The following is a 115,343-nucleotide window of genomic DNA, read 5'->3' as shown; positions in this document are numbered from 1 at the left end:
AGCGCGGCTGTGGCGACCGGCCAGGGCGAACAAGCCGGTGGCGTCGTCTGCCAGCCACTCCGGCCGCACCACCACGCCATCGTGGCGGTGGCCCTGCATCCAGGCCCGGGTGAGCAGGCGCGACAGCGACAGGTAGCCGGCGTGGTCGCGGCACAGCAGGGTCAGTAGCCAGGCCGGTTCGGTGCCGTCGGCGACCAGCACGTCGGCGCCGGCGACTGGCTTGATTCCGGCGCCCTCCGCTGCACGGTAGAACTTCACCAGCGAAAACAGGTTGTTGCGGTCCGTGATCGCGACCGAAGGCTGGCCGAGCGCCGCGCAGCGCTTGACCAGATCCGGAATGCGGATCGTCGAGTCAGCCAGCGAATACTCGCTGCGGAGGTGGAGATGGACGAAGCGGGAGGACATCGCGGCCGGGCCAGGCGGGCAGCGGCAGGGTAGGTGCCGCGGGCGGGCGGGACAAGGCCTTGACATCGGGCTTCGGCAGACGCCGCAGCGGTGGCATCGGCAACTTCGTTTGCCAACGGATCGTGATCCCGGCACTCTTGGTAGCGCTACCACGCCGCACCGGCGCAGCCGCCGGCCGACCGGCGACAGGGAGGAACATGGGCAAGCCAGGGGCCACCACCACGGAAGGCGGCGCGCGCGCGCGCCTGCCGCTGCGCGAGAAGATCGGCTACGGCATCGGCGACTTCGGCTTCAACCTGTACTGGGCCAACATCTCGGCCTTCCTGCTGATCTTCTACACCGACGTGATGGGGCTGGCCGCGGCTGCGGTCGGCACGATGATGCTGGTGACCAAGCTCGTGGATGCCATCACCGATCCACTGATGGGTGCGCTGGCCGACCGCACCCGCACCCGCTGGGGTCGCTTCCGCCCCTACCTGCTGTGGGGCGCGCTACCGCTGGCGGCCACCGGCGTGCTGACCTGGACGGTGCCCGACCTGGATCCCGACGGCCGCCTGCTCTGGGCCTATGCCACCTTCACCCTGATGATGCTGGCCTACACGGTGCTGTCGATGCCGTACTCGGCGCTGTCGGGGGTGATGACCGCCGACACCCAGCAGCGCACCACCCTGATCAGCTTCCGCTTCATCGCCGCCTTCGCCGGCACCACCCTGGTCAACTGGCTGACGCTGGACCTGGTCGAATGGCTGGGCCGCGGCGACGAGGCGCTGGGCTGGCAGCTCACCCTGGGCCTGTACGGCGTGATCGCCATCGCCACCTTCGCCACCGTGTTCCTGTCCACGCGCGAGCGCATCGCGCCGCCGCCGACGCAAAGCACCGCGGTGAAGCAGGACATCCTCGACCTGCTGCACAACCGGCCCTGGCTGGTGCTGTTCGTGCTGGCGCTGGTGATCATGGTGACCATCGTGATGCGCAGCGGCTCACTGGTGTACTTCCTCAAGTACTACGTGGGCCGGCCGGAGCTGACCGGCACCTTCCTGGGCGTGTACTCGGTGGCGCTGGCGGTGGGCGCCGCGCTGACCCCGATGATGACGCGCTATATCGACAAGCGCCGCCTGATGATGTGGCTGATGGTTGGCGTGGGCGTGCTCAGCTGCGCGATGTACTTCGTGCCGGCCGACCAGATCTGGCTGCTGTTCGCGGTCAACACCGCGATCGGCCTGCTGCTGGGTCCGAAATCGCCGCTCGCGTTCTCGATGTACGCCGACTGCGCCGACTACACCGAATGGAAGACCGGCCGCCGCGCCACCGCGATGACCTTCTCGGCCGCGACGTTCTCGCAGAAGCTGGGCGGCGCGCTGGCCACGGCGGTGATCGCCTGGACGCTGGCGGCGATGGGCTATGTGGCGAACGAGGCGCAGAGCGACGCCTCGCGCCAGGGCATCGCCCTGCTGCTGACGGTGATCCCGGGCATCGTCGCCCTGCTCGCGGCCTGGGTGATGCGTTTCTACCCGCTGGACGACCGCGCGCTGGAGCAGGTGCAGTCCGACCTGCAGGCGCGCCGGGACGCCATCGCATGAGCGATCTGCCCTGCGGATTCGAGGACGGCGGCCGCCGTTGCGTGCTGCACAGCCCGACCGACATGCCGCAAGCGTCCACCTTCCTGTGGAACCGGCACATGCTGCTGCAGCTCAACTGCCGCGGCTATGCGACAGCGCAGTTCATGCAGCCCGAACCGGCCAAGTACGCGCATGCACCGACGCTGGAGGCGAGGACCTTCATGCAGCCGGAGCAGCCCTATTACGCGCACCATCCCGGGCGCTTCTGCTACGTGAAGGACGAGGACAGCGGCGCGCTGTTTTCAGCGCCGCACGCGCCGGTCAACCGCGCGCCGGACAGCTTCCGGTTTTCGATCGGTCCATCCGATGTGGTGTGGACGGTGCGCTGCGACGGCATCGAGGTCGAGCTGGGCGTGGTGCTGCCGACGGACGACGTGGCCGAGCTGTGGACGCTGCGCGTGCGCAACGTATCGGGGCGGGCGCGGCGGGTTGCGCTGTATCCGTACTTCCCGGTCGGCTACATGTCGTGGATGAACCAGTCGGGGCGCTATCGCGCCGATCTTGGCGGCATCGTCTGCGACAGCGTCACGCCCTACCAGAAGGTCGACGACTGGTTCCGCCAGCGTGATTTCAAGGACCGCACCGTGCTGCTGCACGAGCGCGCACCCGATGCCTGGGAGGCCAACCAGGCCGCGTTCGAGGGCGAGGGCGGTCTGCATGCGCCGGCGTCGATCCTCGGCCATGCGCTGCTGGCCTGCGGCGACGCGCTGTACGAGACGCCGGTGGCGGCGCTGCAGTACCGCGTTGCGCTCGATGCCGGCGAAGAAGAGAGCTTCCGCTTCGTGTTCGCCCCGGCTCGCGACGATGCGGAGATCGCCACGCTGCGCGAGCGCTACCTGTCGCGGCAGGGCTTCGAGGACGCGGCGGATGCGTCGGCACTGCACCAGTCGCAGGTGCAGGCCTGCGTCCAGGTCGAGACGCCGGACCCGTGGTTCGACGCCTTCGCCAACCACTGGCTTCCGCGCCAGGTCTACTACCACGGCGACACCAATCGCCTGACCACCGACCCGCAGACACGCAACCTGCTGCAGGACCAGATGGGCATGGCCTACCTGCGCCCGGCAGTCGCGCGCGAGGCGTTCGTGCGGGCCCTGTCGCAACAGGAAGCCAGCGGCGCGATGCCGGACGGCATCCTGCTGGTCGAAGGCGCGGAGCTGAAGTACATCAACCAGGTGCCGCACACCGACCATTGCGTGTGGCTCCCGGTCTGCCTGCAGGCCTACCTGGATGAAACCGGCGACGACGCGCTGCTCGACGAGGTGGCCACCGACGCGGCGGGCAACGCCGCCAGCGTGGCAGAGCGCATCGACCGCGCCATGCACTGGCTGCTCGACCAGCGCGACGCGCGCGGGCTGAGCTGGATCGCGCAGGGCGACTGGTGCGACCCGATGAACATGGTTGGCTGGAAGGGCCGCGGGGTTTCGGGCTGGCTGTCGCTGGCCAGCGCGCATGCACTGGAGCTGTGGGCGGGCATCTGCGAGCGCCATGGGCGCAGCGACCAGGCGGACACCTTTCGCGTCGGCGCGGCGGCCTTCAACGCAGCGGTCAACGCGCAGCTGTGGGACGGCGACTGGTACGCACGCGGCATCACCGATGACGGCGTGGCGTTCGGTGTGCGCAGCGACCAGGAAGGGCGCATCTACCTCAACCCGCAGGGCTGGGCAATGCTCAGCGGTGCGGCCGACGAGGCGCGACGCGCGCGCATGCTCGCTGCGGTCGAGGACGAACTCGTCTCGCCCCATGGCGTGGCGATGCTGGGGCCGGCCTATACCGGCATGCGCGAGGACGTGGGCCGACTGACCCAGAAATTCCCGGGCTCCGCCGAGAACGGCGCTGTCTACAACCACGCCGCCGCGTTCTGGATGCATGCCCTGTACGCGGTCGGCGAAACGGACCGCGCCTGGCAGACGCTGCGCGCGATGCTGACCGGGCCGGACGCGGACGAGTGCCGCCAGCGCGGCCAGCTGCCGGTGTTCGTGCCCAACTACTACCGCGGCGCCTGGCGGCTGCATCCGCGCACGGCCGGGCGATCCAGCCAGCTGTTCAATACCGGCACCGCGGCATGGCTGTACCGCTGCGTGGTCGAGTCGTTGTTTGGGCTGCGCGGCGACGGCGACGGCCTGCGCATTGCGCCGCAGCTGCCGTCGCACTGGCCGCGCGCGCGCGCACTGCGGCGTTTCAGGGGCGCGGAGTTCGATGTGGGGATCGAACGCGTGGCCGGCCTGGCAGCACAACGCGTGCTGGTGGATGGCGAGGCGATTGCTGGCGACCGCATCGGCCCGGTGGAGCAGGGACGCCGCTACGAGGTACGCGTGGAGCTGCCCGGATGAGTGGCGGCGAGGTCCGCGTCGCGGTGGTGATGGGCGTGTCCGGCAGCGGCAAGACCACGACCGCGCGCGCGCTGGCTGAAGCCTGGCCCGCCGTCTTCCTCGATGCGGACGACTTCCACAGCGACGAGGCTTGCGCACACATGGCCAGCGGCCAGCCGCTCACCGACGTCATGCGCCAGCCCTGGGTCGAGCGCATCGCCGCCGAACTGCAGCGACGCGTCGGCGCAGGCGAGCGCGTATCGCTGGCATTCTCCGGCCTGCGCCGCCGCCACCGCGACATGCTGCGCGAGGCCGGCCTGCCGCTGTGCTTCCTGTTCCTGCAGGGCGATCGGGACCTGATCGCCGCCCGCATGCATGCGCGCAGCGGCCACTACATGCCGGTGTCCCTGCTCGACAGCCAGTTCGCCACGCTCGAGGTGCCGTCCGATGAGCCCGATGTACGCGCCATCGCGATCGACGCCGCGCCCGGCAGCGTGCTGGCGCAGGCGCTGGCCGCGGTGTCCGGGCCCGATCCGGCGCGCAGGCCCATGCAGGAGCGCCTGCAGGCGCGCCAGACGGGCGACTCCCCTTGAAGCATCGGACGTAGCCCGGGCGGTAAGCGACGCGTTCCCGGGACGCACTTCAGTCCCGCACACCGCAGGGAAACGCCGGAACGACCCGCGCTCGTCAGAGCAGGGACAGCTGCGACACCGGGCTGAAGCTGCGCCGATGCTGCGGGCAAGGCCCGTGCTCGCGCAGGGCGGCCAGGTGCATGGCGGATGGATAGCCCTTGTGCTGGGCGAACCCGTACTGCGGAAACTCCGCATGCAGCGCCACCATCGCGCGGTCACGCGCGACCTTGGCCAGGATCGAGGCGGCCATGATCGCGGGCTCCAGGCCGTCGCCGCCCACCACCGCTTCGGCGTGGCAGGGCAGGTCGACCGGCAGCCGGTTGCCGTCGATGCGCGCGTGCGTCGCAGCAGGAACAAGTGCACAAAGGGCGCGGCGCATGCCGGTCAGCCGCGCCTGCAGGATATTGATCGCGTCGATCTCGTCGACGAGCACGAACTCGATGCGCCAGGCCAGGGCGCGTTCGACGATCAGGGGATACAGGGCTTCGCGCCTGGCGGCGCTCAGCCTCTTCGAATCATCCAGGCCTTCGACCGGGCGCCGCGGATGCAGGATCACGGCCGCCACGACCACCGGCCCGGCCAGCGGGCCGCAGCCTGCCTCGTCGACGCCGGCAACGCGGCGGCTCATCGCGGTGCCTCCAACAGCGCGGCCACCGCGTCCGCGGCCGAGGCCGAGGCATCGCGGCGCAGTGCGATGTGCAGGTCGCGGTAGACCGGCTCGAGCGCCCCTGCCGCCGCCGGGTCGTCGAACCAGGCCAGCACCGCGCGCGCCAGGTTTTCCGGCGTGCAGTCGTCCTGCATCAGCTCGGGTGCGATGGTGTCGCCGGCCAGCACGTTCGGCAGCGCGTAGCGGTCGACCTTGAGCAGGCCCAGCGCGCGCACGATGCGGTAGGTGCTCGGCGCGATGCGGTAGCCCACCACCATCGGCCGCTTGGCCAGCATTGCCTCCAGCGTGGCCGTACCCGACGCCAGCAGCACCACGTTGGATGCGACCATCGCTTCGTGCGCCTGGCCGTCCAGCAGCAGCGCGCAGCCGGCCGGCAGCGGCGAGGCGGCCAGCAGCGCGCGGATCGCCTCGGCGCAGGCCGGCGTAGCCGCGGGTACCAGCACCCGCAGCCCGGGTACCTGCGTGGCCACACGGTGGGCGGCCTCGAGGAAGATCGCGCCGAGACGTTCGATTTCACCCAGGCGTGAGCCGGGCAGCACCGCAAGCACCGGCGCGTCGTCGTCGAGGCCGAGTTCGGCGCGCGCGCGCCTGCGGTCGGGATTGAGCGGCATGGCGTCGGCCATCGGGTGGCCGACGAAGGTGGCGTCCACGCCGTGCCTGGCGTAGATCGCCGGCTCCATCGGAAACAGGCACAGCACCCGGTCGGCGCTGCGCCCGATCTTCGCCGCGCGGCCCTGGCGCCAGGCCCATACCGACGGGCTCACGTAATGCACGGTGCGCATGCCGCGGCGCTTGAGTGCGCGCTCCAGGCCGAGGTTGAAGTCGGGCGCATCGATGCCGATGAACACATCCGCGCGCCAGTCGAGCAGGCGCCTGCGCAGTCCGCGCCGCAGCCGCAGCAGCCGCGGCAGGTGGCGCAGCACTTCGCTCAATCCCATCACCGCAAGCTCGGAGGCGTCGTGCCAGGTGTCGACACCGGCCTTGCGCATGGCGGCGCCGCCGATGCCCGCGAACTCCGCTGCTGGAAAGCGCAGGCGCAGCTGTTCCACCAGCCCGGCACCAAGCAGGTCGCCCGATGCCTCGCCCGCGACCAGGCCGATGCGCAGCCTGCGTTCGTGCAGGGCAAGCGCGGGATGGGGGACGTCCACAGCAGCACCTGCGCCAGCGAGGTCGTCGCCATGGGTGTCACCGACTGCCGGGTCGCGACTCTCCATTCCCGGCTTTACCGCAGCAGCGGCCGTTCGCCGCTTTCGATGAAGTCCAGCATCGCGCGCACGTCGCTGCTGCCGGCCGCCGCGATTTCCTCGAGTTCGCCCCGTGCCTCGTCCAGCTTCGCGTCACCCATGTACAGGGCGCGGTAGGCGCGGCGGATGGCGGCGATGCGCGCGGCGTCGAAGCCGCGCCGCTTCAGGCCCTCGGCGTTGATGCCGCGCGGGCGCGCGTACTTGTCCTGGGCCACCATCAGGAACGGCGGCACGTCGCCGTTGACGAACGCGCCCATGCCGATGAAGGCGTGCGCGCCGATCCGGCAGAACTGGTGCACGCCGGCGAAGCCGCTGAGGATGACGTGGTCGCCCACGGTGACGTGGCCGGCCAGCGTGGCGTTGTTGGAGAACACGCAGTGGTCGCCGACCATGCAGTCATGCGCGACGTGGGTGTAGGCGAGGAACCAGTTGTCGCTGCCGATGCGGGTCAGCCCGCCGCCGTCGCCGGTGCCGCGGTTGAGGGTGACGAACTCGCGGACCAGGTTGCGATCGCCGATCTCCAGCGCGACGCGCTCACCGTCGAACTTCTTGTCCTGTGGTTCGCCACCGATTGCGGCGTGGCCGAGGATGCGATTGTCGCGACCGATGCGCGTGGGGCCGTGCAGGCTGCAGTGCGGGCCTACGTGCGTGCCGTCGCCGATCTCGACCTCGGGGCCGACGAAGGTGAAGGCGCCGATCGACACCCCCTCGCCGATCCGTGCGGACGGATCGACGGCCGCGGTGGGATGGATGTCCGCTGCGCCCATCTCAGGCGCGTACCTCGGCGCAGAGGATGTCGGCGCAGGCCACCTGCTCGCCGTCCACGCGGGCAACGCCGCAATACAGCGTCATGTTGCGGATCTCGCGGCGGATCTCCACCTCCAGGTCGAGGCGGTCGCCCGGCACCACCATGCGCGAGAACTTCGCGTTGTCGACCTTGACCAGGACCGACAGGCGCCCGCTCAGGCTGCCGCCGTGGGTCAGCTGCGACAGCACGCCGCCGGCCTGGGCCAGCGCCTCGATCACCAGCACCCCGGGCATCACCGGGCGGTCCGGGAAATGGCCCTGGAAGAAGTGCTCGTTGCCGGTGACATTCTTGTAGGCGAGCACGCGCTTGCCGTGCTCGAACTCGACCGCGCGGTCGATCAGCAGGAACGGGAAGCGGTGCGGCAGCAGCTCGTGGATGCCCTTGATGTCGATCGGTAGCTTGACCGGCTGGTTCATTCGTTTCCCTTTGTCGGCAGGCGCATGCGCCGGACCAGTGCATCGAGCTGCTTGAACCGGACCGCATTGCGGCGCCAGCTGCGGCTGTCCATCAGTGGGGTGCCGGAAGAATACTCCCCCGGCTCGCGGATGGAGTGGGTCACCAGGCTCATCGCCGTGACCATCACCCGGTCGCAGATTTCAAGATGTCCGGCGATGCCCGCGGCGCCGCCGATCATGCAGTATCGCCCGATCGTGGTGCTGCCGGCCACGGCCACGCAGCCAGCCATCGCCGTATGCGCGCCGATCCGCACGTTGTGGGCGACCTGGATCTGGTTGTCCAGGCGTACGTCATGCTCGAGCACAGTGTCCTCGATCGCGCCGCGGTCGATGGTGGTGTTGGCGCCGATCTCGCAGTCGTCACCCACGCGCACGCCGCCCAGCTGCGGCACCTTGATCCAGTGCGGCTCGTCGCCTCCGCGATCGAGCGCCAGGCCGAAGCCGTCGGCGCCAAGCACCGCACCCGGGTGCACCAGCACGCGCGCGCCCAGTCGCACGCGCCTGACCAGGGTGACGCGTGCGACCAGGGTGCAGCCGGCACCGACCTCGCAGTCCTCGCCGATCACGCAGCCCGGGCCGATACGGGCGCCGGCGGCCACCTGGCTGCGCGCGCCGATGCTGGCATGCGGCCCCACCGATGCCTGCGCATGCACCCGGGCCTCCGGATGGACGAAGGCGGAAGGGTGGACGCCCGTCTCGACGGGTTCGACCGGCTCGAACAGCGCCGCGATCTTCGCGAACGCCACGTAGGGGTCGGGCGCGATCAGCAGGTCGCGCGCCAGCCCCTCGGCATCGGCCGCGCGTACCACGACCACGCCCGCACCGGATTGGGCAAGCTGGCTGCGGTACTTTGGATTGGCGAGGAACGACAGCTGCGTCGGCCCGGCGCCGGCAAGCGTGCCGACGCCCTGCACGGGGCGCGCCGGGTCACCCCGCAGGCCGAGGCCGAAGCGTTCGGCGAGCTCTCCTGCGGTGATCTGGATGCCGGGTCGGGGCATGGCTCCAGCTTGCGGCTAGAACGCGCCGCCGAAGGTGAACTGCAGCCGCTCCAGCTCGTCGCCTTCGACCAGCACCCGGCCGGTGCTGTCGCGCACCGCGTCCTGGCTGCGGAGCGGATACGAATAGCTGATGGAGATCGGACCCACCGGTGCGCGCCACATCAGCGCGATGCCTGCCGAGGCGCGCAGCTCACTGGTCTCGAAGGCGTCGACGTTGCGGAACACGTTGCCGAAGTCGACGAAGGCGGACACGCGCGCGGCCGGCGACTTGATCAGCTGCGGGAAGAACATTTCCAGCGAGCCGACCGTCTTCAGCGAGCCACCCATCGGCTGCAGGTAAGTGCTGTTGAACGCGGACTCGCGCGGACCCAGGGTGTTGTCGCGGAAGCCGCGCACCGAGCGCGCGCCGCCGGCGTAGAAGTTCTCGAAGAACGGCAGGCCGGTGGCGACCAGGGTCCTGTTGTAGACCGAGCCGTCGCGGCACTCCCCGCCAGGAGCGGGGACCGCGTCGGAGGCGGTGCCGCCGGGCGGCGGCAGCGGCTGCTCGCCCGAGGCGCGGCAGAACACGCGGAGGGTGTCGTCGCCGTAGCTTTCGCCGTAACCCAGTTCGAAGCGGGTGTTGAGCACCAGCGCCCGGCTGATCGGCCAATACCGCGAGAACTCGTAGTTGAGCTTGAAGTACTCGACGGTCGAGCCGGGCAGGGTCGTTTCCAGCGAGACGCGCTGCAGGGTGCCGCGGGTCGGCTGCAGGAAGTCGTTGCGCGAATCGCGCGCCCAGGCCAACTCGCTGCGCCAGGAATGGAAGGTGCGCGAGCCGACCGCGTCGATGTAGTCGACGATCGATTCCGGAGAGGAACCGCGGAAGGCGAAGATCTGGTTGCGGTCGATGCCGACCAGCGCCGAGATCGTGTCCGATTCGGTGATCGGCAGCCCCAGCATCATCTGCATGGCCGCGTTGGTCGAGGAGAACTGCGCGGTGTTGAACTCGGAGTTGTCGAACTCGCGCCACCACAGGTTGTAGCCCAGCGACAGCCCCTCGTCGGTGAAGTAGGGGTTGAGGAACGAGAACGAATACCGCTGCAGGTAGACGTTGCGCTGCGCCTCCACGGACACGCGGTTGCCGCTGCCCAGGAAGTTGTTCTGCGCCAGCTGCACCGACGTGGTCAGCCCGGCCAGCTGCGAGTAGCCCACGCCGAACACGAAGCTGCCGGAGGTGGTCTCGGTGACGCTGAAGACCACGTCGACCTCGTCGTTGCTGCCCGGCACCGGCTGGCTCTCGACGTTGACGCTGCCCGATTCGAAGTAGCCCAGGCGCTGCAGTCGCACCTTGGAGCGATCGATCGCGGCCTGCGAATACCATGCACCCTCGAACTGGCGCATCTCGCGGCGCATCACCTCGTCGGAGGTGCGGGAATTGCCGCGGAACACGATGCGACGCACGTTCACGCGCGGCCCGGGCACCACCTGCAGCTGGATGCCGACCGTGCGCTTGTCGCGGTCGATCTCGGGGATCGTGTTGACCTGGGCGAACGCGTAGCCGATGTTGCCGAGCGTGGCGGTGATCGCGTCGGAGGTAAGTTCCAGCAGCGCGCGCGAGAACACCATGCCCTCGCGAACCAGCACCAGGCGCTCGATGTCCTCCTTGGGCAGGACCGTGTCGCCGGTGACCTCGACCGATGAGATGGTGTAGATCACGCCCTCGGACATCCCGGCGGTGATGAACATGTCGCGCTTGTCGGGGCTGATCGACACCTGGGTGTTGTCGATGCTGAAGTCGACGTAGCCGCGGTCCAGGTAGAAGTTGTGCAGCTTCTCCAGGTCGCCCGAGAGCTTCTCCTTCGAGTACTGGTCGTCGCGGCGGTACCAGCTCAGCCAGTTGCTCTCGCCCGATTCCCAGGTGTCGGTCAGCTCATCCTGCTCGAACAGCTCGTTGCCGATCAGGTTGATGTGGCGGATCTTGGCGGCCTTGCCTTCCTTGACGTCGATGGTGACGTCGACGCGGTTGCGGTCCAGCCGCGAAACGGTCGGGTCGATCTCGACGTTGTACTTGCCGCGGTTGTTGTACTGGCGGGTCAGTTCCTGGGTCACGCGGTCCAGGGCCATGCGATCGAAGGTTTCGCCCTCGGACAGGCCGATGTCGTTGAGGCCCTTGGTCAGGTCCTCGGTCTTGATGTCCTTGTTGCCCTGGAGCGTCAGTTTGTTGATTGCCGGGCGCTCGGTCACCGTGACCACCAGGATGTCGCCCTGGCGGCCGATCTGGATGTCCTCGAAGAAACCGGTGCGGTACAGGGCCCGCACGGCCTCGCCGATGCGGGTCTGGTTGACCGTGTCGCCGCGCTCCACCGGCAGGTAGGTGAACACGGTGCCGGCGCCGATGCGCTGCAGGCCGTCGATGCGGATGTCGCTGACGGTGAACGCGCCAGCAGGCTGTGCCATCGCCGGAGCGGGTACCGCGAACGCAGCCTGCGGATCGACCGCTTGCTGGGCCCAGACGGGTGCGATCGCGGTCGCAAGGGCGAGTGCAAGCAGGCGGCGGGCAGGAGTACGCGTCATCGATCGATCCGGATTGGGGAAGTGCTCCATTGCTGACGCAATGGTGGTCGTAAGGCGGGGCATCAGCGCACCAGCTGGAGAATGTCGTTGTAGAACGCCAGGCCCATCAGGCCAGCCAACAGCACCAGGCCGACATACTGCCCGGCCGCCATCGCACGTTCGCTTAACGGACTGCCCTTGACCAACTCGATAAGGTAATACAACAGGTGTCCCCCGTCCAAGAGCGGGATCGGCAGCAGGTTGAGAATGGCGATGCTCAGCGACAAAAGGGCGAGGATCGTCAGGTACCAGGCCACGCCCTGGCTGGCGTAGGCATTGGTGGCGCGGGCGATGGTCAGGGGCCCGGCGACGGTGTTTTCGATCGCCAGGCGGCCGGTCACGGCCCGCCGGAGCATGCCCAGCAGCTGGCCGGTGAGGTGGCCGACCTCGCGCGCGGCCGCCGGGATCGCGGCCACCGGGCCGTACTGCTGGAGCGCGTCCTTGGGCGGCAGCTCGATGCGGCGCGGCGCCTCGATCCCCAGCACCCAGCGCCGTTCGCCCTGGTCGTCGACCTCGCGCGGCGCCAGCGGGAAGGCCAGGCGCTCGCCGTCGCGGGTGACCTCGATCATGGCCTCCACGCCACGCTCGCCCAGCGCCTGCACCAGCGGGCCCATGTCCTCGAAGCGCTCCACCGGGTGGCCGTCGATGGCGGTGATGCGGTCGCCCTCGGCCAGCAGGCCCCAGGCTGCCCCGTCGGGCCGTACCCGGCCGATATCGGCGGGAATGGTGAAGTGGCGGGGGACCAGGCCGATGCTGCGCAGCACCTGGCGCTGGTCGAAGTCTTCCGGCAGTTCCGACAGGCGCAGCGTCACCTGGCGCTCGCGCCCGCCGCGGTCGGCCACGCGCAGCGACACGTCGACGCGGTCCAGCGCGGCCGGCAGCAGCGCCATCTGCAGTTCCATCCAGGTCGGCGTCTGGCGCTCGCCGAGCGCGAGCACCCGGTCGTTGTCTTGCAGGCCGGACTCTGCGGCGATGCCGGTGGAGGGCCCCAGCAGCGGCGCGTAATCCGGGCGGCCGATCACGAACATCGCCCACAGCAGGCCGAAGCACAGCACCAGGTTGGCGGCCGGCCCGGCGGCGACGATCGCGATCCGCTTCCACACCGACTGGCGGTTGAAGGCGCGCGCGGCCTCGGCCTCGGGCACGTCGGACTCGCGCTCGTCGAGCATCTTGACGTAGCCGCCCAGCGGGATGGCGGCAATCCGGTACTGGGTGCCGTCCTTCGCCGTGCGCTGCCACAGCGCGCCGCCAAAGCCGATCGAAAAGCGCAGCACGCGCACGCCACAGCGGCGCGCGACCCAGAAATGGCCGAACTCGTGGATGGTCACCAGGATCCCGAGGCTGACCAGCAACCACCAGACGGCACCCAGGAAATCAGTCATGGCGGATCATGCGATGGCACCCGTGGCGATGGCGTGGCTGGCGTGGTGGCGCGCGCGGAGGTCGGCGTCGGCCAGCGCCGCCATCGATTGTGCCGGTTCCACCGTGATTGCCGCGAGGGCGTCTTCGACCAGGGCGGCGATGGACAGGAAACCGATGCGCCCCTGAAGAAAGGCTGAAACCGCTACTTCGTTGGCGGCGTTCAGCACCGCCGGTGCGGTGCCACCGGCGCGCAGTGCGCCGCGCGCCAGGCGCAGGCAGGGGAAGGTGTCCATGTCCGGCGGCTCGAACTCGAGCCGGCCCTGCGCCGTCAGGTCCAGCGGCCCGACCCCGGACGGAATGCGCTGTGGCCAGCCCAGGCCGACCGCGAGCGAAGTGCGCATGTCCGGCAGTCCGAGCTGGGCCAGGGTGGAACCATCGACGAATTCCACCAGCGAGTGGACCAGGCTCTGCGGATGCACCAGCACGTCGAGCCTGTCGTCGGCCAGGCCGAACAGGTGGTGGGCCTCGATCAGCTCCAGCCCCTTGTTCATCAGCGTTGCCGAGTCGACCGAGATCTTCGGCCCCATCGACCACTTCGGATGGGCCACGGCCTGCGCCGGGGTCACGCCGGCCAGGCGGGCGCGGTCCCAGCCGCGGAACGGGCCGCCGGAGGCAGTCAGGGTGATGCGCCGCACCTCGGCGCCGGCAGCGCGGCCGTGCAGGCACTGGAAGATGGCGTTGTGCTCGCTGTCGATCGGCACGATGGTCGCGCCGCCCGTAGCCGCTGCCTCGATCAGCAGCTCGCCGGCCAGCACCAGCGATTCCTTGTTGGCCAGCAGCAGGCGCTTGCCGGCGCGGGCGGCGGCGAGGGTGGAGTCGAGCCCGGCCGCGCCGACGATCGCCGCGACCACGGTGTCGCAGGCATCGCCCGCGACCAGGTCCGACAGCGCCTCGTCGCCTGCGTGGGCCGACGTCGGCAGGCCTGCCGCGCGCAGGCCGTCGCGCAACAGCTGCAGGCGCGAACCGTCGCCGATCACCGCATGGTCGGGACGATGGGTGGCGCACAGCGCCACCAGTGCCTCGACGTTGCCGCCGGCCGCAAGCACGCTGGCGCGCATCGCGCCGGGGTGGCGGGCGATGACGTCGAGCGCCGACCCGCCGATCGAACCGGTCGCGCCAAGGACAGCAACGCGCTGCATCAGAAGCCCAGCCAGATCTTCGCCACGGCGAACACGGGCAGGGCGGCAAGCACGCTGTCGATGCGGTCGAGCACGCCGCCGTGGCCCGGGATCAGCGTGCCCGAATCCTTGGCGCCGACATGGCGCTTGAGCAGGCTTTCGAACAGGTCCCCGACCACCGAGAACAGCACCGTGGCCAGGGCGGCGAGCGCCACCAGGGGCAGTTGCCCGACGCTGGCGCCGGCCAGCGGCGCCATGGCCAGCGCCACGGCGACGCCCGCGGCCACGCCGCCCAGCATGCCTTCGACGGTCTTGTTCGGGCTGATCCGGGGCGCCAGCTTGCGCCGCCCGAACCTGCGTCCAGCGAAATAGGCGCCGGTGTCGGTGGCCCAGACGATCATCAGCGCAGTCAGCAGCCACACATGGCCCTGGCTGACCAGCGGCCAGGCGGTGGCCTCGGGGTCGCCGGCGTGGAGCACCGCCAGCGCGCACCAGGCCGGTACCACCGCGACGGTGCCGGCGGCCAGCTTGAACACGCGCGCATGGGTGTCGTGGTCGGAGGCGAAGTCGTAATGGCGCAGCCACAGCATCGCCAGCAGCCACCAGACCACGCCCAGCATCGCCACCAGCTTGAACAGCACCAGCGAGCCGCCGCTGTCGTTGGGCGACGCCCAGACCAGCGCGGCCATCAGCAGCAGGTTGGCCAGCAGCAGCACGGTGCGCTGCAGGGTGTCGTCGATGTCCGAGAGACGGAACCATTCCCACAGCGCGACCAGGAACAGGATTGCGGTCACCGCCACCAGCCACGGCGTGGGCAGCAGGAGCACGCCGCCGATGGCGAGCGGCGCCATCGTCAGCGCAGCGAGCACGCGGGTGCGGGTCACGGTGTCGGACTCCCCTGGAGATCGGGCCTGGCGCGGGCGGCGATCTGCTCGCCGGTGAGGCCGAAGCGGCGCTCGCGCCCCGCATAGGCGCCGAGCGCCTCGTGCAGGGTGGCGGCATCGAGCTCGGGCCACAGCGTTTCGGTGAACCACAGTTCGGTGTAGGCCAGCTGCCAGAGCAGGAAGTTGCTGATCCGGCAGTCGCCACCGGTGCGGATGAACAGGTCCGGCGGCGGCAGGTCGGCCAGGGCGACGCGCGCGCCAAGCGCGGCTTCGTCGATCTGCTCGGGGCGCAGCCGTCCGGCGGCGACATCCTCGGCCAGTGAACGCGCGGCGGTGGCGATGTCCTGTCGGCCGCCGTAGCTGGCGGCGATGCTCAGCACGAGGCGGGTATTGCCGGCAGTCAGGGTCTCGGCCACGCGCATGCGCGCGCGGATGTCCGCGGAGAAACGCGTCTGGTCGCCGATGAAGCGCAGGGCCACGCCGCGACGATGCATTTCCTCGATCTCCCGGTCGAGCGCGGCGATGAACAGCTTCATCAGCGCGCCGACTTCATCTTCGGGCCGGCCCCAGTTCTCGCTGGAAAAGGCGAACAGGGTCAGGGCGCCGATGCCCTGCTCCAGGCAGAAGTCGATGCACAGGTTGACCGCGCGCGCGCCGGCGCGATGGCCGATGACGCGTGGCCGCCCGCGCCGCGCCGCCCAGCGCCCGTTGCCGTCCATGATGATCGCGACGTGCCGGGGCAGCGCACGGGAATCGGCGCCAGCTGGCTGCCGATCCGAAACCGCGTGGTCTGGTGGAGCCTGGAGCTCAGTCAACGGGGTGGCCTCTTCGGGCTTCGGGCGTGTGACCGGCCACGGGCGGGATCACCGGTCGCGGATCACCGATCACGTCCCGTCAAACCGACATCAGCTCCGTTTCCTTGGCCTTGACCACTTCGTCGACGTCCTTGATCGCCTTGTCGGTCAGCTTCTGGATCTCGTCCTCGCCGCGACGCAGGTCGTCCTCGGAGAGCGACTTGTCCTTCAGCAACTCCTTGGCCTGCTGGATCGCGTCGCGGCGGACGTTGCGGATCGCCACCTTGGCATCCTCGCCCTCGCCGTGGACCACCTTGGTCAGCTCGCGCCGGCGCTCCTCGGTGAGCGAGGGCAGGTTGAGCCGGATCGTGGTGCCGGCCGTATTCGGGGTCAGGCCGAGGTCGGAGGACAGGATCGCCTTCTCGATCACGCCCACCATGCCCTTGTCCCAGGGCTGGATCATCAGCGAGCGGGAGTCGGACACCGACACCGCGGCGACCTGCGACAGCGGCACGTCGCCGCCGTAGGCGCTGACGCGGATGCTGTCGACCAGGCCGGTCGATGCGCGACCGGTGCGCACCTTCACCAGTGTCTGGCGCAGCGCGTCGACGCATTTGGCCATGCGGGTCTGGGCGTCTTTCTTGATTTCATTGAGCATTGCCGGCTCCGGTGAGCTGTGGGCTTTGGCAGCGGGATTGCGGGATTATAGGCGGGCCGGCGCGCCGGCGGCGGCCGGGGCCGTGTCGTGTGCCGGGAATCGGGGTGGTTCAGCAGGTCGCGGGGGCACGGTGGAGTCGCCCGCTGGCGCCGGCCCGGTTGAACGAAGGCTAGCGGCGCCCGTGCACCAGGGTGCCGATCGGCTCGCCCTTCAGGATCCGCAGCAGCACGCCGGGCTGGGACATGTCGAAGATCCGCAGCGGCAGGTCGCTGTCGCGGCACAGGGCGAAGGCGGCGGTGTCCATCACCTGCAGGTCGCGCGAGATCACCTCGTCGTAGGTCAGGCTGTCGTAGCGCACCGCGTCGGGATGCTTCTTCGGGTCCTTGTCATAGACGCCGTCGACCTTGGTCGCCTTGAGCAGCAGGTCCGCGCCGATCTCGATCGCGCGCAGGGCCGCGCCCGAGTCGGTGGTGAAGAAGGGATTGCCGGTGCCGGCGGCGAAGATCGCGATCCGGCCCTTTTCCAGGTGGCGGATCGCGCGCCGGCGGATGTAGTCCTCGCAGACGTCGTTGATCTTGATCGCGCTCATCACCCGGGCGCGGGCGCCAAGCTTTTCCAGTGCGTCCTGCATGGCCAGCGCGTTGATCACGGTGGCCAGCATGCCCATCTGGTCGCCGGTGACCCGGTCCATGCCGCCAGCCGCCAGGCCTGCGCCGCGGAAGATGTTGCCGCCGCCAACCACCACGCCGATCTCGGCGCCGGCCTGCTGCGCCTCGATGACCTCGCTGGCCAGGCGGCCGATCACCTTGGGATCGATGCCGTAGTCCTCCTCGCCCATCAACGCCTCGCCGGAGAGTTTCAACAGGATGCGGCGATAGGCGAGTTGCGACATGGGGGGCTCGGCAGCGGCGGGAAACCCGTGGATTCTAGCGGATCGCGCCGATGCGCGAAGGCTTCGCGGCGCCGATCCAGGCTGCCGCATGGAGCGCGCCGGGTCGCGCGCCGTGGTGGCGCGTCTGGGTCCAGGGCCTTGCGCGTCGGGGTCCGGTCAGGAATCCGTGCCGTCGGGAGTGCGTGTTGTCACCCGGTTGCGGCCCTGGCGCTTGGCGCCGTACAGGGCCTGGTCCGCGGCGTCCAGCAGGTCGCGCGCGCTTTCGAACCGTTCCTGCCCGCCCCGTGTGGCCACTCCTGCCGAGAAGGTCACGTACAGCGGGGCCCCCTCGACGATGGCCATCGAGGTCCGCGAAACCTCGTCGAGGATGCGCCGGATCACCGCCAGCGCGGCATCGGTACTGGAATTGCTCAGCATCACCAGGAATTCCTCGCCTCCGTAGCGCACGATCAGGTCGGTACTGCGCAGCAGGCGCGACAGCACCTGGGCGAACTCGCTCAACACCTGGTCGCCGACGAGGTGGCCGTGCCGGTCGTTGATCTGCTTGAAATCGTCCAGGTCGATGAACACCAGGCTCAGGGGCTGGTCGCGCTGCACGGATGCCCCGAACTCGCGTTCCAGCATGTCTTCCAGCTGGCTCCGGTTGTACATGCCGGTCAGCGGGTCGCGCAGCGCCAGCTCCTCCAGCTCGCGCATGCGCTCGTCGGTGGCGTCGGCCTGGCCGCGCGTCTGGATGGCGCCCCGGATCTCGCGCAGGTTGCGCACGAGCAGCAGCTCGCGGGCATGCTCGACGATGGCGTCGAGATGTTCCGGTTGCACGACGTGCACGTCGAACAGGGATGCGATGTCGGGCAGGGCGTCCGACATGCGGGTGATCAGGACGTCGAACCGCGCCTGGTCCAGGCCCAGCCGGTCGCGGGTGGCGGCCATCGCGCGCTGCCGCGCACTCCGGGTGAGGTGCTCGTCGGTCGCCAGCCACACGTCGGCCACGAAACCCGAAGCGGCGATGCAGTCATGGAAGCAGTTGCCGTCGCCTGCAGCCGATTCACTGGCGCGGATCGCCTGGTGCAGGTAGCCCGGCAGGTTCCAGAGGTTCGCGATCCACGCTCCGATTTCAGCGTGGTCGCCGCCCAGCGCTTCGCGCTCGCGGCGCAGCCGGTCGTCCGGACCCTCGGCGGCGCGCAGCAGCTCGCGGTAGGCATCCGGCCGGACCTGCAGAAGAGCCAACGCGCCGATGTCCTGCAGCAGACCGGCCAGCATCAGTTCCTCGAGTCGCGCCAGCCCGACCTCCTCGCCGAGCAGGCGTGCCGCCATTGCGGACAGCACGCTGCGCCGCCAAAGAAGTCCCTGCTCGTCGCCGGGTTGCGCGTCACGCAGGTTGCGGCTCAGCGACAGCCCCAGGGCCAGGCTCAGCGTGGCGTTGAGGCCGAGCAGGGTCAGCGCCTGGCCCAGGGTCGCGACCTGGCGGCGGTTGGCGTACAGCGGCGAGTTGGCGATGCGCAGCATGCGCGCGCTGAGCGCGCTGTCCTTGGCGATGACGTCGGCCGTCGCGTCCAGGTCGGCATCCGGCTGCTGCGCCAGGTCGATGATGCGCAGCGCGATCGCAGGCGGCGACGGCAGGTTGCGACAATGGGCCAGCACGGCTTGAAGTTCGGAGTGCATCGCAACCTGACCAGGGATTCCCGGACCGGTTATCGGCAACCACGGCCGATTCCTTAGGGAAGGCCTGAACAACTCCCTGTTGATCCCCATTGCCGCGAAGGCGGGACGCGGGTTTCAACGGCCCGCGGGGCCCCTCTCTCGTTTACGCTTGAGATGACAGTTGCCCAGAGCTTTCCTGGCCACCGCCAGTGCAACCGCGCCGGAACGAAAGAAGCCGCGGTTCCCCGCGGCTTCTTTCGGCGTTGCGGCGTGGCGTGGTGGCTTACGCCAGCCCGGCCTGCTTCATCACTTCGGCGGCGTAATCCTCGACCACCTTCTCGATGCCCTCGCCGACGGCCAGGCGCTGGAAGCCGACCACTTCGGCGCCGGCGGCCTTGAGCACGGCCTCGACGGTCTTGTCGGTGTCGAGCACGTAGGGCTGGCCGTACAGGCTGACCTCGTTGACGATCTTGGCGATCTTGCCGCCGATGATCTTCTCCAGGATCTCGGCCGGCTTGGAGCGGTCCTTCTCGGACATCTTGGCCAGCTCGATTTCCTTTTCCTTGGCCACGAACTCGGCCGGCACGTCGGACTGCCTGTTGTGCGGCGGGTTCATCGCCGCGACGTGCATCGCCAGGCCGCGGGCCAGGTCGGCATCGCCGCCCTTGAGCTCGACCAGCACGCCGATCTTGCCGCCGTGGACGTAGGCGGCCACGGTGTTGGCGGAGTCGATGGAGGCGACGCGGCGGACCTGCACGTTCTCGCCGACCTTGGCGATGACGGCGGCGCGGGCCTCCTCGACGGTTTCGCCGGAAGCGAGCTTCGCGGCCTTGAGCGCTTCGGCATCGGCGGCGCCGGAGGCCAGCGCGGCCTGCACGACGGCTTCGGCGAAGCCCTTGAAGTTGTCGTCGATGGCGACGAAGTCGGTTTCGGAGTTGACCTCGACCAGGACGGCCTTGCCGCCGTCCTGGGCGCTGACGATGCGGCCTTCGGCGGCGATGCGGCTGGCCTTCTTGTCGGCCTTGGCCAGGCCGGACTTGCGCAGCGCTTCGGCGGCTGCGTCGACGTCGCCGTTGTGCTCGGTGAGCGCCTTCTTGCACTCCATCATGCCGGCGCCGGTGCGCTCGCGCAGTTCCTTGACCAGGGAAGCGGTGATTTCCATTGGGGGACCTCGGATTTGTTCGAAAGATGTCCGGCGGCACGCCGCTGCCGCGGGCGGTTCATGCTCGCGCAGGCGGGTGACCGGCCGGCCGGTCGACCGCGGCAGGGCGCCGCGGTCGCGTTTGCCGCCGGATCAGGCTGCCGGAGTCGCGTCCGGCGCCGGGGCTTCCTGGCCCTCGGCCGGCGCTGCCGCATCGGCCGGAGCTGCCGCATCAGCCGGCGCTGCCGCATCGACCTCGGCCACGGCAGCCTTCTTCGCGGGCGCGCGGCGGCCCGGCTTGCCTTGGCCCTCGGCGAACTCTTCCTCGCGCACGTTGGAAGCGTTCGGCGCGGCGGCCTTGCCCTCGAGCACGGCATCGGCGGCGGCGCGGCCGTACAGCTGCACGGCGCGGATGGCGTCGTCGTTGCCCGGGATGGCGTAGTCGACCAGGGCCGGGTCGTAGTTGGTGTCGACCACGGCGATCACCGGGATGCCGAGCTTCTTGGCTTCCTTGACCGCGATGTCTTCATGGCCGATGTCGATCACGAACAGCGCGTCGGGCAGGCGGTTGAGGTCCTTCAGGCCGCCGAGCGAAGCTTCCAGCTTGTCGCGCTCGCGGCGCAGGCCCAGCACTTCGTGCTTGACCAGCTTCTCGAAGGTGCCGTCGGTTTCGGCCGCTTCCAGTTCCTTCAGGCGCGACACCGACTGCTTGACGGTGCGGAAGTTGGTCAGCGTGCCGCCCAGCCAGCGCTGGGTCATGTACGGCATGCCGCAGCGCTCGGCCTCTTCCTTGATCGGGTCGCGCGCGCTGCGCTTGGTGCCGACGAACAGGATGATGCCGCGCTTCTGGGCGATGCCCGAGATGAAGTTCATCGCGTCGTTGAACAGCGGAACCGTCTTCTCGAGGTTGATGATGTGGATCTTGCCGCGGGCACCGAAGATGTAAGGCGCCATCTTCGGGTTCCAGTAGCGCGTCTGGTGGCCGAAATGGACGCCGGCTTCCAGCATCTGGCGCATGGTGATCTGGGGCATTGCTTCGAACTCCTGAAAGGGAACCGCCGCCCGGTTCTGTGAAGGGCGGTGCGGCCTGCGCGGGGCGCGGGACGCGTGGTTCCGGGGTTGGGCCTCCCCGCTGCCTCCGTGGCCAGATCCCCGTTCCTTGCGGACCGGGGACACCCCGGCACGGGTGTCTGCAGCGGGTGTGTATTCGCCTGCGTCGAGGTGACGCCACGCCCGGCGTGGGCGGCGGCCTGGCAGGAGAGCCAGGCACAACCCGGCGATCATAGCCCGGAGCCGCGGCGCAGGCAAACCGGGGCAGGCCGCCACGCGTCGGATCCCGGGCGGCGGGCGGCCGCGGGGCCGCCGCCAGGCGCGCCGGCCAGGCCGCCACCCGGGCAGAGCGCGCCGGGCTCGGCGATAATGGGCGCATGACCATTTCCCTCAAGACCCCCGAGCAGATCGAGAAGATGCGCGTGGCCGGGCGGCTGGCGGCCGAGGTGCTGCAGGTCGTCGCGCCCCACGTGAGGCCCGGCGTCAATACCGACGAGCTCGACCGCATCTGCCACGACCACATCGTCAACGTGCAGAAGGCGACCCCGGCCAACCTGGGCTACAAGGGCTATCCGAAGACGACGTGCATCTCGGCCAACAACGTCATCTGCCACGGCATTCCCGGCGAAGCCAAGGTGCTCAAGGACGGCGACATCATCAACATCGACGTCACCGTCATCAAGGACGGCTGGCACGGCGACACCAGCCGCATGTACTACGTGGGCACGCCCTCGGTGATGGCGCGCCGCCTGGTGGACACCACGCGCGAGGCGCTGTTCCGCGGAATCCGCGCGGTCCGGCCGGGGGCGACGCTGGGCGATGTCGGCCATGCGATCCAGGAATATGCCGAAGGCGAACGCTTCAGCGTGGTACGCGAGTACTGCGGCCACGGCATCGGCAAGGTCTACCACGAGGACCCGCAGGTGCTGCATTACGGACGGCCCGGCGAGGGGCTGGTGTTCCAGCCCGGCATGACCTTCACGATCGAACCGATGATCAATGAAGGAACGCGCTTCACCCGGCTGCTGCCGGACGGCTGGACCGTGGTGACCAAGGACCGCAAGCTTTCGGCGCAGTGGGAGCACACCGTGCTGGTGACCGCCGACGGCGTCGAGATCCTGACCCGACTGCCCGGCGACGACAACGACCTGTAGGGCGATGCCGATGCCATACGCCGCTCCCGACCGCATCCGCGCACTGGCCCACGGCGGCTGCGTCGTCGGCCGAGCACGTCCGGCGCCTGCGGCCGTCGCCGGTGGCTGACGTGGACACGACGGCTGGCGACGACGACGCGGCCTGGGCCGCGCTGGCCGCCGAGAACCTGCGCGCGCAGGACGCCGGCTTCGCCCTGCGCTTCGATGCGGATGATGACATCGAGCGCCTGCTGCTGGCGCGCGTGATCGCGGTCGACGGACTGGTGCGCCAGGCCTGGTCGCGCACCGTGCCGGCGGATGCGGCGCTGACCCTGTTCGCGGTCGGTGGCTACGGCCGCGGCGAGCTGTTCCCGCGTTCGGATATCGACCTGCTGGTGCTGGTCGGCGACGACGCCTGCGAGGCCGATACCGCCGCCCTGTCGCGCCTGTTCGCCCTGCTGTGGGACGCCGGCCTGCCGGTCGGCCACGCCGTGCGCACGCTGGCCGAATGTACCCAGGCGTCGGCCGACGACATCACCGTCATGACTTCGCTGATCGAGGCACGGCCGCTGGTGGCGACGCCGGAGATGGCCGCGCGCCTGGAAGAGGCGGTGTCGGTCGAACGGGTCTGGCCGTCGCGCGAATTCTTCTACGCCAAGCGCGAGGAACTGCGCCAGCGCCATGCGCGCTTCGGCGACACCGCCGACAACCTCGAGCCCAACATCAAGGAAGGCCCCGGCGGCCTGCGCGACATCCACACCCTGCGCTGGATGGCGCGGCGCGTGTTCGGTACCCGCGACATCGAATCGCTGATCCCGCTCGGCCACCTGGGCCTGGACGAATACTCCGCGCTGGAACGCGAGTGGCGCCTGCTGTCCCGGCTGCGCTACGGCCTGCACCTGGCGGCCGGCAAGCGCGAGGAGCGGCTGCGCTTCGACTACCAGAAGACGCTGGCCGCGCGCCTGCAGCACCTGGACGACGCCGACAATGCCGCGGTCGAGCGGATGATGCAGGGCTTCTACCGCAGCGCCGCGATCCTGCTGCGCATCGGCGAACGCCTGCTGCAGCGCTACGAAGAGCAGATCGAGGGCGACGTCGAGGCGGTGCCGCTGGACGCGGAGTTCGCGATGAAGCGCGGCTACCTGGTCGCCCGCGACGAGTTCTGGCCGGGTGGCGACATGTCGCGGGTACTGTCGCTGTTCGCGCTGTGGGCCGACCATCCCGAGGCCAAGGGGCTGCATTCCAGGACCGCCCGCGCACTGGCCGAATCGTTGCACGCGCTGCCCGCGTACGACGTGGCGCTTGCGGATATGCGCGAAGCCTTCATCTCGCTGCTGCGCGGCCCCGGCCCGGTGCGCACGCTCGAGCGCATGGCCCGGCTGGGCGTGCTGGGCCGCTGGATCCCGGCCTTCGCGCAGGTGTCCGGGCGCATGCAGTTCGACCTGTTCCACGTGTACACGGTCGACCAGCACACGCTGGCGGTGCTGCGCAACCTGGCGTCGTTCTCCACCGGCATCCCCGACGAGCGTTTCTCGATGGCGCACGAGGTCTGGCCGCACCTGCGCAAGCCCGAGTTGCTGCTCGTCGCGGGGCTGTTCCACGACATCGCCAAGGGCCGTGGCGGCGACCATTCCGAACTCGGCGCGGTCGACGCGCGTGTCTTCTGCCAGGCGCACGGCTACGGCGCCGTCGACACCGCGCTGGTCGAGTGGCTGGTGCTCAAGCACCTGCTGATGTCGGTAACCGCGCAGAAGCAGGACATCTCCGATCCGGCGGTGATCCACCGCTTCGCGGTCGAGGTCGCCGACCGCGAGCGCCTGGACTACCTGTACCTGCTCACATGCGCCGACATCGCCGGCACCTCGCCGCAGCTGTGGAACGCATGGAAGGACCGGCTGCTGGCCGACCTGAGGACCGCCACGCGCTATGCGCTGCGGCGTGGGCTGGAGCACCGCGTCGGCGCCGCCGACCGCATCGCCGAAACGCGCGACAAGTCCCGCGGCCTGCTGGTCGCCGAGGGCGTGGACGGGATCGACGCGTTGTTCGCGCGCATGCCCGACACCGGCTTCCTGCGCGCGCGCGCCGACCAGGTCGTGTGGCAGGCGCTGGCGCTGCGCGACGCCGGTCCCGGCGCGACCGTGGTGCGCGTGCGACGCGTGGCGGGCGCGGGCGATGCGTTGGAGGTGTTCGTGCACGCGCCCGACCGCGACGGCCTGTTCGCCGCGATCGTGATCACCCTCGACCGCATGGGCCTTGCGATCCAGCAGGCGCGCGCGCTGGATGGGCCGCAGCGGACCATCTTCGACACCTTCCAGGTGCTGTCGATCGACCAGCGCCAGGCGCCCGACATCGGTGCCATCGATCGCAAGCTGGCCACCGTGCTGGCCGGGTCGCTCGACGTGCGCCCGGCGCGGCGCGCACAGCCGCGGCACCTGCGCCATTTCCGGGTGGTGCCGCAGATCGACTTCGACACCACCGCCGATGGCCGCCGCACCGTGATGAGCCTGGTCTGCACCGACCGCCCCGGGCTGCTGGCCGACATCGCCCAGGTCCTGCGCCAGCAGCACATCCGCGTGCACGATGCACGCATCGCCACCTTCGGCGCGCGCGCCGAGGACGTGTTCCTGGTCAGCGACCGCGAAGACCGCGCACTCGACGACATCCAGCGCGACGCCCTGCGGGGCGCGCTCCAACTCGGCATCGACGGAGAAACCACGGCATGACCCCAGCGGCACAGGCAAGCGGCGTCCAGCGCACCATCGAGGACGCCTGGGAGCGTCGCACCACGCTGACCGCCGAGGAGACCGGCGACGTGGTCAGGCCCGCGGTGGAGGCGGCGATCCAGGGGCTGGAAAGCGGCGAGCTGCGCGTGGCCGAACCAGCGGCAGAAGGCGGCTGGCGGGTCAACGAGTGGCTGAAGAAGGCGGTATTGCTGTACTTCCGGGTCAACGACATGGCCGTGGTCGACGCGCAGCCGGCGCCGTACTGGGACAAGGTCGAAGCGCGCTTCGCCGGCTTCGACGCGGAGCGGTTCAAGGCCATGGGCGTGCGCGTGGTGCCGGGTGCGGTCGCGCGCCGCGGCACGTACCTGGGCCGCGACGTGGTGCTGATGCCGAGCTTCGTCAACATCGGTGCGTACGTCGGCGAGGGCACGATGGTGGATACCTGGGCGACGGTCGGCTCGTGCGCACAGATCGGCAGGCACGTGCACCTGTCCGGTGGCGCCGGCATCGGCGGCGTGCTCGAGCCGCTGCAGGCCAGCCCGACCATCATCGAGGACCACTGCTTCATCGGCGCGCGCTCCGAAGTGGTGGAGGGCGTGGTGGTCGGCCACCACAGCGTGATCGGCATGGGCGTGTTCATCGGCCAGTCCACGCGCATCTACAACCGCGCCACCGGCGAAGTCAGCTACGGCTACGTGCCGCCGGGGAGCGTGGTGGTGTCGGGCTCGCTGCCGGCGAAGGACGGCTCCCACTCGCTGTACTGCGCGGTGATCGTCAAGCAGGTCGACGAGAAGACCCGCAGCAAGACCAGCGTCAACGACCTGCTGCGCGGCCTGGCGGACTGATCGTTCTGCGAGCGGTGCACCTTTGGCTGTTGTAGGAGCGGCTTCAGCCGCGATCGAGGATGCGGCGGGGCGTAGATGGAGCCGACTCTCCACGGAGTGGGGGGAGCGGCTTCAGCCGCGATCGAGGATGCGGCGGATCGCGGCTGAAGCCGCTTCTACATGGATCGGATTGAGGGATGGATGCATGACCACGCTGTACGGACTGAGGAACTGCGACACCTGCCGGAAGGCGACGAAATGGCTGGACCGTTTCGGAGTCGCGCATGCCTTCGTCGACTATCGCGACAGCAAGCCGACGCCGGACACCCTGGTCGAGTGGGCCGGGAAGCTGGGCGGTTTTGCCGCCATGGTCAACAAGTCCTCGACCACCTGGCGGCAGCTGCCCGACAACCGCAAGGCCGCGGCCAGCGATGCGGAATGGAAGCTGCTGCTGCGCGAGTATCCGCAGCTGATCCGGCGTCCGGTGGTGGTGACCGAAGATGGCCAGGTCACGCAGGGCTTTACCGACAACGGTTTCAAGCAGCGTTTCGGGATCGGAGGCATGACCACGTGAGCGAGGTGCTCGAACTTGCCAGCGCGCTGATCGCGCGACCGTCGGTAACGCCCGACGACGCCGGCTGCCAGGCGCTCATCGCCGCGCGCCTCGCCCGCGCCGGCTTCGCCATCGAGCACATGCGCCTGGGCGAGGTCGACAACCTCTGGGCCATGCACGGCAGCGCAGGCCCGATGCTGGTGCTGCTGGGCCATACCGACGTGGTGCCGCCCGGCCCGGCGGAGGCATGGCGCAGCGATCCCTTCGTGCCCACGGTGCGCGACGGCGTGCTGTACGGACGCGGCGCCGCCGACATGAAGGGCAGCGTCGCTGCGTTCGTGATCGCGCTCGAGCGCTTCGTGATCGAGCATCCGGACCATCCGGGCACCATCGCCCTGCTGCTGACCTCGGACGAGGAGGGCGACGCGATCGATGGCGTGCGCCGCGTGGCGCAGGTGTTCCGCGAGCGCGGTACCCGCATCGACTGGTGCATCACCGGCGAGCCGTCCTCGACCGCGCGCCTGGGCGACCTGCTGCGCGTCGGCCGCCGCGGCAGCCTGTCGGCCACGCTCACCGTGCACGGTGTGCAGGGCCACGTCGCCTACCCGGAGAAGGCGCGCAACCCGATCCACGCCGCGGGGCCCGCGCTCGCCGAGTTGGCCGCGCGCGCCTGGGACGAGGGCTATGAAAGCTTCCCGCCCACCAGCCTGCAGATCTCCAACATCAACGCCGGCACCGGGGCGGGCAACGTCATCCCGGGCGAACTGCGGGTGCTGTTCAACCTGCGCTACAACCCGCACTGGGATGCCGCTGCGCTGGAGGCCGAGGTCTCGGCCCTGCTGGACGGCCATGACCTGGACTACACGCTGCACTGGCATCGCAGCGGCGAGCCCTTCCATACGCCCGAAGGCCCGCTGCGCGCCGCGGCGCGCGAGGTGCTGGCGCAGTTCGCCGGCACCATGCCCGAAGAGAGCACCGGCGGCGGCACCTCCGACGCCCGTTTCATTGCGCCGCTCGGCGCGCAGTGCATCGAAGTCGGTCCGGTCAACGCCAGCATCCACCAGGTCGACGAACACGTGCGCGTGTCCGACCTCGAAGCGCTGCCCGACCTCTACCTCGCCCTGATCGAACGCCTCCTGCCCGAAACCCCGCCTGTGTAGGAGCGACTCCAGCCGCGATCGCTTGCGTCGCGTCCCGGGTCGCGGCTGAAGCTGCTCCTGCAGGGGCGCCGTGGTACGTACGGCGCGGCTCTACTCCGCCCCCGTTCGCTCGACGGGGCGCGCGCGCCGGTCGTAGCGCATGGCGCTGATCACCAGCATCACCGCAAGCACCGCGGCAATCACGAACATCACCACCGCCAGCGCCGGGTAGCCCCACATGCTCGGGCCCACGTCCAGCCGCATCAGCTGCGTGGACGACAGCAACAGGGCCGCGATCACCACCGACGAGGCGATCCGGTTGGCGATCTTCTGCAGGTTCTCCATCAGCCGGGAGTCGTCGAGCCCCGCCAGGCGCACCTGCATCCGGTTCGACGCCAGCAGCGACAGCGTGTCGGAGATCTTGCGCGGCGCGTCGCGCACCAGCTCCTGCAGTTCCAGCGCCTCGGTCGCCAGGTTGGCCGGCGACAGCGCCTTGCGCAGACGGTCGCGCATCAGCGACTGCAGGTGCGATTCGATCTGCTCGCGGACGTCCAGCTCCGGTGCGAGCGTCTCCACCACGCGCTCGAGGTTGAGCAGGGTCTTGCCCAGCAGGCTGATCTCCGGAGGCGTGCGCAGCCCGCACTCGGTGGCGCGGCGCACCAGGTCCAGCACCATCCTGCCTTCCGACGCGCGCCGGGTGGCGTTGGCATAGCGCGCCACCGCCTGCGATATTTCGCGCACGTATGCGCCTTCGTCGAAGTCCTCCAGCCGCGTGCCGAGCACCACGAGCTGGCGCGCCACGTCCTCGCCGCGACCGTCGACGGCCGCGAACACCAGCTTGAGCAGGTGTTCGCGCTGGCGCGGCGGAATGGTGGCCACCATGCCCAGGTCGATCAGCGCGATGCGCCCGTCGGGGCCCAGCAGCACGTTGCCCGGGTGCGGGTCGGCGTGGATGTCGCCGTGCACGAACACCTGGTCGAGGTAGGCCCGCAGCAGCTGGCTGGTGGCCGGCGCGGTGTCGAGCTCGGTGCGGCGCAGGCCGGTGATGCGAGTGACGTTGATGCCCTCGATCCAGTCCATCACCAGCAGCCGCGGGGTCACGTAGTCCCACAGCGGCTTGGGAACCCGCAGCAGCGGGTAGGCGGACAGGTGGCGGCCGAAGCGGTCCAGGTTCTCCGCTTCGATCCGGTAGTCGAGCTCGTTGAGCATCGCCTTGCGGAACTCGGCGATCCAGTCGGCCAGGCGCAGGCGGCGACCGGCATCGGTCAGCGTGTCGGCGGTACCCGCCAGCTGCGCCAGCACGTCCAGGTCGCTGCGTACCGATGTCGCCACGTCGGGACGCTGGATCTTCAGTGCGACCACGCGGCCGTCGTGGAGGACCGCACGATGCACCTGCGCGAGCGAGGCGGCCGCCATCGGCTTGGGATCGATCTCGGCGAACACCTTGCTCGCGCGCACGCCGAGCTCGTTCTCGAGCAAAACCTCGATGTCCCCGACCTGCGCGGGCGTGGCGTCGTCCTGGATGCGCTCGAGCGCGGCCAGCCAGCTTGCCGGCACCAGGTCCGGACGCGTCGACAGCGCCTGGCCCAGCTTGACGAAGGCCGGTCCCATGGCCTCGAGGTCGTTGACGAAGCGCTCGGCGAGCGCATCGGTCTCGCCGTCGGCCGCTTCCTCGTCGCGCGCGTCTCCCAGGTCCAGGCCGGTCATGATGCCGGCGCGCCGATAGCGCGCGAACATGGCGATGATCTGCGAGGTGCGGGAAAGCCGCTGCATGGTGTCGTTCACGTATGGTCGCCCCTTGACTGTGTCCGCAGGCCCCCGGCCAGCGCGCCCGGCAGTATTCCGGCGGCCTGGTGACGGTTGTGTCTGCAACCGTTGCAAACCGCGAAAGCGTCCTTTACGGTCGCCACATGGCAACGCAGTCCTTCCGCAACGCGCAGGTTCGCAACCGCAATTCCAATGCGGCGAACAATCGTGTGCGCGCAGCGGGCTGCAGCCAGGCGTAGATCCCTCCGGGGCCTCGCCCGGAACGCAAAAGCCCGCATCGCAGGATGCGGGCTTTTTTCGTATCGGGACCAGGCCCGGCCTTCTCTTCTCCAGGAGCGTCCCCCCCATGTGTTCGATCTTCGGCATCTTCGGGCTGCAGCCCGGCGACGACATCGCGGCCCTGCGCCGGCAGTCGCTGGAACTGTCCCAGCGCCAGCGCCACCGCGGCCCGGACTGGAGCGGCATCCATCACGACGACGGCGCGATCCTGGTGCACGAGCGCCTGGCGATCGTCGACCCGGCCGGCGGCTCGCAGCCGCTGCGATCGGCCGATGGCGCGCAGGTGCTCGCGGTCAATGGCGAAATCTACAACCACCGCGAGCTCAAGGCCGGACTCCAGCAGGACTACGACTTCCAGACCGGATCGGACTGCGAGGTGATCAACGCGCTGTACCGCGAGGACAGCCCGGGATCCTTCCTCAACCGCCTCAACGGCATCTTCGCCTTCGCCCTGTGGGATGCGCAGCGCGGGCGCGTGCTGATCGCGCGCGATCCGATCGGCGTGGTGCCGCTGTACTGGGGCCATGACCGCGAAGGACGTCTGTGCGTGGCCTCGGAGATGAAGGCGCTGGCGCCCATCTGCGCGGACGTCGCCCAGTTCCCGCCGGGGCACTGGTACGAGTGGTCGGCCGACGGCGCGGATGGCCGGCCCGAAGGCGCGCTGCACCGCTACTACGAGCGCCCGTGGCGCGACTATGCGGCGGTCGAAGGCGTGCAGGTGGAGCTGCAGGAGCTGCGCGAGGCGTTCGAGGCCGCGGTGCATCGCCAGCTGATGACCGACGTGCCCTATGGCGTGCTGCTTTCCGGCGGGCTCGACTCTTCGCTGGTGGCTGCGGTCGCCGCGCGCTATGCGCGCCATCGCGTGGAGGACAACGACGCCAGCGAAGCCTGGTGGCCGCGCCTGCACTCGTTCGCGATCGGGCTGGACGGTTCGCCGGATCTTGCCGCCGCCGAAGTGGCGGCGGAGATGCTGGGCACCGTGCACCACGGCTTCACCTACACCCTGCAGGAAGGGCTGGATGCGCTGCCGGAGGTGGTCCGCCACATCGAGACCTACGACGTCACCACCATCCGCGCCTCCACGCCGATGTACCTGCTGGCGCGGCGGATCAAGGCGATGGGAGTGAAGATGGTGCTGTCCGGCGAGGGCAGCGACGAGATCTTCGGTGGCTACCTGTACTTCCACAAGGCGCCCAACGCCCGCGAGTTCCACGAGGAGCTGGTGCGCAAGATCGACGCGCTGCACAACTACGACTGCCTGCGCGCCAACAAGTCGATGATGGCCTGGGGCGTGGAGCCGCGCGTGCCGTTCCTGGACCGCGAGTTCATGGACGTGGCCATGCGCATGGACGCGACCCACAAGATGATCGACCGCGGCGCGCAGGGCCCACAGCGGATGGAGAAGGGCGTGCTGCGCGCGGCTTTCGAGGGTTACCTGCCCGACGCGATCCTGTGGCGCCAGAAGGAGCAGTTCAGCGACGGCGTGGGCTACGGCTGGATCGACGCACTCAAGGCGCACGCCGAAGCGCAGGTGAGTGACCGTGAGCTCGCCGCCGCCAGCCGCCGCTTCCCGGTCAACCCGCCGCAGACCAAGGAGGCGCACTTCTACCGCACGCTCTTCGAGCAGTTCTATCCCGGCGCGGCCTGTGCCGAAACGGTGCCCGGCGGCAAGTCGATCGCCTGCTCGTCGCCCGCGGCGATCGCCTGGGACGCGAGCTTCGCGGCGATGGCCGATCCCTCGGGGCGCGCAGTCGCGGGCGTTCACGCCCAGGCGCTTGCGCGGGACTGAACGCCGGCGCGGTTGAACCCGCCCGTACCGGTCGGCGGCGCCCGCGCGGGCGCCGCGACACGGCGTGCGACAATTCACGCTTTCCGCGAATGCGCCCCGCGCCGAGCCCATGTCCGTGATGCGAAGCCTGCTGTTGTCCGCCCTGTGTGCCGCCAGCCTGTCCGCCTGCGCGCAGGCGCCGGACGAAGGCCCGGACGGGGAGGCGACGGGCGCAGATACCGTCGCCGTCGAAGAGGTCCAGACCAGGCCGGGCACGCCGGAAGACCGCGCCCGCCAGGCGATCCTGGCAATCAACCCGGAGATCCGGATCGACGCGATCGCGACCGCACCGCTGGACGGTTTCCAGGAAGTGATCGTCGGCGGCCAGGCGCTGTACGTGAGCGATGACGGCAAGTACCTGCTGCAGGGCAGCCTGTACGACATCGAGGCCAAGCGCGACGTCAGCCAGGCCGGCGTGGCCGAGGTGCGGCGCCGCCTGGTGGCGGCGGTGCCGGCCAGCGAACGCATCGTCTTCGCGCCGCCCAGCCCGAAGTACACCGTCAGCGTGTTCACCGACGTGGAGTGCGGCTACTGCCGCCGCCTGCACAAGGACATCGCCGAGTACAACAAGCGCGGCATCGCCATCGAATACCTGGCCTTCCCGCGTATGGGGATCGATACCCCGGACTATCGCCTGATGGTGTCGGTCTGGTGCGCGAAGGATCGTCGCAAGGCGCTGACCGACGCCAAGGACGGCCGCAAGGTGCCCGAGGCCAGCTGCGAGAACCCGGTGGCGCGCCATTACGATCTGGGCCAGCGCGTGGGCCTGACCGGCACCCCGATGATCGTCACTGCCAGCGGCGTGGCGATGCCGGGCTATTTGCCGCCCGATGCGCTGCTGTCGGCGCTGCAGGAAATGGATGCGGTGCAGCCGGGTGGCTCCGGCGAGGGCTGAGGGCGGGGGCGTGGACGACTGGCCCGGTCGCGGCTGAAGCCGCCCCTGCGCGGAGGGCCGGCGGGTGTGTCGGGCCGACGGGGCAACCGCGGGCCATGTCCGGCAAAGCCGCTTACAATAGGCGGCCCGCTCCCAAGTGTGCTCCCGGACATGATCGTCCTCGAGGGCCTGCCGGCCCTGTCGCCGTTCCGTCGCGAACGGCTTGAGCTCCGCCTCCAATCCGCATCGCCCGGGGTCCGCATCGTCGGCGCCTGGCACGTCTACTGGGTCGATTCCGAACCGGGCGCAACGCCGGATCCGGCCGTGCTGCGGCGCGTGCTGTCGGCCGGCGACCACCTGGCTCCGGTGGTCGAAGGTGCGGTGTCGCGCTTCGTGGCCCCGCGCCTGGGCACCATTTCGCCCTGGGCCAGCAAGGCCAGCGAGATCCTGCGCGGCGCCCGGCAGCCGGTGCGCCGCGTCGAGCGCGGTACCCGCATCGACCTGGCCGACTGGCCGGACGACCTTGCGGCCCAGGCCGCGCTGTCGAGGTTGCTGCACGACCCGATGACGCAGTCGCTGCTGGCTTCGCACGCCGGGGCGGCCGGGCTGTTCGTCACGCCGGCGCGCGGCGCGTTCGAGCGCATTGCGCTGGCGCAGCTGGAGCAGGCCAATACGCGCCTGGGCCTGGCGCTGGCCGCGGACGAGATCGAGTACCTGCGCGAGCGCTATGCCGAGCTTGGCCGCGATCCATCCGACGTCGAACTGATGATGTTCGCGCAGGCCAACTCCGAACATTGCCGGCACAAGATCTTCAACGCCTCGTGGACGGTAGATGGCGAGGACCAGCCGCGCTCGCTGTTCGCGATGATCCGCAACACCCACGCGCGCACGCCTCAGTACACGCTATCGGCCTACAGCGACAACGCGGCGGTGATGGAGGGCTATCAGGCCAGCCGCTTCCGGCCCGATCCGGCCAGCGGCGAGTACCGCAGCGAGCCGCCTACCGACAGCGCGTTCTGCATCAAGGTCGAGACCCACAACCATCCGACCGCGATCTCTCCGTTCTCCGGTGCGAGCACCGGTGCCGGCGGCGAGATCCGCGACGAGGGCGCGACCGGCCGCGGCGGCAAGCCCAAGGCCGGCCTGACCGGCTTCAGCGTCTCGCACCTGCGCATCCCCACGCTGCCCCAGCCCTGGGAGTCGCCGCGCGCGCTCAACCCGCGCATGGCGCCGGCGCTGGAGATCATGCTCGACGGCCCGCTCGGCGGCGCCGCATTCAACAACGAGTTCGGGCGGCCGAACCTGCTCGGCTATTTCCGCAGCTTCGAGCTGCAGCACGAAGGCGAGCCCGCGCGCGCCTACGACAAGCCGATCATGCTGGCCGGCGGCCTCGGCGCGATGGACCGGCCGATGGTGGCCAAGCACAGCCTGCAGCCCGGCGACGCGGTGGTGGTGCTGGGTGGCCCGGCGATGCTGATCGGCCTGGGCGGTGGCGCGGCGAGTTCGGTGGCTTCGGGCGAAAGCGCCGAAGACCTCGACTTCGCCTCGGTACAGCGCGAAAACCCCGAGATGGAGCGCCGCTGCCAGGAAGTGATCGACAGCTGCGTCGCGCTCGGCGAGGACAATCCCATCGCCTCGATCCACGACGTCGGCGCCGGTGGCCTGTCCAACGCGATTCCCGAACTGCTGCACGACTCCAACGTCGGCGGCGTGATCGACCTGGATCGCGTGCCCAGCGACGACCCTTCGCTGTCGCCGATGCAGCTGTGGTGCAACGAATCGCAGGAGCGCTACGTGCTGGGCGTGCCGCAGGCGCGCATGGCCGAATTCGCCGCGCTGTGCGAACGCGAGCGCTGCCCGTTCGCCGCGGTGGGCGTGGCGACGGCGGAGGAGCATCTGACGGTCGGGTATGGCGTGCTGGCGGGAGACATGCCGGCATCGGCGTCGCAGGACCTGCCGATCAACTTGCCCATGGACGTGCTGTTCGGCAAAGCGCCGAAGATGCATCGCGACGCGCAGCGCCCGGCGCCGGTGCGCTGGCGCGGGCTCAACACCAATGCCATCGACCTGCACGAGGCCGGGCTGCGCGTGCTGGCACACCCGACCGTCGCGGCCAAGCAGTTCCTGATCACGATCGGCGACCGCGCCGTGGGCGGACTGACCGCGCGCGACCAGCTGGTTGGTCCCTGGCAGATGCCGGTGGCCGACTGCGCGCTGACGCTGGCCGGCTATGAAGGCGTGGCCGGCGAAGCGATGGCGATCGGCGAGCGCACGCCGCTGGCGCTGATCGATGCCGCCGCGGCCGCACGCATGGCCGTGGGCGAGGCGATCACCAACCTGTGCGCCGCGCCGATCGAGGCGCTCGAGCGGGTCAAACTTTCGGCCAACTGGATGGCCGCCGCCGGCCATCCAGGCGAGGACGCAAAGCTGTTCGACGCGGTGTATGCCGTCGGCATGGAGCTGTGCCCGGAGCTCGGCCTGAGCATTCCGGTCGGCAAGGATTCGCTGTCGATGCAGGTGCAGTGGAACGATGCGGCGGGCGGTGGACAACCGCCGTCGTCCAATGGTGCCGCCGCTGCGGACCAGCCGCCCCCGTCCACCAGTCACAAGTCGGTCTCGCCGGTTTCGCTGATCGTCACCGCGTTCGCGCCCGTGCCCGACGTCACCCGGCAGCTCACGCCGTTGATCGAGGATGGCATCGACAGCGAGCTGTGGCTGATCGGCCTGGGCGCGGGCAAGCAGCGCCTGGGCGGCTCGATCCTGGCGCAGTGCTTCGACGCCTTTGGCGGCAGCTGCCCCGATCTTGATGATCCGGCGCGGCTGCGGGCCTTCTTCGAACTGATCCGCGATGCGCGCGAGGCAGGGCTGCTGCGCGCCTACCACGACCGCTCCGACGGCGGCACTTTCGCCGCGCTGTGCGAGATGGCGTTCTGTTCGCACCGCGGCCTGGATATCGACCTGGACGGCTGGGGCGAGGACCGTGCCGAGGATGCCTTCCGCACCCTGTTCTCCGAGGAACTGGGCGCTGTGGTGCAGATCGCGTGCGAGGACCGCGCGGAATTCGCCGACCTGCTCGCGCGCCATGGCCTGGTCGAGTGCGCGCAGCGCATCGCGCGTCCCACCAGCGGCGGCCGCATCCGCGTGCTGCATGGCGACGAGACCCTGGTCGACTGGCGCTGGGAGGAACTGTTCGACGCCTGGTGGTCGGTGAGCCACGCGATGCAGCGACTGCGCGACAACCCGGACTGCGCCGACGAGGAGCGCGATGCAGCGCGCCGCTTCGATGCACCGGGCCTGCAGCCCAAGCTCGGCTTCGATCCGTCCGAGGACGTGGCCGCGCCTTATATCGGCACCGGTGCGAGACCAAAGGTCGCGATCCTGCGCGAGCAGGGCGTCAACAGCCAGGTTGAGATGGCGGTGGGCTTCGACCGTGCCGGCTTCAGCGCGGTCGACGTGCACATGAGCGACCTCATCGCCGGGCGCGTGCGCCTGGACGGCTTCGACGGGCTGGTGGCCTGCGGCGGCTTCAGCTACGGCGACGTGCTCGGTGCGGGGCGCGGCTGGGCGACGTCGATCCTCGAGCGCGACCTTCTGCGCGACCAGTTCGGCGCGTTCTTCTTGCGCCCGGGGACGTTCTCCCTGGGCGTGTGCAACGGCTGCCAGATGCTGTCGCAGCTGCGGGAGATCATCCCGGGTGCGATGCACTGGCCGCACTTCCTGCGCAACCGCAGCGAGCAGTTCGAGGGCCGCCTGGGCATGCTGGAAGTGCTCGATTCGCCGTCGCTGTTCCTGTCCGGCATGGCCGGCTCGCGCATCCCCGTCGTCGTCTCCCACGGTGAAGGCCGTGCCGAGTTCGGTTCCGAAGCCGAGCGCACCGCGGCCCGCGTGGCGCTTCGCTACGTGGACGGCGACGGTGCGGCGGCAACGTCGTATCCGGCCAATCCCAACGGCTCGACCGACGCGATCGCAGGCCTGGCCAGTGACGATGGCCGCGCCACGATCCTGATGCCACATCCCGAGCGCACCTTGCGCAGCGCCAATTTCAGCTGGGCGCCGGCCGACTGGCCCGACGCCTCGCCGTGGATGCGGATGTTCCGCAACGCGCGGGCGCTGCTCGGCTGACCTGCGCCCGCGTCGCGGCGATGCCGCGGCGCGGAGCGCGCACTGTCCTCCATCCAGCCTGTGCCCGCCCGGGCGGCATCGGGGTGTCTGTCCTGTCGGGGTGGCTGCCGCGATCTGCCCCGAGCCGACGATGGCGGCGGCGCCCTGCGCCCCACTGCAGATAGGCGGAAAGTTCTTGCTGCACTGCAGCAACAAGCTCGTAGGCCCCCGGAAGCCATCCCCGCCTGGAAATCGCGTGACTGGCGCCCTCGGGACCCATGTAGCAGTGCCTGCGGCCGGACTCGACGCGCTGCTTTTCCATTCAGGTCAGCTCGTTTCCCCGGAAACATCGAAACCATGCGCGGGACATCGCGTAAGTCACTGATATTTTCCGTGGCAGGGTAACTCTGCGTCAATTTCTGACGTTTTGCGACCAAATGCTTGACGAGAATTGTCACTCATGGTGAATATCGTCCCAGCTGCAAGCAATTCGAGGAGCGTTCAGGAACAGCGCTATTGGCCCGCACAAGGACTGGCTCACAGCCGAATCTCATTGCGACCGCAGCACTCCCTGCTCCCTCCCGACGCAATTGCGCACCGCATGCCGTGAGCCATCCGCGCATGCGCTTCCCGGGGTTTTCGTCAGCCATTCCACCACGAGGGTCACTCGATGAACCGCATCTACTCCAAGGTCTGGAACCAGTCCACCGGTCAGGTAATCGTCGCGTCCGAACTGGCCAAGGCGAAGGGCAAGGGGAAAGGTGCGCGCCTGCTGCAGGCGGTGGTGATGGCGGGCGCGGTCGTGTTTGCCGGCGCTGCGATGGCGCAGGGTCCTGGTGGGCCATCGGGTTCCAAGTCACAGCATGCGGGCAAGTCGCATGCGCCTTCCAAGGCGCCGGCCAAGGAGAAGGCCTTGGACTGCGGCACGGCCAGCGCCACCGCAACCGGCGCGATGGCTTGCGGCAATGGTGCGGTCGCCAGCGGCGCCGGATCGACGGCGGTCGGCAATGCTGCACGGGCGACGCACGCCAACGCATCGGCGATCGGCAACAACGCGCGCGCGCTGCAGTCCAACGCGACTGCGGTGGGATCCAACGCGCTGGCGTCGGGCACGGCATCGACCGCGCTGGGCAGTTCCACCCAGGCGCTGGGCCTGCGCAGCACCGCCGTCGGCCAGGCCGCGCAGGCGCACGCGGAAGGCGCGATCGCGATCGGCTTCAACGCCTACGCTAGCCCCGCCGCTTCGGGCAGCGTGGCGCTCGGCTATGGCGCGCGCGCGACAGAAGCCGGCGTGCTGTCGGTGGGCAACGGCGGGGGCGCGGGCACGATCGGTCCGGCCACGCGACGGATCACCAACGTCAGCGACGGCATCGCCGTCAGTGATGCAGCCACGGTCGGGCAGGTGGATGAGGTCGCTGCCGCGGTTGGCGATGTCGCCGACGCGGTGGAGGCGGTGGCCGGGGTCGCTGAACACACCGACCGCTACTTCAAGGCCGACGGCGCCGATGACGGCAGCGACGACGCCAGCGTCGATGGCGAAGGCGCGATTGCCGCCGGCGCGAACGCCGTGGCCCAAGGCGATGGCGCGACCGCGCTGGGCGCCGGTGCACAGGCGACGTCCGCGTACGCGACTGCGGTGGGCGCCGACAGTGCGGCCTCGGGCAGCGAGTCCTCGGCCTTCGGTACGCTGTCGGACGCGTCGGGCGACTACGGCACGGCCATCGGCGGCCGTGCAGATGCGTCGGGGTTCAACAGCACCTCGGTGGGCAGCTGGAGCGCGGCCTCCGGCTACAACGCGACCGCCGTCGGCGCCGATAGCGTGGCCTCGGGCGATGACAGCGTGGCCCTGGGCCAGGCGGCGATGGCCACGGGCGCGGAGAGCGTGGCGGTGGGCGGCAGCTCGTTCCTCGGATTGTTCCCGACCGAAGCCTCGGGTGACTACTCGACCGCGGTGGGTGCGGGCGCGTGGGCGACGGGTACCAACGCCACGGCGCTGGGCAACTTCAGCACGGCCACCGGCGAGAACAGCACGGCGCTGGGCGCGGGCAGCATCGCCGAAGCGGACAACAGCGTGGCGCTGGGCGTGGGGTCGGAAGCTGACCGCGACGACAGCGTCTCGGTCGGGAGTGCTGGCGCGGAGCGCCAGATCACCAACGTGGCGGCAGGCACCGAGGGCACCGACGCGGTGAACCTGGACCAGCTGGAAGGCGCCACGGCCAGCAACCGCTACTTCCAGGCCACCGGCAACGACGACGACCCGAGCGACGACGTGGGTGCGTACGCAGAAGGCGCGTATGCGACTGCCTCGGGCGAAGCGGCCAATGCCTATGGCCAGGGTGCCTCGGCCTATGGCAGCGGCGCATATGCCGACGGCCAGTACTCGACGGCCTCGGGCTACAACGCCACCGCGACCGCCGACAGTGCGACGGCGGTGGGCGGCAGCCTGTACTACGAGGATCCGGACACGGGCGAAGTGCTGCTCGACCAGACCACGACCGCCTCCGACGTCGGCGCAAGCGCGTTCGGCGCGGGCGCACAGGCCAATGGCGCGTTCAGCACCGCCAGCGGTGCGGCCGCGACGGCGGACGGCCTGCAGGCGACCGCGACGGGCTACGGCAGCGGCGCCAGCGGCGACTTCACGACCGCGAACGGCAGCTTCAGCAATGCCGGCGGCTACGGTGCGAGTGCGCTGGGTTATGGCGCCGAGGCGGCGGGCGATTACGCCACCGCGGTGGGCGTGGTCGCCACGGCCAGCGGCGTCAGCAGCGTGGCCGTGGGCGAGTTCAGTGAAGCCACGGGCGACGAGAGCGTCGCGGTGGGCGGTTCCACGTTCTTCGGGTTCATTCCTGCCCAGGCATCGGGCACGGGGGCGACGGCGGTTGGCGCCGGCGCCTGGGCCACCGGCGATTACGGGACCGCGCTCGGCTGGAACAGCTGGGCCAATGCCGAAAGCGCCACGGCCCTGGGTGAGAGCGCGACCGCCAGCGCCGCCAACAGCGTGGCGTTGGGCGCGGGATCGCTGGCCGATCGCGAGGACAGCGTCTCGGTGGGCGACGTCGGCGCGGAGCGCCAGGTCACCAACGTCGCCGCGGGTACCGAGGCGACGGATGCGGTGAACCTGGAGCAGCTGGAAGGTGCGACCGAGCACACGCGCTACTTCGCCGCGAGCGGCGGCGTGGACAGCGACAACGCCGCCTACGTCGAAGGCGATTACGCGACGGCGGCAGGCGAGTCGGCCACGGCGATGGGCGATGGCGCCTCGGCGCTGGGCAGCGGTGCGTTCGCGCTGGCCGACCACGCCACGGCGGTGGGCTTCAACGCGGTCGCCGACCAGACCAGTGCGGTCGCGCTGGGCGCGAGCAGCGCGGCATTGGGCGAGTACGCGGTGGCGGTGGGCAGCGAAAGCCTCGCTTCGGGCGGCGAGTCCTCGGCCTTCGGTGCGCTGTCGGAAGCCTCGGGCACCTATGCCACGGCCGTAGGTAGCCGCGCAGAGGCATCCGGGTTCAACAGCACCTCGGTGGGCAGCTGGAGCGCGGCCTCTGGCTACAACGCCACGGCGGTGGGCGCCGACAGCGTGGCCTCGGGCGATGACAGCGTGGCCCTGGGCCAGGCGGCGATGGCCACGGGCGCGGAGAGCGTGGCGGTGGGCGGCAGCTCGTTCCTCGGGCTGTTCCCGACCGAAGCCTCGGGCGACTACTCCACCGCGGTGGGTGCGGGCGCGTGGGCGACGGGTACCAACGCCACGGCGCTGGGCAACTTCGCCACGGCGGCAGGCGAGGACAGCACCGCGCTGGGCGCGGGCAGCCTGGCCACCGCGGACAACAGCGTGGCGCTGGGCGTGGGTTCCGAAGCCGACCGCGACAACAGCGTGTCGGTCGGTGCGGCGGGCGCCGAGCGCCAGATCACCAACGTGGCAGCGGGCACCGAGGGCACGGATGCGGTGAACCTGGACCAGCTGGCAGACGCCACGGCCAGCAACCGCTACTTCCAGGCCACCGGCAACGACGACGACCCGAACGATGATGTGGGTGCATATGCCGAAGGCGCGTATGCCACCGCCTCGGGCGAGGCGGCCAACGCCTACGGCCAGGGCGCGTCGGCCTACGGCAGCGGCGCATATGCCGACGGCCAGTACTCGACCGCCTCGGGCTTCAACGCCACCGCGACGGCCGACAGCGCGACCGCAGTGGGCGGCAGCCTGTATTACGAGGACCCGGACACCGGCGAAGTGCTGCTTGACCAGACCACCACCGCCTCGGATGTCGGCGCAAGCGCATTTGGCGCCGGCGCGCAGGCCAACGGGGCGTTCAGCACCGCCAGCGGTGCGGCGGCGACGGCGGATGGACTGCAGGCCACGGCGATCGGCTACAGCAGCGTGGCTTCGGGGCTCGCATCGTCCAGCCTGGGTGGATTCTCGGAGGCGACCGGCGACTTCTCGACCGCGCTGGGCTACGCCGCTGCGGCGAGCAACACGCGCACCACGGCGGTGGGCATCTCGTCCTCGGCCAGTGGCCTGAACGCCACCGCGGTGGGCAATACCGCCTCCGCCAGCGGCAACGCATCGGTGGCGCTGGGCACCAGTTCGAACGCGACCGGTCTCAACGGCACTGCGCTGGGCGGTTCGGCCCGGGCGACCGCGGACAATGCCACCTCGTTGGGCCAGCTGGCCTGGGCAACGGTGGCGGGCGGTACCGCGATCGGTCGCGACGCCTATGTCTACGGTGCCGGCATCAACGCCACGGCGGTGGGCCTGAGCGCCTGGGCCAACGGCGCGAGCAGCGTGGCGCTGGGTGCGGGTTCGCGTGCGACCGAGGCGAACGTGGTGTCGGTGGGCAATGCCACCGGCGGCACGCATCCGGCGACACGCCGGATCGTCAACGTCGGCGACGGCATCGCGGCCAGCGATGCGGCAACGGTCGGGCAGCTGGAAGGTGCGACCGAGCACACGCGCTACTTTGCCGCGAGCGGCGGCACCGACAGCGACACCGCCGCCTATGTCGAAGGCGAGTACGCAACGGCATCGGGCGAATCGGCCACGGCAACGGGCGAGGGCGCTTCGGCGCTGGGCAGCGGTGCCTTCGCGCTGGCCGATGGCGCCACGGCGGTCGGCTTCAACGCGGTCGCCGACAAGACCGGCACCACCGCGGTCGGCGCCGGCAGCGCTGCCGTGGCGCTGGATGCGACGGCGGTGGGCGTCGGCGCGCTGGCGCAGGCCAGCAACAGTGTCGCGCTTGGCCAGGGCTCGGTCGCCGACGAGGACAACACCGTCTCGGTCGGCAGCGAAGGCAACGAGCGCCAGGTCACCAACGTGGCCGCGGGTCGGGTCGCAATGGGCAGCACCGATGCGGTGACCGGCGGCCAGGTCCATGACGCGCTCGACAGCACGGCGCAGATCATCGGCGGCGGATCCGAGGTCACCGCATTCGGCACGCTGTCGGCGCCGGCCTTCATGATCCAGGGCAGCACCTACTTCAGCGTCGGCGACGCCTTCGGCGCGGTGGATGCACAGATCAGCGTGCTCGACGGCCGCCTGAGCGTGCTGGAGGGGAGCGCGTCGGCATCGGCAGGCCAGTCGACCGCTGCCTCGGCCGGTCGGCGCCTCGGTGATCCGGCAAGCGACGTCGGCACGTCCAGCATCGACGATGCAGGCGGCACCGGCGGCGGCACGACGCAGGGCACCGTCGTCACCGCCAACGCGGTCGCCATCGGCGACGGGGCCGTGGCAACGCAGCCCACATCGACTGCCGTCGGCGATGGCGCGACTGCCACCGCCGCGAATTCGGTTGCGCTGGGCCAGGGTTCGGTGGCCGACCGTGCGAACACCGTCTCGGTGGGCAGCGCCGGCAACGAACGCCAGGTCACCAACGTCGCGGCCGGTACCCAGGCGACCGACGCGGTGAACGTCGCCCAGCTCGAGTCGACAGCAACCCAGGCCGTCGCGACCGCGAATGCCTACACCGACCAGCGCTTCGACACCTGGAGCGACAGCTTCTCGGCCTACCAGGGCGAGCTCGAGCAGCGATTCACCGACCAGGACCGTCGCATCGACCGCCAGGGTGCGATGGGTGCGGCGATGCTGAACATGGCCACCAGCGCCGCGGGCATCCGCACCCAGAACCGGGTCGGCGTCGGCCTTGGTTTCCAGGGCGGTGAGAGCGCGCTGTCGCTGGGATACCAGCGCGCGATCAGCGACCGCGCGACGCTGACCATCGGTGGCGCGTTCAGCGGCGACGAGAACTCGGTGGGCGTCGGTGCCGGCTTTGGCTGGTGAGTGTGCGGGCGGGCGCGCCACGGTGCGCCCGCCCAACCGGAAACAACGGTTCCCGCGGTGCGCGCAGCGCATCCGTCAGCCGCGGGACGGCTCCAGCTTGAGACGGTGACTGCGGCACGTGCGGTGATCCCGCCCGCGTCGTCCCATGCGAGTTGATCCATTTCGTCGAGAGGGAAATCCATGAACAAGCGCAACATCCTCCCCTGCACCCTGGCCGTCGCGGTGATTGCCGCCATTGGCGCGACCGGTGCCATCGCCGCCAAGAAGCCGAAGTTCGCGATGGACACGGCCAACCTGTCGGCCAGCCTCGGCGACCAGCAGGCGTTCCACCGCTTTGTCGTGGAGTACCGCCAGGGCACGCGCGAGAAGAGCGACCGCAATGCCGGCGTGGCCGCGGTCAACCGGGCGCTGTCGCGTTCGGCACTGACCAAGGGCCGGGCCGCGTCCGCCAGCCACCTGCGCACGCTCGCGACTGGCCAGCAGCTGGTCAAGCTCTCGCGCAGCCTCGACCGGGTCGAGGCAGATGCCCTGCTGCGCCAGATCAAGGCCGATCCGAACGTGGTCTCGGTACGGCCGGATCGCCTGCGCCAGATCGCCCGCGACGCGGTGCGCCTGCCGCGCGTGCAGCCGGCCTACATCCCGAATGATCCCGACTTCCTCGAATACCAGTGGCATATGCTCGCCCCGGACGGCTCGGCCACCTTCGACGGCGGGCCCAACCGCGGCGGCGCCAACGTGTCGGCGGCCTGGGACCTGGCCGACGGCAACGGCATCACCATCGCGGTGCTCGACACCGGCATCAGCGAACACCCGGACGTCGACACCTCGTTCGCCGACGCGGGCTATGACTTCATCACCGATGCGTTCGTCTCCGGCCGCGACACCGACGACCGCGTGCCCGGCGGCTGGGACCTGGGCGACTGGACCATCGGCTACCCCGGCGCGGAAACCTGCCAGCAGCGCTACAGCTCCTGGCACGGCACCCACGTGGCCAGCACCGCTGGCGCGCAGGCCACCGACAACGGGGTCGGCATGACCGGCATCGCCTACAACGCGAACGTGCTGCCGATCCGCGTGCTCGGCCACTGCGGCGGTTACGACACCGACATCTCCGACGCGATCGTCTGGGCCGCGGGCGGTGAAGTCGAGGGCATGCCGCTCAACCCGAACCCCGCGCACGTGATCAACCTCAGCCTCGGCGGCTCTGGGGCCTGCACGGAGTACGAGGCCGATGCGGTCGCACAGGCCAATGCACGGGGCGCGGTGGTCGTGGTCGCCGCCGGCAACCAGAACGCCAACACCTCGGGCTACTCGCCCGGCAACTGCCCCGGCGTGATCACCGTGGCCTCGAATGGCGTGACCAGCCGGCGCGCGTACTACTCAAACTTCGGCGACGGCATCGAGATCTCCGCGCCGGGCGGCGGCGTCTACGCCAATGACGGCAGCGGCGGCGCGCAGATCTACGACGGCTTCATCTGGCAGGCGGTCAATCCCAGCGACACGACGCCGCTGCCGGCCGACCAGATCGCACCAGACGGCTCCAACGGCGGCTACGGTGGCTCTGCCGGCACCTCGCAGGCCGCGCCGCACGTCGCCGGCGTGGTCGCGCTGGTGCAGGGCGCACGCCTGGATGCCGGCATGCCGCTGCTCACGCCCGTCGAAGTGCTCGAGGTGCTGCAGGACACGGTGACGCCGTTCACCGTCGCGCCCACGGCCGCGCAGCCGATCGGCCCCGGCATCCTCAATGCCGCGGGCGCGGTGGCCAAGGCGATCGAGCCGCCGTGCGAGCTGGACTGCGCGCCCGACGCGACGCCGATCGTCAATCGCGTGGCCGTCACCGGTCTGTCCGGCACGGCCGGCAGCGAGACGCTCTACAGCATCACCCTGCCCGCCGGAGCCAGCGGGCCGCTGAGCATCACCACCACCGGCGGCAGCGGCGACGTCAACCTCCTGGTCAGCTTCGAGGAGGAGCCGACCGATGCCGACGCGGACTTCCGTTCGGCGCGGCCCGGCAACAACGAGACCGTGCGGATCAATGCGCCGCAAGCCGGCACCTACTACATCAAGCTGACTGCCGCGCGCGCCTACAGCAACGTGCGCCTGCAGGCCCGCCACAACTGATTGCTGCATCGCTGAACGCAGGAGCCCCGGCTGGTCCGGGGCTCTTGTGTTATGCACGCATGAATCCCGGCCCCAGCCTGGACACGTGCGGCATCGCCTTGCCGGCGCCCGCGGCGCAAGCTGCTAAAGTCGTGGCCCCCGACGGATGCCGAACGTGAACGCGATCCCCGATGCTCCCGTCAGCGAGTCCGTGGCGCAGGACGCGGAGGACCGCATCGTCGCCGCGCTGCTCGAGCGCCAGCAGCTCAAGGAAGTGGACCTTGCGCGCGCGCGCCGCCTGCAGGAAGAGACCGGCGGCGGCATCCTGTCGCTGCTGTCCAGGCTGGGCCTGGTCTCCGAGCGCGACCACGCCGAAGCCTGCGCCAGCGCGCTGCAACTGCGCCTGCTAGGCGCCAAGGACCTGCCCGACGCACCGCCAGAGACGCTGTCCGATGCGCAGCCACTGAGCGCACGCTTCCTCAGGCAGTTCCACCTGTGCCCGATCGGCGAACAGGACGGGCGCCTGGTGCTGTGGATGGCCGACCCGCACGACCGCTACGCGCTCGACGCCGTGCGACTGGCCACCAGCCGCGCGATCGAGCCGACGGTGGGGCTGCGTTCGGAGATCGACGACCTGATCGAGCGCTGGCATGGCCAGGGCCGCAGCGCGATGGGCGCCATCGTCGAGACCGCCGACGGCGAAGGCGGCGCCGACATGGATGATGTCGAGCACCTGCGCGATCTCGCCAGCGAAGCGCCGGTGATCCGCCTGGTCAACCTCGTCATCCAGCGCGCCGTCGAACTGCGCGCCTCGGACATCCATATCGAGCCGTTCGAGACCCGGCTCAAGGTGCGCTACCGCATCGACGGCGTGCTCGAGGAGGGCGAGAGCCCGCCGAGCAACCTCACTGCGGCCGTGATCAGCCGCATCAAGATCATGGCCAAGCTCAACATCGCCGAGCGCCGCCTGCCGCAGGACGGCCGCATCATGCTGCGCGTGCAGGGCAAGGAGCTGGACCTGCGCGTGAGCACGGTCCCGACCGCGCACGGCGAGAGCGTGGTGATGCGCCTGCTCGATCGCGAGACGGTGGTGTTCGACTTCGAACGGCTCGGCTTCACGGGGGATTTCCTTCCCGCATTCCAGCGCGTGCTTGAGCAGCCGCACGGCATCCTGCTGGTCACCGGCCCGACCGGCTCGGGCAAGACCACCACGCTGTACACCGCGCTCAGCAAACTCAACACGCCCGACGTCAAGATCATCACCGTCGAGGATCCGGTCGAGTACCAGATCGAGGGCATCAACCAGATCCAGGCGCGGCCGCAGATCGGGCTGGATTTCGCCAACGCCCTGCGCAGCATCGTGCGCCAGGACCCCGACATCATCATGATCGGCGAGATGCGCGACCTGGAAACCGCGCGCATCGCGATCCAGTCCGCGCTCACCGGCCACCTGGTGCTCAGTACCCTGCACACCAACAACGCCGCCGGCGGCATCACCCGCATGCTCGACATGGGCGTCGAGGATTACCTGCTGACCTCGACGGTCAACGGCATCCTCGCCCAGCGCCTGGTGCGGCGGCTCGAACCCACGCACGCGGAAAAATACGCTGCGTCGCCCGAGGAGATCGACAAGTTCGGCCTGCGCCGCTTCCAGCCCGAGGACGAGGTCTTCCTGTATCGGCCGCGCGGCTCTGCGATCGCGCCGACCGGCTACTTGGGGCGCACGACGATCGTCGAGTTCATGGTCATGAACGATGAGCTGCGGCGCGCGGTGATGCGCCACGCCGGCATGGGCGAGCTCGAACAGATCGCGCGCCAGCACGGCATGCGCACCATGTACGAGGACGGCCTGGCCAAGGCGCTCGCCGGCGTGACCACGCTCGAGGAAGTGCTGCGGGTGACCGAAGAGGCATGAGCGCCTGATGCCCCTGTACCGCTACAAGGCGCTCAACAGCCGCGGCGAGACGCTGGACGGGCAGATGGAGGCCGCCAGCGACAGCGAGGTGGTGCTGCGGCTGCAGGAGCAGGGCCATCTTCCGGTGGAGGCGCGGCTGGCCAGCGAAGCAGGCGGCGGCACTTCCTGGCGATCGCTGCTGCGGCCGAAGCCTTTCGCAGGCCAGCGCCTGGTGCAGTTCACCCAGCAGCTGGCGACCCTGCTTGGTGCAGGACAACCGCTGGATCGCGCCCTGACCATCCTGCTGGAACTGCCGGAGGAGCCGGCCGCCAGGCGCACCATTTCCGAAATCCGGGATGCCGTGCGCGGCGGCACCACGCTCTCCGGCGCGCTGGAGCGACAGCACGGCACGTTCTCGCGCCTGTACATCAACATGGTGCGCGCGGGCGAGGCAGGCGGCAGCCTCGAGGAGACGCTGCAGCGCCTGGCCGACTACCTCGAGCGCAGCCGACTGCTGCGCGGGCGCGTGGTCAATGCGCTGATCTATCCGGTGATCCTGCTGGCGATGGTCGGCCTGTCGATGATGTTCCTGCTCGGCTACGTGGTGCCCCAGTTCGCGGCGATGTACGAAAGCCTGGACGCGCCGCTGCCGCTGTTCACGAAAATCGTGCTGGCGCTGGGCCTGTTCGTGCGCGACTGGTGGATCGTGCTGCTGGCGGTGCCGGCGCTGGCGCTATGGTGGCTGGACCGGCGCCTGCGCGACGTGGCGTTCCGCACGCGCTTCGATGGCTGGCTGCTGCGACAGCGGCTGGTCGGGCCGATGATGGCGCGGCTGGAAACCGCGCGGCTGGCGCGCACGCTCGGCACCCTGCTGCGCAATGGCGTGCCGCTGATGTCGGCGCTTGGCATCGGCCGTAGCGTGGTCGGGAACCGCGTGCTCGCCGCCGATGTCGAAGCTGCGGCGGAAGAGGTGAAGAACGGCGTCGGGCTGGCGACGGCGCTGGGCAAGGGCAAGCGTTTCCCGCGCCTGGCGCTGCAGATGGTGCAGGTGGGCGAAGAGTCAGGCGCGCTCGACGCGATGCTGCTCAAGACAGCCGACACCTTCGAGCAGGAAACCGGTCAGGCGCTGGACCGCATGCTGGCTGCACTGGTGCCGGCGATCACGATGGTGCTGGCGCTGGTGGTGATGGCGGTGATCCTGGCGGTGCTGGTGCCGGTGTATGACCTGACCAGTGTGATCGGGTGAGTGACTGCGGCAGGGCGCATCATTGCGGACTGAATTCGAGGGATTAAGGAGGACGTTGGTATGGGCGAGCGACGGTTTCAGGTGCGGGGCGGTGCGGGGGGCGCGGGCTCCGAAGGAGTTTTGCGCGGGCGATTCGCTGGTGTTACCCGTGGCGACGGCGTCATTCCAACCGCGTCTGTTGGTAGCCGGCAGCGCGGATTCAGCCTGATCGAGATCATCCTCGTCGTGGTCCTGATCGGCGGCATCGTCGCATTCGCGGCCACGCGCATCCTCGGCGGCGGCGATCGTGCCCGCGTCAACCTCGCGCGCGCGCAGGTGCAGACGATGGCCGACAAGGTGAGCCAGTTCGAGATGGATACCGGCACGCTGCCGGCCTCGCTCGACCAACTGGTCACCCAGCCTGGCGGCGCCGTCGGCTGGCTGGGGCCGTATGCCAGGGAATCCGAACTCAAGGATCCCTGGAACACGCCGATCGAGTACCGCGCGCCCGGCGATGGCCGGCCCTACGACATCGTCAGTCTAGGCGCCGACCGCAAGTCGGGCGGCGACAGTGTCGATGCGGACATCCGCAACGACTGACGCGGCACACGGGCGCGCAGTGCGCAACGGCACGGGCATGCGATGGCCATCGTCCGCCGCCGGCGGCGCGGACGCGACCGTGTTGCGCAGGCCTGCGACTCCTTCGGCTGCACGACCCGCGCGCCGCGTCCAGCGCGGCATGACGCTGCTGGAGATCCTGCTGGTCATGGCCCTGATCGCAGCGACCGGCCTGCTGGCCGCGGGCATCCTCACCGGTGGCTTCGACCGCATGGAGCTGCGCTCCAGCGCACGCGAGCTTGCCGCGCAGCTGCGCTTCACGCGCACGCGCGCGATCGCCACCGGTACCACCCAGCAATTCACCATCGATCCCGCCGCGCGCGCCTGGCAGGGCGCGGACGGGCACGGCGGTGAAATCCCCGAATCGCTGGACGTGCAGTTCACCGGCGCACGCGAAGTGCAGCCCGGCGAGGGCGTGGGCGCGATCGTGTTCTTCAGCGATGGCGCCTCGACCGGCGGACGAGTGCAGCTGCGCATGCGCGATGCGGCCTGGAACATCGACGTGGCCTGGCTCACGGGCGAGGTAACGCTGCGACGCAGGGAGGTGGGGCGATGAGTCGCTGTGCGCTGCAGGAGAACGGTTCGGTCACGCTCGACAGGATGCGGGCGCCATGGCGGGTATTGGGCAGCGAATCGGCGTTGGCCGGGCCATTTGTCGGCGTCAGCCGTGGCGACGGCCTCACTGGCGGTGCGGGGGTCCGTTCTTCGCAGCGCGGCTATTCACTGCTCGAGGTCATCGTCGCCTTCGCCGTGCTGGGCGTTGCGCTGAGCCTGCTGCTGGGCGCACTGTCCGGCGGCACGCGGCAGGTGCGCTGGGCTGCCGACAGCGGACGCGCGGTCCTGCATGCGCAGTCGCTGCTGGACGAGGTGGGCGTGGGCGAGGTGCTGGCCCCCGGCCGACGCGACGGCGAATTCGGCGGCGGACGCTATCACTGGGTGCTGGAGGTGGCGCCGTACGACGACCGCGACCGTCCACCTGCGCCGCAGTCGGATCCTTATGCGCCGCAGCTGCTGCAGCTGCGGCTGGTGGTGACCTGGGGCGAAGGCGGGCCGCGCGAGCGCCTGCAGCTGGAGACGCTGCGGCTGGTGCAGCCGGATCCGTCGGGGCTGTCGGGATGAGGCGTCCGGTGCCTGATCGACATGGATTGGTGTCGGTGGTGGCGCGGCTGCGGCCGGGCCCCCACCCCAACCCTCCCCCGCAGGCGGGGGAGGGAGCCAATGCGCAGGCGGGGGAGGGAGCCAATGCGCAGGCCGGGGAGGTCGTCGGCACGCACGAAGTGGCCCGCGTCGGCGACATCCGCATCGGCCTTTGCTCCCTCCCCCGCTTGCGGGGGAGGGCTGGGGTGGGGGCAGGAGCGAAGCGATCGTCGCGATGCATCGACGTTGGTCGGGATCATGCGCATCCTGGTTCAACTTCTGGCGGTACCGGTAGGCTATTCACTGGCATCAGCCGTGGCGACGGCCTCGTTTGCCGGTCGCCGGCCAGTGGTTCGCGGCGCGGCGACGGCACCATTTACACGCCGCCGGCCCGTGGCTCGCAGCGCGGCTTTACCCTCATCGAAATCCTGCTCGCCACCACCCTGCTTGCGCTCGGCCTGGCGCTGGCCTTCTCCACCCTGCGCGCCGCGACCGCGACGGTGGAACGCGGCGAGTTGATCGCCGCGCGCAGCGAGCGCATGCGCGCGGTCGACGGATTCCTGCGGCGACGCCTGGCCTCGGCCGCGCCGATCGCGTTCGCCATCGATGAGGACAGCGGCCGCATGGTCCGCTTCATCGGCGAACCCGACCGCATCCGCTTCGTCGCCGACCTGCCGAACTACCTCGGCCGCGGCGGGCCGCACCTGCACGATGTCGCGGTGCTCGATGGCGAAGGCGGAACGCGGCTGGCCGTCTCGTTCGCGATGGCGGTCAGCGGCGGCACGATCGAGGACGGCGACGCGCGCCCGCCCGAAACCCTGGTGCCCGACCTGGCCGAAGCGCGCTTCCGCTACCGCGGCCTCGGCGAGGACGGGCTGCTCGGCGAATGGACCGACACCTGGGAGCAGGTGGACATGCTGCCGCTGCAGGTGTCGGTGGAGCTGGCTAGCCGCAGCGGCGGCGCCTGGCCGCCGCTGGTGGTGATGCTGCCGCAGCGCCTAGGCGGGATGGTGCCGTGAGGCGGCCCTGTCCCGCATCCGCCCGCGGCGCCGCGCTGATCCTGGTGCTGTGGCTGATCGCGCTGCTGGCGGCGCTGATCGGTGCGTTCGCGATGACGGCGCGCACCGAATACATGCAGGGGCGCACCCTGGGCAGCGGATTGGTTGCGGCGCAGGCTGCGCGCGCGGGCCTCGAATACGCGGCCACGCGTGTCTCGGTGCCCGATCCGAGCCTGCAGTGGCTGCCCGACGGCCGCCCGTACCGCTGGCGCTTTGCCGATGCGCAGATCGAGGTCCGCATCGTCGACGAGTCCGGCAAGCTCGACCTCAACGCCGCCGAGGGCGCCAGCCTGTCGGCGCTGATGCGCGCAGTCGGCGCCGAGCCGCAGCAGGCCGACGCGGTCGCGGCCGCGATCGTGGACTGGCGCGATGCGGACGACATGACCCAGCCGCAGGGCGGCGCCGAGGATCCGCAGTACGCCGCCGCCGGCCTGGCCTGGGGCGCCAAGGACGCGCCGTTCGAAACCGTGGCCGAAGTGGAGCAGGTGCTGGGCATGACGCCTGCGCTGTTCGCGAAACTGGCGCCGCACCTGACCATCTTCAGCGGGCTGCCGGTGGCGGATGCGCGCTTCGCCACGTCGGCGGTGCTGCAATCGATGGGCATCGACGTCGCACCCGTGCTGGCGGGGCGTGAACGCCCACCGCAGCCCGGGGATGCCTCGTTCGTGGGCGCAGGCAGCGGCACGTATAGTATCGACAGCCATGCACGGCTCAGGGATGGGCGGCAATCCGTCCTGCGCGCCGTGATCCGGCTGGGGCCCAGCGGCGTGCCCGGATCCGCATTCACGGTCATGAGATGGGAGGAGGGCGCGTCACCGCGATGATGGCCGTGGTCGAACAATCCACAGCAACGCCGTCCGCCCTGCGCGGCGGTCTGCGCCGTGTCGACGGCTCGCTGCGCCCGCGCCTGCGCGGCTTCCGCCAGTGGTGGACGCGCTCGCTGGCGGCATGGCTGCCGGCGCGCGTGCGAGACCTGTTCGGACTCTCGCCGCAGCGGTTGCTGCTGGAGCCGGTCGGGGAAGGATTGCGCTTGTCGCTGTGGCGCGGCGACGGCGTGCGCATGCTGGCCGACCTTCCGCTTGCGCGCGAGCTGTCGGAACAGGGTGATCCATTGGCGCGGCTGCTGTCGCCGGCGATGGCGCGGGTCCCGCGCTGGCTGCTGCTGCCGGGCACGGCGGTGCTGCGCCGGCGTCTGACCCTGCCTGCGGCGGCCGGCGAGCGGCTGCGCGAAGTGCTGGGTTTCGAAATCGACCGGCAGACGCCCTTCACCGCGGCCGAAGTGAGCTACGACGCGCGGCCGCTCGGCCGCCGTGGCGGCGACCAGATCGAAGCCGAACTTGTGGTGGTGCCGCGCGCGACGCTCGATGCCGCGCTGGCCGGGGTCGGCCCGCTGGCTTCGACCCTCGCCGGCGTCGATGTGGCCGAAGCGGACGGCATTCCGCTCGGCGTCAATCTCGCCAGCGATGCCGGGCGCAGCCGTCGCGAGGATCCCGCGCGCGGCCGCAACCTGATCCTGCTGCTGGTCGCGCTGCTGGCCCTGCTTGCCGGCATGTGGCAGATGCTGGCCAATCGTGGGGCGGCGGCGGACTTCTTCGCGCAGCAGGTCGAAGCCGAAGTCGAGCGCGCGCGCAGCGCCTCGCTGGAAAAGCGCCAGCTGCTCGATCTGATCGAAGGCGGCGCCTTCCTGCGCGACGCGCGCGCGGGCCGGCCGACGATGGTCGAGGTGATGGATGAACTCGCCAGGCGCCTGCCCGACGACACCTTCCTGGAAAAGCTGTCGGTGGAAGGCGACCGCATCCTGCTGATCGGCCTCAGCCGCGAGGCCTCCGCCCTGGTCGCCCGGCTGCAGGGTTCGCCGCTGTGGTCCGAGCCGACCCTGGCCGGCGCGCTGCAGCCTGATCCGCGCACGCGCATGGACCGCTTCACCCTGACCGCCACCCTGACCGTGGCCGATGCCAGCCCCGGCGTGGCGGCGTCCACCGCGGAGACGAGCGATGCAGCCGGAGGTCACTAGCCGCGACCGCTGGCTGGCGCTGGCGATCCTGGCCGGCGTGCTGGCGCTCGCCTATCTGCTGCTGGTGCATCCGTGGTGGACGGTGCCCATGCTCGAGACCAACGCGCGCATCGAAGGCCTGCGCGAGCGAGACCTGCGCGCGCGAACAGGACTGCAGCAGGCGCCCGAGGTGCGCGAACGCCTGGAAGCCGCGCGCGCCGCGGCCGGCAGCGCGCCGGGCTTCATGGCCGAGGCCAACGTGCAGTTGGCGACCTCGGCCCTGGTGCAGCGGCTGGAACAGGCCGTGGTCGAGGCCAGCCCCGGCAACCGCAGCTGCGCGATCAGCAACCGCCAGCCGATGAACGACTCGCGCCAGCAGCGTTTCCCGCGCGCCACCGTGCAGGTGCGGCTGACCTGCGGCAATGCCGAACTCGCCGCGGTGCTGCATTCGCTGGAAAGCGGCTCGCCGCGGCTGTTCGTCGACAATCTCAACATCCTTGCCCAGCGCTACCAGTTCAGCGGCAACCAGGGCAGCGGCGGCGGCGTGGACGCGAGCTTCGACCTGTACGGTTACCTGCAGCCCGCGCCCGCAACGGTGGCCGCCGATGCGCGCTGAGGACGTCGGTGCGCGCACCTGGCTGTACGCCGGGCTGGCAGGCTGGGCGCTGTGCGTCTGGATCCTGGCGATGTTCGGCATGGGCGGCAGCATCGATCGCCTCGACGACGATCCCTCGCTGCACCAGGCGCTGCCGGAGCCGGCTGCGCCCGGCGCGCAACGGCTTGGTCCGATGGCGCAGTACGCCGATGTCGCCGCGCGTCCGCTGTTCACCGACAACCGCAGGCCGCAGCCGTTCGCGATCGATCCGATGGGCGAGGCCGAGGGCGCGAGCAACGACTTCGACTACGTGCTGAGCAGCGTGCTGCGTACGCCGGCGCTGCAGATGGTGATCCTGCAGCCGGCCGGCGGTGGCGAGCCGGTGCGGGTCAAGCTGGGCGGCGCGCCCGATGCCGCGCCCGGCTGGGTGCTGCAGTCGGTCGCGGCGCGCAGCGCCGTATTCGCCGGGCCGGAGGGCGAGCGCAGCCTGGAGCTGCGGGTGTTCGACGGCAGCGGCGGACAGGCACCGACCCCGATGTCCTCGCCGGTCTCCACGCCCGGGGCCAACGTCGCGGCGTCGGCGGGGATGGTCGAGGGCGACGTGGGCGCCGCCCCGCACGCAACCGGTGGATCGCAGCCGTCCCAAAAAACCGATGAGGACGCCATGGGCGCCGCCGCCCCTGCGGACGCCGCAACGGCCGCGGCCCAGCAGCAAGCGGCGCAGGAGCAGGTGGAGATGATCCGCCGCCGCATCGAGGAACGCCGCGCCCGGCTGCGCCAGGAAGACCGGGCGCGTTCGGGCCAGCCCGCCAACGAGAACCAATAGACTGCGCCGATGACCTCACGATCCCTGTGCCAATCCGCCGTCGCGGCCTTCCTGTCCATGTTGCTGGCCGGCTGTGCCTCGATGCCCTCGCCAACGGTCTCGCGGGCGCAGCAGCGTCCGCCCGCGGCCGCCGCGCCCGGTCAGGCCGGCATCCAGGCCGAGCCGCTGGAAGAGGATGACGAAGGCCCGCGCGCACAGATCCGCCGCGGCAGCGGCCAGGTCATCAACCAGGGCGCGGCCGCGGCCGCGCCGCCCAACCTTGGCGGCAGCAGCGGCGAGGCCTCGTTCAACTTCGAGGGCGAGCCGCTGCATGCGGTGGTCAAGGCCATCCTCGGCGACATGCTGGGCCAGAACTACACCATCGCCCCGGGCGTGCAGGGCACGGTGACGCTGGCCACGCCGCGCACGGTGAGCCCGGCCCAGGCCTACGTGCTGCTCGAGCGCGCGCTGGCCGACAACAACGCGCGCATGGTCTACAGCGGCGGCATGTACCAGATCGTGCCGGCCGATGCGGCGCTGCCCTCGGGCACCGTCGCGCCCCGCACCGGCGGCGCCGCCGCTGCGCGCGGCTTCGAGGTGCGGGTGGTGCCGCTGCGCTACATCTCCGCCACCGAGATGGAGAAGGTGCTCGAACCCTATGCGCGCCCCAACGCCATCGTTGCGGCCGACAATGGCCGCAACACCATCACCGTGTCCGGTTCGCGCGTGGAGCTGGAAAACTACCTGCGCACGATCGAGATCTTCGACGTGGACTGGCTGTCGGGCATGTCGGTGGGCGTGTTTCCGCTGCAGAGCGGCAAGGCCACGCGCGTCGTGGCCGATCTTGAAAAGGTGTTCGGCGAGCAGAGCAAGTCGCCGGTGGCGGGCATGTTCCGCTTCATGCCGCTGGAAGGCGCCAACGCGGTGCTGGTGATCACCCCGCAGCCGGACTACCTCGACGACATCCAGGACTGGCTGGAGCGCATTGACAGCGCTGGTGCCGGCGCGCGGCTGTACTCGTACGAGCTCAAGTACATCCGCGCGCGCGACCTGGCCGAGCGCCTGTCGGAAGTGTTCGGCGGCAGCTCCGGGCGTTCCGGCGGCGATGGCGGCGGGCCTTCGCTGATGCCGGGGCTGACGCCTGCCATGATCGGCAGCGGCAGCGGCACCGGCGGCGACGGCGCCAAGTTCGGCGGCGGTGATTCGATGGGCTCGATGGATTCGGGCATGGGCGGCTCGGGTTCGGGCTCGGGCGGCGGTTCGCTGTCGCTGAGCCAGGACCGCGGCGGCGCCAGCGGCGTCACGCTGGAGATCGAGGGCGACCGCGTCGGCGTGTCCGCGCTCGACGAGACCAATGCGCTGCTGGTGCGGACCACGCCCACGGCGTGGAAGTCGATCAGGGAAGTGGTCGAGCGGCTCGACGTGATGCCGCTGCAGGTGCACATCGAGGCGCAGATCGCCGAGGTCGTGCTGGAAGGCGACCTGCGCTACGGGGTGAACTGGTTCTTCGAGCGGGCGGTGACCGATGCCGGCTTGCCGTCGGCGGAAGGCCGCACCACCTGGAGTGCGATTGCGGGCAACGTCGCCGGCTCGACCACGGGCGGCGTGGGCCCCGGGCTGTCCTGGACTTTCCTCGGGCGCAATGCGGCCGCGATCATCAGCGCGCTGGACGAAGTGACCGATCTTCGCGTGCTGCAGTCGCCGTCCATCATGACCCGCAACAACGCCGAGGCCACGCTCAACGTCGGCAGCCGCATCCCGATCTCGACGGTCAGCGTCAATCCCATCCTGGGCAGCGACAACAGCTTCACCTCGGTGCAGTACCTGGAGACGGGCACGATCCTCAATGTACGGCCGCGCGTGACCAGCGACGGCATGGTGTTCCTCGACATCGTCCAGGAAGTCAGCACCCCGGGCGACCAGGCGACCGCCGACGAGAACGGCAACGTGCGCATCGACACGCGCAAGATGAAGACCGAGGCGGCGGTGCGCAGCGGCGATACGGTGATGCTGGCGGGCCTGATCCGCGACCAGGTCGGTCGCGGTTCGGCGGGCTTCCCGGGCCTCAGCCGGATTCCCGTGCTGGGAGGTCTGTTCGGACGGCAGACATCCAGCACCTCGCGGACCGAGGTGATCATCCTGCTGACGCCGACCATCATTCGCGATGTCAACGAGGCGCGCACCCTGACCGACGAATACAGCCGCCGCTTCCGCGCGATGGAGCCGCTGAACCGGGCCAAGCAGGACTGAATGCGCGTGGACGCGTGCGATGACCCACATGGCTGACGTACCGGTCGTGCTGCTGCCGGTCGGCGCGGACGATGACGCGCTCGATGCCTGCCTGGCCGCGCTCGATGCCGGAACGCCGGCGGGCACGCGCGTGTGGCTGGCCGACGACGCCCAGGCCGGTCCGCGCGGGCTGGCGATCATCGAGCGCTGGCTGGCGAACACGCCGCTGCAGGCCGATTACACCCGCCGCGACCGCCGCCTCGGAGAGGTCGCGCATATCGACCAGATGCTGGCCGCCTGCGGCGATGCCGACGCGATCGTGCTCGCGCCAGATGCGGTGCCGGCGCCGGGCTGGGCCGCGCAGCTGGCCGCCTGCTTCGCGCGCGATGCATCGATCGCCAGCGCCACGCCCTGGTGCAACGCCGGCGAAGTGGCGGCATGGCCGCGGGTCGGGGAGGTGTCGCCGATGCCTGCAGACGCTGGCCACATCGCGCGCGCCTGCGCGGCCATGCCGCCGCTGCATCCGGAACTGCCGGCCGCCGTCGCGCACGCGGTGATCCTGCGCGGCAGCGCACGGCGCAGGGCGGGCGGCCTCGACGCCGCCAGCTACCGCTCCTGGTACGCCGCGCTGATCGATCTGTCGCTGCGCCTGTCTGGCCTGGGTTGGCGCAACGTGCTGTGCGAAACCGCCTTCGTCGCGCGCGGCGGCGAGGGCGGGCCGGCCGATGGCGACATGGATGCTCTGGGCGCGCGCTGGCCCGGCTGGCACCCGCGGCTGGCGAACTTCCTGATGGACGACCCGCTGCGGCAGGTTCGCGAACAGCTCGTGCAGCGGAACGCCGATGCGGAGGGGCCGCGCCTGCAGCAGGAGCTGTTTCCGGTTCCCGATGAAGATCGCGACGCCGGCGCCGATCCCGCCACGTCCGCGGAGGTCGGCTGATGTCCGAGGGTCCCGGCATCGCCGCCATCGTGGTCAGCTACCAGAGCGCAGCCACCATCGACGATTGCCTGTCACGCCTGCGCGCGGCGCGTGGCGTGCGCCAGATTCGCATCGTGGACAATGGCTCCACCGATCAGACGCTTGCACTGGTCCAGCGTCACGCCTCGCTCGACCCGCGCCTGCGCTTCATCGGCAACCCGGACAACCCCGGATTCTCGGTCGCGTGCAACCAGGGCGCGCGCGACAGCGACGCCGCCTGGCTGGCCTTCGTCAATCCCGACTGCCTGCTCGAAGCCGATGCGCTCTCGCGCCTGCTCGACCATGCCACCGCGCTTGGCGGCAACTGCCTGCTCGGCGCGGACCTGGTGGACGAGCACGACCAGCGCGATGCGGCGGCCCGCCGCCGCGATCCCGCCTTCGCCGCGATGCTGCACGATCGCGGTGCGCGGGAACTGGCGGTCATGCCCGACGACAGTACCGCCGTGCAGAGCGTCGATGCGGTGTCCGGCGCGCTGATGCTGATGCCGCGCGCGCTGTTCAACCGCATCGGCGGCTTCGACACCGGCTACCGCCTGCATGCCGAGGACCTCGACCTGTGTCGCCGCGCGCGGGAGGCGGGCGCGCGCGTCGCCGTGGCCAACGACGTGCGCGTACTGCACCTGCGCGGGGTGTCGAGCCGCTCGCGGCCGCTGTTCGTGGAGTGGCACAAGCACCGCGGGCTGTGGCGCTATTTCCGCAAGTTCGATGCCGCGCAGGTGTCGTGGCCGGCGCGGGTGGCGGTCTGGTCGGCGATCTGGCTGCGGTTCCCGCTGGCGGCGCTGCGGCAGTGGGCGAAGGCCTGACAGGACCAACCGTTGATCCGGTCAGCACGTTGCAGGAGCGGCTTCAGCCGCGAACGGACGTTCGACGGGACCGTGCATGCGATCTCGCCTGAAGGCGCTCCTACAAAATGTGGGCCGGATCGATAGAGTGTCGTACCAGCCCGGAACAACGATGACCGTGATCGAATCCCTGCTCGACACCGACCTGTACAAGTTCACGATGATGCAGGCGGTGCTGCACCAGCACCCCGGCGCGCAGGCCGAATACCGCTTCCGCTGCCGCACGCCCGGCGTCGACCTCGCGCGGCACATCGATGCGATCTCGGAGGAGATCGACCACCTGTGCACGCTGCGCCTGTCGAGCGACGAACTGGACTACATGCGCGGGCTGCGTTTCATGAAGTCCGACTTCGTCGACTTCCTCGCGCTGTTCCGGCTGCAGCGCAAGTACGTCACCCTGCGCGCGTCCGACGCCGAGCCCGGCGCGATCGAGCTGGAGGTCAAGGGCCCCTGGCTGCACACCATCCTGTTCGAGGTGCCGCTGCTGGCGATCATCAACGAGGTCCATTTCCGCGACACCTTCGGCGCGCCCGACGAGGCCGAAGGACTGCGCCGGCTGCAGGCCAAGCTCGACCGGATCAACGATGCGGTCGGCTACGAGGACTGCCGCATCACCGATTTCGGCACGCGCCGGCGCTGGTCGCGCGCCTGGCACGAAGCGCTGATCCCGCGCCTGGTGCGGGGCTTTGGCGAGAAGTTCTCCGGCACCAGCAACGTCGACCTGGCCCGTCGCCACGGCCTGGTCGCGCAGGGCACGATGGCGCACGAATGGCTGCAGGCCTACCAGGCGCTGGGTCCGCGCCTGCGCGATTCGCAGGTGGCCGCGTTCGAGGGCTGGGCCCGCGAGTACCGCGGCGACCTCGGCATCGCGCTGACCGACGTGATCGGGCTGGACGCGTTCGTGCGCGACTTCGACATGTACTTCTGCAAGCTGTTCGACGGCATGCGCCACGACTCGGGTGATCCGGTGGCCTGGGGAGAACGCCTGATCGCGCACCTGGCCGCGAACAAGGTCGATCCGCGCAACAAGATCTTCGTGTTCAGCGACGGGCTCGACATCGACGAGGTCATGCGGCTGTACGCGCACTTCAAGGGCCGCTGCCTGATGTCGTTCGGCGTGGGCACCAACCTCACCAACGACCTGGGGCCAAAGCCGCTCGGCATCGTGATGAAGATGGTCCGCTGCAATGGCCAGCCCGTTGCCAAGCTCAGCGATGCGCCGGGCAAGACGATGTGCGACGACCCGGCCTACCTGTCCTACCTGCGGCAGGTGTTCGACGTCCCCCGCACCCCCGCCCCCCTGTAGGAGCGGCTTCAGCCGCGAGCGTACTTTCGGATTCTTCGAGTCGGAGAGAGCGATCGCGGCTGAAGCCGCTCCTACGAACGGCCAGGCCCATGCGCCCCGCACCGCTCAGCGATAGCGGTTGATCTCGTCCCGTAATGACTTTGCCGCCGCCGCCGCCGCCGACGCATAATCCGCGCCGCCAGAGGCATACAGGATCCCGCGGGAGGAGTTGATCATCAGCCCGGTGCCATCGGCGGTCGTCCCGTTGCGCACCACCGCCTCGATGTCGCCGCCCTGCGCGCCCACGCCCGGGATCAGCAGCGGCATGTCGCCGACGATGTCGCGGATACGCTTGAGCTCGCCGGGGAACGTCGCGCCCACCACCAGCGCGCAGTTGCCGTTGCCGTTCCATTCGCCGGCGATGGTGCGCGCGATGTGCTGGTACAGCGGCTGGCCGTCGACCAGGAGTTCCTGGAAGTCGCGTGCGCCCGGATTGGAGGTGTGGCACAGGAAAATGCAGCCGCGGTCGCTGCGCTGCAGGAACGGGTCCGCCGAATCGCGGCCCATGTACGGATTGAGCGTGACTGCGTCGGCCCCGTAGCGGTCGAAGGCCTCCGCTGCGTACTGCTGCGCGGTGCTGCCGATGTCACCGCGCTTGGCGTCGAGGACCACCGGCAGGTCCGGATGCGCGGCGCGGATGTGCGCCAGCAGTCGCTGCAGCGCATCCTCGCCGCCGTCATGCGCGGCGAAATACGCGATCTGCGGCTTGAACGCGCACGCGAACTGCGCGGTCGCATCCACGATCTCGCGGCAGAAGTCGAACAGCCGGTCCGGGCCGTCCACCATGCCAGTGGGAAACCTCGCCGGGTCCGGATCGAGGCCGACGCAGAGCAGGCTGTCGGCGTCATGCCAGCGTGTGCAGAGCTTGTCGGTGAAGGTCATCGCGCTTCCCGTTGCCCCCGCGAAGGCGGGGGCCCAGTGTCATTCATGCATCCGGGGCAAAGACGCTGGATCCCCGCTTTAGCGGGAATGACGATCTGCCCGGGATCCCTCGCTGCGCTCGGGATGACAGCACGCGCGTTGCGCGTGCCGTCACTTCAGCGCCTTGAACCGCAGGCGCTTGGGACCGGCGTCGTCGCCCATGCGGCGGCGCTTGTCTTCCTCGTACTCGCGATAGTTGCCCTGGAAGAACTCCACGTGGCTGTCGCCTTCGAAGGCGAGGATGTGGGTGGCGATGCGATCAAGGAACCAGCGGTCATGGCTGATCACGAAGGTGTTGCCCGGGAACTCCAGCAGCGCGTCTTCCAGCGCACGCAGGGTCTCGATGTCCAGGTCGTTGGACGGTTCGTCGAGCAGCAGCACGTTGCCGCCCTGCAGCAGGGTCTTGGCCATGTGCAGGCGTCCGCGTTCACCACCCGAGAGCGAGCCCACGCGCTTCTGCTGGTCCTGGCCCTTGAAGTTGAAGCGGCCGATGTAGGCGCGCGACTGGATTTCGGTGCCGTTGATGTTGAGGATATCCAGGCCGCCGGACACTTCCTCGAACACGGTCTTGTCGCCTTCCAGCGTATCGCGGCTCTGGTCGACGTAAGCCAGCTGCACCGTCTGGCCCATCTCGATCGTGCCGGAGTCCGGCTTTTCCTGGCCGGTGATCATCCTGAACAGGGTCGACTTGCCCGCGCCGTTGGGACCGATGATCCCCACGATCGCGCCGCCGGGCACCATGAAGCTCAGGTCGTCGATCAACAGGCGGTCGCCGAACCGCTTCGAAACGTTCTTGAACTCGACCACCTTGTTGCCCAGGCGCTCGCCCGGCGGGATGAAGATCTCGTTGGTCTCGTTGCGCTTCTGGTAGTCGACCGACTGCAGCTCTTCGATGCGCGCCAGGCGCGCCTTGCCCTTGGAGCGGCCGCCCTTGGCGTTCTGCCGAGCCCACTCGAGCTCCTTCTGGATCGCCTTCTGGCGCGACTTTTCCTGGTTGTCCTCCTGCTTCAGCCGGTCTTCCTTCTGCTGCAGCCACTCGGTGTAGTTGCCCTTCCACGGAATGCCGCGGCCGCGGTCGAGCTCGAGGATCCACTCGGCCGCGTTGTCGAGGAAGTAGCGGTCATGGGTGACGGCGACCACGGTGCCGGTGTAGCGCGCCAGGAACTGCTCGAGCCACTCCACCGACTCGGCGTCGAGATGGTTGGTCGGTTCGTCGAGCAGCAGCATGTCCGGCTTCTGCAGCAGCAGGCGGCACAGCGCGACGCGGCGCTTCTCGCCGCCCGAGAGCTTGCCGATCACCGCGTCCCACGGCGGCAGGCGCAGTGCGTCGGCCGCGACCTCCAGCTGGTTCTCCAGCGTGTGCGCGTCGCCCGCGGCGAGGATCGCTTCCAGCCGCTCCTGCTCCTTGGCCAGGGCGTCGAAGTCGGCGCCTTCCTCGGCGTAGGCGGCGTAGACCTCGTCCAGCCGCGCCTGCGCCTGCAGCACTTCGCCCACGCCTTCCTCGACAGCTTCGCGCACGGTCTTCGTGGGGTCGAGCTGCGGCTCCTGCTCCAGGTAGCCGACCTTGATCCCGGCCTGCGGGCGGGCCTCGCCCTCGAAGTCCTGGTCGACGCCGGCCATGATCCGCAGCACGGTCGACTTGCCCGAACCGTTGAGGCCCAGCAGGCCGATCTTGGCGCCGGGGAAGAAGCTCAGGGAGATATCCTTGATGATCTGCCGCTTCGGCGGGACCACCTTGGACACGCGGTTCATGGTGTAGATGTACTGCGACGACATGGGAACTCCGGGTTGCACGCGGCCGAGACCCGCGCCAAGGGCGCGGACCGGCAGGATCGATCGGGAACAGGGGATTATAGCGGCAGCGCCGCCTTCGGGCCGGCCTGAGCAGTCGTTAAACAGGAGTGAACGCCGGCGGCGCGCAGGCCCCTGCGGGGAGCGCTTGTTCAGCTGCGGCGACCGATAGTCACCTGGACGCCGACCCGGGTGCGGACGGCGCGGACCGCGACCTGGAGGAAGGCATGAATCTCGGACTCAAGTGGGGCACCGCCCTGATGCTGGCGCTCGCGACGGCGGCCGCCCCGGCCATCGCGCTGGCCGACAACGACCGCCGCGGCGGCCATGGCCACCGCGACCATGATCGCCGCGGACACGACAGCCGCCGCGACAACCGCCGCGACAACCGCGATCACCGTCGCGACCACCGCCAGGCGCGCCGCGGCGACCGCTACGACCGTCGTGACGACCGCTACAGCTACAACGGCCGCGACCGGCGCCCGGCGGTGGTCGTCCACCACCGCCCCGTGGTCCGCCACTACCACCCGGCGCCGCGGCACGCCGGACCGCCGCGCTGGGCCCGTGGCGGCTACGTGCACCACTACCAGCGGCCGATCTACGTGGTGAACGACTATTACGGCCACGGCCTGCGCCATCCGCCACGCGGCCACCGCTGGATGCGCGACGACCACGGCGACTTCCTGCTGGTGGCCATCGCCACTGGCGTCATCGCCGATCTCCTGCTGCGCTGAGCGGCCGAACCCGCCGATCCCGCACGAACGCGCCCTCCGGGGCGCGTTTTTCATTTCCGGTCCGCGCCGCTGCGCGTGCGACGCCAAGCCTTTGCGCGGCCGGGCGGGTACAATCCGGGGGGTCCCCCCGTTGCCCCGGAGCCACGATGTTTTCCCGCGACGCACGTATCGAAGGTTACGACCCCGAACTCGCCGCCGCGATCGCATCGGAGGTCCGGCGCCAGGAGGACCACGTCGAGCTGATCGCGTCGGAAAATTACTGCAGCCCGCGGGTGATGGAGGCCCAGGGCAGCCAGCTGACCAACAAGTACGCCGAAGGCTACCCGGGCAAGCGCTACTACGGCGGCTGCGAATACGTCGACGTGGCCGAGCAGCTCGCCCTCGACCGCCTCAAGCAGCTGTTCGGCGCCGACTACGCCAACGTGCAGCCGCACTCGGGCTCGCAGGCCAACCAGGCGGTGTATTTCGCACTCCTGCAGCCGGGCGACACCATTCTCGGCATGTCGCTGGCGCACGGCGGGCACCTGACCCACGGCGCCAAGGTCAACGCTTCGGGCAAGCTGTTCAACGCCGTGCAGTACGGCGTGAACGACGCAGGCCTGATCGACTACGACGAAGTCGAGAAGCTGGCCGTGGAGCACAAGCCGAAGATGGTGGTTGCGGGCTTCAGCGCCTACTCGCAGAAGATCGACTGGGCGCGTTTTCGCGCCATTGCCGACAAGATCGGCGCGCTGCTGTTCGTGGACATGGCGCACGTCGCCGGCCTGGTCGCCGCCGGCGTGTACCCCAACCCGGTGCCGCATGCGCACGTGGTGACCTCGACCACGCACAAGACCCTGCGCGGGCCGCGCGGCGGCATCATCGTCGCCAGCCGCGAAGGCGCGGGCGACGGCTACGACGCGATGACCAAGAAGCTGCAGTCGATCGTCTTCCCGGGCATCCAGGGCGGTCCGCTGATGCACGTGATCGCGGCCAAGGCGGTGGCCTTCAAGGAAGCGCTGGAGCCGGAGTTCAAGACCTACCAGGCGCAGGTGGTGAAGAACGCGCAGGCGATGGCCAAGGTGATCATCGAGCGCGGCTACAGGATCGTCTCCGGCGGCACCGAGAACCACCTGATGCTGGTCGACATGATCGGCAAGCCGATCACCGGCAAGGCAGCCGAGGAAGCGCTGGGCAAGGCCCACATCACGGTCAACAAGAACGCCGTGCCCAACGACCCGCAGAAGCCCTTCGTCACCTCGGGCCTGCGCATCGGCACGCCGGCGGTCACCACCCGCGGCTATGGCGAGGACGATTGCGCGACGCTGGCCCACTGGATCTGCGACGTGCTCGATGCGCCGGAGGACGAGGCCGTCCTTGCCCGCGTGCGCGAGGGCGTCACCCAGCAGTGCCGGCAGTTCCCCGTCTACGGCTGACAGTCCCGACGCCTGATGCACTGCCCCTTCTGCCAGCACCAGGACACCAAGGTCATCGATTCGCGCGCGTCCGACGACGGCGCGACGATCCGGCGGCGTCGCGAGTGCGAAGCCTGCGGCGAGCGCTTCAGCACGCTGGAGACGATCGAACTCAAGCTGCCGGTGATCATCAAGGGCGACGGACGGCGCGAGCCGTTCGACGCGCGCAAGCTGCGCACCAGCATGGACCGCGCGCTGCACAAGCGGTCGGTGTCGGAAGAGCAGATCGAGGCGGCGGTGCGTGCGGTGGTGCACCAGCTGCGCATGACCACCGAGCGCGAACTGGCCTCGCGGCGCGTGGGCGAATTCGTGATCGCGGAACTGCGCAAGCTCGACCACGTCGGCTTCGTGCGCTTCGCCTCGGTGTACCGCTCGTTCGAGGACATCACCGACTTTCGCGAAGAGCTCGACCGGCTCGAACGCGAACTGCCCGGCGAGGCCCAGCTGCCGCTGCTGGGCGGCGAAGTCGTGGCGTTCGGCAAGCCCGGCGGCAAGGGCCGCAAGCGCTGATGCCCCCACGGCTTTTCTGCCACGGATTGCGCGGATGAACGCGGATATGTTCCTTGCCTTGATCCGCGTTGATCCGCGCAGATCCGTGGCCAAAAAGGGCTTTTCAGGATGAGCGGATTCAGCGCGACCGACCACGCGATGATGGCGCGCGCGCTGCGGCTGGCCGAGCGCGGCGCATGGACCACCAAACCCAACCCGATGGTCGGTTGCGTGATCGCGCATGGCGACGAGGTGGTGGGCGAGGGCTGGCACCGGCGACAGGGCGGGCCGCATGCCGAAGTCATCGCGCTGCAGGCTGCCGGCGCGCGTGCCCGCGGCGCCACCGCCTACGTCACCCTCGAGCCCTGCAACCACACCGGGCACACCGGCCCCTGCGCGGCCGCGTTGATCGAGGCCGGCGTTGCGCGGGTGGTGGCGGCGATGCGCGATCCCTTTCCGCAGGTCGACGGCGCGGGTTTCGAGCGCCTGCGCGCGGCCGGCATCGGGGTCGAGGTCGGCCTGATGGAAACGCAGTCGCGTGCGCTCAACGTCGGTTTCCTTTCCCGCATCGAGCGCGGGCGTCCGTGGGTGCGGGTCAAGCTGGCCTGCAGCCTGGACGGGCGCACGGCCATGGCCAGCGGCGAATCGAAATGGATCACCGGCGAGGCGGCGCGCGCCGACGTGATGCGCTGGCGCGCACGCGCGGGCGCGATCCTCACCGGCGCCGGCACCGTGCTGGCGGACGATCCCTCGCTGACGGTGCGTTTCGACGAGCCACGCGAGTTCGTGCCTCCGCTGCGCGTGGTGCTCGACCCGGGCCTGGCCACGGTCGCGCGCGGCAAGGTGCGCGAAGGCGATGCGCCGACGCTGTACCTGCACGCGCCGGACATCAAGCCGCCGCGCGAGCTGGTCGCCGACCGCGCGGCGGTGCCGGTGAAGGCGGGCATGTTCGACCTGCATGCGGTGCTGGCCCTGCTGGCGCAGCGCGGCGTCAATGAGGCGCACGTGGAGGCCGGTGCCACGCTCGCCGGCGCGCTGCTGGGCGCCGGCCTGGTCGACGAATTGCTGCTGTACATCGCGCCTGTGGTGCTGGGCGACAAGGCCAGGCCACTGTTCGGCGGCCTGGGTTTCACCGAGATGGCGCAGACCCTGCGGATGACGATCGTCGACGGACGCCGCGTCGGCGGGGACCTGCGGCTGCGGATGCAGCCGCAGGCGTCGGGCTGAGCAAGCTGCGCGGCGCAGCCACGCGTCAATAATCCTTGGGCGCAGAACCGGAGGCGGCAATGACCTGCTGGGGCATCATCGGCTGTGGCGACGTCACCGAGGTCAAGAGCGGCCCGGCGCTGCAGCAGGCGACCGGCTCGTCGCTGGTGGCGGTGATGCGCCGCGACCGTGCCAGGGCTGAGGATTACGCGCGACGCCACGGCGTGCCGCGCTGGTACGACGACGCACACGCGCTCATCGCCGATCCGGGCGTGGATGCGGTGTACGTGGCCACGCCGCCCTCGACCCACGCGCACTACGCGATCGCCGCGATGCGTGCGGGCAAGCCCGTCTATGTCGAAAAGCCGATGGCGCTGGACGCGGCGGAATGTGACGCGATGCTGGCCGTGAGCCGCGAGACCGGCGTTCCGCTGTTCGTCGCCTTCTACCGGCGCGCGCTGCCCCGCTTTCTGAAGGTGCGCGAGCTGCTTGCGGCCGGCGCCATCGGAACGCCGCGCCGGGTGCGCGTCTGCGTGCACCGGGTGCCTGATCCAAGCCTGGCCGATGCAGCGGCGCTGCCCTGGCGCCTGCGGCCGGAAATTTCCGGCGGCGGCCTGTTCGTCGACCTCGGCAGCCACACGCTGGACCTGCTGGACCTCCTGCTCGGCCCACTCGTACGGGTCTCGGGAGAGGCGTCCTCGGCTGGCCTGTATCCGGCGGAGGACCGCGTGTCGATGTCGTTCGATGCCGGCGGCGTGGAGGGCGATGGCGAGTGGTGCTTCCGCAGCGATGCGCGGCGCGACCTGGTCGAAATCACCGGCGATGCGGGCCGTCTGCGCTTCGCCACCTTCGACGAGGTGCCGCTCGAACTTGAGCGCGTCGATGGCACGCAGCGTTTCGAGATCGCCAATCCCCGCCACATCCAGCTGCCACTGCTGGAGACGCTGACGGCGCAACTGCGCGGGGAGGGCGCCTGTCCGTCGACCGGTGAGTCCGCCGCGCGCACCACGCGCGTCATCGACACGGTGCTGTCGGGCTTCCGCGAGGCCGCCGCTGCGCGGGCGTCGCAGGGTGCGCTGCGCTAGAATGCGCACGCCGGCGCAGGCCGGCACTCACCAATGCAGATGTCTTCAGGGCGGGGTGCAAGTCCCCACCGGCGGTAGGTGGAAGGTCGCGTCGCGACGCATCCACGAGCCCGCGAGCGCCCGCATGCCGCCGTGCATGCGGGGTCAGCAGACCCGGTCGGATTCCGGGGCCGACGGTCATAGTCCGGATGAAAGAAGACCACCGCGCGCGGCCGTTGCCGTGCGTGGCCCGCCCTTTGGGCGTTTGCCGCCATGCGGGAAACGGACCATGTTCACGGGATTGATCCAGGGAATCGGCGCGCTGGCCTCGCGCGAAGCACGCGACGCCGATGCGCGGCTGCGCATCGCCTTCGGCACGCTCGCCGCAGCCGATATCCAGCTGGGCGAAAGCATCGCGGTCAACGGCGCCTGCCTGACGGTGGTGGCCTTCGACGACGTGCATTTCGAGGCCGACGTCTCGGCCGAGACGCTGTCGCTGACCACGCTGGGCGCACTACGCGAAGGGCGCGCGCTGAACCTCGAACGCGCGCTGCGCATGGGCGACCGGCTTGGCGGCCATCTGGTCAGCGGCCACGTCGACGGCGTCGGCGCGGTGGCCGCGATCGAGCCGGTCGCCGATGGCGCGCAGCGCTGGCGCTTCAGCTCCCCAACGCCGCTGCTGAAGTACATCGCGCTGAAGGGCTCGATCTGCGTCGACGGCGTCAGCCTCACGGTCAACGCCGTGGACGGCGATGGCTTCAACGTGACCCTCGTGCCGCACACCCTGGCACACACCGCCTTCGCGCAGACGGCGCAGGGCGATCCGGTCAACCTCGAGGTCGACCTGCTGGCGCGCCACGTCGAGCGCCTGCTGGCCGCGCGCGCGGAGGAACAGGCATGAGCTTCGCCCCGGTGCCCGAACTGCTGGAAGAGATCCGCAACGGCCGCATGGTCGTGATCGTCGACGACGAGGACCGCGAGAACGAGGGCGACCTGATCATGGCGGCCGAGCTGGTGCGGCCGTCGGACATCAACTTCATGGTCACCCACGCGCGTGGACTGGTGTGCCTGTCGCTCACCCGCGAACGCTGTCGGCAGTTGGGCCTGCCGCCGATGGTGCAGTCCAACACCTCGCGCCACCGCACCAACTTCACGGTGAGCATCGAGGCCGCGGAAGGCGTGACCACCGGCATCTCGGCCCATGACCGCGCCCACACCATCCGCACCGCGGTGCGTCCGGACGCCAAACCCGACGATCTGTCCCAGCCCGGCCACATCTTCCCGCTGATGGCCGAACCCGGCGGCGTGCTGGCGCGCAGCGGCCACACTGAAGCTGCGGCCGACCTGTCGCAGCTGGCGGGGCTGGAACCGGCCGGCGTGCTGGTCGAGATCCTCAATCCCGACGGCAGCATGGCGCGGCGCCCGCAGCTGGAGGTGTTCGCGCGCGAGCACGGCCTGAAGATCGGCTCGATCGAGGACCTGATCCGGCACCGGCTGGAGACCGAACACACGGTCGAGCGTGTCGACGAGCGCAACATCGACACGCCGCATGGCGCGTTCCGGCTGGTGACCTACCGCGACCGCGTCGGCCACGCGCTGCATTTCGCCATGGTGCGCGGCACGCCCGATCCGGCGCGTGCCTCGCTGGTGCGCGTGCAGCCGCACAACCTGCTGGCCGACGCGCTGCACTGGCGGCGCGGCGACTTCGGGGTGGCGACCGGCGACGTTCTGGCGATGCTGGCCGCGGACGATGCCGGCGCGCTGGTGCTGCTCGACGAGCCGCACGATCCGGACGTCCTGCTGGCGCGCATCCGCCAGCAGGGCCCGGCCGCCAAGCCCGGAAAGTCCGGCACCGTCGGCGAATGGCGCCGCAACGGCGCCGGCGCGCAGATCCTGCACGATCTGGGCTTTGGGCAACTGCGCGTGCTGGGCACGCCGCGGCGCCAGGTGGGCCTGGCGGGATTCGGGCTGGAAATCGTGGAGTACGTCGCGCCGTAGGGGTGGGGCAAAGGCGCGATCCCGGGTGCGTGCGGTTCCACGCAACGTCCCCGCCAGCGGCCCGCGCTAGAATCCCTGTCCCCTTTCCGGATCCTTCCCAGGCATGAGCCATTACGAAGGCGACCTGAGCGCTCCCGACGGCGCCCGCTTCGCGATCATCGCCAGCCGCTGGAACCCGCGGATCACCGATTCGCTGGTGGCCGGCGCGCGCAAGGCCTTTGCCGACCACGGCGTGGACGAAGCGGCGATCGACGTGGTGCGCGTGCCCGGCGCCTGGGAAATCCCGATGGCGGCGCGCCAGCTCGCGGCAGGCGCCGCCCACCGCGCGATCATCGCGCTGGGCTGCGTGGTCCGCGGCGACACCCGCCATTTCGAGCAGGTGGCCGACGGTTGCAGCGAGGCGCTCATGCGTGTGGCGCTCGACCACGGCGTGCCGGTGGCCAACGGCGTGCTTGCCGTCGACACCCATGAGGACGCCGAGCGCCGCGCCGGCGGCAGCCACGGCAACAAGGGTGAGGAATGCGCGCTGGTGGCGATCGAGATGGCCAACCTGCAGGAGAAGCTGTCGTGAGCCGCGGGCCACAGCGTCGCGATGGCGTCGACCCGGTTGCGCGCACGCGTTCGCGCCGGCGCGCGCTGCAGGCGGTGTACGCCATGCAGCTCTCGGGCGTGGACGCGAACAACGCGATCGCGCAGTTCGCCCACGAACAGGCGCACGAAGTCGCGGACCTGGCCTACTTCGAGGAGCTGGTGCAGGGCGTCGGCCAGCACCACAAGGCGCTGGACGCTTCGCTGCAGCCCTTCCTTGACCGCACCATGGAAGAGGTCGACCCGATCGAGCGCGCGATGCTGCGCATTGCCGCCTACGAACTGCAGCACCGGATCGACGTTCCTTATCGCGTGGTCATCGACGAGGCGCTGAAGACGGTCAAACGCTTCGGCTCCGAGCACGGCCACACCTACGTCAACAGCGTGCTCGACCGCGCCGCCGCCCAGTGGCGCGCCGCCGAAGTCCAGTCCCCGCGTACCTAGGCCCGGAGTACCGGGCTGGCCGGCGCCCGTTGTAGGAGCGGCTTCAGCCGCGATCGCACGCCACGCGCCGCGCCACCCGCAGCAAACCATCGCGCCTGAAGGCGCCACCGGCCCCGCATGGAATTCGACCTCATCGCCCGCATCCGCGACCGCGCCGCCACCCGGCCCGACGTCGTGCTCGGCATCGGCGACGACGCGGCGCTGCTGCAGCCGCCGCCCGGCATGCAGCTGGCGGTCTCGATGGACACGCTCAACGCCGGCGTGCACTTTCCCGCCGCCACCGCGCCCGCCGACATCGGCTGGAAGTCGCTGGCGGTGAATCTTTCCGATCTCGCGGCGATGGGCGCGCAGCCGGCCTGGTGCACGCTGTCGCTGTCGCTGCCCGGGCCGGATCCCACCTTCGTCGACGGCTTCCTCGATGGCTTCCTCGCGCTTGCACGGCAGCATCAGGTCGCGCTGGTGGGTGGCGACACCACGCGCGGGCCGCTGTCGATCTGCGTGGCGGTCCATGGACTCGTTGCCCCGCACGCCGCGCTGCGCCGCGACGGTGCGCGTGCCGGCGACGACATCTGGGTGACCGGAAACCTCGGCGATGCGGCGGGCGCGCTTGCGGCCATGGCGGCAGGCGCGGTGAGTGATCGCAGCATGCGTACGCGGCTCGATCGCCCCACGCCGAGGATCGAGGCCGGGCGCGCGCTGGGCGGACTCGCCAACGCCTGTATCGATGTCTCCGACGGACTGCTGGCCGACCTCGGCCACGTCTGCTTTGCGAGCGGCGTCGGCGCCAGGATCGAGCTTGCCGCGCTGCCGGCTTCGCCCGCCCTGGCCCGTTTCGGCGCGGCGGTGCGCTGGCCGTGGCAGGCCAGCGGCGGCGACGATTACGAGCTTTGCTTCACTGCGCCGCCGGACGCGCGCGATGCGGTGGAGCAGGCGCTGCGGGAGGCTGCGACGCCGGTCAGCCGCATCGGTGCAATCACTGCCGGACAGCGGCTGGTCGCACTCGACCCGGACGGCCAGCATTGGCAGCCACCGCGCGGCGGCTACGCGCATTTCGCGTAGCGCGAGGCGGGGAGAAGCATCATCGTGTCCGTGCCGGGCGCTTGCAAGAAGCTGTTCTGCCACGGATTGCGCGGATCAACGCGAATCAAGCCAGGTACTTATCCGCGCTTATCCGCGTAATCCGCGGCAAGAATGCTGTCCGCCTTCCGCAATGCGGTTGCTCGCTCACACGCCCGCGGGGCAATGCGGTGGGGGCAGGGGGCACGGCAGCGTCGATCCACTCGCGTCCTCGCCTCTCCCCGCAGGCGGGCCGCGCGCGTCAGCGCAATCCCGCGACCGCCGCCTGCATCCGCTCCAGCGCCTCCAGCAGCAGCGGCCGCGGCAGGGCGAAGTTCATGCGCACGAAGCCGGCGCCTGCATCGCCGCAGTCGCGCCCATCGGTCAGCGCGACGCGCGCCTGTCGCAGGAAAAAGCGTGCGGGCGTCGTGTCCGCCGGCAGCGGCAGGTGGCGACAGTCGATCCACGCCAGATAGGTGCCCTGCGACGCGATGAAACCCGCCTCGGGCCACTGCGCCGCGATCCACGCCGACAGCGTGTCGCGGTTGCGCTGCAGATAGCCCAGCACCTGGTCCAGCCATGGGCCGCCGTCGCGATAGGCCGCGACCGAGGCGATCATCCCCAGGCCCGCGACGCCATGCCCGGCCAGCAGCGCCATCGCGCGCCAGCGCTCCAGGTCGGCGTCGTTGCAGAACACCAGCTGCGCACACTTGAACCCGGCCAGGTTCCAGCCCTTGGACGTGGAGACGGCGGTGACCGAATGCCGCGCCGCGGCCTCGGACACGCTGGCATAGGGCAGGTGGCGTCGGCCCGGATACACCAGCGGAGCATGGATCTCGTCGGAGAACACGCGCGCGCCATGCAGTTCCACCAGGCTCGACAGCGCACGCAGCTCGTCGATATCGAACACGCGCCCGGTGGGGTTGTGCGGATTGCACAGCAGTACCAGACCGGCGCCCTCGCGCAGCGCGCGCCCGATGCCGTCCAGATCCATCGACCAGCCGTCGCCGGAGCGGCAGTGCGGCACCTCGATCACGCGGTGGCCGTGCAGCTCCAGCAGCGGCCGAAACGGCATGTAGGCCGGGGTCGGCAGCACCACCGGCGTGCCCGGCGCGACGAAGTGCCGCAGCATCAGCTCCAGCCCGCCCAGCACGTCGCCCACGGCGTGGATGCGCGCTGGATCGACCTGCCAGCCGCAGCGTTCGTGCAGCCACTGCGCGCAGGCCTGCGACAGTTCGTCCGCCAGCGCAGGCGTTGGATAGCCGCAGCGGCCGTTGGCGATCGCCTCGCCCAGCGCGGTGGCGATCGGTGGCGCGATCCCGAAATCCATCTCCGCGACGAAGGCGCCGATGCAGTCGGGATAGACGGCCCACTTCAGCGCGCCGGCCGCGCGCAGCGCCGCTTCCTCGATCAGGTCGTAGTCGGGCGGTTCCAAGCCCGCGGCGGGAGCGGGATGCTCAGGCATCGTCGGCGCGGAACGCGTCTCGGATCCAGTTCAGCGCGGGCTCGGCCGGATCGCCGCTGGCCTCGACCACGTCGAACCGGCACGGGGCGTCGCGATGGCGCGGGTGGGTGGCCAGGAACTGGCGCGCGGCCAGCACCAGGCGCCGCCGCTTGCGCGCATCGACCGAAGCGGCGCCGCCGCCGAAGCGGTCCGAACGCCGGTAGCGCACTTCGACAAAGACCAGGGTCGGGCCGTCGAGCATCACCAGGTCGAGTTCACCGAACCGTGCCGCGGCGTTGGTCGCGACCGGGCGCAGGCCGGCCTCGGCCAGGTGGCGGCCCGCGGCCGCTTCCACGGCGGCGCCGCGGGCGCGCATGTCTTGCGCAGGGGCCGGTGGTGACTGCGCCATTGCGTCGCCGCGCGGATCAGCCGCCGGCGCCGGCCAGCGGCACCACGCTGCCGTTGCGGAAGGTGGCCCAGGCGGGGATGCGCACCACGTTGCCGCCAACGTCCAGGCTCAACCGGCCGGTGGCGCCGTCCACGCCCGCCGCCGGGTCGGTGGCCAGGTGCTGCAGGTATGCGCTGAGCAGCCAGCCGTCGTAGCCGAAGGCGAACAGCCGCGCCGCCGGGCCGCGCGCGGTCGGCAGGTCGACGGCCAGGGTGTGGGGCGAGGGCAGCGCGGCGATGCCGCCCGTCGTCCAGGGCTCGCTGGCGAAGGCGATACCGTCCAGCGCGCGGTCCTCGTCGGGCTTGCCGGTGCCCGAGGTCAGCTGCGACGTGGCGATGAGCAGCTTCTGGCCGAGGCCGGCGGCGAACAGCTGCGGCGTCAGCAGCCGTGCCTCGTTGCCGCGCAGGGCGATCAGCACCGCGTCGATGCCACTCGCGCGCGAGGCGGCCGCGCGCAGCGCCGGGGTCTGGTCGCCGGGCTGGTCGCCGGTGATCGCGAGCGTGCCCGCGATCGCGCCGCCGCCGGCCTCGAACCGGGTGCGGAACGTCTCGACGCTGCGCCGCGCGTGCTCATCGCCATTGCTCAGCACCAGCACCTGCCGGGCATTGCGGGCGAGCAGGAATGCCGCCGCCCCGGCGCCTTCGTCCTCGGGCGCCAGTGAGAAATCGGCAGCGTTCGCGGGCGGGGCCGTGTTGCCGCGGTTGAGCGCCAGCAGCGGCACCGCCTGCGGCGCGTTGAACAGCGTCGAGACCTGGTCGCGACCCAGCGGCCCGAGGATCTGGTCGGCGCCCTCGGCAAGCGCGCGATCGCGCGCGACCACCGCGCCCGACGCGGTGCCGGCGGTGTCGTAGAACACCAGTTCGGGCTTTTCGCGGCGCTCGGCGTAATAGCCGGCCAGCAGCCCGTCGCGCACCGGCGCGGCCGCCGTCGCCAGCTCGCCGCTCATCGGCAGCAGCACCGCCAGCTTGCGCGGCGGGCGATAGCCGTCGCGGTCGGCCGGCGCGCGCGTGGCGTCGAAGTTCCAGTGCGGATTGACCGCGGGCGGCGCGACGGCCTCGGCTTCCGGCGCCGTGCCCGCGACCCGCACCGTGCTGCAGCCGGCAAGCGTGGCCGCCAGGGCCACACTCCACATCCATTTCGACATCTGCCGCATCTGCGGGCTCCGCGGGTGACAATGATCGCGATTCTAGCGTCCCAACCCCGGAGAGACGATGCCAGTCGGCCCAACCGGCCTGCCAGCGGCGGGCACGTTGCACGTGGTCGCCACCCCGATCGGCAATCTGGGCGACCTGTCGCCGCGCGCGCAGGAGGTCCTGCGCGGCGTGGCCGCCATCTGCGCCGAGGACACCCGCCACAGCGGGCAGTTGCTTTCGCATTTCGGGATCGCCACGCCGCTGCTGGCGCTGCACGAACACAACGAGGAGGCGATTGCCGAACGCGTGGTGGCGCGGCTGCTGCGCGGCGAGTCGCTGGCCCTGGTCAGCGATGCCGGCACGCCGCTGGTCAGCGACCCCGGCTACCGGCTGGTGCGCGCCGCGCGCGCGGCCGGCGTGCGGGTCAGCCCCGTGCCGGGCCCCTGCGCCGCGATCGCCGCGCTCAGCGTGGCCGGCCTGGCCAGCGACCGCTTCGCCTTCGAAGGCTTCCTGCCCGCGAAGTCCGCGGCCCGCCGCGAGCGCCTGCGCCCGCTGGCGGCAGAGACCCGCACGCTGGTGTTCTACGAGTCCTCGCACCGCATCGTCGAGAGCCTGGAGGACCTGTGCGCGATCTTCGGCGCCGACCGTCCCGCCGTGCTCGCGCGCGAGCTGACCAAGCTGTTCGAGACCGTGCTCGACGGCACCCTGTCCGGGCTGCTGGCCGCAGTGCAGGCCGACGCCAACCAGCGCAAGGGCGAATTCGTGCTGCTGGTGCAGGGCGCCGACGAGGATGCCGACGCCCGGCTCTTCGAAGGCCGGCGGGTCTACGCCCTGCTCGGGGCACACATGCCACCCTCGGCGGCGGCCAGGCTGGCTGCGGAAATCACCGGCGCGCCGCGCAAGGCGCTCTACGGCAGCTGATCCCGGGCGGCCGGGCCGGCTCATGCCGGCTGGACGCGGCGTGCGACAATGCGCGCGGCGGAGTCGGCTGGACAGTCGCGTCATCCCTTGCGGGGTGCCGAGGAAAGTCCGGGCTCCACAGGGCACGGTGCCAGGTAACGCCTGGGCGGCGCGAGCCGACGGAAAGTGCAACAGAAAGATACCGCCAACGGTTCCAACCTCGCCGCAAGGTGAGGTGGAATGCGGGCAAGGGTGAAATGGTGCGGTAAGAGCGCACCGCGAGTCCGGCAACGGACCGGCACGGCAAACCCCACCGGGAGCAAGACCAAATAGGGAGACTATGCCGCTGCCCGCGGTGTCTCCGGGTAGGTTGCTTGAGCGTACCGGTGACGGTGCGCCTAGAGGAATGACTGTCCTCGACAGAACCCGGCTTACAGGCCGGCTCCGCCACCTCTTTCTACTGCGCGACCAACGGCCTTCGCCGGGATCGGGACATCCGGTCGCGGCCGAGGCTGTTCATGTGGGAGCAGTCGCGCCGAAACCGTTCCTGCGGGTGCGCGGGCCGGGCCGGACAGGCTGCTGTTGTCGCGCGTGGGCAATCGAAGGGAAGAGGGCGCGGCGCTGTCGCGCCTGCCGGGAGTGGATTGCTGCGTCGCAACATGCGGGCGGGAAGAAACCGGGCCGCCCGCTTCCATGCGGGCCAGCAAGCGCCCAATCTCAAAATTTGAGACTAATCAGCGGCTTGTGGATAACCTTTGAACAAGTCTGTGAAGTATCGCGCAAGTCATTGACCGGATTAATGAAATTTGCACATCAAGCCTGTTGACATCGCATTGACCCGTCCATAAGGTGGCGCTTCGTGGGGAGACCGGGAATTTCGTGGTTTTCCGACGCTGAAACCCGCCGCAGACGGGTACCTCCGGGCAGGATGTGGTGTTCCAGGGCGAGACCGCCATCACGATCGACGACAAGGGCCGGCTGGCGATTCCAACCAGCTACCGGGACCTTGTCGCGTCCGAGTGCGGCAACCGCCTGGTCATCACCTACAACCCCTTCGAGAAGGGGTCGCTCTACATCTACCCCTACGCCACCTGGGAAAAGGTGCGCGACGGTGTCAACGCGCTGCCGCGGGTCAGGGAAGCCAACCGGCGCCTGCAGCTGAAGCTGGTGGGCGCGGCGGCGATCGTCGAGCCCGACGGCAACGGCCGCATCGCCATCCCGGCCAGCCACCGCGGCGCGGTCGGCATCGAGAAGAAGGCCGTGCTGCTTGGCATGGGCGACAAGTTCGAACTCTGGAGTGAGCAGGCGCATCGCGCGCAGATCGAAACGCCCCTGGGCGACGACGATTTCGGCGACGACCTGGTCGGGCTGCAGTTGTGACCGCGGGTGCTGCGGGCACAGGCTCCGCGCACCTTCCGGTGATGTTCGAGCAGGTCATGGAAGGGCTGCGGGTGATCGAGGACGGAACCTATCTGGACGGCACGTTCGGGCGCGGCGGACATGCGCGCGGCGTGCTGCAACAGTTGGGAAGCGGAGGCCGGCTGCTGCTGATGGACAAGGATCCCGAAGCGATTGCAGTGGCCGAGCGCGAGTTCGGCGCCGACGCACGCGTCGTGATCCGCCGCGGCAGCTTCGCCGACCTCGGCCTTTGGGATGCGGCAGCCGATGGGCTGGACGGCGTGCTGCTGGACCTCGGCGTGTCCTCGCCGCAGCTCGACGTGGCCGGCCGCGGCTTCAGCTTCGGCAAGGACGGCCCGCTGGACATGCGCATGGACCCGGACAGCGGCGAAAGCGCGGCCCAGTGGCTGGCCCGCGCCGACGAGCGCGAGATCGCCGACGTGCTGTGGACCTACGGCGAAGAGCGCATGAGCCGGCGCATCGCCCGCGCCATCGTGGCGCATCGCGCGACCCGGCCTTTGCAGCGCACCACCGAGCTGGCCGAGCTGATCGCCTCGGTGATGCCGCGCGGCCAGCACCATATCCATCCGGCCACGCGCTCGTTCCAGGCGATCCGCATCCACGTCAACCGCGAGCTCGAAGACCTGGAGCGTGGCCTCGACGCGGCGCATGACGCGCTCAAGCCCGGCGGCCGGCTGGCGGTGATCAGCTTCCATTCGCTCGAGGACCGCATCGCCAAACGCTTTATCGCCGCGCGCGCCAAGGCGCCGCCCGGCAACCGCCGCCTGCCCGAGGCCACCGGCTTCGTGCCGACCCTGCTTGCCATGGGTGGCGCCGGCAAGGCGCGTGCGGACGAACTTGCCACCAATCCGCGGGCGCGCAGCGCAGTACTGCGGGTGGCGGAAAAGCAGGCGGGCGCGGAGCTGCGGCCATGACCCGCATGATCGTGGCCGTGCTGGTCATCGCCAACGTGATCTGCGCGATCGGCGTGGTCCATGCGCGCCACCTGCACCGCGAGCTGTACGTGCAGCTGACCCGGCTGGAGCGCGCGCGCGACGAGCTCAACATCGAGTTCGGGCGGCTGCAGCTGGAACAGGCGACCTGGGCCGAGAGCAACCGCATCGACCAGGTGGCGCGCACGCGGCTGGGCATGAAGTTCCCGGCCGCCGGCGAGATCGTGGTGGTGCAGCCATGAGGTTCGTCAAGACCAGCGGCGGTTCGGCCAAGAAGCCGCGCGCGCGCGCGCAGTTCAACCTGCACGGCCGGCTGATGCTGGTGGGCGGCGCGATGGCGCTGTGCGCGGTGGCGCTGGTGGTGCGCGCGGTCGACCTGCAGCTGGTCGACAACGCCTTCTACCAGAGCAAGGCCGACGCGCGCTTCCTGCGCGAGGTGCCGATCCCGACCTCGCGCGGCATGATCACCGACCGCAACGGCGAACCGCTGGCGGTGTCCTCGCCGGTCGAATCGCTCTACGCCAATCCGCAGGAGCTGGCCAACAACCCGGCCGCGGTTGCGCGCCTGGCCGAGGCGACCGGCCTGCCGCAGGACTACCTGACCCGCTACGTCTCGCAGCGCAAGGACAAGGAGTTCATGTACGTGCCGCGGCATCGCCGGGTCAACCCCGCGGTGGCGCAGAAAATCCTGGCGCTGCGCATCCCGGGCGTGTTCTCGCAGCGCGAGTTCCGCCGGTTCTACCCGCAGGGCGAGGCGGTCGCGCACGTGCTCGGCTTCACCAACATCGACGACCAGGGCCAGGAGGGCGTGGAACTGGCGTTCGACGAATGGCTGCGCGGCACCCCCGGCGCGCAGAAGGTCATTCGCGACCGCCACGGGCGCATCGTCGAACACGTCGACCTGATCCGCCCGGCGCAGCCCGGCAAGGACCTGGTGCTGAGCATCGATCGCCGCATCCAGTTCCTGGCCTACCGCGAGCTCAAGCGCACCCTGCTGGAGACCGGCGCGGCCAGCGGCTCGGTGGTGATCCTGGACGTGGCCACCGGCGAAGTGCTGGCGATGGCCAACCTGCCTTCGTACAACAACAACCGGGTCAGCGGCGAGAACCGCGATGCCTACCGCAACCGCGCGGTGACCGACCTGCTCGAGCCGGGCTCAACGATGAAGCCGCTCACCGTCGCCGCAGGGCTCGAGGCCGGCGTGATCACGCCGACGACGCGTTTCGACACCAGCCCCGGCTGGATTCCCAACGGCAAGTACCGCACCAGCGATTTCCGCAACTACGGCGTGCTCGACACCACCGGCATCCTCACCAAGAGCTCGAACGTGGGCGTGTCGAAGATCGTCAAGCTGCTGCCCGACAGCGACTTCGATGCCTTCCTGCGCCGCTTCGGATTCGGCAGCAGCACCGGCAGCGGTTTCCCCGGCGAGGCGCCGGGCACCTTCCCCACTCCGGAGCGCTGGAGCGGCACGACCAAGCAGACGCTGTCCTACGGCTACGGTCTGTCGGTGACGCCGCTGCAGATCGCGCGCGCCTACGCCGCGCTCGGCAACGGTGGGCGCCTGGTCACGCCGACCTTCGTCAAGGGCGGGCACAGCGGCGAAACCGTGCAGGCACTGGACCCAGTGGTGGCGGGACAGGTCATGCAGATGATGCAGACCGTCACCGAGCCCGGCGGCACCGCCACGCGCGCGGCGATCCTCGGCTACCACGTGGCCGGCAAGACCGGCACCGCGCGCAAGTCGTCCGGCGGCGGCTACGCGCGCCGCTACATCGCCTACTTCGCCGGCCTGGTGCCAGTGGAGCGTCCGCGCTTCTCGGTGACGATCGTGGTCGACGATCCGGACACCTCGGGCGGCGGGTCGACCTATGGCGGCGGCTGGATCTCCGCGCCCCTGTTTGCACGGGTGATGGAAGGCGCGCTGCGGCTGATGGACGTGCCGCCCGACGACATCGAAACCTGGCTGGCCGCGCAGGCGGCCGAGGAAGCCAAGCGCGCCAGGGCGCTGCGGACCACCGCGCCGGCTGTGGTGGCCTCGACCGTGTCGGCCGCGCAGCCCGGGGCGACGCCATGAGCCGCGCGATGTCCCTGACGCAGCTGTTGCCCGACGTGGTCGGCGTGCCCGCGTCGCTCCAGGTGTCCGGCCTCGTGCTCGACAGCCGCGACGTGCGTCCGGGCGATGCCTTCGTCGCGATCGGCGGCTTCGGCACGCATGGCCTGCATTTCACCGCCCAGGCGATGCAGGCGGGCGCGTCGGCGATCCTGTTCGAACCGCCGGTGCCTGGCGACGTGCCTGCGGCACCGGCCGATGCCATCGCCGTGCCCGGGCTGCGCGCACGCATGGGCACGATGGCCGATGCCTTCCACGCGCATCCTTCCGCGCGGATGACGACGGTCGGTGTCACCGGCACCAGCGGCAAGACCTCGACCGTGCAGCTGCTGGCGCAGGCGCTTGAGCTGTGCGGCACCCGCACCGGCACCATCGGCACGCTCGGCGCCGGCCTGTACGGCCAGGCGCGGCCGACCGGCTTCACCACGCCGCTGGTGCTGCAGACGCATGCGCTGCTGGCGCAACTGCACGATGAGGGCGCGCAGGCGGTGGCGATGGAGGTCAGTTCTCACGCGCTCGATCAGGGTCGCGTGGACGCGGTGCATTTCGCGGTGGGCGTGTTCACCAACCTCAGCCGCGACCATCTCGACTACCACGGCGACATGGAGGCCTATGGCGCGGCCAAGGCCCGGCTGTTCGCCACGCCGGGCCTGCGCGCGGCCGTGGTCAACCTCGACGATGCATATGGACGTCGCCTGGCGGCGACCTTGCCGGAAACGCTGCGGGCGATCGGCACCAGCGCGCGAGGTGCCGACGATGCGCAGCTGCGTGCGTCCGCCATCGCGCTCGACGCAGACGGCATCGCCTTCGACCTGCAGCTTGCTGGCCAGGTGCGGCGCGTGCTGTCGCCGCTGCTGGGCCGGTTCAACATCGACAACCTGCTGGCCGTCGCCGGCGTGCTGCATGCGCTCGGCCACGACGTGGATGCGATCGCGGGCGTGCTCGGCCGGCTGCAGCCCATCCCGGGCCGCATGAACCGCCTCGGCGGCGGCGACCGTCCGCTGGTGGTGGTCGACTACTCGCACAAGCCCGATCCGCTGGAGCAGGCGCTGGAATCGCTGCGCGGCCACCTGCGCGGGCGCCTGGTCTGCGTGTTCGGCTGCGGCGGCGAGCGCGACACCGGCAAGCGCCCGCAGATGGCGGCCATCGCCGAGCGCCTGGCCGACGAGGTCGTGGTCACCGATGACAATCCGCGCGGCGAAGACGGCGACGCGATCGTCGCCGGGATCATCGCCGGCCTCTCCGATCCGCAGCGCGCGCGCGTGCAGCGCGACCGCCGCGCCGCGATCATCGACGCCATCGGCCGCGCCGGGGCCGGCGATATCGTCCTCATCGCCGGCAAGGGCCACGAGACCTACCAGGAAGTGGCCGGCGTCCAGCATCCCTTCGACGACAGCGTCGTCGCGCTCGAAGCACTGGCAGGCGCCGCATGATCCCGATGCCGCTCTCGCGCATCGCGCAGTGGACCCAGGGTCGCCTGGAGGGCGCGGGCGATCTGCTGATCGACGCGGTCGAGACAGACACGCGCACGCTCGACACGCGCGACGGACGCGCCGCGCTGTTCGTCGCGCTGCAGGGTGCCAATTTCGACGGGCACGCGCACGTCGCCGACGCCGCGGCGCACGGCGCACGCGCCGCGCTGGTCTCGCGCATCGTCGATGTGGCGCTGCCACAGGTCGTGGTCGCCGACACCGAACGCGCGCTGGGCGCACTCGCAGCCGCGCTGCAGCGCGCGCGCAGCGGCAAGGTGGTCGGCATCACCGGCAGCAACGGCAAGACCAGCGTCAAGCAGCTCGTGCACGGCATCCTCTCGCGCACGCTGCGCGTCCACGCCAGTCCCGGCAACCGCAACAACGAGATCGGGCTGCCGCTCGCGGTGATCGATGCGCCGGAAGATGCCGAGGTCGCCATCTACGAGATGGGCGCCGGCAAGCGCGACGACATCGCCTACCTGACCGCGATCGCGCGTCCCGACGTGGCGCTGGTGAACAACGTCGCGCCCGCGCACCTGGAGCGCATGCAGAGCCTGCTCGGCATCGCCGACACCAAGGCCGCGATCTACGACGCGCTGCCGCACGACGGCGTGGCGGTGATCAATGCCGACGACGCCTTCGCCCCGTATTTCTCCGAACGCGCGCACGGTCGGCGGCTGCTGCGCTTCGGCCTGGAGGCCAGCGCCGACGTGACCGCGCGCGATATCCACCAGGACGGGGGCGCGTCGCGCTTCGTGCTGGTGACGCCGGTTGGTGAGGTCGAGATCGCGCTGCCGCTGCCCGGCCGCCACAACATCTCCAATGCCCTCGCGGCCGCCTCCATCGCGCTGGCCCTCGACGTCGGCCTGGACACGATCGCCGCTGCGCTGGCCGCAGCCGAGCCGGTGCAGGGGAGGCTGGTGCGCCATGGACTGGACAACGGCGCGGTGCTGATCGACGACAGCTACAACGCCAACCCCGGATCGCTCAACGCGGCGATCGACACGCTGGCCGCGGACGGCGGCGAGGGCTGGCTGGTGCTGGGCGACATGCGCGAGCTCGGCGAAGACGCGGTCGCGCTGCACGCGGAAGCCGGGCGCCGCGCGCGTCGCGCCGGACTCGCACGGCTGTTCGCGCTCGGACCGCTGAGCGTCGCTACCGCCGAATCCTTCGGCGAGGGCGGCTGCCATTTCGACAACCACGACGCGCTGGCCGCGGCACTGCGCGCGGACCTGCATCCAGGCGTGCGCGTGCTGGTCAAGGGTTCGCGCGGCAGTGCCATGGACCGCATCGTCGATGCGCTGCTGGCGCGCGACACGGAGGACCACGATGCTGCTTGAACTGACCCGCTGGCTGCAGCAGCTCGAGGGCCTGTTCGGCCTGTTCGGCTACCTGACCTTCCGCGGCATCCTCGCCGCGCTGACCGCGCTGCTGCTGTCGCTGTGGTGGGGCCCGGCGGTGATCCGCAGGCTGGCCCAGTACAAGGGTGGCCAGCCGATCCGCCAGGACGGCCCGCAGACGCACTTCTCCAAGGCCGGCACGCCGACCATGGGCGGGGCGTTGATCCTGTTCACCATCACCGCCTCGGTGCTGCTGTGGGGCGACCTGCGCAACAAATACGTGTGGGTGGTGCTGCTGGTGATGCTGAGTTTCGGCGCGATCGGCTGGTACGACGACTGGATCAAGATCGTGCGCCGCGACCCCAACGGCCTGAAGTCGCGCTGGAAGTACCTGCTGCAGTCGATCCTCGGGCTTGCCGCCGGCCTCTACCTGTACCTCTACGCCGACGTGCCGGCGGCCACCACGTTCTATGTGCCGCTGTTCAAGTCGATCGCTTTGCCGCTGGGAGGCATCGGTTTCGTTGCCATCGCGTACTTCTGGATCGTCGGCTTCTCCAACGCGGTCAACCTCACCGACGGCCTCGACGGACTGGCGATCATGCCGACCGTGCTGGTCGCCGGCGGCATCGCGGTGTTCGCCTATGCCTCCGGCCACGCCGAATTCTCGCGCTACCTGCAGATCCCGCCGGTGCCCGGCGCGGGCGAGCTGATCATCATCTGCGCGGCGATCGCCGGCGCGGGACTCGGCTTCCTGTGGTTCAACACCTATCCGGCGATGGTGTTCATGGGCGACATCGGCGCGCTGGCGCTGGGCGCGGTGCTCGGCACCATGGCGGTGATCGTGCGCCAGGAGCTGGTGCTGGTGATCATGGGCGGCATCTTCGTGATCGAAACGCTGTCGGTGATGATCCAGGTGGCCTCGTTCAAGCTCACCGGAAAACGCGTGTTCCGAATGGCGCCGATCCACCACCATTTCGAACTCAAAGGCTGGCCCGAGCCGCGCGTGATCGTGCGCTTCTGGATCATCTCGGTGGTCCTGGTGCTGGTCGGCCTCGCCACGTTGAAGGTGCGCTGATGGCCGTGACCACAGACTCCCGTGCATTCGAAAGCGCCCGCCAGGCCACGCGGCTGGATGCGATCGACGGTCGCTACGACGGCTGGCTGATCGCCATCGCCACCGCGATCGCGGCCTTTGGCGTGATCATGGTCGCCTCCAGTTCCATCGCGGTGGCGGTGAACCACGGCGAGGGGCCGTTCTACTACCTTGTCAGGCATGTCGTGTTCCTGGCGGTGGGCATCGCCTTGTGCGCAGGCGCGATGCGCACCGACCTGAAGCTGGTGGAAAAGTATCCGCAGGCCCTGCTCGGTGCCTGCGTGCTGATGCTGATGCTGGTGTTCGTGCCGGGCCTGGGACACACCGTCAATGGCGCGCGTCGCTGGGTCAACCTCGGCGTGTCGAACTTCCAGATCGTCGAGGCGGTGAAGATCCTCTACCTGGTCTGGCTGGCCAGCTACCTGGTGCGCTTCCGCGACGAGGTCAACGCCGGCTGGGGCGCGATGCTCAAGCCGATCGGCGTGGCGATCGTGCTCGTCGCGCTGCTGCTGGCGCAGCCCGACTTCGGCTCGGCGACCATGCTGCTCGCGGTCACCGCCGGCATGCTGGTGCTCGGCGGCGGCCACCTCAAGCGGATGATGGTGCCGGTGTTCCTGCTGCTGCCTGCGCTGGTGGCGGTGGCGGTGGTCGAACCCTACCGGCTGCGCCGCATCACCTCGTTCTGGAATCCATGGGAAGACCAGCTGGGTGCCGGCTACCAGCTCAGTAACGCGCTGATGGCGATCGGCCGCGGCGAGCTGACCGGCGTGGGCCTCGGCGCCTCGATCCAGAAGCTGTCGTACCTGCCCGAGGCGCATACCGATTTCATCTTCAGCGTGATCGGCGAAGAGCTCGGATTCTTCGGCCTGTTGTTCGTGATCGTGCTGTTTACCGCACTGGTCGGGCGCGCGCTGTGGATCGGCTACCGCTGCGTGGAGATGCGCCGCCACTTCGCCGGCTACGTCGCCTTCGGCGTGGCGCTGATGATCGGCCTGCAGAGCCTGGTGTCGATGGGTGTGAACCTCGGGCTGCTGCCGACCAAGGGCTTGACCCTGCCGTTGATCTCGTCGGGCGGCTCCAGCGTGATGATGACCTGCGTGGCGATCGGCCTGCTGCTGCGCGTGTCCTATGAACTCGACCGCGCCCAGCGCCAGGTCGCGCGGCTGCGCGGCGAGGGTGCACGTCCGGCCAGCGACTCGGCCCCGCCGCCGCCCACCAGCCAGCCGCCGCCGTCCGCGGTCGCCGCCGCGCGCGGCACCAGCCGCCTGCGCCCGCGCATCGAGCCGACCTTCAGCGGCATCGGGAGGAACGCATGATCCGCCGCCTGCTCGCCGCCCGCGAGCTCACCAAGGAGAGCATCGCCCGCGCGTTCTCGCGCGTGCACTTCGTCGGCATCGGCGGCGTCGGCATGAGCGGCATCGCCGAAGTGCTGTGCACGCTCGGCTACCAGGTCTCCGGTTCGGACACGGCCGACAATGCCACCACGCAGCGCCTGACGCGCCTGGGCGCGACCGTGCACCGCGGCCATTCCGCAGCCAACGTGCTCGGCACCGACTGCGTGGTGGTGTCGAGCGCGATCCGTCCCGACAACCCCGAGCTGATGGAGGCGCGCTCGCAGCGCATCCCGATCGTGCCGCGCGCGGAGATGCTGGCCGAGCTGATGCGTTTCCGTCGCGGCATCGCGGTGGCCGGCACGCACGGCAAGACCACCACCACTTCGCTCACCGCCAGCGTGCTGGGCGAGGGTGGGCTGGACCCGACCTTCGTGATCGGCGGTCAGCTGCTCGCGGCCGGTGCCAACGCGCGCCTGGGCAGCGGACAGTGGCTGGTGGCCGAGGCCGACGAGAGCGACGGCAGCTTCCTGCGCCTGAACCCGCTGATCGCGGTGGTCACCAACATCGATGCCGATCATCTGGAGAACTACGGCGGCGACTTCGCGCGCGTGCAGGCCGCGTTCTCCGAGTTCCTGCACCGGCTGCCGTTCTATGGCCTGGCGGTGCTGTGCGTGGACGATCCCGAAGTCGAGAAGCTCGCGCAGGACATGCCGCGCCACGCGATGACCTACGGCTTCTCCGCGACCGCCGACGTGCGCGCCGAGGACGTGGAGCAGGACGGTGGCACGATGCGCTTCACCCTGCGCTTGCCCGACGGCTCGCACACGCCGGTGACGCTGGCGCTGCCGGGCCGGCACAACGTGCTCAACGCGCTGGCGGCCTCGGCCATCGGCTGGCAGCTGGGCGTGGAGCCGGCCTCGATCGCGACCGCGCTGGAGAAGTTCGAAGGTATTGGCCGCCGCTTCAACCTACTGGCGCAGTTGCGCACCCCGCAGGGCGCGCAGGTGCAGCTGGTCGACGACTACGGCCATCATCCCAGGGAGCTGGCGGCCGTGTTCGAGGCCGCGCGCGGCGGCTGGCCGGAGCGGCGCCTCGTGGTCGCGTTCCAGCCGCATCGATACACCCGCACGCGCGACCAGTTCGATGATTTCGCCGCCGTGCTTTCCGACGTCGACGCGCTGGTGCTGACCGAGGTCTACCCGGCCGGCGAACCGCCGATCGCCGGCGCCGACGCCAAGGCGCTGGCACGCGCGATCCGCGCGCGTGGCCGCATCGATCCGGTCGTGGTCAATGGTGCGAACGAGCTGGTCGACGTGCTGCCCGACGTGCTGCAGGACGGCGACCTGCTGCTGATGATGGGCGCCGGCGACATCGGCCATGCCGCGCAGCAGCTGGCGCGCGATGGTTTTCCGGAGTCCGCGCGATGAGCTCGGCCGTGCCCGCGCTGCGCATCACCGACCCGGCCGCGTTCGGCCGCGTCGCCGTGCTGATGGGCGGTACCAGCGCAGAGCGAGAGGTGTCGCTGGATTCGGGCCGCGGCGTGCTCGAGGCGCTGCGTTCGCGCGGCGTCGACGCGCATGCGGTCGACGGCATCCCGGCGCTGGTCGATGCGATCCGCGCCGGCACGGTCGATCGCGTGTTCAACATCCTGCACGGCAACCGCGGCGGCGGCGAGGACGGCGTGGTGCAGGGCCTGCTGCACGCGCTGGGCGTGCCGTACACCGGCCCCGGCGTGCTGGGCTCGGCGCTGACCATGGACAAGATCCGCACCAAGCAGGTGTGGATTGCCGAAGGTCTGCCGACGCCGCGCTTCGTGCGCGTGCCCGGGGGCGCGGACGCTGCACCGGCGCTGCGTGCCGCCGTGCACGAGCTCGGCCTGCCGGTGTTCGTGAAGCCTTCCTGCGAAGGCTCGAGCGTCGGCGTGTTCCGCATCCTCGCCGAGGCCGACCTCGCGCCCGCCATCGAGTTCGCAGCCGGTTACGCCGGCGAGCTGCTGGCCGAGCAGATGGCGCAGGGCGCCGAGTACACGGTCGGCATCCTCGGCGAGCTGGCGTTGCCGTCGATCCGCATCGTGCCGGCCGGCGAGTGGTACGACTACCACGCCAAGTACATCGCCGACGACACCCAGTACATCTGCCCGGGCATGGACGGCGCCGAAGAGGACCACGTCCGCGCGCTCTCGCTCGCCGCATTCCGTGCCGCCGGCTGCAGTGGCTGGGGCCGCGTCGACCTCATGCACGACCGCGCGCGCGGCCTGCAGCTGATCGAGGTCAACACCGCGCCGGGCATGACCAGCCATTCGCTGGTGCCCAAGGCCGCCGCGCAGCTGGGCATCGACTACGCCGCACTGTGCTGGCGCGTGCTGGAGCAGACGCTGTGATCCGCCGCGCGCTCAAGGCCATGACCTGGCTGCTGGCGATCGCATTGGTGGCGCTGCCGGTGGTGGCGGTGTTCAACGGCTGGATCGGCGCGGAGCGCTGGCCGCTGCGCACCCTGCGGGTGACCGAAGGTCTCGAGCGCGTCGACACCGCGCGGCTGCGCGAAACGCTGCTGCCCTACGCCGCGCCAGGCTTTTTTGCGGTCAAGCTCGACCAGGCCCGCGCCGCGGTCGCGCAGCTGCCCTGGGTCGAACATGCCGAAGTGCGCAAGCGCTGGCCTGACGTGCTGGAGGTGCGCATCGCCGAACATCGTCCGTTCGCGCGCTGGGGCGAGGACCGGCTGCTGTCCGAACAGGGCCGCCTGTTCCCGGTGGCCGACATCGAGGTGCCGGAGGGCCTGCCGCTGCTGTCCGGTGCCGAGGCGCGCGTGCCGGACGTGGTCGCGCTCTACAACGAGTCGCGCGAGATGTTCGCGCCCGGCGGGTTCGCGGTCGCACGGCTTGCGCTGGACAGCCGCGACAGCTGGTCGCTCACCTTGGACAACGGCGTCGAAGTGGTGGTCGGCAGCCAGGAAGCGCGCCTGCGCCTGAAGCGCTTCGCGCGCGTGCTGCCGCAGCTGCTCGCGCGCAACCCGCAGTCGCTGCAGCGCGCCGACCTGCGCTACACCAATGGCTTCGCCCTGACCTGGGGCGAGCGGCCCAGTCCCCTCTCCCCCCAGATTCCCGGCTCCCCATCATGAACCGCAAAGGCGACAAGACCCTCATCGTCGGCCTCGACATCGGCACCTCCAAGGTGGTGGCGCTGGTGGGCGAGTACTCGCCCGGCAACCCGATCGAGGTGATCGGCATCGGCAGCCACGAATCGCGCGGGCTCAAGCGCGGCGTGGTGGTCGACATCGAGTCGACCGTGCAGTCGATCCAGCGCGCGGTGGAGGAAGCCGAGCTGATGGCCGGCTGCGAGATTCGCAGCGTGTACGCCTCGATCTCCGGCAACCACGTGCAGTGCCGCAACTCCAACGGCATCGTCCCGATCCGCGACGGCGAGGTGACCTGGGCCGACCTCGACCGCGTGCTCGATGCGGCCAAGGCGGTCGCCATTCCCGCCGACCAGAAGATCCTGCACGCGATTCCGCGCGAGTACGTGCTCGACGATTCGCAGGAAGGCATCCGCAACCCGGTCGGCATGACCGGCGTGCGGCTTGAAGTGCACGCGCACCTGGTGGTGTGCGCGCAGTCGGCCGCGGCCAACATCAGCAAGTGCGTGCAGCGCTGCGGGCTGTCGATCGACGACCTGGTGCTGTCCTCGCTGGCCTCGAGCACCGCGGTGCTGACCGGCGACGAACGCGAGCTCGGCGTGGTGCTGGTCGACATGGGCGCAGGCACCACCGATCTTGCGGTGTTCGTGCAGGGCGCGATCTGCCATACCGCGTCGCTGCCGATCGCCGGCGACAAGGTCACCGAAGACATCGCGCACATGCTGCGCACGCCGACGCCGGAAGCCGAGCAGATCAAGGTGCGCTACGCCTGCGCGCTGGCGCAGCTCGCGACCAGCGAGGAATCGATCCAGGTGCCGAGCGTGGGCGATCGCCCGCCGCGGCGCCTGCCGCGCCAGTCGCTGGCGCAGGCGGTGCAGGCGCGCTACGAGGAAATCTTCGAGATGGTGCAGGCCGAACTGCGCCGTTCGGGCTTCGAGCAGCACGTGCGCGCGGGCATGGTGCTCACCGGCGGCGCCGCAAAGATGGAAGGCGTGGTCGAGCTGGCCGAGGAAATGCTGCAGATGCCGGTGCGCGTCGGCATCCCGCAGCACGTCACCGGCCTGGGCGAAGTGGTCAACAACCCGGTCCACGCCACCGGCGTGGGCCTGCTGCTGATGGGCAGCCAGATCGAGAACCCCAGGCGTCCGTCGTTGCCGACCGGCAAGGCGGGCAGCCTGCTGAAGAAGATCAGTACCTGGTTCCGGGGGGAATTCTGATGTCCACCGGCATCCAGGTCGCGAGCGGGATCAGGGCGAGGCGACGACGAAAGCGAAGCTGAAGTTTGGCGGTACGTGGCAACCCGGCAACGAATAATCAAAAACTAGAGAGGACAAGGACATGGCACATTTCGAACTCGTGGAAAAGATGGCCCCGAATGCCGTGATCAAGGTGATCGGCGTCGGCGGCGGCGGCGGCAACGCGGTCGCGCACATGGTCAGCAGCAGCGTGGACGGCGTGGAGTTCATCACCGCCAACACCGACTCGCAGGCGATCCGCAACTGCGGCGCCAAGCTGCAGCTGCAGCTCGGCGGCAACGTCACCAAGGGCCTGGGAGCGGGTGCCAATCCCGAGGTCGGCCGCCAGGCCGCGCTCGAGGATCGTGAGCTCATCATGGACGCGCTGCAGGGCGCCGACATGGTCTTCATCACCGCCGGCATGGGCGGCGGCACCGGCACCGGCGCCGCGCCCGTCGTCGCGCAGCTGGCCAAGGAGATGGGCATCCTGACCGTGGCCGTGGTGACCAAGCCGTTCCCGTTCGAAGGCCGTCGCCGCATGCAGGTCGCGCTCAAGGGCATCGAGGACCTGTCCTCGCACTGCGACTCGCTGATCACCATCCCCAACGAGAAGCTGATCACCGTGCTCGGCCGCAACGCCACCATGGTGCAGGCCTTCCGCGCCGCCAATGACGTGCTGCTCGGCGCGGTGCAGGGTATCGCCGACCTGATCGTGCGCCCGGGCCTGATCAACGTCGACTTCGCCGACGTGCGCACCGTCATGGCCGAGATGGGCCTTGCGATGATGGGCACCGGCCACGCCCGCGGCGACGACCGCGCGCAGGCGGCAGCCGAGTCCGCGATCCAGAACCCGCTGCTCGACGACGTCAACCTGGCCGGCGCCAACGGCATCCTGGTCAACATCACCGCAGGTCCGGACTTCACGATGGCCGAATTCGACGAAGTCGGCCGCACGATCGAGAACTTCGCCAGCGAGGACGCGACCATCGTCATCGGCACCGTGCTCGACCCGGACATGGCCGACGACGTGCGCGTGACGGTCGTGGCCACCGGCCTCAACCGTGGCGTCGCGCGCAGCGGCAGCCGGGGCAGCGACCAGGCCCAGTTCGAGGCGCAGGCACGCCGTCCGCACGTGCAGCTGATCAGCACGGGCAAGCGCGACGGCACCACCGGCATGTTTGTCGAAGACAGCAGCGAGAGCTTCGGTACCGGCAGCAGCATCGCCGCCGGCCTGCGCGGCCGCACCGCCGCCGAACCGGCCCCCGCCACCTCGCCGGCTGCCGACTTCGGCAACGACAGCTACCTCGACATCCCCGCGTTCCTGCGCCGCCAGGCGGACTGAGGCAACTCGCAAGCATCAACCCTCCTCCGCTTGCGGGGGAGGGCAGGTTGGGGGCACGTTCCGACGCTTCGTCACTTGCCCCATCCGGCCGTTCCACCGCGGCCTGGCACGCCTTCGCTCCCGTTCAGTTCAGCGGCTCGGGTGATAATCTCCGCCGTTGTCCCCAGTCCCGGGGCCGTCACGGACCTGCACAGGCTCTCCAGATGCCGCAGCAACGCACCATCAAGAACGTGATCCGCGCCACCGGCGTCGGCCTGCACAGTGGCAACAAGGTGTTCCTGACGTTGCGCCCGGCCGCTCCCGAGACCGGCATCGTGTTCCGCCGCGTCGACCTCGACCCGGTGGTCGAGATCCCCGCGTCCGGCGAGCTGGTCAGCGAGACCACCCTGTGCACCGGCCTGTCCCGCGATGGCGCCAAGGTGCAGACCGTCGAGCACCTGATGTCCGCGCTGGCCGGGCTTGGCATCGACAACATGTACGTGGAACTGTCGGCGCCGGAAGTGCCGATCATGGATGGCTCGTCGGGCCCCTTCGTGTTCCTGCTGCAGTCGGCGGGGATCGTCGAGCAGGATGCGCCCAAGCGCTTCATCCGCATCAAGCGCCCGATCGAGGTGCGCGATGGCGACAAGATCGCGCGCTTCGAGCCCTACGACGGTTTCCGCCTCGGCTTCACCGTGCAGTTCGACCACCCGGCCATCCCGCAGTCACAGTCGCGCGCCGAGGTCGAGTTCTCCACCGGCAACTACATCCGCGAAGTCAGTCGCGCGCGCACCTTCGGCTTCATGCGCGACCTGGAATACATGCGCGATCTCAACCTCGGCCTCGGCGGCTCGATGGACAACGCGATCGTGCTCGACGAGTTCCGCGTGCTCAACGACGACGGCCTGCGTTACGCCAACGAGTTCGTGCGCCACAAGATCCTCGATGCGGTGGGCGACCTGTACCTCGCCGGGGGTCCGATCCTTGGTGCCTTCGAGGGCTACAAGTCCGGCCACGCGCTCAACAACAAGCTGGTGCGGACGCTGCTGGACGAGCGCGACGCCTGGGAAGAAGTCACTTTCCCCAGCACCGCGGCGCCGCCGGTCGTGTATGGCGAGCCTGTCGCGGCCTGAGTGGGGCGCGACACCGGTCGCTTTCCATCGCGGCTGAAGCCGCTCCTGCGGGGATGGATGCTGCGTTGTAGGAGCGGCTTCAGCCGCGATCTGGCCCACAGGCCCCATCTTTCTTCACAACGCGCCCCCGTCCCTGAACGGCCTCCACAGCCCCGTCACGCCCGCTGTGCCGCGGCGCAATGGGGAAAACTGTGCGCTCGTCACGCCGATTTAACGAAATATCAGCTTTTGTGAAGCGAAGGCTTAACGCCTCGCCGGCGGGTGGCCGCTAGGATGCCCTGTCCGCGTGGGCCGGCCAGGACGCCGCCCAACCACCCACCGGACGCCGGAAGGTCTCACTTGGCGGTATTTCCGCCTTCCGGTTCGGGTTCGACCAGGGCCTCAAGGGCAGCGCGAAACGCTTCCTGCGCAGCCGGGCCGGGGCCAGTGGTTCGGGTATCGGCGCGCGGAGGGGGCGCGGGACGCTCGATCGGTTGCGAGGTCTGCCGGATGGTGACCTCACGTACTTCCAGCCCGACGGAGCGGGCGGCGTCGAGCAGTTCGTCGGCCGCCAGGCGCAGCCTGGCATGCCAGACGGGGGAATCGACGAGAAACACCAGCCTGCCATCGGCCACGTTGGCCAGCCGCACATGCGCGGCCAGCCCGGGGGGCAGGAGGGGACGAAGTTGGCGATCCAGCGCGTCAAGCCCGAGGGCATGGCGCACCGGGTTGCGAGCGGTACCAGACAGCAGTGCATCGAGCGCCGTCTGCATGGTCGCGGAGCGATCCGCAGCAGCCGGCACCTTTGGCGAACTGGACCGCCGCGATCGGTAATCAGACATAGGCTTATGACTTTACACACAATCTCCGTGCAGACGGTGTCCACGCTCAGGGACCTGGGTGCACGCGCACACAGGCGCCTGCTTGAACGTCCACTCGCCGCGGCCCTGCTCCTGCTGGGAGCGGGCGTGGTCATCGGCGGCGGCCTCAACGCATCGGGCGTGACCCACCTGCAGCGCGAGGTGGCCAGCCAGGAACAGGCGCTGGACGGCACCCGTCGGGAAGCGCAGCGCGAAATCAACGCGCTCGCCGCGCGCCTGGGCGAGCTGCAGGCGCAGGCCAACCGCCTCAACGCGCTGGGCGACCGCCTGACCCGCATCGCCAAGCTCGGCGACGGCGAGTTCGACTTCGAAGGGCCGGTCGGCATCGGCGGTGCCGAACCCAGCCAGGACATGCCCGCGCGGCAGCTGCTCGATGGCCTGGATGGTGTCCAGGCAGAGTTCGGCAGCGCCGGGCGACAGCTGTCGGTGCTCGAGGCGCTGCTGTTCGACCAGGAGCTGGAGCGCAACGCGGTGCCGTCGCGCTCGCCGGTGGCCAACAGCTACATCACCTCCCGCTACGGCGGCCGCGCCGATCCCTTCGGCGGCGGCAGCCAGTTCCACAAGGGCATCGACTTCGACGCCAGGACCGGCGACCCGGTGATGACCGTGGCCGACGGCGTGATCAGTTTTTCCGGCGTGCGCAGCGGCTACGGCAACGTGGTCGAGGTCGACCACGGCAATGGCTACGTCACCCGTTACGCGCACAACTCGCGCAACACGGTGAAGGTCGGCGACCTGGTCCGCATCGGCCAGGAGATCGCCAAGGCCGGCTCGACCGGCCGCTCCACCGGCGCCCACGTGCACTTCGAGGTCTGGGAAAACGGCCGCGTGCACAACCCGCGCAAGTTCCTGGGTGAGATCGACCGGCAGTAGGGTGGCGCGCGGCTGCGTGGTTGCCGGCATCCGGTCAGGGCGACGGAGCCGGAAGCCTGTCGTTTCGACGGAACCCCAAGCTTGTCATTTCGACCGAAGGGAGAAATCTCCAGGCGACGAGATCTCTCCCTGCGGTCGAGATGACAGGGCGGGGCGGCGACGGCCAGATCTCTCCCTGCGGTCGAGATGACAGGGCGGGGCGGCGACGGCCAGATCTCTCCCTGCGGTCGGGATGACAGGGCGGGGCGGCGGGAGGCAGATCTCTCCCTGCGGTCGAGATGACAGGGCGGGGCGGCGCGAGGCCCGCCTCCCGCCCGCCAAAACCTTGCAAACGCGTCCGGGCGTCACCACGGTACAATGCGCGTTGCCATCGAAAAGGGCGCCACTGCGCCCTTTTTCATTGCCGGCGCGCCGCATCCGGCGCAGCAGTCCGGCCCCGTCACAGCTTCCGGTAACCCAATGCTCAATCGCCTGCTCACCAGCGTCTTCGGCAGCCGCAACGACCGCTTCGTCAAACAGCTCGGCGGCATCGTCAAGAAGATCAACGCCCTCGAACCGCAGATGCAGGCGCTGTCGGACGCCGAACTCCAGGCCAAGACCGAAGAGTTCAAGCAGCGCATCGCCAATGGCGAAGCCCTCGACAAGGTGCTGCCCGAAGCCTTCGCCGTCTGCCGCGAAGGCAGCGTGCGCGTGCTCGGCATGCGCCCCTACGACGTGCAGCTGATCGGCGGCATGGTCCTGCACATGGGCAAGATCGCCGAGATGCGCACCGGCGAGGGCAAGACCCTGGTCGCGACCCTGCCGTGCTACCTCAACGCGCTCGAGGGCAAGGGCGTGCACGTGGTCACGGTCAACGACTACCTCGCCCGCCGCGACGCCGCCCAGATGGGCCAGCTCTACAATTGGCTGGGTCTGAGCGTGGGCGTGGTCTATCCCGGCATGAACCACGGCGACAAGCGCGCCGCCTACGGCGCCGACATCACCTACGGCACCAACAACGAATTCGGCTTCGACTACCTGCGCGACAACATGGCGATGTCGAAGGCCGACCGCTATCAGCGCGGCCTCAACTACGCCATCGTCGACGAGGTCGACTCGATCCTGATCGACGAGGCGCGCACCCCGCTGATCATCTCCGGCCCGGCCGACGAATCGCCCGAGCTCTACATCAAGGTCAACCGCCTCGTGCCCTCGCTCAAGCGCCAGGAGATCGAGGACGGCGTGGGCGATTACTGGGTCGACGAAAAGGGCAAGCAGGTGCACCTGTCCGAGGCCGGCCAGGAACACGCCGAGGAGCTGTTGCACAAGGCCGGCATCCTGGAAGAGGGCGACGATCTATACGCGCCGCACAACATCCACGTCGTCCACCACCTCAACGCCGCGATGCGCGCGCACGCGATCTACCAGCGCGACGTCGACTACATCGTGCGCGACGGCGAGGTGGTGATCGTCGACGAGTTCACCGGCCGCACCCTGGTCGGCCGCCGCTGGTCCGACGGCCTGCACCAGGCGGTCGAGGCCAAGGAAGGCGTGCCGGTGCAGCGCGAGAACCAGACGCTGGCCAGCATCACCTTCCAGAACCTGTTCCGCATGTACAACAAGCTGTCGGGCATGACCGGCACCGCGGATACCGAAGCCTTCGAGTTCAACAGCATCTACGGCCTGGAAGTGGTGGTGATCCCGACCAACCGGCCGATGGTCCGCGTCGACCATTCCGATGCCGTGTTCCTCAACCGAAACGGCAAGTACCGCGCCGTCTCCAACGAGATCAAGGATTGCTTCGAGCGCGGCCAGCCGGCACTGGTGGGCACCACCTCGATCGAGGTTTCCGAGCTGCTGTCGGAATTCCTGCGCAAGGAGGGCATCGCCCACGAAGTGCTCAACGCAAAGCAGCACGAGCGCGAGGCGCAGATCATCGCCAACGCCGGCCGCCCCAAGGCGGTGACCATCGCCACCAACATGGCCGGCCGCGGCACCGACATCGTGCTCGGCGGCTCGCTCGAGGCGGAGCTGCATGCGCTGGGCGAAGACGCGACCGAAGCCGAAAGGGCGCAGGTGCGCGCCGAATGGCAGAAGCGCCACGACGAGGTCGTCGCCGCAGGCGGCCTGCACATCGTCGGCACCGAGCGCCACGAGAGCCGCCGCATCGACAACCAGCTGCGCGGTCGCTCCGGCCGCCAGGGCGACCCGGGTTCGAGCCGCTTCTACCTGTCGCTCGAAGACAACCTGATGCGCATCTTCGCCGCCGACTGGGTGCAGAAGGTGATGGCGCGCATGGGCCTGAAGGAAGACGACATCATCGAATCACCGCTGGTGTCCAAGCAGATCGCCAACGCGCAGCGCAAGGTCGAGGCCCACAACTTCGACATCCGCAAGAACCTGCTCGACTTCGACGACGTCAACAACGACCAGCGCAAGGTCATCTACGGCCAGCGCGACGAGCTGCTCGACGCGGAGAGCATCAAGGACAACATTGAGGGCATCCGCGGCGACGTGGTGGCCGAGACCGTCGAGCGCTTCGTGCCGCCCGATTCGATCGACGAACAGTGGGACCTGCCCGGTCTGGAGTCGACGCTGGAGCAGGAGTTCGGCCTGCGCCTGGACCTGCAGACGATGGCCAGCACGCGCAAGGAACTCGATGCCGCCGACATCCAGGACCACGTGCGCGAGGCGGTGGAAGACGTGTTCACCGACAAGGAAGCCCAGGTCGGCAACGAGACCATGCGCGCGCTCGAGAAGCACATCATGCTCAACGTGCTCGACGACAACTGGAAGCAGCACCTCGGCCGCATGGACTACCTGCGCCAGGGCATCCACCTGCGCGGCTATGCGCAGAAGCAGCCCAAGCAGGAGTACAAGAAGGAAGCGTACGAGCTGTTCAGCGAGTTGCTGGACAAGGTCAAGCGCGAAGTCGTGACCCTGCTGGCGCGCGTGCGCGTGCGCAGCGAAGACGAGGTCGCCGCGATCGAGGCGCAGGAACGCGCCCAGGCCGAAGCGCGCCTGCGCCAGGCGCAGTTCCAGCACGCTGATTCCGGCGGCTACGGTGCCGACGAGGAAGCCGCCCAGCCCGACTACCAGCACGGCCCGCAGAGCCCCATCGTCCGCGACGGCGCCAAGATCGGCCGCAACGACCCCTGCCCCTGCGGCAGCGGCAAGAAGTACAAGCACTGCCACGGCCAGCTGGCCTGACTGCAGCTCGGGCCCCGTAACGTCCCCCGATTTGCTCCCTCCCCCGCCTGCGGGGGAGGGCTGGGGTGGGGGCCGCCGGTAGCGACGGCATCCCGCCACTCCGCCCGGCTTTGCTACCCTGCCACCTCGCGCATTCCTCTGCCGTTCCGTGCCCCCAGCCCGTTCCATCCCGCCAGCCACCGCCGACGCCACCCCGCGGGCCACGCACGTCATGGCTGGGGTGATCACCGACGCGCGCGGCCGGGTGCTGCTGGCGCGGCGCAGTCCCGGGCGTGAACTCGCCGGGCTGTGGGAGTTCCCCGGCGGCAAGGTCGACCCCGGCGAAACACCCGAAGCCGCGCTGGTGCGCGAACTGGCCGAGGAACTCGACATCGAGGTCGAGGTCGGCGCGCCTCTGATCGTCGTTCCCCACCAGACCCCGAGCCGCCTGCTTCGGCTGGATGTCCGCCATATCAAGGCCTGGCGAGGGAAGCCCAAGGGCTGCGAAGGGCAGGCACTGGCCTGGGTGCGGCCCGACAAGCTGCATCGCTACGACATGCCCGCGCCCGACCGGCCTGTCGTTGCCGCGCTGCTGCAGCCCGACCGCTGCCTGGTGACGCCCGCTCCCGGTGACGACGACATGGCCTGGCTTGCCGCCCTGGGCGCAGCTCTGTCCCGTGGCATCCAGTGCGTGCAGTTCCGCATGCCGGGCGTCGCGCACGAGCGTCAGCAGCGGCTGCTGGATCAGGCCGTCGCCCGGTGCCGCGGCGGCGGAGCCCAGCTGCTGGTCAACGGCAACGTCGAGCTGGCGCGACAGCACGGAATCGGGCTGCACCTGCCTGCGGCCAAACTGCGCGAGCACGCGGAGCGCCCGCTGCCCGCGGACCAGCTGCTTTCCGCCTCCTGCCACGACGCGACGGAGCTGGACCTGGCCCAGGCGCTGGGCTGCGACTTCGCCATCGTCGGCCCGATCCTGCCCACGCCCACCCATCCCGGCCAGCCCGGCATCGGCTGGGCCCGGTTCGAGGAACTGCGCGCGCGCGTTTCGCTGCCGATGTACGCCATTGGTGGGCTGACACCTGACGACATTCCCACCGCACGCAGCCACGGCGCCCAAGGCATCGCCGCGATCCGTGGCCTCTGGCTGCCATCGCAGGACAGCGTCCTTCCGTAGGAGCGGCTTCAGCCGCGATCGAACTCCCAGGTTCGACGGGACTGGTGTGCCCGATCGGCTCCTACAGATCGCAGTGGAGGCTGCGCGGGGCAGCACCGTCGCGGCTGCTCGCTACGCCGCAGCGAGCATCCGGTAGCGTGCATCCAGCGCGGCGACGTGCCGCGCCAGATCCTCCAGGGCGCCATCGTTGACGATCACGTCGTCGGCGATTGCCAGGCGCTGCTGGCGCGTGGCCTGCGCGGCGATCATCCGGTCGGCAAGGGCTTCGTCGATCCCGTCGCGGGCGAGCAGGCGCGCGCGCTGCACCTCGACCGGTACGTCGATCACGAGCACGCGCTGCACCCAGGGATACACAGCGCGTCCGCCTTCGCCGCCATCGGTGCCGGGAAGGGCCTCGGCCAGCAGCGGGATCGCGGCGATCGCGTAAACCCCCTGCGCCGCCTCGCACTGCGCGCGCAGCAATGCGCGCACGCGCGGGTGCACGATTGCCTCGAGCGCCAGCCTGGCCGCATCGTCGGCAAATACGCGCCGCCGCATCGCGGGGCGGTCCAGCGCCCCATCTGCCGCCAGCGCCTCCGGACCGAATGCGGCGACCACCGCGGCCAGGCCCTCGCTGCCCACCGCCACGGCATCGCGGGCCGCGACATCGGCATCGGCAACGGTCACGCCCAACGCCTCGAAGCGTCGCGTCACCTCGCTCTTGCCGGAGGCGACGCCGCCGGTGAGTCCCACGATGTAGTTGGCCATTGGGCGATTGTGCATTGGGCTTTGGGGAAAAGCGCCCCCATCCCAGCCTTCCCCCGCAAGCGGGGGAAGGGGCTAGAAGCCAGATCGGCACATGGAAGCATCGGCTCGAGGTAGCCATGCTGCTCTCCTTCCCCCGCAGGCGGGGGAAGGGGCTAGAAGCAAGAGCGATGCGTCGGCCACCCGGCGCCCCGGGCTGTTCTCCTTCCCCCGCTCGCGGGGGAAGGCCGGGATGGGGGCGCGCGCGAAGCGCGCGTGTCGCTAGAACCCCGCGTAATCCCGATACGTCCCGATCAACTGATCACCCCACATGAACACGATCCACCCGGCCACCGCCAGATACGGCCCGAACGGAATCGGCGTGGCGCGATCGCGTCCCTTCGACGCCAACCAGATCGAACCCACCACCGCCCCCACAACGGAAGACAGCAGGATGATCGGCAACACGCCCGCCAGGCCCACCCACGCGCCCAGCGCGGCCAGCAGCTTGAAATCGCCGTGGCCCATGCCTTCCTTGCCGGTGACCTGCTTGAACACCCACCACACCGACCACAGGCTCACGTAGCCGGCAATCGCGCCCAGCAGCGCCGGCTTCGCCGGCATGTACAGATTGTCGAGTGACGCCACCAGGCCCAGCCACATCAGCGGCAGCGTCAGCGAGTCGGGCAGCAGCTGCGTGCGCAGGTCGATGCCCGACAGCGCCACTAGGAAACAGGCCAGCACGCAGGCACCAAAGCCCTGCCAGCCAAAGCCGAACTGCCACACGCTGGCCACGCACAGCAGCGCCGTGGCCAGCTCCACCAGCGGGTACTGCGCCGAGATCGGCGCCTTGCAGCTGCGGCACTTGCCGCGCAGCGCCAGCCAGCTCAGCAGCGGGATATTTTCGTACCACGACAGCTGGTGGCCGCAGTGGGGGCAGTGCGAACGCTCGACCACGATCCCCGGTGGCGGCGGGTCATAGAGCTCCGGCTCGCCCAGCGCGTCGCGCGCGTCGCGCTTCCACTCCCACTCCATGCGCTTGGGCAGGCGCAGGATCACCACGTTGAGGAAGCTGCCGACGAGGAGGCCGAGCCCGGCCACCAGCGGGTAGCCGAGCTCGGGATTCTGATCAAGGAACGCCATCCGCCGTTCTCAGCCCACCGTCATCGCAAGCTTGAAGATCGGCAGGTACATCGCGATCACGATCGCGCCAACCATCGTGCCGATGACCACCATCACCATCGGCTCGATCAGGCTGGAGATCGCGTCGACCGCGTTGTCCACCTCTTCCTCGTAGAACTCGGCCACCTTGTACAGCATGGTGTCCAGCGCGCCGGCTTCTTCGCCGATCGCGGTCATCTGCACCACCATGTGCGGGAACAGGGTGGTTTGCTTCATCGCCACGTTGACCGGATAGCCGACCGAGACATCGTCGCGCATCTCCAGCACCGCATTGGTATAGACGCGATTGCCGGTGGCGCCTGCCACCGCATCCAGCGCCTCGACCAGCGGCACGCCCGCCTTGAAGGTGACCGCCAGGGTGCGCGCGAAGCGGGCAATGGCCGAGTTGTGCAGCACCTGGCCGATCACCGGGATCTTCAGCAGCATGCGGTCCACGAAGTGCTGAAGCTTCTCGGAGCGTTTGTACACGTACATGAAAGCTGTGAAAGCGCCCAGGACGACAAGCAGTATCAGCCACCAGAATTTCACCATGTATGCCGAGATTCCGAACACGAGCTCGGTAAAGGCGGGCAGGTCGGCGCCGTAGTCCCCGAATGAGTCCTTGAACACGGGCACCACGAACACCATCAGGATGCCGCAGACCAGGATGGCCACGCCGATAATCGCGGCGGGGTAGAACAGCGCCTTCTTGATCTTGCCCTTGATGGACTCGATGTTTTCCTTGTACGTGGCGATGGTCTCGAGCACCGTTTCCAGCGCGCCGGACGACTCGCCCGCCTTCACCAGGTTGCGGTACAGCTCGTCGAACTGCACCGGGTACTTGCTCAAGGCCTCGTAGATCGACGAGCCGCCCTCGATGTCGAGGCGCAAGCCGTCGACCAGCTTCTTCATCTTCTGGTTCTTCTGCCCGTTGCCGATGATCTCGAGCGACATCACGATCGGCACGCCGGATTTCATCATCGTCGCAAGCTGGCGGCTGAAGACCGAAATGTCCTTGGGCGTGATGCTCTTGCCCGAACCTCCGAACAACGGCTTGGGCTTGACCTTGACGACGCCGGGCTGGATGCCCTGCTTGCGCAGCTCGGCGCGCAGCATGTTGGCGTTCTTCGCCTGCTGCTCGCCCTTCATCTTCTTGCCGCGCTTGTCGACCCCCTCCCAGACGAACATCGGCGAGGTCACGCCTTCCCGCACCGGTCTGTTCGCGGCGGCAGTCTTGGCGGCGGAACGTGTGACGCCCATCGGCATTCCCCTTCCTCTGGTGTCGCCTAGCTTCCCCAGCCAGACGGAATTCCCTTGCATGGTAACCCCTTACAAGTGGAAATTAAATTTGTCTCTGTGACGGCCAGCAGGGTTTCGCAAGCACCCCACGCCCCTCCATCCCTGCAGGAGCGGCTTCAGCCGCGACCAGACTCCCCGCCCCAACGCAACCCCACCCCAACCTCAATCCTTCGTCACCCGATTGATCTCCGCCAGACTCGTCACACCCTTCTTCGCCTTCAGCAGTGCCGACTGCCGCAAGTCACGCACGCCCGAACGCTGCGCCGCATCGGCGATCTGGAGCGCATTCCCGCCCTCCAGCACGATGGTCGAGATTTCGTCGGTCATCGGCATCACCTGGTAGAGGCCCGTCCGGCCCTTGAAGCCGTTGGTGCAGTCGTCGCAGCCCACCGCCTCGTACACGCTGAATCCCTCGGCGATCTCGGCCTCGGTATAGCCTTCGGCCAGCAGCGCGTGATCGGGCAGTTCGGCTTTGCGCTTGCACTTGTCGCACAGGCGCCGCGCCAGGCGCTGCGCAATCACCAGGGTCACCGAGCTGGTGATGTTGTAGGGGGCGATGCCCATGTTCATCAGGCGCGAGATGGTCTGCGGTGCATCGTTGGTGTGCAGGGTCGAGAGCACCATGTGGCCGGTCTGGGCGGCCTTGATCGCGATCTCGGCCGTCTCCAGGTCGCGGATTTCGCCGACCATGATGATGTCCGGATCCTGGCGCAGGAAGCTGCGCAGCGCGGCGGCAAAGGTCATGCCGCGGCGTTCGTTCTGCTGCACCTGGTTCACACCGGGCAGGCGGATTTCCACCGGATCCTCGACCGTGGAAATGTTGCGCTGCTCGTCGTTGAGGATGCCGAGCGCCGTATACAGGCTGACCGTCTTGCCCGAGCCGGTGGGGCCGGTGACCAGCACCATCCCGTAGGGCTTCTGGATCGCCTCCTCGAACAGCTTCTGCTGGTCCGGCTCGTAACCCAGCTTGTCGATGCCCAGCCTGGCGGCGCTGGCGTCGAGGATACGCAGCACCACCTTTTCGCCAAACAGGGTGGGCAGGGTGCTGACGCGGAAGTCGATCTGCTTGGTCTTGCTCAGGTTGAGCTTCATGCGCCCGTCCTGCGGCACGCGCTTCTCGGCGATGTCCAGCTGCGCCATCACCTTAAGGCGCGCGCTGATGCGCTGGTGGAGCTTCACCGGCATCTTCGCGGTCTGCTTGAGGATGCCGTCCACGCGCAGGCGCACGCGGTAGTCGTTTTCGTAGGGCTCGAAGTGGATGTCCGAGGCGCCACGCTTGATCGCGTCGATCAGCACCTTGTTGACGAACTTGACGACCGGCGCATCGTCCTGCTTGCCCTCCACCCCGGTATCGCGCGGATCCTCGTCGCCACCTTCGATGTCGAGGTTGTCCAGGCCTTCGGTGTCGTCCAGTGCGTCCCCGAAGCTGTCGCTGGACTGCAGCCACAGCTCCAGCGAGCGGCGGATGTTGTCCTCGTCGACCAGGATGGGCTCCACCACCAGGTTGGTGTGGAACTTGATTTCGTCCAGTGCCTGGCTGTTGGTGGGATCCGCGGTGCCGACGAAGAGCTTGGCGCCGCGCTTGAACAGCGGCAGCACGTGGTGCTTCTGAAGCAGCTCCTCGCTGACCAGCTTGATCGCGCTCGAGCCACCGTCCATCGCGGACGTGTCGAGGACCGGCATGCCGAATTCCATCGAGTTTGCCGCCGCCATCTGCGCGGCGGTGACCAGCTTGTGGGCACGCAGGTAGGCAGCCACCTGCTGCCGTTCCGCGGTTGCCTTGTCCAGCGCCTCGCGGGCGGTGGCCTCATCCAGGGCACCGTCCAGCACCAGGCGTCTGGCGATTCCGGTGATGCCGACAAGGTTGGCGGACGGGACTGCACTCATGGATTGACTCTCTTCTGGACTGTCAAGACTCTAGCGCAAGGATCATGCCGCGCACCACCAGGGGCGTTCCGTCCAGCCGGAGGGTTTCCCGCGCGAGGCGCTTCCGGCTACCCTCTGCGGAAAGGGGAGACTCATGCCGGTATCGATCATCCTGCCTGCCAAGAACGAGGCCGAGGGGTTGCGGCGCGTCCTGCCGGCCCTGCGGGCCCGCATGCCGGACGCCGAGATCATCGTGGTCGACGACGGGTCGACCGACGAGACGGCCGCCGTGGCGACGGAAAACGGGGCCAGGGCCCTGTCGGCGCCCTACTCGATGGGAAATGGCGCGGCAATCAAGCGCGGCGCGCGCGCGGCGACGGGCGACATCCTGGTGTTCATGGATGCGGATGGACAGCATGATCCGGCCTCAATCGAGGGACTGCTGGCCAAGTTGGACGAGGGCTACGACATGGTCGTAGGGTCGCGCGACTGGGCCGGCCAGGCTGGCGTGCACCGCGGCGCCGCCAATGCCTTCTACAACTGGCTGGCCAGCCGCATGACCGGTTTCGACGTCAAGGATCTGACTTCCGGCTTTCGTGCCGTCCGCGCCGACAAGTTCCGTGAGTTCATCCATCTGTTGCCCAACGGGTTCAGTTACCCCACAACCAGCACGATGGCGTTCTTCCGGAGCGCTTATGCGGTGGCATACCTTCCCATCCCCGTGGCGAAACGCATCGGCAACAGCCACATCCGTCCCGTACGAGATGGCATCAGGTTCCTGCTCATCATCTTCAAGATCGCGACGCTCTACTCGCCGTTGAAGCTGTTCGCTCCGGCCGGGATGGCGTTCTTCCTACTGGGTCTTGGCTACTACGCTTACACCTACATCTCGGAAGGACGTTTCACGAACATGAGTGCACTGATGTTCAGCGCGGCGGTCGTGATCTTCCTGATTGGCCTGATATCCGAGCAGGTCTGCATGCTCACCTATCGCCCCTCCGATTCATAAGGTGTTGGTGCCGAGGGTGATGCAATCATTCGCGGGATCGCAGCCTAGCCCAGAATAATGCGCATCCTGGCCCTTACCACGTCGTATCCATTGCGCGCGGGCATGGCGGCGGGCGTGTTCGTGCAAAGACTGTATGCACACCTGCCACCCCAATGCTCCATCGAGGTGTTGAGCCCGGATGACGACAGCAGGCCCTCGGAATCGAGCGCGAATGTAGTTCCGCCTGTCACCCCGTTGCGATACGCACCACGCGGTTGGCAGCGTCTGGGCCAGCGGAATGGCGGCATCCTGCCGGCCCTGCGGGCCAATCGCGGACTGCTGCTGCTAGTGCCTTCGTTCCTCGCGGCGTTGTCGTGGGGCACGTTCCGCCGGGCGAGGCACGCGGACGTGATACACGCCAACTGGTCGATTTGCGGCGTCATCGGTGCTCTCGTCGGTGCAGTGACCGGAGTCAAGCTGGTCACGACGCTGCGCGGTGAAGACACGGGGTCTGGCAGAGGTTCGCCTTGGACACGCGTGCTTCTTGGGATCACCGCATGGAGAAGCGATGCCATCGTCTGCGTGTCGGCTGCGATGGCGCAGGGAGTGGCGGACCTCCACCCACGGCACGCAGCCAAGATCCACGTGATCCACAACGGTGTTGATCGAGCGCTGTACATGCTGGCTCACCCGGTGCCTGTCGCTGGCCGCCTGCGATTGCTCGTGGTCGGCAGCATCGTCCGGCGGAAAGGTCTGGACGTGCTCCTGGCGGCGTTGGCGGCGACGAAGGCCGACTGCCAGATTGACCTGACTGTGGCGGGGGACGGGCCGGATCGCACCGCCTTGCAGGCGTTCGCTGCGGGTCTGCCACCCGGGCGCGAAGTCGTCTGGCTGGGTGAAGTGCCACCGGACCAGGTGCCTTCGCTACTTTCGAAGTCGGATGTGCTGGTTCTATCCAGTCGGAGCGAAGGGCGACCGAACGTCGTGCTCGAAGCGCTTGCTGCCGGGCTACCCGTGATCTCCACGAAGTTGCCCGGGGTCGCAGGCCTGGTGGAAGACGGCGAGACCGGCTGGCTTGTGGATGTCGAGGACGTCGATGGCATGGCACGGGCAATCGAGAATGCGTGCGATGTGCCGGACCGGCTACGCCTTGGGGAGAACGCGAGGCGGGAGTCGATGGCGCGCAACGAGAGCTGGGAAGCGACTGCGGCGGCCTATGCGGCGCTGTTCGAGTCTGTGGTAGCCGGACACGGAAAGGCGAGCTGAGAATGTGCGGAATCGCAGCCCTGCGCTCCATGACGCTTCCGCGGGAGGAACTGCGCGCGCGCATGGAGCGGGCGATTGCTGCGCTCAGGCACCGGGGCCCGGACGCGCATGCCGTGGTGACGTCCGGTCGGTCGTGCCTGGGGCACACACGCCTGGCAATCGTGGACCTGGCGGGGGGCGCACAACCCAGCGCAGATCCTTCCGGTCGCTGGACGTTGAGCTTCAATGGCGAGATCTACAACTATCGCGAACTGCGTGCAGCGCTGACCGATCGCTGGCAGTTCCGAGATGCCAGCGACACCGAAGTCCTGCTGGCGGGTCTGGTGCTGGAGGGTCCTGCCTTCATCAAGCGCCTTGATGGAATGTGGGCGTTCGTCCTCCACGACGAGCAGGAGGGCAACTGGCTGCTCTCGCGCGATGGATTCGGCAAGAAGCCCCTGTTCTATGCCCGGTACGGCACCGAGTTCGCCTGCGCGTCGGAGCTGGGTGCGCTGCGGCGGCTGTTGCCGGACATGCCGTGGCATGAGGATCCGGTCTCGATTGGCGACTACCTGCGCCATGGCTACACCATGCCTGGGGCGACCTGCCTGCAGGGTGTGGAGGAAGTGCTGCCCGGGCATTGGATGCGGCTGCAGGCGGACGGGACGATCCGCGCCGAGCGCTACTGGAATCCAGACACCACGCCCTGGCGCGGCACGCGCGCCGAGGCGGCGCGCCGCGTCGCGATGTTGCTTGAAGCCGCGGTTGCGAAGCGTCAGCTTGCGGCCGACGTAGAGGTGGGTGCGTTCCTGTCCGGCGGAGTCGACTCGAGCGTCGTCTGCGCGATTGCCTCCTCCCGTGCCGGGAGCACACTGCGCACCTTCACCGCGGGCTTCGACGAACCCACCTACGACGAAAGGGGGCATGCCGCGCGCGCCGCCGCATGGCTGGGTACGACCCATGTCGCAGAGACCCTGCGTCCCGCCGACGCTGTCGCATTGGCGTCGCGCACCCACCTGTTGATGGGACAGCCTTTCGGCGACGCATCGATTATCCCCAGCGCGATGGTGGCGGCGGTGGCGTCCCGCGACGTGAAGGTGGTGCTTACCGGCGACGGTGGGGACGAGGTCTTCGGCGGCTATGCACGCTACATCGGACGCCTGGCAAGGCAGCGCTACCGCCGCATTCCCGCATCGCTCCGGCAGGTCATGGAGTACGCGCTGCGGCAGACGCGCGAACCGATCGCGCACCATAGCGGTAGCTGGCTCAAACGCGCGCACCTGTTCGTGGCCCTTGCCAACGAAAGCCAGGAGTACGTGGCGCCGCCAGCCATGCGGGCCGGCATGCTGCAGCAGCTTGCCCCGTCACTTGGTCCCGGCCAGCCGGTGCCCGAAGCACCCTGGGGCCCGCGGAAGGACGCGGACGAGCTCGAACACATGTTGCGGATGGACTGGCTGGTTTGGCTGCCGCAAGACATCCTGGCAAAAGTGGACCGCGCCACGATGAGCGCATCGGTGGAAGCCCGCTCACCATTTCTCGACCGCGAGCTCGTCGAGTTCGTGCTGCGGCTTCCCTGGGAATGGCATTTCGACGGCCTGCGCGGAAAGCGTCTCCTGCGCGAGGCAGTCGGCAAGCGCATCCCCGATTTCATCTGGCGCCGGCCCAAGCAGGGGTTCGCATCGCCAGTCTCGCACTGGATGCGCGCCGACCTGGGCGAAGCGCTGGATGCGCTGTGCGCAATGGGCGATACCGGGTGTCTGGATCACGCGGTGGTGCAGGCCTGGTTGCGCGAACATCGCGTCGGCGCCGCGGACCATGGGCAGGCGCTATGGGTCGCCTACAGCTACCTGCAGTGGCGCGCCACGCTGGCGCAGACAGCATGACCGCCGAGGCCGCCGCGCCCGCCGGGCTACGTATCGCGCTGCTGCTGCCAGACCTGGACGTCGGCGGCGCGCAGCGGACCGTGCTGACGCTGGCCCGCGAAATGCACGCCACGGGGAACGCCGTCGATATCATCAGCCTTACGACGGGCGGCCCGCTTGCCGACGAGTGCCCGCCGGGGGTCCGCCTGGTTACGCTCGCGCCAAGGGGGACCGACGGCGCTAAATTGTTCGCCGGATCATTGGCACCTTTGCGCAACTACCTGGTCCGGACCAGGCCGGATGCGTTGCTCAGCACGATCACCGGCTGCAATCTCCTCGCGTGCGTCGCGCACTGGTTCGGCGGACGCGGATGCAGGCTGGTGCTGCGCGAGGCGGTGAGCCTGCGCAACGCATCGGGATTGCGTCGACGGGCAGTGCGCTGGTTGTATCCACGGGCCGATGCGGTGGTTGCGTTGTCGGATTCACTTGCCGATGAGCTCCGCCAGCTCGGCTTGCGCCCCGCCGACGTCCACGTGATCCCCAACCCGGTTGACGGCGGCCGCCTGCGCGCGCTGGCTGCGCAGCCGCTGCCGGCGGCACTGCAGGGCCGCCGGTTCGTGGCATGCGTCGGCCGCCTGGTCGAGCAGAAGGACCCGGCCACCGCATTGCGCGCATTTGCCACCGCATCCAACGCCCGCGACCACGTACTCGCCGTTGCTGGCGACGGTCCCCTTCGCGATGCACTGCACGCACTGGCGTCGCAACTCGGGCTGGACGGCCGGCTTGCTTGGCTGGGCGAGATGCGCAATCCCTATCCGGTGATGGCAGGTGCCGACGCGTTGCTGCTCACTTCGCGCTGGGAGGGTTCGCCCAACGTACTGCTGGAGGCGATGGCGCTGGGTACGCCGATCGTGGCGACGGACTGTCCGGGCGGCGTGCGGGAGTTGCTGCGGGAGGTGCAGGGAGACGTTCCGAACCTGCCTATCCCCACGGACGACGTTCCCGCGGTTGCAGCCGCGTTGGAAAGGGTGCTCGCGTCTTCGGCACGTCCTGCCTCGCAGGTGCCGTCCTCCCGCCGGCCTGCAGATGTCGCGCGCCTATACTTGCGCCTGCTGGCACCCGCGACCAGAGACTGCGCATGACCGACCCGCATCACTGGCAACACGCCCTGACCGAACTGCCCGTCGAACGCGTGCCACGGTGCGATCTTTGCGGCAGCACGAATGCGTCGATCAGCGACCGGTGGGGCGGGATGCTGCGTCTGCGTTCACCGTTCGCAGTGAGGCACTGCCGCAGTTGCGGATTGAGGTGGCTCGATCCACGGCCGGATGCGGAAGGTTACGCCCGGCTGTACAGCAACGAGTTCTACTTCGGTGGAGAGGGAGCCTCGCCCGAAAACTATGCGGGCCTCGAGGCGCTGCGCGAACGGTATTTTGTCGAGCGGCTGCGCCGCATCGAACGTGCGGTGGGCAGGTTCCCCCTATCGATCCTGGATTACGGCGCTGCGACTGGCGGGTTCGTTGCCCTCGCGCGCAAGCGCGGCCACGCTTGTCAAGGCGTTGAGTTGTCGGGGGACGCAAGGGCGACGGCGCGCGCCACGCACGGCATTGAGCTCGTCCCCGGAGACGCGGCGGCCGACCTGGCCGCAGGAGCATTCGACGCGCTGCACATGAACCACGTGCTCGAGCACATGCCCGATCCCCTGCAGCACCTGAGGTGGTGTCGGGAACGCCTCCGTCCGGACGGTGTGCTCGTAATCGAAGTGCCACAACAGTTCGACAATGCGCTGGATGCCGCCCGTCGTGCGCTGCGCATTGGTGGACGGCGGCCCATGTTCGACGCCTACTCCCTACATCACACCTATTTCTTCACGCACAGGACGCTGTCGGAGCTGTGCCGGAAAGCAGGGTTCACGGTCGCCGCGTGCCGCACCTTCAATCCCATGTCAGCGCCTCTGTGGCCGCCGTCCCTGCGCAACTGGGTGCTGCATGGATTCCTGCGGATGGCCGACATGGTTGCCTCGGCCGGCAACATCGTGGAGATCATCGCCGTCCCCGATCGCGTCGATGCGCGATGAGCCGGGTCCGCTCGGCCAGGTATGCCGCCTATGTGCTCCTGCTGGTCTTGACCGGCGTCCTTGTCTTCGCATGGTGGGAAGACCTGGTCAGGGCGTGGTCGGGGCAGCCCTGGACGTTCGTGGCGGCAATGATCGGCATGGCCGGCGGCACATGGCTGCAGGCCCTCAATTTCAGGTCGTTCCTGCCAGGCCGGGTGCGGCTGACGCTGCCACCGCTGGTCCGGTTATGGGCTGCCGGATCGCTGGCAAACTACCTGGGTCCGTTCCAGCCCGGGCTGGCGCTGCGCGTGCTCTGGCTTCGTCGCTATGAGATATCGATGTCCGACAGCCTGACTGCAAGCTGGCGGCAGGTGTCGGCCAGCGTCTGGATCTCCGTCGCCGGTGCTGCGGCTGGGCTGCTGATGCTCGACGCCTCGCGGCATGTCCTGACTGCATCGTTGCTGGTGGGGGTCTTTGCGCTCGCCTGGACACTGCACGGCCCGCTCTTTGCGCGGATCTCGCGGCTGCGATCGCCTGCCTGGCTGGTCCGGCACAGATCATGGATCGCCGCGCTGGCCGGAGGCTACTCGCGGCAGGGCCTCTACGGTGTCGTGCTGCAGTATTTCGTCGCCACGCTCCTGATCCTGTACGTCTACCGTCGTTTCGGCGTAGACATCCATCCCGCCTACGCCGTGCTCATGGCGTGCGCGGTGTACGTGTCTTCGCTTGTCGCGGTGCTGCCAGGGAACTTCGGCGTGCTTGAGGGCATTTATGTTGCCGGGGGGTACGCTCTGGGCCTGGATGTCCGCGAGAGTACGGCGCTGGCGCTGTTCCTCCGTGGCGCGCACATCGCAAGCTGCCTGTCGCTGCTGTGGCTGCCTGGCGGCAAGGCCGATGCCACTGGGCCGGAGGCAGGCGTTGGCTGACGCAGGAGGCTACTGTCCGCGCGGGCGGTCGGCCAACCGATAGACGAACTCGCTGCATCCCCAGCCGCGCGTCGTCCTTGCCCGTTCCAGCTCGAACCCGGCACCGGCCAGCCGCTGGCTCAGCACATCCCCTCGCGTTACCTCGAACGGAAACCCGCCCAGCCAGTCCCGCCAGTCGTGCAGCAGGGACATGCCCCGATTGCGGCGGTAGGTGCGCGCATGCGTGCCCGGCCAGTGGCCGTTGCGCAAGTCGAGTACCAGCGCATACAGCGCGAACAGGGGATAGAACACACCGCCCACGAGCACGCGGCCGGGCAGGCCGGTGCAGTAGGTGCGCTTGATCCACCACCACGCGCGCGAGCGCCAGCCCTGGTCGTTGTATAGCGCCAGCAGCAGCCGGCCGCCCGGGGCAACGCATGCCGCCGCATGCTCCACGGCCTGCCACATCCGCCCGGTGTGGTGCAGTACGCCCCAGGCGTAGACCAAGTCGAAGCCGCCCAGCGCGCGCATGAAATCCGCATCCAGCACGGAGCCCTGCATCACGCGCCAACGTGAGTCTCCAAGCGCGAAGCGCTCGCGTAGTTCCTGTGTGCAGGCGACGGACTCGTCGTCGTAGTCGAACGAGGTGACGTCTGCGCCCAGTCGATGAATGGCCAAGCTCGATAGGCCGCTACCCGAACCGATGTCGAGTACGCGCAGACCAGCCATCGAATCCATGCGCAGCGTGTTGCGGATTGCCGCAATCGATTCCTCGATTCGCCCTTCGTCCAGCCGGGATAGGAATGAGCGCCAGTTCTTCCCGAATGCGAACACCCTCTCCGGGCCGGCGTGAGTCGTGGGGGTTGTTCCAGGCGAACCCATTACAGATTGCTCTGGGCGGAAGCAGCGGACACCTTGATCTGCTCGAGCTGCAACTCTGCCCACTGCAGGACGCCGCGCTCGGCGTCAGTAACCGCGCGCGGCCACGCCTCGTCCAATGTCAGCCGGGCCCCTGCGTGATCGCCAGTCATTGCCTGTGCGATCGCCAGGGGCACCGCTCGCGGCGCGCTGATGCCTGCGCCCTCGCGCCAAGCCAAGCGGCCTTGCCGCAGGGTGGCCTCCCAGTTGCCTGCGCGCATGAAGAAGCTGGCGGCTTGGTAGCGCAGGCGGACCATGTGCGGCTGCTGTGCCTCGCTTGCGCGGTCGGCCAGGCGCGCAATCTCGGCCCCGAACATTCCATCGTTGAGCGGCTCGCAGGGGGTTTCAGCGGTCATCCGGTATAGCTGGTCGAACGGCTGCGCCTCGGCGATGGTGATCGGCAGCGGTGTCTGCATCACGAACGCCTCCAGGTCGGCCGGGTCGGCCCTGCCGTCGAACAGGCAGCCGACGTAGAGGCGGAAGATCCGCGACAGCGAACGGCCTCGGGGCTGAGGCGACTGAGCCAATGCATCCAGGATCTGGTCGGCGCGTGCCCGGTCGCCGCGCTGGATTGCGCCTGCGAGTACGTAGCTGTTCGCCCTCAACGAATCCGGATGGGCGATGAGGCTGGATTCGGCGATCAGCAGGGCGTCTTGCCAGACCTTGGCGCGGCCGTGCGTGCCAACGGCGTACAGCGCCAACGTGCCGACCAGGGCCACGACGCCAATCCTGCCGGGGCGTAGACCTGCTCTTTCGAGACCGGCTCCAAACGCCTGCGCAAGGGCGACCAGCATTGTCAGCAGGCCGACCGAGGGCAGATAGTTGCGGTGCTCGAAGTACAGCTCGAGCGAAACAGGCCCGGCTTCCATCGCGTGCGCCACGAGGAAGAACGCCCAGCCGAACAGCAGCAGGGGGAGTCGATCGCGAAGCTTCCACACCGCGATGCTGACCGCGCCGAGGAACAGCAGTGCAAGCAGGGTGGTGGGCGGCGAGAGCAGTCCGGTGGAAGTGGCGAAGTCGTCGGTATACACACCCATCTGGGGTGGGTTTGGAATTACCAGCTTGTAGGCATAGTCCGAGAGCGCGCGCCCTTGGCTCAGCAACCGCTCGACCAGGGTGAAATCGCGCGCAATGTAGCCGTCAAGGAAAAACCCCGGTCTGAAAAGGGCAAGGCCGGCTGCACCGAGCATGGGCAGTGCGACATAGAGCAGTGCGAACGCGCGGGCTGCGGCAACCCTGCGTGAGTTCCTGAAGCAGGTGAACTCCACGACCCCGCACAGCAGCGGCAGCAGGGCGCCGTTTTCCTTGGCCAGGAACGCGAGCACGGTCATTGCGGGGATGCCAGCTAGCAGGCCCGCCGATGCCCAAGCGGAGTCTCCGCGTTCGAGTTTGTTGCGGAGCACGACGTAAAGCCAAAGACCGATCAGGATCAGCAGCGTCGACAGCTGGGCCATGCGTTGGACCGCGTAGAGCACGGTACTGGCATGCAGCGGATGAAGCAGCCACAGCGAGGCGATGGTGGACGCGTACAGCGTGGCCTTGCCGCCGAGGTGGGGATCACGCCGCAGCAACACGCGGAGGAAGCCGAAGATCGCCACGCCGCAGAGCAGGTGGACGAGAAGATTGCCCAGCTTCATCGAGAACGGCGTGAATCCGCCGACCCACGCGCTCAGCGCGAAGCTGGCCATGGAAATTGGGCGGCCCAGCGTTCCTGCGCCTTTTTCGAAGATGAGGATATGGAGCGGGAGTTCGCCGGCCAGCCATTCGGGAATGGCGCGGAGGTTCGCCTCGTCATCGAGAATGAAGGGGCCCGTAAGACCAGTCCAGTACGCTAGGACAGTTAGCACGCCGGTCAGGACCAGGAGGATTTGCGCCCATTTGTGGGAGGCATGCGCTTGCGAAGCCATGGCGTCTCGGCAGATTCTTGGCAATAAAAAACCCCAGCCGGAAGCCGGCTGGGGTCCTAAGCAGACAGGAACGTCAGATTATTCGCAAGCCGACGGACGCTGGCTCTCGGTCAGTGCGGCGCCGTCGTACGTGCCGGCGCAGGCCCAAGTGATGCGGTCGGTGCCGTTGTTCGGCAGGGTCGGCGTCAGCGTGATCGCAGCGCCGTCGTAGCTGCCCGAGAGGATGCCGCTGCCTGCGCACACGCCGGTGGCGGCGCCAGAGCACAAGTTGGACTGCGCGGAACCGAAGTTCTCGCCGACCTTGATCTTCTCACCGGCAACCGAGCCGATGGCGTTGGTGACCTTGGCCTTGACGGTGTAATCGCGGTAAGCCGGCAGCGCGATGGCGGCCAGGATGGCGATGATCGCGACAACGATCATCAGTTCGATGAGCGTGAAGCCCTTCTGCGTGTTCTTCATGGTGTATCCCCTAGGTTTTGATAAGTCGACTTTACGTGTCCCGCTGGTGCGGTCGCGCCGGGTCCAGTGGGTTTCCGTGCAGCGGTGCACGTGCAGGGGATTGTCGCAGGATGCGTGCCATCCCGGAACTGAAGGAGCAATTCGGTGGAACGGTGGCCACCATCACAGTCCGTGGTGCGAATGCGAAGCAGATCACCTGACAAAATTGCGTCGCAAAGTGACGCGCCAGGTCAATCGATGAATGCGTGGCCGGATGGGAGGCGGCGCGGGTCGCGCGTGTCCCAGGTCGGTCGCGCGCATTGCGGCTTGGCGGGGCGTTGATGGTTCGGCGCGTGGCCGGCCCCCGCGTTGGGGGCGAATGCATCGTTGATTCGTGGCCGGGAAACGGGGATCGCCCGCAAGTGATCTATCGGGCCCAGAAGCAGATCTCTCGCTGCGCTCGAGATGACAGTGCCCCGACAGTCCGGGACTCAGTGGGACGGCGTCGTCAGTCGATCCCCAGCTTCTTCAACTTGTACCGCAACGCCCGGAAGGTGATTCCCAGTGCGGCCGCGGTCTTGGTCTTGTTGTAGCGGTTTTCCTGCAGGGCCTGCTGGATGGCGGTGCGCTCGATCTCTTCGATGTACGAGGGCAGGGCGCTGCTGGAGGTGTCGAAGGGGCTCAGGTTACGCGGGTCGGCGGCGGGGTTGCTTGCGGCGCCCGGGGCACCATGCGGCTGCGCGGGCTGGGGTGCGAACGATGCGCCCGCTTGCGCGCCGCCATGGCCGCTGCTGGCGGGTAGCTGCAGGTCGCTGGCGTGGATGGTGCTGCCGTCGGCGAGGGCCAGGGCGCGTTCGAGGATGTTCTCCAACTCGCGCACGTTGCCGGGGAAGGGGTAGGTCTCGAGGGCGGCGACGGCGTCCGGCGCCAGCGTGGGCGGCTGCACCTTCATCGCGCGGGAGAGGCGGTCTAGGATGGCGGCCGAGAGCAGGGTGAGGTCGCCGTCGCGCTCGCGCAGCGGCGGCACGACCAGGCCGATGACGTTGATGCGGTAGTACAGGTCGTGGCGGAAGCGGCCTTCGGCGACCAGGGTGGCCAGGTCCTTGTGGGTGGCCGAGAGGATGCGCACGTCCACCGGCACTTCGCCCTGTGCGCCGACCGCGCGCACGCTTTTTTCCTGAATGGCGCGCAGCAGCTTGACCTGCATCGGCAGCGGCAGCTCGGCCACTTCGTCCAGGAACAGGGTGCCGCCGTCGGCAGCCTGGAACAGGCCTGGCTTGTCGCTGGTGGCGCCGGTGAAGCTGCCCTTCTTGTGGCCGAAGAACTCGCTTTCCATCAGCTCGGACGGGATCGCGCCGCAGTTGACCGGCACGAACGGGCCGCCGGCGCGTGAGCCCTGGGCGTGGATGGTGCGTGCGACCAGCTCCTTGCCGGTGCCCGATTCGCCGAGGATGTGCACCGGCGCCTGGCTGCGGGCGACCTTGGCGATGGTCTGGCGCAGGCTGACCATCGGCGGCGAGGAGCCGAGCAGGCGGCTGGTGTCCTCGGGCTGGGCGAGGCGCTTGGCGTTGAGTTCCAGCGCCTGGCGGACCAGGCCGCGCAGCACGTTGATGTCGACCGGCTTGCTGACGAAGTCGAAGGCGCCGGCCTTCAGGGCCTCGACCGCGGCCTCGACGTTGCCGTAGGCGGTGATCACCGCGACCGGCGTGGAGGGGAAACGGGTGGAGATCTCGCTGACCAGCTCCAGGCCCGAGCCGTCGGGCAGGCGCATGTCGGTCAGGCACAGGTCGTAGGAGACGGTGGCCAGCATCTGCCGGGCGGCGTGCAGGTTGGGGGCGGTATCGGTGCGCAGGCCCATTCGTCCCAGGGTCAGCACCAGCAGTTCGCGGATGTCTTGTTCATCATCGACGATCAGGGCGCTGCGGGCTTCGTTCATGAATAGTGGGGCGACAGTCTCAAGGTGACCAATATTGACAGTTTTTGACGTGGGTGACGAGGGCGCGTGCGGTGGGGTACGGGCTTCGGGCAGGCCCCCACCCCGGCCCTCCCCCGCGGGCGGGTGAGG

The 115,343-nt window shown here is 69.5% G+C and carries 91 protein-coding genes, 1 other RNA gene, 1 pseudogene and 1 riboswitch (1 of these 94 only partly in view); of the genes and pseudogenes, 62 read left to right on the top strand and 31 right to left on the bottom strand.

The window, feature by feature from the left end:
- Positions 1 to 405: the beginning of a DNA polymerase III subunit alpha gene (dnaE, locus tag ACW5EG_RS11625; protein ID WP_457021551.1), read on the bottom strand. It extends 3,141 nt beyond the left edge of the window; 405 of the gene's 3,546 nt are visible here — the first part of the coding sequence; the start codon lies at positions 403 to 405; the stop codon falls past the left edge of the window.
- 197 nt (positions 406 to 602) lie between these two features.
- Between dnaE and ACW5EG_RS11620 the strand changes: the two genes are divergently transcribed.
- From ACW5EG_RS11620 to ACW5EG_RS11610, 3 genes are read left to right on the top strand one after another with little or no spacing between them, the layout of a single operon-like run.
- Positions 603 to 1,985: an MFS transporter gene (locus tag ACW5EG_RS11620; RefSeq protein WP_457021549.1), complete on the top strand. Its 1,383-nt coding sequence runs from the start codon at positions 603 to 605 to the stop codon at positions 1,983 to 1,985.
- A complete protein-coding gene (locus ACW5EG_RS11615) occupies positions 1,982 to 4,354 on the top strand; it encodes a GH36-type glycosyl hydrolase domain-containing protein (protein ID WP_457021547.1) in 2,373 nt (790 codons plus the stop codon). The genes ACW5EG_RS11620 and ACW5EG_RS11615 overlap by 4 nt, the downstream gene beginning before the upstream one ends.
- Complete coding sequence (locus ACW5EG_RS11610; protein ID WP_457021545.1) at positions 4,351 to 4,926, top strand: gluconokinase; 576 nt, start codon at positions 4,351 to 4,353, stop codon at positions 4,924 to 4,926. The genes ACW5EG_RS11615 and ACW5EG_RS11610 overlap by 4 nt, the downstream gene beginning before the upstream one ends.
- A gap of 94 nt (positions 4,927 to 5,020) precedes the next feature.
- On the opposite strand, the gene ACW5EG_RS11605 is transcribed toward ACW5EG_RS11610, so the two are convergent.
- The 15 genes from ACW5EG_RS11605 to rpsB all read right to left on the bottom strand — a co-directional run bounded on the left by ACW5EG_RS11605 (position 5,021) and on the right by rpsB (position 21,311).
- Entirely contained in the window at positions 5,021 to 5,593 is a 573-nt protein-coding gene (locus ACW5EG_RS11605) for a ribonuclease HII (protein ID WP_457018826.1), read from the bottom strand.
- The gene (gene lpxB / locus ACW5EG_RS11600) at positions 5,590 to 6,846 is read right to left on the bottom strand and encodes a lipid-A-disaccharide synthase (RefSeq protein ID WP_457021543.1); all 1,257 of its coding nucleotides are present in this window, start codon (positions 6,844 to 6,846) and stop codon (positions 5,590 to 5,592) included. Before lpxB ends, ACW5EG_RS11605 begins: the two co-directional genes overlap by 4 nt.
- Positions 6,847 to 6,854: 8 nt before the next feature.
- Positions 6,855 to 7,643, bottom strand: coding sequence for an acyl-ACP--UDP-N-acetylglucosamine O-acyltransferase (gene lpxA / locus ACW5EG_RS11595; RefSeq protein WP_457021541.1), 789 nt, complete (start codon positions 7,641 to 7,643; stop codon positions 6,855 to 6,857).
- A gap of 1 nt (position 7,644) precedes the next feature.
- On the bottom strand, positions 7,645 to 8,100 hold the full coding sequence (gene fabZ, locus ACW5EG_RS11590) for a 3-hydroxyacyl-ACP dehydratase FabZ (RefSeq protein ID WP_457018829.1): 456 nt from the start codon (positions 8,098 to 8,100) through the stop codon (positions 7,645 to 7,647).
- The gene (gene lpxD, locus ACW5EG_RS11585; protein ID WP_457021539.1) at positions 8,097 to 9,137 is read right to left on the bottom strand and encodes a UDP-3-O-(3-hydroxymyristoyl)glucosamine N-acyltransferase; all 1,041 of its coding nucleotides are present in this window, start codon (positions 9,135 to 9,137) and stop codon (positions 8,097 to 8,099) included. Before lpxD ends, fabZ begins: the two co-directional genes overlap by 4 nt.
- 15 nt (positions 9,138 to 9,152) lie before the next feature.
- Positions 9,153 to 11,690, bottom strand: coding sequence for an outer membrane protein assembly factor BamA (gene bamA, locus ACW5EG_RS11580; RefSeq protein WP_457018831.1), 2,538 nt, complete (start codon positions 11,688 to 11,690; stop codon positions 9,153 to 9,155).
- Positions 11,691 to 11,752: 62 nt separating this feature from the next.
- Entirely contained in the window at positions 11,753 to 13,111 is a 1,359-nt protein-coding gene (gene rseP / locus ACW5EG_RS11575) for an RIP metalloprotease RseP (RefSeq protein WP_457021537.1), read from the bottom strand.
- Between the two features lie 6 nt (positions 13,112 to 13,117).
- Positions 13,118 to 14,305: a 1-deoxy-D-xylulose-5-phosphate reductoisomerase gene (dxr, locus tag ACW5EG_RS11570; protein WP_457018868.1), complete on the bottom strand. Its 1,188-nt coding sequence runs from the start codon at positions 14,303 to 14,305 to the stop codon at positions 13,118 to 13,120.
- The gene (locus ACW5EG_RS11565) at positions 14,290 to 15,153 is read right to left on the bottom strand and encodes a phosphatidate cytidylyltransferase (protein WP_457021535.1); all 864 of its coding nucleotides are present in this window, start codon (positions 15,151 to 15,153) and stop codon (positions 14,290 to 14,292) included. Before ACW5EG_RS11565 ends, dxr begins: the two co-directional genes overlap by 16 nt.
- A complete protein-coding gene (gene uppS / locus ACW5EG_RS11560; protein WP_457018869.1) occupies positions 15,150 to 15,896 on the bottom strand; it encodes a polyprenyl diphosphate synthase in 747 nt (248 codons plus the stop codon). Before uppS ends, ACW5EG_RS11565 begins: the two co-directional genes overlap by 4 nt.
- Positions 15,897 to 16,047: 151 nt before the next feature.
- Positions 16,048 to 16,605, bottom strand: a complete 558-nt coding sequence (frr, locus tag ACW5EG_RS11555; RefSeq protein ID WP_457018834.1) for a ribosome recycling factor — start codon at positions 16,603 to 16,605, stop codon at positions 16,048 to 16,050.
- A 169-nt stretch (positions 16,606 to 16,774) separates the two neighbouring features.
- A complete protein-coding gene (gene pyrH / locus ACW5EG_RS11550; RefSeq protein ID WP_457018835.1) occupies positions 16,775 to 17,497 on the bottom strand; it encodes a UMP kinase in 723 nt (240 codons plus the stop codon).
- A 156-nt stretch (positions 17,498 to 17,653) separates the two neighbouring features.
- Positions 17,654 to 19,159: an HDOD domain-containing protein gene (locus ACW5EG_RS11545; RefSeq protein WP_457021533.1), complete on the bottom strand. Its 1,506-nt coding sequence runs from the start codon at positions 19,157 to 19,159 to the stop codon at positions 17,654 to 17,656.
- 262 nt (positions 19,160 to 19,421) lie between these two features.
- A complete protein-coding gene (gene tsf, locus ACW5EG_RS11540; protein ID WP_457018837.1) occupies positions 19,422 to 20,300 on the bottom strand; it encodes a translation elongation factor Ts in 879 nt (292 codons plus the stop codon).
- A gap of 132 nt (positions 20,301 to 20,432) precedes the next feature.
- Complete coding sequence (gene rpsB / locus ACW5EG_RS11535) at positions 20,433 to 21,311, bottom strand: 30S ribosomal protein S2 (protein WP_457021531.1); 879 nt, start codon at positions 21,309 to 21,311, stop codon at positions 20,433 to 20,435.
- Positions 21,312 to 21,706: 395 nt separating this feature from the next.
- Between rpsB and map the strand changes: the two genes are divergently transcribed.
- From map to dapE, 5 genes are all read left to right on the top strand, one after another.
- Positions 21,707 to 22,483, top strand: a complete 777-nt coding sequence (gene map, locus ACW5EG_RS11530; protein WP_457018839.1) for a type I methionyl aminopeptidase — start codon at positions 21,707 to 21,709, stop codon at positions 22,481 to 22,483.
- A gap of 101 nt (positions 22,484 to 22,584) precedes the next feature.
- Positions 22,585 to 25,185, top strand: coding sequence for a [protein-PII] uridylyltransferase (gene glnD, locus ACW5EG_RS11525; protein WP_457021529.1), 2,601 nt, complete (start codon positions 22,585 to 22,587; stop codon positions 25,183 to 25,185).
- Positions 25,182 to 26,030, top strand: a complete 849-nt coding sequence (dapD, locus tag ACW5EG_RS11520) for a 2,3,4,5-tetrahydropyridine-2,6-dicarboxylate N-succinyltransferase (protein ID WP_457018841.1) — start codon at positions 25,182 to 25,184, stop codon at positions 26,028 to 26,030. The genes glnD and dapD overlap by 4 nt, the downstream gene beginning before the upstream one ends.
- Positions 26,031 to 26,214: 184 nt before the next feature.
- Entirely contained in the window at positions 26,215 to 26,583 is a 369-nt protein-coding gene (locus tag ACW5EG_RS11515; protein ID WP_457018842.1) for a Spx/MgsR family RNA polymerase-binding regulatory protein, read from the top strand.
- Positions 26,580 to 27,722, top strand: a complete 1,143-nt coding sequence (gene dapE / locus ACW5EG_RS11510) for a succinyl-diaminopimelate desuccinylase (protein WP_457021527.1) — start codon at positions 26,580 to 26,582, stop codon at positions 27,720 to 27,722. The genes ACW5EG_RS11515 and dapE overlap by 4 nt, the downstream gene beginning before the upstream one ends.
- 90 nt (positions 27,723 to 27,812) lie before the next feature.
- Here dapE and ACW5EG_RS11505 read toward each other — a convergent pair whose 3' ends face one another.
- On the bottom strand, positions 27,813 to 29,474 hold the full coding sequence (locus ACW5EG_RS11505) for an ABC1 kinase family protein (RefSeq protein ID WP_457018844.1): 1,662 nt from the start codon (positions 29,472 to 29,474) through the stop codon (positions 27,813 to 27,815).
- A gap of 340 nt (positions 29,475 to 29,814) precedes the next feature.
- On the opposite strand from ACW5EG_RS11505, the gene asnB (ACW5EG_RS11500) reads away from it, so the two are divergent.
- From asnB (ACW5EG_RS11500) to pncB, 19 genes and pseudogenes are all read left to right on the top strand, one after another.
- Positions 29,815 to 31,536 (top strand): asparagine synthase B, encoded by a 1,722-nt coding sequence (gene asnB / locus ACW5EG_RS11500; RefSeq protein WP_457021525.1) that lies wholly within the window; start codon positions 29,815 to 29,817, stop codon positions 31,534 to 31,536.
- Positions 31,537 to 31,645: 109 nt separating this feature from the next.
- Entirely contained in the window at positions 31,646 to 32,470 is an 825-nt protein-coding gene (locus tag ACW5EG_RS11495) for a DsbC family protein (protein WP_457021523.1), read from the top strand.
- 150 nt (positions 32,471 to 32,620) lie between these two features.
- Entirely contained in the window at positions 32,621 to 36,571 is a 3,951-nt protein-coding gene (gene purL / locus ACW5EG_RS11490) for a phosphoribosylformylglycinamidine synthase (RefSeq protein WP_457018847.1), read from the top strand.
- A gap of 649 nt (positions 36,572 to 37,220) precedes the next feature.
- The gene (locus tag ACW5EG_RS11485; protein WP_457021521.1) at positions 37,221 to 42,821 is read left to right on the top strand and encodes an ESPR-type extended signal peptide-containing protein; all 5,601 of its coding nucleotides are present in this window, start codon (positions 37,221 to 37,223) and stop codon (positions 42,819 to 42,821) included.
- A 180-nt stretch (positions 42,822 to 43,001) separates the two neighbouring features.
- A complete protein-coding gene (locus tag ACW5EG_RS11480) occupies positions 43,002 to 44,942 on the top strand; it encodes a S8 family serine peptidase (protein WP_457021519.1) in 1,941 nt (646 codons plus the stop codon).
- Between the two features lie 145 nt (positions 44,943 to 45,087).
- On the top strand, positions 45,088 to 46,836 hold the full coding sequence (gene gspE, locus ACW5EG_RS11475) for a type II secretion system ATPase GspE (protein WP_457021517.1): 1,749 nt from the start codon (positions 45,088 to 45,090) through the stop codon (positions 46,834 to 46,836).
- 7 nt (positions 46,837 to 46,843) lie between these two features.
- Positions 46,844 to 48,061 carry a type II secretion system protein XpsF gene (gene xpsF, locus ACW5EG_RS11470; protein WP_457019282.1) on the top strand — a complete coding sequence of 406 codons (1,218 nt, stop codon included), beginning with the start codon at positions 46,844 to 46,846 and terminating at the stop codon, positions 48,059 to 48,061.
- Between the two features lie 162 nt (positions 48,062 to 48,223).
- On the top strand, positions 48,224 to 48,640 hold the full coding sequence (gspG, locus tag ACW5EG_RS11465; protein WP_457021808.1) for a type II secretion system major pseudopilin GspG: 417 nt from the start codon (positions 48,224 to 48,226) through the stop codon (positions 48,638 to 48,640).
- 37 nt (positions 48,641 to 48,677) lie between these two features.
- Positions 48,678 to 49,214: a type II secretion system protein XpsH gene (gene xpsH / locus ACW5EG_RS11460; RefSeq protein ID WP_457021515.1), complete on the top strand. Its 537-nt coding sequence runs from the start codon at positions 48,678 to 48,680 to the stop codon at positions 49,212 to 49,214.
- Between the two features lie 152 nt (positions 49,215 to 49,366).
- Positions 49,367 to 49,777 (top strand): annotated as a pseudogene (gene xpsI, locus ACW5EG_RS11455) (type II secretion system protein XpsI); the annotation flags it as partial.
- Positions 49,778 to 50,169: 392 nt separating this feature from the next.
- Positions 50,170 to 50,814 carry a prepilin-type N-terminal cleavage/methylation domain-containing protein gene (locus ACW5EG_RS11450; protein WP_457021806.1) on the top strand — a complete coding sequence of 215 codons (645 nt, stop codon included), beginning with the start codon at positions 50,170 to 50,172 and terminating at the stop codon, positions 50,812 to 50,814.
- Entirely contained in the window at positions 50,811 to 51,677 is an 867-nt protein-coding gene (locus ACW5EG_RS11445) for a general secretion pathway protein GspK (RefSeq protein ID WP_457021513.1), read from the top strand. Before ACW5EG_RS11450 ends, ACW5EG_RS11445 begins: the two co-directional genes overlap by 4 nt.
- Positions 51,650 to 52,867, top strand: a complete 1,218-nt coding sequence (locus tag ACW5EG_RS11440; RefSeq protein ID WP_457019285.1) for a PilN domain-containing protein — start codon at positions 51,650 to 51,652, stop codon at positions 52,865 to 52,867. The genes ACW5EG_RS11445 and ACW5EG_RS11440 overlap by 28 nt, the downstream gene beginning before the upstream one ends.
- A complete protein-coding gene (gene gspM, locus ACW5EG_RS11435; RefSeq protein WP_457019286.1) occupies positions 52,848 to 53,462 on the top strand; it encodes a type II secretion system protein GspM in 615 nt (204 codons plus the stop codon). The genes ACW5EG_RS11440 and gspM overlap by 20 nt, the downstream gene beginning before the upstream one ends.
- Positions 53,452 to 54,267, top strand: a complete 816-nt coding sequence (locus ACW5EG_RS11430; protein ID WP_457021511.1) for a hypothetical protein — start codon at positions 53,452 to 53,454, stop codon at positions 54,265 to 54,267. Before gspM ends, ACW5EG_RS11430 begins: the two co-directional genes overlap by 11 nt.
- A 9-nt stretch (positions 54,268 to 54,276) precedes the next feature.
- The gene (gene gspD, locus ACW5EG_RS11425; protein ID WP_457019289.1) at positions 54,277 to 56,496 is read left to right on the top strand and encodes a type II secretion system secretin GspD; all 2,220 of its coding nucleotides are present in this window, start codon (positions 54,277 to 54,279) and stop codon (positions 56,494 to 56,496) included.
- A gap of 28 nt (positions 56,497 to 56,524) precedes the next feature.
- Complete coding sequence (locus ACW5EG_RS11420; RefSeq protein ID WP_457019573.1) at positions 56,525 to 57,415, top strand: glycosyltransferase family 2 protein; 891 nt, start codon at positions 56,525 to 56,527, stop codon at positions 57,413 to 57,415.
- The gene (locus ACW5EG_RS11415; protein ID WP_457019290.1) at positions 57,415 to 58,257 is read left to right on the top strand and encodes a glycosyltransferase family 2 protein; all 843 of its coding nucleotides are present in this window, start codon (positions 57,415 to 57,417) and stop codon (positions 58,255 to 58,257) included. Before ACW5EG_RS11420 ends, ACW5EG_RS11415 begins: the two co-directional genes overlap by 1 nt.
- A 151-nt stretch (positions 58,258 to 58,408) precedes the next feature.
- On the top strand, positions 58,409 to 59,602 hold the full coding sequence (gene pncB / locus ACW5EG_RS11410) for a nicotinate phosphoribosyltransferase (protein WP_457021510.1): 1,194 nt from the start codon (positions 58,409 to 58,411) through the stop codon (positions 59,600 to 59,602).
- Positions 59,603 to 59,707: 105 nt separating this feature from the next.
- Here pncB and pyrF read toward each other — a convergent pair whose 3' ends face one another.
- Complete coding sequence (gene pyrF / locus ACW5EG_RS11405) at positions 59,708 to 60,523, bottom strand: orotidine-5'-phosphate decarboxylase (RefSeq protein ID WP_457021508.1); 816 nt, start codon at positions 60,521 to 60,523, stop codon at positions 59,708 to 59,710.
- A gap of 150 nt (positions 60,524 to 60,673) precedes the next feature.
- Positions 60,674 to 62,338: an energy-dependent translational throttle protein EttA gene (gene ettA / locus ACW5EG_RS11400; protein ID WP_457019294.1), complete on the bottom strand. Its 1,665-nt coding sequence runs from the start codon at positions 62,336 to 62,338 to the stop codon at positions 60,674 to 60,676.
- Positions 62,339 to 62,580: 242 nt separating this feature from the next.
- On the opposite strand from ettA, the gene ACW5EG_RS11395 reads away from it, so the two are divergent.
- The 10 genes from ACW5EG_RS11395 to thiL all read left to right on the top strand — a co-directional run bounded on the left by ACW5EG_RS11395 (position 62,581) and on the right by thiL (position 71,389).
- Positions 62,581 to 63,087: an RcnB family protein gene (locus ACW5EG_RS11395; RefSeq protein WP_457021506.1), complete on the top strand. Its 507-nt coding sequence runs from the start codon at positions 62,581 to 62,583 to the stop codon at positions 63,085 to 63,087.
- A gap of 146 nt (positions 63,088 to 63,233) precedes the next feature.
- A complete protein-coding gene (gene glyA, locus ACW5EG_RS11390) occupies positions 63,234 to 64,502 on the top strand; it encodes a serine hydroxymethyltransferase (protein ID WP_457021504.1) in 1,269 nt (422 codons plus the stop codon).
- A gap of 15 nt (positions 64,503 to 64,517) precedes the next feature.
- Complete coding sequence (gene nrdR, locus ACW5EG_RS11385; RefSeq protein WP_457019297.1) at positions 64,518 to 65,051, top strand: transcriptional regulator NrdR; 534 nt, start codon at positions 64,518 to 64,520, stop codon at positions 65,049 to 65,051.
- 108 nt (positions 65,052 to 65,159) lie between these two features.
- Entirely contained in the window at positions 65,160 to 66,257 is a 1,098-nt protein-coding gene (gene ribD / locus ACW5EG_RS11380) for a bifunctional diaminohydroxyphosphoribosylaminopyrimidine deaminase/5-amino-6-(5-phosphoribosylamino)uracil reductase RibD (RefSeq protein ID WP_457019298.1), read from the top strand.
- A gap of 59 nt (positions 66,258 to 66,316) precedes the next feature.
- Entirely contained in the window at positions 66,317 to 67,321 is a 1,005-nt protein-coding gene (locus ACW5EG_RS11375) for a Gfo/Idh/MocA family protein (RefSeq protein ID WP_457019300.1), read from the top strand.
- A 37-nt stretch (positions 67,322 to 67,358) separates the two neighbouring features.
- Positions 67,359 to 67,525, top strand: a riboswitch (FMN riboswitch).
- A gap of 64 nt (positions 67,526 to 67,589) precedes the next feature.
- On the top strand, positions 67,590 to 68,201 hold the full coding sequence (locus ACW5EG_RS11370) for a riboflavin synthase (RefSeq protein WP_457019301.1): 612 nt from the start codon (positions 67,590 to 67,592) through the stop codon (positions 68,199 to 68,201).
- On the top strand, positions 68,198 to 69,298 hold the full coding sequence (gene ribB, locus ACW5EG_RS11365) for a 3,4-dihydroxy-2-butanone-4-phosphate synthase (protein WP_457019303.1): 1,101 nt from the start codon (positions 68,198 to 68,200) through the stop codon (positions 69,296 to 69,298). Before ACW5EG_RS11370 ends, ribB begins: the two co-directional genes overlap by 4 nt.
- Positions 69,299 to 69,401: 103 nt before the next feature.
- Positions 69,402 to 69,869, top strand: a complete 468-nt coding sequence (gene ribH / locus ACW5EG_RS11360; RefSeq protein ID WP_457019304.1) for a 6,7-dimethyl-8-ribityllumazine synthase — start codon at positions 69,402 to 69,404, stop codon at positions 69,867 to 69,869.
- Complete coding sequence (gene nusB / locus ACW5EG_RS11355; protein ID WP_457021502.1) at positions 69,818 to 70,330, top strand: transcription antitermination factor NusB; 513 nt, start codon at positions 69,818 to 69,820, stop codon at positions 70,328 to 70,330. Before ribH ends, nusB begins: the two co-directional genes overlap by 52 nt.
- A 117-nt stretch (positions 70,331 to 70,447) precedes the next feature.
- Positions 70,448 to 71,389, top strand: coding sequence for a thiamine-phosphate kinase (thiL, locus tag ACW5EG_RS11350; protein ID WP_457021500.1), 942 nt, complete (start codon positions 70,448 to 70,450; stop codon positions 71,387 to 71,389).
- Positions 71,390 to 71,648: 259 nt separating this feature from the next.
- Here thiL and ACW5EG_RS11345 read toward each other — a convergent pair whose 3' ends face one another.
- Genes ACW5EG_RS11345 through ACW5EG_RS11335 form a run of 3 tightly spaced genes read right to left on the bottom strand, consistent with a single transcriptional unit; the run spans position 71,649 to position 74,431 of the window.
- On the bottom strand, positions 71,649 to 72,821 hold the full coding sequence (locus tag ACW5EG_RS11345; protein ID WP_457021498.1) for a MalY/PatB family protein: 1,173 nt from the start codon (positions 72,819 to 72,821) through the stop codon (positions 71,649 to 71,651).
- A gap of 22 nt (positions 72,822 to 72,843) precedes the next feature.
- Positions 72,844 to 73,206: a YraN family protein gene (locus ACW5EG_RS11340; RefSeq protein ID WP_457019310.1), complete on the bottom strand. Its 363-nt coding sequence runs from the start codon at positions 73,204 to 73,206 to the stop codon at positions 72,844 to 72,846.
- 49 nt (positions 73,207 to 73,255) lie between these two features.
- A complete protein-coding gene (locus ACW5EG_RS11335) occupies positions 73,256 to 74,431 on the bottom strand; it encodes a penicillin-binding protein activator (RefSeq protein WP_457021496.1) in 1,176 nt (391 codons plus the stop codon).
- Between the two features lie 79 nt (positions 74,432 to 74,510).
- Between ACW5EG_RS11335 and rsmI the strand changes: the two genes are divergently transcribed.
- From rsmI to lpxC, 16 genes are all read left to right on the top strand, one after another.
- The gene (gene rsmI, locus ACW5EG_RS11330; protein ID WP_457019574.1) at positions 74,511 to 75,332 is read left to right on the top strand and encodes a 16S rRNA (cytidine(1402)-2'-O)-methyltransferase; all 822 of its coding nucleotides are present in this window, start codon (positions 74,511 to 74,513) and stop codon (positions 75,330 to 75,332) included.
- 59 nt (positions 75,333 to 75,391) lie between these two features.
- Positions 75,392 to 75,761: RNase P RNA component class A (gene rnpB / locus ACW5EG_RS11325), an RNA gene on the top strand.
- Between the two features lie 483 nt (positions 75,762 to 76,244).
- Complete coding sequence (locus ACW5EG_RS11320) at positions 76,245 to 76,691, top strand: division/cell wall cluster transcriptional repressor MraZ (protein ID WP_457019313.1); 447 nt, start codon at positions 76,245 to 76,247, stop codon at positions 76,689 to 76,691.
- A complete protein-coding gene (gene rsmH, locus ACW5EG_RS11315; RefSeq protein ID WP_457019314.1) occupies positions 76,688 to 77,644 on the top strand; it encodes a 16S rRNA (cytosine(1402)-N(4))-methyltransferase RsmH in 957 nt (318 codons plus the stop codon). The genes ACW5EG_RS11320 and rsmH overlap by 4 nt, the downstream gene beginning before the upstream one ends.
- Positions 77,641 to 77,904, top strand: a complete 264-nt coding sequence (ftsL, locus tag ACW5EG_RS11310; RefSeq protein ID WP_457019315.1) for a cell division protein FtsL — start codon at positions 77,641 to 77,643, stop codon at positions 77,902 to 77,904. The genes rsmH and ftsL overlap by 4 nt, the downstream gene beginning before the upstream one ends.
- On the top strand, positions 77,901 to 79,739 hold the full coding sequence (locus ACW5EG_RS11305) for a peptidoglycan D,D-transpeptidase FtsI family protein (RefSeq protein WP_457019316.1): 1,839 nt from the start codon (positions 77,901 to 77,903) through the stop codon (positions 79,737 to 79,739). Before ftsL ends, ACW5EG_RS11305 begins: the two co-directional genes overlap by 4 nt.
- Positions 79,736 to 81,208: a UDP-N-acetylmuramoyl-L-alanyl-D-glutamate--2,6-diaminopimelate ligase gene (locus ACW5EG_RS11300; RefSeq protein WP_457019317.1), complete on the top strand. Its 1,473-nt coding sequence runs from the start codon at positions 79,736 to 79,738 to the stop codon at positions 81,206 to 81,208. Before ACW5EG_RS11305 ends, ACW5EG_RS11300 begins: the two co-directional genes overlap by 4 nt.
- On the top strand, positions 81,205 to 82,587 hold the full coding sequence (locus ACW5EG_RS11295) for a UDP-N-acetylmuramoyl-tripeptide--D-alanyl-D-alanine ligase (RefSeq protein WP_457019318.1): 1,383 nt from the start codon (positions 81,205 to 81,207) through the stop codon (positions 82,585 to 82,587). Before ACW5EG_RS11300 ends, ACW5EG_RS11295 begins: the two co-directional genes overlap by 4 nt.
- Complete coding sequence (mraY, locus tag ACW5EG_RS11290; protein WP_457019319.1) at positions 82,577 to 83,662, top strand: phospho-N-acetylmuramoyl-pentapeptide-transferase; 1,086 nt, start codon at positions 82,577 to 82,579, stop codon at positions 83,660 to 83,662. Before ACW5EG_RS11295 ends, mraY begins: the two co-directional genes overlap by 11 nt.
- Positions 83,662 to 84,996, top strand: a complete 1,335-nt coding sequence (gene ftsW / locus ACW5EG_RS11285) for a putative lipid II flippase FtsW (RefSeq protein WP_457019321.1) — start codon at positions 83,662 to 83,664, stop codon at positions 84,994 to 84,996. Before mraY ends, ftsW begins: the two co-directional genes overlap by 1 nt.
- The gene (gene murC, locus ACW5EG_RS11280; RefSeq protein ID WP_457019323.1) at positions 84,993 to 86,441 is read left to right on the top strand and encodes a UDP-N-acetylmuramate--L-alanine ligase; all 1,449 of its coding nucleotides are present in this window, start codon (positions 84,993 to 84,995) and stop codon (positions 86,439 to 86,441) included. Before ftsW ends, murC begins: the two co-directional genes overlap by 4 nt.
- A complete protein-coding gene (locus tag ACW5EG_RS11275; protein ID WP_457019324.1) occupies positions 86,438 to 87,394 on the top strand; it encodes a D-alanine--D-alanine ligase in 957 nt (318 codons plus the stop codon). Before murC ends, ACW5EG_RS11275 begins: the two co-directional genes overlap by 4 nt.
- Positions 87,391 to 88,131 carry a cell division protein FtsQ/DivIB gene (locus ACW5EG_RS11270; RefSeq protein WP_457019325.1) on the top strand — a complete coding sequence of 247 codons (741 nt, stop codon included), beginning with the start codon at positions 87,391 to 87,393 and terminating at the stop codon, positions 88,129 to 88,131. The genes ACW5EG_RS11275 and ACW5EG_RS11270 overlap by 4 nt, the downstream gene beginning before the upstream one ends.
- Positions 88,128 to 89,363: a cell division protein FtsA gene (gene ftsA / locus ACW5EG_RS11265; protein WP_457019326.1), complete on the top strand. Its 1,236-nt coding sequence runs from the start codon at positions 88,128 to 88,130 to the stop codon at positions 89,361 to 89,363. Before ACW5EG_RS11270 ends, ftsA begins: the two co-directional genes overlap by 4 nt.
- 121 nt (positions 89,364 to 89,484) lie before the next feature.
- A complete protein-coding gene (gene ftsZ / locus ACW5EG_RS11260) occupies positions 89,485 to 90,723 on the top strand; it encodes a cell division protein FtsZ (protein ID WP_457019327.1) in 1,239 nt (412 codons plus the stop codon).
- Positions 90,724 to 90,926: 203 nt separating this feature from the next.
- Positions 90,927 to 91,835, top strand: a complete 909-nt coding sequence (lpxC, locus tag ACW5EG_RS11255) for a UDP-3-O-acyl-N-acetylglucosamine deacetylase (RefSeq protein WP_457019328.1) — start codon at positions 90,927 to 90,929, stop codon at positions 91,833 to 91,835.
- 335 nt (positions 91,836 to 92,170) lie between these two features.
- On the opposite strand, the gene ACW5EG_RS11250 is transcribed toward lpxC, so the two are convergent.
- A complete protein-coding gene (locus ACW5EG_RS11250) occupies positions 92,171 to 92,656 on the bottom strand; it encodes a DUF721 domain-containing protein (protein WP_457019330.1) in 486 nt (161 codons plus the stop codon).
- 6 nt (positions 92,657 to 92,662) lie between these two features.
- On the opposite strand from ACW5EG_RS11250, the gene ACW5EG_RS11245 reads away from it, so the two are divergent.
- The 3 genes from ACW5EG_RS11245 (at position 92,663) to ACW5EG_RS11235 (ending at position 97,910) form a co-directional block, all read left to right on the top strand.
- Positions 92,663 to 93,568, top strand: coding sequence for a M23 family metallopeptidase (locus ACW5EG_RS11245; protein WP_457019331.1), 906 nt, complete (start codon positions 92,663 to 92,665; stop codon positions 93,566 to 93,568).
- A 459-nt stretch (positions 93,569 to 94,027) separates the two neighbouring features.
- Positions 94,028 to 96,757: a preprotein translocase subunit SecA gene (gene secA / locus ACW5EG_RS11240; RefSeq protein WP_457021494.1), complete on the top strand. Its 2,730-nt coding sequence runs from the start codon at positions 94,028 to 94,030 to the stop codon at positions 96,755 to 96,757.
- Positions 96,758 to 96,923: 166 nt separating this feature from the next.
- Complete coding sequence (locus ACW5EG_RS11235) at positions 96,924 to 97,910, top strand: Nudix family hydrolase (protein WP_457019575.1); 987 nt, start codon at positions 96,924 to 96,926, stop codon at positions 97,908 to 97,910.
- 111 nt (positions 97,911 to 98,021) lie between these two features.
- Here the strand turns inward: ACW5EG_RS11235 and coaE are convergent, their stop codons facing one another.
- The 4 genes from coaE to pilB form a co-directional block, all read right to left on the bottom strand.
- On the bottom strand, positions 98,022 to 98,657 hold the full coding sequence (gene coaE, locus ACW5EG_RS11230; RefSeq protein WP_457019334.1) for a dephospho-CoA kinase: 636 nt from the start codon (positions 98,655 to 98,657) through the stop codon (positions 98,022 to 98,024).
- A 258-nt stretch (positions 98,658 to 98,915) separates the two neighbouring features.
- Positions 98,916 to 99,776, bottom strand: a complete 861-nt coding sequence (locus ACW5EG_RS11225) for a prepilin peptidase (RefSeq protein WP_457021492.1) — start codon at positions 99,774 to 99,776, stop codon at positions 98,916 to 98,918.
- Positions 99,777 to 99,785: 9 nt separating this feature from the next.
- Complete coding sequence (locus tag ACW5EG_RS11220; protein ID WP_457021804.1) at positions 99,786 to 100,982, bottom strand: type II secretion system F family protein; 1,197 nt, start codon at positions 100,980 to 100,982, stop codon at positions 99,786 to 99,788.
- Between the two features lie 273 nt (positions 100,983 to 101,255).
- On the bottom strand, positions 101,256 to 102,980 hold the full coding sequence (pilB, locus tag ACW5EG_RS11215; RefSeq protein WP_457021490.1) for a type IV-A pilus assembly ATPase PilB: 1,725 nt from the start codon (positions 102,978 to 102,980) through the stop codon (positions 101,256 to 101,258).
- A gap of 133 nt (positions 102,981 to 103,113) precedes the next feature.
- On the opposite strand from pilB, the gene ACW5EG_RS11210 reads away from it, so the two are divergent.
- Genes ACW5EG_RS11210 through ACW5EG_RS11185 form a run of 6 tightly spaced genes read left to right on the top strand, consistent with a single transcriptional unit; the run spans position 103,114 to position 110,036 of the window.
- A complete protein-coding gene (locus ACW5EG_RS11210) occupies positions 103,114 to 103,968 on the top strand; it encodes a glycosyltransferase family 2 protein (RefSeq protein WP_457021488.1) in 855 nt (284 codons plus the stop codon).
- 57 nt (positions 103,969 to 104,025) lie between these two features.
- Entirely contained in the window at positions 104,026 to 105,213 is a 1,188-nt protein-coding gene (locus ACW5EG_RS11205; RefSeq protein WP_457021486.1) for a glycosyltransferase family 4 protein, read from the top strand.
- A gap of 2 nt (positions 105,214 to 105,215) precedes the next feature.
- Complete coding sequence (gene asnB / locus ACW5EG_RS11200) at positions 105,216 to 107,075, top strand: asparagine synthase (glutamine-hydrolyzing) (protein ID WP_457021802.1); 1,860 nt, start codon at positions 105,216 to 105,218, stop codon at positions 107,073 to 107,075.
- Positions 107,072 to 108,196: a glycosyltransferase gene (locus ACW5EG_RS11195; RefSeq protein ID WP_457021484.1), complete on the top strand. Its 1,125-nt coding sequence runs from the start codon at positions 107,072 to 107,074 to the stop codon at positions 108,194 to 108,196. The genes asnB (ACW5EG_RS11200) and ACW5EG_RS11195 overlap by 4 nt, the downstream gene beginning before the upstream one ends.
- Positions 108,193 to 109,131 (top strand): class I SAM-dependent methyltransferase, encoded by a 939-nt coding sequence (locus ACW5EG_RS11190; RefSeq protein WP_457021482.1) that lies wholly within the window; start codon positions 108,193 to 108,195, stop codon positions 109,129 to 109,131. Before ACW5EG_RS11195 ends, ACW5EG_RS11190 begins: the two co-directional genes overlap by 4 nt.
- A complete protein-coding gene (locus ACW5EG_RS11185) occupies positions 109,128 to 110,036 on the top strand; it encodes a lysylphosphatidylglycerol synthase domain-containing protein (RefSeq protein WP_457021480.1) in 909 nt (302 codons plus the stop codon). The genes ACW5EG_RS11190 and ACW5EG_RS11185 overlap by 4 nt, the downstream gene beginning before the upstream one ends.
- A 9-nt stretch (positions 110,037 to 110,045) precedes the next feature.
- Here ACW5EG_RS11185 and ACW5EG_RS11180 read toward each other — a convergent pair whose 3' ends face one another.
- From ACW5EG_RS11180 to ACW5EG_RS11165, 4 genes are all read right to left on the bottom strand, one after another.
- A complete protein-coding gene (locus ACW5EG_RS11180; protein ID WP_457021478.1) occupies positions 110,046 to 110,897 on the bottom strand; it encodes a class I SAM-dependent methyltransferase in 852 nt (283 codons plus the stop codon).
- Positions 110,897 to 112,840, bottom strand: coding sequence for a hypothetical protein (locus ACW5EG_RS11175; RefSeq protein WP_457021476.1), 1,944 nt, complete (start codon positions 112,838 to 112,840; stop codon positions 110,897 to 110,899). The genes ACW5EG_RS11180 and ACW5EG_RS11175 overlap by 1 nt, the downstream gene beginning before the upstream one ends.
- 78 nt (positions 112,841 to 112,918) lie before the next feature.
- Entirely contained in the window at positions 112,919 to 113,299 is a 381-nt protein-coding gene (locus ACW5EG_RS11170; protein ID WP_457021474.1) for a pilin, read from the bottom strand.
- A gap of 487 nt (positions 113,300 to 113,786) precedes the next feature.
- Complete coding sequence (locus ACW5EG_RS11165) at positions 113,787 to 115,214, bottom strand: sigma-54-dependent transcriptional regulator (protein WP_457021472.1); 1,428 nt, start codon at positions 115,212 to 115,214, stop codon at positions 113,787 to 113,789.
- Between the last annotated feature and the right edge of the window lie 129 nt (positions 115,215 to 115,343).

It is taken from the genome of Luteimonas sp. A611, from assembly GCF_054072715.1.
This window is presented reverse-complemented; position numbering and strand designations above follow the sequence as displayed.

What these genes read in the sequence shown, in the direction of transcription:
- ACW5EG_RS11620 (WP_457021549.1), top strand. Translation starts at nt 603, where the DNA reads ATGGGCAAGCCAGGGGCCACCACCACGGAAGGCGGCGCGCGCGCGCGC.
- ACW5EG_RS11615 (WP_457021547.1), top strand. Translation starts at nt 1,982, where the DNA reads ATGAGCGATCTGCCCTGCGGATTCGAGGACGGCGGCCGCCGTTGCGTG.
- ACW5EG_RS11610 (WP_457021545.1), top strand. Translation starts at nt 4,351, where the DNA reads ATGAGTGGCGGCGAGGTCCGCGTCGCGGTGGTGATGGGCGTGTCCGGC.
- ACW5EG_RS11605 (WP_457018826.1), bottom strand. Translation starts at nt 5,593, where the DNA reads ATGAGCCGCCGCGTTGCCGGCGTCGACGAGGCAGGCTGCGGCCCGCTG.
- lpxB (WP_457021543.1), bottom strand. Translation starts at nt 6,846, where the DNA reads ATGGAGAGTCGCGACCCGGCAGTCGGTGACACCCATGGCGACGACCTC.
- lpxA (WP_457021541.1), bottom strand. Translation starts at nt 7,643, where the DNA reads ATGGGCGCAGCGGACATCCATCCCACCGCGGCCGTCGATCCGTCCGCA.
- fabZ (WP_457018829.1), bottom strand. Translation starts at nt 8,100, where the DNA reads ATGAACCAGCCGGTCAAGCTACCGATCGACATCAAGGGCATCCACGAG.
- lpxD (WP_457021539.1), bottom strand. Translation starts at nt 9,137, where the DNA reads ATGCCCCGACCCGGCATCCAGATCACCGCAGGAGAGCTCGCCGAACGC.
- bamA (WP_457018831.1), bottom strand. Translation starts at nt 11,690, where the DNA reads ATGACGCGTACTCCTGCCCGCCGCCTGCTTGCACTCGCCCTTGCGACC.
- rseP (WP_457021537.1), bottom strand. Translation starts at nt 13,111, where the DNA reads ATGACTGATTTCCTGGGTGCCGTCTGGTGGTTGCTGGTCAGCCTCGGG.
- frr (WP_457018834.1), bottom strand. Translation starts at nt 16,605, where the DNA reads ATGCTCAATGAAATCAAGAAAGACGCCCAGACCCGCATGGCCAAATGC.
- pyrH (WP_457018835.1), bottom strand. Translation starts at nt 17,497, where the DNA reads ATGTCGCAACTCGCCTATCGCCGCATCCTGTTGAAACTCTCCGGCGAG.
- ACW5EG_RS11545 (WP_457021533.1), bottom strand. Translation starts at nt 19,159, where the DNA reads ATGCACTCCGAACTTCAAGCCGTGCTGGCCCATTGTCGCAACCTGCCG.
- tsf (WP_457018837.1), bottom strand. Translation starts at nt 20,300, where the DNA reads ATGGAAATCACCGCTTCCCTGGTCAAGGAACTGCGCGAGCGCACCGGC.
- rpsB (WP_457021531.1), bottom strand. Translation starts at nt 21,311, where the DNA reads ATGCCCCAGATCACCATGCGCCAGATGCTGGAAGCCGGCGTCCATTTC.
- map (WP_457018839.1), top strand. Translation starts at nt 21,707, where the DNA reads ATGACCATTTCCCTCAAGACCCCCGAGCAGATCGAGAAGATGCGCGTG.
- dapD (WP_457018841.1), top strand. Translation starts at nt 25,182, where the DNA reads ATGACCCCAGCGGCACAGGCAAGCGGCGTCCAGCGCACCATCGAGGAC.
- ACW5EG_RS11515 (WP_457018842.1), top strand. Translation starts at nt 26,215, where the DNA reads ATGACCACGCTGTACGGACTGAGGAACTGCGACACCTGCCGGAAGGCG.
- ACW5EG_RS11505 (WP_457018844.1), bottom strand. Translation starts at nt 29,474, where the DNA reads ATGCAGCGGCTTTCCCGCACCTCGCAGATCATCGCCATGTTCGCGCGC.
- asnB (WP_457021525.1), top strand. Translation starts at nt 29,815, where the DNA reads ATGTGTTCGATCTTCGGCATCTTCGGGCTGCAGCCCGGCGACGACATC.
- ACW5EG_RS11495 (WP_457021523.1), top strand. Translation starts at nt 31,646, where the DNA reads ATGTCCGTGATGCGAAGCCTGCTGTTGTCCGCCCTGTGTGCCGCCAGC.
- purL (WP_457018847.1), top strand. Translation starts at nt 32,621, where the DNA reads ATGATCGTCCTCGAGGGCCTGCCGGCCCTGTCGCCGTTCCGTCGCGAA.
- ACW5EG_RS11485 (WP_457021521.1), top strand. Translation starts at nt 37,221, where the DNA reads ATGAACCGCATCTACTCCAAGGTCTGGAACCAGTCCACCGGTCAGGTA.
- ACW5EG_RS11480 (WP_457021519.1), top strand. Translation starts at nt 43,002, where the DNA reads ATGAACAAGCGCAACATCCTCCCCTGCACCCTGGCCGTCGCGGTGATT.
- gspE (WP_457021517.1), top strand. Translation starts at nt 45,088, where the DNA reads ATGCCGAACGTGAACGCGATCCCCGATGCTCCCGTCAGCGAGTCCGTG.
- xpsF (WP_457019282.1), top strand. Translation starts at nt 46,844, where the DNA reads ATGCCCCTGTACCGCTACAAGGCGCTCAACAGCCGCGGCGAGACGCTG.
- xpsH (WP_457021515.1), top strand. Translation starts at nt 48,678, where the DNA reads ATGCGATGGCCATCGTCCGCCGCCGGCGGCGCGGACGCGACCGTGTTG.
- ACW5EG_RS11440 (WP_457019285.1), top strand. Translation starts at nt 51,650, where the DNA reads ATGGGAGGAGGGCGCGTCACCGCGATGATGGCCGTGGTCGAACAATCC.
- gspM (WP_457019286.1), top strand. Translation starts at nt 52,848, where the DNA reads ATGCAGCCGGAGGTCACTAGCCGCGACCGCTGGCTGGCGCTGGCGATC.
- ACW5EG_RS11430 (WP_457021511.1), top strand. Translation starts at nt 53,452, where the DNA reads ATGCGCGCTGAGGACGTCGGTGCGCGCACCTGGCTGTACGCCGGGCTG.
- gspD (WP_457019289.1), top strand. Translation starts at nt 54,277, where the DNA reads ATGACCTCACGATCCCTGTGCCAATCCGCCGTCGCGGCCTTCCTGTCC.
- ACW5EG_RS11420 (WP_457019573.1), top strand. Translation starts at nt 56,525, where the DNA reads ATGGCTGACGTACCGGTCGTGCTGCTGCCGGTCGGCGCGGACGATGAC.
- ACW5EG_RS11415 (WP_457019290.1), top strand. Translation starts at nt 57,415, where the DNA reads ATGTCCGAGGGTCCCGGCATCGCCGCCATCGTGGTCAGCTACCAGAGC.
- pncB (WP_457021510.1), top strand. Translation starts at nt 58,409, where the DNA reads ATGACCGTGATCGAATCCCTGCTCGACACCGACCTGTACAAGTTCACG.
- pyrF (WP_457021508.1), bottom strand. Translation starts at nt 60,523, where the DNA reads ATGACCTTCACCGACAAGCTCTGCACACGCTGGCATGACGCCGACAGC.
- ettA (WP_457019294.1), bottom strand. Translation starts at nt 62,338, where the DNA reads ATGTCGTCGCAGTACATCTACACCATGAACCGCGTGTCCAAGGTGGTC.
- ACW5EG_RS11395 (WP_457021506.1), top strand. Translation starts at nt 62,581, where the DNA reads ATGAATCTCGGACTCAAGTGGGGCACCGCCCTGATGCTGGCGCTCGCG.
- glyA (WP_457021504.1), top strand. Translation starts at nt 63,234, where the DNA reads ATGTTTTCCCGCGACGCACGTATCGAAGGTTACGACCCCGAACTCGCC.
- nrdR (WP_457019297.1), top strand. Translation starts at nt 64,518, where the DNA reads ATGCACTGCCCCTTCTGCCAGCACCAGGACACCAAGGTCATCGATTCG.
- ribD (WP_457019298.1), top strand. Translation starts at nt 65,160, where the DNA reads ATGAGCGGATTCAGCGCGACCGACCACGCGATGATGGCGCGCGCGCTG.
- ACW5EG_RS11375 (WP_457019300.1), top strand. Translation starts at nt 66,317, where the DNA reads ATGACCTGCTGGGGCATCATCGGCTGTGGCGACGTCACCGAGGTCAAG.
- ACW5EG_RS11370 (WP_457019301.1), top strand. Translation starts at nt 67,590, where the DNA reads ATGTTCACGGGATTGATCCAGGGAATCGGCGCGCTGGCCTCGCGCGAA.
- ribB (WP_457019303.1), top strand. Translation starts at nt 68,198, where the DNA reads ATGAGCTTCGCCCCGGTGCCCGAACTGCTGGAAGAGATCCGCAACGGC.
- ribH (WP_457019304.1), top strand. Translation starts at nt 69,402, where the DNA reads ATGAGCCATTACGAAGGCGACCTGAGCGCTCCCGACGGCGCCCGCTTC.
- nusB (WP_457021502.1), top strand. Translation starts at nt 69,818, where the DNA reads ATGCGCGCTGGTGGCGATCGAGATGGCCAACCTGCAGGAGAAGCTGTC.
- thiL (WP_457021500.1), top strand. Translation starts at nt 70,448, where the DNA reads ATGGAATTCGACCTCATCGCCCGCATCCGCGACCGCGCCGCCACCCGG.
- ACW5EG_RS11340 (WP_457019310.1), bottom strand. Translation starts at nt 73,206, where the DNA reads ATGCGCGCCCGCGGCGCCGCCGTGGAAGCGGCCGCGGGCCGCCACCTG.
- ACW5EG_RS11335 (WP_457021496.1), bottom strand. Translation starts at nt 74,431, where the DNA reads ATGCGGCAGATGTCGAAATGGATGTGGAGTGTGGCCCTGGCGGCCACG.
- ftsL (WP_457019315.1), top strand. Translation starts at nt 77,641, where the DNA reads ATGACCCGCATGATCGTGGCCGTGCTGGTCATCGCCAACGTGATCTGC.
- ACW5EG_RS11305 (WP_457019316.1), top strand. Translation starts at nt 77,901, where the DNA reads ATGAGGTTCGTCAAGACCAGCGGCGGTTCGGCCAAGAAGCCGCGCGCG.
- ACW5EG_RS11300 (WP_457019317.1), top strand. Translation starts at nt 79,736, where the DNA reads ATGAGCCGCGCGATGTCCCTGACGCAGCTGTTGCCCGACGTGGTCGGC.
- ACW5EG_RS11295 (WP_457019318.1), top strand. Translation starts at nt 81,205, where the DNA reads ATGATCCCGATGCCGCTCTCGCGCATCGCGCAGTGGACCCAGGGTCGC.
- mraY (WP_457019319.1), top strand. Translation starts at nt 82,577, where the DNA reads ATGCTGCTTGAACTGACCCGCTGGCTGCAGCAGCTCGAGGGCCTGTTC.
- ftsW (WP_457019321.1), top strand. Translation starts at nt 83,662, where the DNA reads ATGGCCGTGACCACAGACTCCCGTGCATTCGAAAGCGCCCGCCAGGCC.
- murC (WP_457019323.1), top strand. Translation starts at nt 84,993, where the DNA reads ATGATCCGCCGCCTGCTCGCCGCCCGCGAGCTCACCAAGGAGAGCATC.
- ACW5EG_RS11275 (WP_457019324.1), top strand. Translation starts at nt 86,438, where the DNA reads ATGAGCTCGGCCGTGCCCGCGCTGCGCATCACCGACCCGGCCGCGTTC.
- ftsA (WP_457019326.1), top strand. Translation starts at nt 88,128, where the DNA reads ATGAACCGCAAAGGCGACAAGACCCTCATCGTCGGCCTCGACATCGGC.
- ftsZ (WP_457019327.1), top strand. Translation starts at nt 89,485, where the DNA reads ATGGCACATTTCGAACTCGTGGAAAAGATGGCCCCGAATGCCGTGATC.
- lpxC (WP_457019328.1), top strand. Translation starts at nt 90,927, where the DNA reads ATGCCGCAGCAACGCACCATCAAGAACGTGATCCGCGCCACCGGCGTC.
- ACW5EG_RS11250 (WP_457019330.1), bottom strand. Translation starts at nt 92,656, where the DNA reads ATGTCTGATTACCGATCGCGGCGGTCCAGTTCGCCAAAGGTGCCGGCT.
- ACW5EG_RS11245 (WP_457019331.1), top strand. Translation starts at nt 92,663, where the DNA reads ATGACTTTACACACAATCTCCGTGCAGACGGTGTCCACGCTCAGGGAC.
- secA (WP_457021494.1), top strand. Translation starts at nt 94,028, where the DNA reads ATGCTCAATCGCCTGCTCACCAGCGTCTTCGGCAGCCGCAACGACCGC.
- coaE (WP_457019334.1), bottom strand. Translation starts at nt 98,657, where the DNA reads ATGGCCAACTACATCGTGGGACTCACCGGCGGCGTCGCCTCCGGCAAG.
- ACW5EG_RS11225 (WP_457021492.1), bottom strand. Translation starts at nt 99,776, where the DNA reads ATGGCGTTCCTTGATCAGAATCCCGAGCTCGGCTACCCGCTGGTGGCC.
- ACW5EG_RS11220 (WP_457021804.1), bottom strand. Translation starts at nt 100,982, where the DNA reads ATGTTCGTCTGGGAGGGGGTCGACAAGCGCGGCAAGAAGATGAAGGGC.
- pilB (WP_457021490.1), bottom strand. Translation starts at nt 102,980, where the DNA reads ATGAGTGCAGTCCCGTCCGCCAACCTTGTCGGCATCACCGGAATCGCC.
- ACW5EG_RS11210 (WP_457021488.1), top strand. Translation starts at nt 103,114, where the DNA reads ATGCCGGTATCGATCATCCTGCCTGCCAAGAACGAGGCCGAGGGGTTG.
- ACW5EG_RS11205 (WP_457021486.1), top strand. Translation starts at nt 104,026, where the DNA reads ATGCGCATCCTGGCCCTTACCACGTCGTATCCATTGCGCGCGGGCATG.
- asnB (WP_457021802.1), top strand. Translation starts at nt 105,216, where the DNA reads ATGTGCGGAATCGCAGCCCTGCGCTCCATGACGCTTCCGCGGGAGGAA.
- ACW5EG_RS11195 (WP_457021484.1), top strand. Translation starts at nt 107,072, where the DNA reads ATGACCGCCGAGGCCGCCGCGCCCGCCGGGCTACGTATCGCGCTGCTG.
- ACW5EG_RS11190 (WP_457021482.1), top strand. Translation starts at nt 108,193, where the DNA reads ATGACCGACCCGCATCACTGGCAACACGCCCTGACCGAACTGCCCGTC.
- ACW5EG_RS11185 (WP_457021480.1), top strand. Translation starts at nt 109,128, where the DNA reads ATGAGCCGGGTCCGCTCGGCCAGGTATGCCGCCTATGTGCTCCTGCTG.
- ACW5EG_RS11180 (WP_457021478.1), bottom strand. Translation starts at nt 110,897, where the DNA reads ATGGGTTCGCCTGGAACAACCCCCACGACTCACGCCGGCCCGGAGAGG.
- ACW5EG_RS11175 (WP_457021476.1), bottom strand. Translation starts at nt 112,840, where the DNA reads ATGGCTTCGCAAGCGCATGCCTCCCACAAATGGGCGCAAATCCTCCTG.
- ACW5EG_RS11170 (WP_457021474.1), bottom strand. Translation starts at nt 113,299, where the DNA reads ATGAAGAACACGCAGAAGGGCTTCACGCTCATCGAACTGATGATCGTT.
- ACW5EG_RS11165 (WP_457021472.1), bottom strand. Translation starts at nt 115,214, where the DNA reads ATGAACGAAGCCCGCAGCGCCCTGATCGTCGATGATGAACAAGACATC.